Raw genomic sequence first — 112,858 nt, 5'->3', positions numbered from 1 at the left:
GCGGCCGTCCGCGGGAAGCGCACCGGCAGCGCGGCCAGGGCCCGGTGGAAGGGGCCGGGCCGCCACTCCAACTCCTCGGCGGGTACGGCCAGTTCGAGGTCGGGCAGCCGGTCGAGGAGCTTCTCGATGGCGACGGCGGCGATGACCTGGGCCGGATCCTTCGCGGGGCAGGTGTGCGGGCCCGCGCTCCACGCCAGATGTGCCCGGTTGCCGCGCCGGTTCGACAGCAGATACGGGTCGTTGTTGGCGGCGGCGAGGCTGATGACGACGGGCTCGCCCTTGGGCAGCTTGTGTCCGTCGACCGTCACATCGTGGCGCGGGTAGTGGATGCAGAAGTTGGCCAGCGGCGGGTCCTTCCACAGCACCTCGTTGAGCGCGTCCTCGATCAGCATGGTGCCGCCCGCGAGGGCGCCCGCGAACCGTTCGTCGGACAGCAGGAGCAGCAGCCCGTTGCAGATCAGGTTCTGCTGGGGCTGGGTGCCCGCGCCGACGAGGACGACGATCTGGTGGACCAGCTCTTCGTCGGTCAGCTCGGAGGGGTGGGCGATCAGCCAGGACGTCATGTCCGGGCCCGGAGTGGCCCGCTTGAGGGCGATCAGCTCGAAGAGGGTCTCCGCGAGAAGCACATTGGCCTGCTCGGAGTCCTCGGTGATGTCGAAGAGCGCCGAGAGCGCCCTGACGAGCTTGTCGCTCAACTCGGGGGGACAGCCGAAGAGCTGGTTGAAGACGAGCAGCGGGAGCCGGGCGGAGTACTCCTTGAGCAGATCGGCCTCGCCCTTCGGCCCGAAGAGGTCGATGAGGAAGTCGGCGCTGCGCTCCACGTAGCGGCGCAGCGCGTGGATGTCCAGCCGGTCGAGGGTGTCGGAGATCGCCGAGCGCAGCCGGTGATGTGCCTCGCCGTCGCTGCACAGGGCGTTCGGCCGGTGCATCATCATCGGCACCACGGGGTTGTCCAGGGGGATGGTGCCGTCGGCGAGAGCCTGCCAGTGGCGCGCGTCCTTGGAGAACGTCTCGGGGCCGCGCAGGATGTCCAGCGCGGTCTGATAGCTGGTGACGAGCGAGACGGGCACACCGGGCGACAGCTCCACGGGCGCGATATGCCCGTGTTCCCGCAGCCGTGCGTAGGTGGCGGCCGGGTCGGCGGCGAACTCGGGGCCGTGCAGCGACTCCAGCCGCTCGGCGGCCGGGGCCCGACCGGAGTGCGCGGGGCAGCCCGGGGGCGGCGTCGGACCGGCCGCCGGATCGGGTGCCGGGGCGGAATCCGGGCCTGGAGTGGGGGCGGAATCGCGGATGGGGCTCGTCACGCGTGCTCCTGCTGATACGGGGGTGGGTGCGCCGGAGCGGGTAAGGCTAGCTTCCGGTCAGGGCGACCCGCACCCCCCATCCGTCACTCAAATCGCTTGGTACATCACGGGATTGCTGCCCGGCACCGCTTCCGCCCTGCCGAGCTTCACCAGCCGGCGCAGATGTGCCTCCGCCTCCGAGACGGCGATGTTGCGGGAGCCGTAGGGGATCTGCTCCCAGGGGCGGTTCCACTCCATGGATTCGGCGAGCTGCCACGGGGTGAGCGGGGTGCTGAGCAGGGCCTGGAGCCCGGCCAGCCGCTCCTCGTGGTGGCTCAGCAGCGCGCGCACCCGCGCCGGGGCGTCGGTGAAGGCGTACTGATGGGCGGGGAGCACCTCGGCCGGGGCGAGAGCGGCGACGCGTTCGAGGGAGTCGAGGTAGTCGCCGAGGGGGTCGATGACGGTCGTGTCGTCGGGGTCCTCGTAGAGCCCGATATGGGGGGTGATCTCGGGCAGCAGATGGTCACCTGAGAAGAGGCGGCCATGGCCGGGCAGGCCCTCGGCGGCCGCTGGGTGGGCCTCTTCGAGGTGGAGGCAGACATGGCCGGGGGTGTGGCCGGGGGTCCAGACGGCGCGCAGCCGGCGGCCCGGCAGATCGAGGAGTTCGCCGGGGACGATCTCGCGGTCGGGGAGGGCGGGCCGCTGCCCCGGAAGGCCCGAGCGGCCGGACGCGCGGCTGGCGCGCAGCGGGGCCAGATGCTCCTCGGGCGCCCCGGCCGCGCTGAGCTTCTCCTCCAGGTAGACGAGCCAGCGGGAGGGCTCGGCCTCGCGGGTGCGCCGGACGACCTGGGCGTCGGCGGCGTGCATCGCGATCCACGCCCCGGACGCCTCCCGCACCTGGCCGGACAGCCCGTGGTGGTCGGGGTGGTGATGGGTGACGAGGACGCCGTGGACATCGGAGACGGAGGTGCCGCAGGCGGCGAGCCCGGCGGTGAGGGTGTCCCAGGCGGTGGGGTCGTCCCAGCCGGTGTCGATCAGGACCGGGCCGCGATCGGTGTCGAGAAGATGGACCAGGGTGTGGCCGAGCGGATTGTCGGGGATCGGGACGGGGATGCTCCACACTCCGCCGCCGTGCTCGGTCACCCGCGTCACCTGCGCCATCGGCTCCCCCTCTCCTCGACACAAGCATTGCCCACTATAGCTGGAACTGGTATCAGTTCTGATGCAGCGTCAGATATTGGCGGCCCCGGTTCGGGCGAGCCAGTGGCGGCCCCGAGCGCGGGCCGGCTGTCGGCGGCCCCCGGGCGCGGGCCAGCCGGACGTACCCCTCAGTCATCGGCCGGAGGCAGACGATGGGCGATCTCATCGAGCACGGGCAGCTCTTCATCGGCGGCACGCTGACCGACCCGGCGGGCGAGGACACCATCGAGGTCGTCTCGCCCCATACCGAGGAGGTCATCGGCCGGGTGCCACACGCGGCGCGCGGCGATGTGGACCGGGCGGTCGCGGTGGCGCGGACGGCGTTCGACGAGGGCCCCTGGCCCCGGATGGACGTGGCCGAGCGGATCGCGGTGGTCACCCGGATCAAGGACGCCATCGCGGTGCGCCATGAGGAGATCGCCCGGGTCATCAGCACGCAGAACGGCTCCCCGTACTCCTGGAGCGTCCTGGCCCAGGCGCTCGGCGCGATGATGGTGTGGGACTCGGCCATCACCGTCGCCCGCGACTTCGGCTACGAGGAGCGGCGGGCCGGGGTGCTCGGCCCGCTGCTGGTGCGGCGCGAGCCGGTCGGGGTGGTCGCGGCCGTAGTGCCGTGGAACGTGCCGCAGTTCGTGGCCGCCGCGAAGCTGGCGCCCGCGCTGCTCGCGGGGTGCTCGGTGATCCTCAAGCCGTCCCCCGAGACACCGCTGGACTCCTACATCCTGGCGGAGATCGCGGCCGAGGCGGGGCTGCCCGAGGGGGTGCTGTCGATCCTTCCGGCCGACCGCGAGGTCAGCGAGTATCTGGTCGGCCACCCGGGCGTGGACAAGGTGTCGTTCACCGGGTCGGTCGCGGCCGGCAAGCGGGTGATGGAGGTCGCCTCGCGTCATCTGACCCGGGTCACGCTGGAGTTGGGCGGCAAGTCGGCCGCGGTGATCCTGCCGGACGCGGATCTGGAGGCGGCCGTCGCCGGGATCGTGCCCAACGCCTGGATGAACAACGGCCAGGCGTGTGTGGCCCAGACCCGGATCCTCGCCCCGCGCGGCCACTACGACGAGATCGCCGAGCGGTTCGCGGCCGCCGCCTCCGCCCTGGTCGTCGGCGACCCGCTGGATCCGGCCACCCAGGTCGGGCCGCTGGTGGCGCGGCGGCAGCAGCAGCGGTCGCTGGACTACATCGCGCTGGGGCAGCGGGAGGGCGCCAAGGTGCTGACCGGCGGCGGCCGTCCGGGGGCCCTGGACACCGGCTGGTATGTGGAGCCCACGCTCTTCGGCGACGTCGGCAACGGCATGCGGATCGCCCGCGAGGAGATCTTCGGCCCGGTGATCTGTCTGCTGCCGTACGGGGACGAGGAGGAGGCGGCCCGGATCGCCAATGACTCCGACTACGGGCTGTCCGGCTCCGTATGGACGGCGGACGTCGGGCACGGCATCGACTTCGCCCGGCGCATCCGTACCGGCACCTACTCGGTCAACACCTTCAGCCTCGACATGCTCGGGCCGTTCGGCGGCTACAAGAACTCCGGTCTGGGCCGGGAGTTCGGTCCCGAGGGGTTCTCCGCGTATCTGGAGCACAAGATGATCCACCTGCCCCAGGGCTGGGACGGGGAGACGGACTGATGGGGGACCGCTGGCGGATCGAGGTGGACCGGGGCGTGTGCATCGGCTCGGGGATGTGCGTGAGCACCGCGCCGGGCGGCTTCCGGCTCGACGGGGCGCGGCAGTCGCATCCCGTCGAGGCGGAGGCCGATGCTTCCGAGGCGGTGCTCGCGGCGGCCGAGGGCTGTCCGGTCGAGGCGATCGCGCTGCGTCTGTCGGACACCGGTGAACAGGTCTTCCCCCCTGACGAGTAGCGGCTCCCCTAACCGCCGTCGGCAAGGCTCCGACCGCCGCCGTCGGCAGCGGTCAGACCCAGCCCTCGCACTGGGATATCCGTATGGCATCCACGCGGTTGCGCGCCCCGGTCTTCCGGGTGATCGCGGCCAGGTAGTTGCGGATCGTCCCGGTGGACAGATGGAGCGTACGGGCGATCTCCGGGATGGAGGCGCCGTCGGCGGCCAGGGACAGCACGCCCAACTCGCGCTCGGTCAGTGGGATCTTGGCCGCCTGGAGGAAGCCGTAGCCCAGCGCGTCGTCGACATAGCGCTCCTTCCGTGCCACTCGCCGGATCGCCTCGATCAGCCGCTGCGGCGGGGCGTCCTTGTCGACGTACCCGAGCGCCCGGGCCTCATGGGCGCGGCGCAGTGGGCCCGGCCGCTCCGAGTTGACCAGCACCAGGAGTCCGCAGTCCCCGCCCTCCCCGGAGGCGGAGGCGACGAACTTCCCCCACTCGCCCTTGCGCGCCGCCTTGTCGGCCGCTGGGCAGTCCGTGTCCACCACGCACACCTGCGGCTCCATGGAACGGGCCTTGCTACGCGCGTCACGCCAGGCACACGCGGCTGCCTCGATGTCTGGTTCGGCCCCTATCACCGAGGCCAGGGCCGATCGCAGCAGCCCTGAATCGTGTACCAGAAGTAACCTGATCACGAACTTCTCCACCCCCCACGATGCGTTCTCTCGTCGCGCGCCGTTGTCGCTCTGTCGCGCGCCGTTCATGAATACCGGGATTGGGCAGGGCGTGAACGCGGAATTTGAGCCAAGAGGGGGCGCGAGGGCGCACAAACCACGTCCGGAAGCTCGAAGGGGCGCAAGAATTACCCCATGCGCCCCTGTTATGCGCTACACCGTCCTGCTATCGGACGCCCCGTTATATCGGACGCCCCGGATATTCGGACGCCCCGGCCCGGTGCGCCGCCCCGCTACCGGGCCGGGGCGGGCGCCGTGAGGTCGATCAGCCGGCAGACGGTCTCGATATCGATCTTGACCTGGGCGATCGAGGCGCGCCCCGAGAGCCAGGTGATCAGCGCCGAATGCCAGGTGTGCTCGATGACGCGGACCGCGGAGAGCTGCTCGGGCGTCGGGGAGTCGGCCAGGCCCATGGCGTCCAGGATGATCGCGGTGGTGAGCCGGGAGACCGTGTCCACCTCCGGGCTGACCGACCGGTCGGCGAAGGTGAGGGCGCGCACCATCGCGTCGGCCAGATGGGGTTCGCGTTGCAGGGCGCGGAAGGCGCGCATCAGGGTCTGGGCGACCCGGGCGGCCGGCTCCTCCTCGGTCGGCGGCCGCTTGCGCAGCGTCTCGTGCATATGCTGAAGCTGGTCCTGCATCGTCGCGACCAGCAGATGGACCTTGGAGGGGAAGTAGCGGTAGAGGGTGCCCAGCGCCACCCCGGAGTTCTCCGCGACCTCGCGCATCTGGACCGCGTCGAAGCCGCCTCGGCTGGCCAACCGGGCGCTGGCGTGCAGGATGCGCCGGCGGCGCGCCTCCTGTCGCTCGGTCAGCCGCAGGGCGGCTGGCTTGACTTCTGCGGTCATGTGTCCCACTTCGGGTGTGTTGCGTGTGCGGCTCGGCGGCAAGCGGACACCGTGCATGATGACAGGGCGGGCCCGGGCCTGCGAGTCACTGGAACTCGTTCTAGGCTAGCGCGGGTCCTCCCCGAAGCACCTGTGTCCGCGCAGTTGGGGCAAGTCGCTGTCGCGGCAGTTGGAGCGGGTTGTCGCCGCGCGGCGCCCGCGGCCCGGTCGGCGGGCGGCCCGCCCGGTGCACACGCCCATTGCCAACTTCTCCCCGGCGTCCTGGCTACCGAGTGGTAGGGATCACCCGCCCCGGCCCTGGAGCGGCCATGCGGGGCAGGTATCTTCGTGACTCCTCAGGGGATGCGCTAGTGGAACTTGTTCTAGATAATCGGAAGCGGATACGCTCCCGCTGAACTGCACCAAGGAGGGGGCGCGAGTGACCGCAGAGGCCGCGCAGGAGACCGGGGCCGACCCGCTTCGAGCAGCGCCCCCCACCGCCCCCGACGAACGGCCGCTGCGCATCGCCCTGCTCAGCTACAAGGGGAATCCATTCTGCGGGGGCCAGGGCGTCTATGTGCGCCATCTCTCCCGGGAGCTGGCCCGGCTCGGTCACACGGTCGAGGTCATCGGCGCCCAGCCGTATCCGGTGCTGGACGCCGGTGAGGGCGTCACCCTCACCGAGCTGCCCAGCCTCGACCTCTACCGCCAGCCCGACCCGTTCCGTACGCCCCGGCGCGAGGAGTACCGGGACTGGGTCGACGCCCTGGAGGTCTCCACCATGTGGACCGGCGGTTTCCCCGAGCCGCTCACCTTCAGCCTGCGCGCCCGCCGCCATCTCGCCGCGCGCCCCGGCCAGTTCGACATCGTCCACGACAACCAGACCCTGGGATACGGGCTGCTGGGCCTGGAGCGGCTCGGCTTCCCGCTGGTCACCACCATCCACCACCCCATCACCGTCGACCGGCAGTTGGAGCTGGACGCCGCCGAGGGCTGGAAGCGCCGGTTCTCCGTGCGCCGCTGGTACGGCTTCACCCGGATGCAGAAGCGGGTGGCCCGGCGGCTGCCCTCGGTGCTCACCGTCTCCGGCTCCTCCCGCCGCGAGATCGTCGAGGACCTCGGAGTGCGGCCGGACCGGATCCATGTGGTGCACATCGGCGCGGACACCGGGCTCTTCTCGCCCGACCCCGCCGTCCCCGTCATCCCCGGGCGCATCGTCACCACCTCGAGCGCGGATGTGCCGCTCAAGGGCCTGGTGTATCTGATCGAGGCGCTCGCCAAGGTCCGCGCCGAGAACCCCGAGGCCCATCTGGTCGTCGTCGGCAAGCGGCCGCAGGAGGGCCCGGTGGCCACCACCATGGCGCGCCATGGACTCGAGGACGCGGTCGAGTTCGTCAAGGGCATCAGCGACGCCGAACTGGTGGACCTGGTGCGCGGCGCCCAGATCGCCTGTGTGCCCTCGCTGTACGAGGGGTTCTCGCTGCCCGCCGCCGAGGCCATGGCCACCGGCACCCCGCTGGTCGCCACCACCGGCGGCGCGATCCCCGAGGTCGCCGGAGCCGACGGCGAGACCTGCCTGGCCGTACCGCCCGGCGACGCCGACGCGCTCGCCGCGGCCCTGATCCGGCTGCTGGGCGACGCCGACCTCCGACGAAGGCTGGGCGCCGCGGGCCGTGAACGGGTGCTGCGCCGCTTCACCTGGGAACAGGCCGCGCGCGGCACCGTCGAGCAGTACCGCAGGGCCATCGGCGTATCCGCGCCGGCCGCCCGCCGCTGACCCCCGCCCCCCGCCCCCGCCTCGCCCCTGCCCCTCTCCCGCCCCACGAACCCGCCGGACGAAAGCAGACCCCCGTGCTGACCGTCGATTTCTCCCGCTTCCCCCTCGCCGCCGGCGATCGCGTCCTCGACCTCGGCTGCGGCGCCGGCCGGCACGCCTTCGAGTGCTACCGGCGCGGCGCCCAGGTCGTCGCGCTCGACCGGAACGGCGAGGAGATACGCGAGGTCGCCAAGTGGTTCGCCGCCATGAAGGAGGCCGGTGAGGCCCCGGCGGGCGCCACGGCCACCGCCATGGAGGGCGACGCCCTCGCCCTGCCCTTCCCCGACGACAGCTTCGACGTGGTCATCATCTCCGAGGTGATGGAGCACATACCCGACGACAAGGGTGTGCTCGCCGAGATGGTGCGGGTGCTCAGGCCCGGCGGCCGGATCGCCGTCACCGTGCCCCGCTACGGCCCCGAGAAGGTCTGCTGGGCGCTGTCGGACGCCTACCACGAGGTCGAGGGCGGCCATATCCGCATCTACCGCGCCGATGAGCTGCTGGAGAAGATGCGCGAGGCCGGACTGCGGCCGTACGGCACCCACCACGCCCACGCGCTGCACAGCCCGTACTGGTGGCTCAAGTGCGCCTTCGGGGTCGACAACGACAAAGCGCTGCCGGTGCGCGCGTACCACAAGCTGCTGGTGTGGGACATCATGAAGAAGCCGCTGGCCACCCGGGTCGCCGAGCGCGCGCTGAACCCGATCGTCGGCAAGAGCTTCGTGGCGTACGCGACCAAGCCCCACACCCCGCGTGAGGACCAGGCGTGACGGCGCTCGGACCGCGCCCCGGCCCCCGCACCGAACGGCTCGCGCTGCCCGGTGTGCTCAGCCCCGAGCAGGTGCTGCGCACGGTCGAGGGCATCGCCGCCGTCCAGCACGCGGACGGCGCCATACCCTGGTTCCGCGGCCACCACCTCGACCCCTGGGACCACATCGAGGCCGCCATGGCGCTGGACGCGGCGGGCGAGCACGAGCGCGCCACGGCCGCCTACCGCTGGCTGATCCGGCACCAGAACCCCGACGGCTCCTGGTACGCGGCCTACCCCGACACCCCGGACGGCGTGGCCGCCGCCGACCCCACCGACCGCGGCCGGGAGAGCAACTTCTGCGCCTACGTCGCGGTCGGCGCCTGGCACCACTACCTCTCCACCGGCGACGACGCCTTCCTCGACGGCATCTGGCCCACCGTCTTCGCCGCCGTCGAGTTCGTCCTCGGAATGCAGCAGAGCGGCGGCCAGATCGGCTGGCGGCGCGCCGCCGACGGCACCGTCGACCCCGACGCCCTGCTGACCGGCTCCTCCTCCGTCTACCAGGCACTGCGCTGCGCCCTGGCCATCGCGGAACACCGCGAGGAGCCCCAGCCCGACTGGGAGCTGTCGGCGGGGCTGCTCGGCCACGCCATCCGCCACCACCCCGAGCGGTTCCTCGACAAGCACCGCTACTCGATGGACTGGTACTACCCGGTCCTCGGCGGCGCGCTGACCGGCGCCGCCGCCAAGGAGCGCATCGAGGAGGGCTGGGACCGCTTCGTGGTCCCGGGACTCGGGGTCCGCTGTGTCTCACCCAACCCCTGGGTCACCGGCGGCGAGAGCTGCGAACTGGCGCTCGCGCTCTGGGCGATGGGGGAGTCCGACCACGCGGTGGACATCCTGCGCTGGATCCAGTCGCCACTGCGGGCCGAGGACGGGATGTACTGGACGGGCTACGTCTTCGAGGACGACGCGGTCTGGCCGGAGGAGCGCACCACCTGGACGGCCGGATCGCTGCTGCTCGCCGTGGCGGCGCTGGGCGGGGACGAGGCGACCACGGCCGTCTTCGGTGCCGAGGGCCTGCCGCGGGGGCTGGACTCGGACTGCTGCGCCTAGGGGATGTCCGACGGTTCGTGACGCCTGCGGCGGGCTGTTCCCCAAGGGGCGCGGGACTGAGTCGATGTGCGGCTCCGCCGCGCGGGCGCGATCAGCCACGACGGCGCCGCGGACGATCGACGGCACCTCAGGGTGCTCCCGGCGAAGCGCTTGGGGGCCGGCGGGTCTTTCCCCTCCCCGCCCCTTCCCACAACTGGGGCTCCGCCCCAGACCCCGGGGGTCCAGGGGCGAAGCCCCTGCCACGCGGCGGAGCCGCATATCGGTGAGCCCCGAAGAGGCGCGGGGCTGTGCCCATATGCGGCTCCGCCGCGTGGGGCCCGGCCCCCGGCCGGGGCTCCGCCCCTGGACCTCGCTCCTCAAACGCCGGAGGGGCTGGGTTGCGTCGATATGCGGCTCCGCCGCGTGGCGGGGCTTCGCCCCTGGATCCCGGGGTCCGGGGCGGAGTCCCGCCCTGGTTGCGGTGCGGGCGCGGGTGGGGGAGCAGCCCGCCCGTGCCCGTTACCGGGGGCTTCGCCCCTGGGACCCGGGGTCTGGGGCGGAGCCCCTCACGCGGCGGAGCCGCATATCGTCAGGTGTCGGGAAGGGGCGGGTAGGGGGAACAGCCCCCTCGGACATCGCCTAGCCCCTCCGCAGCCGCCCCGCGATCGCGTGGCCGATGAAGAGGTACACCACGGCCGGCAGGCCGTAGTTGAGGACGGTCCGGAGCCAGTCCGTGTCCATGGTGAACAGGTCATGGGACCAGCTCGCGAGCCAGCTCGCCGCGTCATGGACCACCGTGACGAGGTCATTGGCGCGGTTGGCGTCGAGAAGGGCGAACAGGATCCAGAGGCCGAGGATGACGGCCATGACGTCCGCGACGACCGCCACGACGGTCGCCGCCTGGTTGCTTCCGTGGCGATAACTTCGTGACATGCCGCACGTGTTGCCCGACTCCGCAGCGCCAAACCAGGGCGTGGCCGCACACCCCCACGACGCGCTCAGCCCGCCAGCTCCGCCAGCACCCGCAAGGTCTGCGGATCCGGCGCCACCGCCAGCAGATCCGTGATCGGGCCCTTGCGCCACGACTCCAGCCGTTCCGCGATCCGTTCCCGCGGCCCGACCAGCGAGATCTCATCGGCGAAGGCGTCCGGCACCGCGTCGATCGCCTCCGCGCGCCGGCCCGCAAGGAACAGCTCCTGCACCCGGCGCGCCTCGGCCTCGTAGCCGAAGCGGGCCATCAGATCGGCGTGGAAATTACGGGCCGCATGGCCCATCCCGCCGATGTAGAAGCCGAGCATCGCCTTCACCGGCTTCAGCCCCTCCGCCACATCGGTGCACACCCGCACCTGTGTCATCGGCGCCACCATGAAGCCGTCGCGGGCCTCGGCCAGGGTCTCCTGATAGAGCTCCGTGCGCGAGGGCGACCAGTACAGCGGCAGCCAGCCGTCGGCGATGCGCACGGTCTGCGCGATGTTCTTGGGCCCCTCCGCCCCGAGCAGCACCGGCAGATCGGCGCGGAGCGGATGGACGATGGGCTTCAGCGGTTTGCCGAGACCGGTGGCGTCCGGACCGGCGTACGGATGCGGATGGTAGCGCCCGTCGAGCCGCACCGGCGCCGCACGGCCCAGCACCTGCCGGATGACCTCGACATACTCACGGGTCGCCGTCAGCGGGCTCTTGGGGAACGGGCGTCCGTACCAGCCCTCGACCACCTGTGGTCCGGACAGCCCCAGCCCCAGCATCATCCGGCCGCCGGAGAGATGGTCCAGGGTGAGCGCCTGCATCGCGGTGGCGGTGGGCGTGCGGGCGGCCATCTGCGCGACCGCCGTGCCGAGCGCGATCCGGGTGGTGTGCGCGGCGAGCCAGGTGAGCGGGGTGAAGGCGTCCGAGCCCCAGGACTCGGCGGTCCACACCGAGTGGTAGCCCAGCCGCTCCGCCTCCTGGGCGAGTTCCAGATGGCGGGGGTCGGGGCCACGGCCCCAGTAGCCGAGCGCCAGACCGAGCCGCATGGAAGCCCCCTCGTTCCGCCGGACAGGGTGGAGCGGCGACTGACGGCAGGTCAGCCGCACCGGCCGGACTGTACGGGCCGGGGGCGCACATGGCAACGGCCCCTCGCCCGAGGGTTACGGGCGAGGGGCCGTTGGCCGCGTAGGCGACGCGCGTGGGCGCGTCTCAAGGAACGCGCGCGGCGGGTGTCAGCCGCGCTGGATCCCCGTGGTGTCCTGGAGCACACCGCGACGGCCGTCCTGCGTCTGGGCGACCAGCGCCTGACCGCGCTGCTCCACCGCGAGGTACCAGGTGCCGGGGGCCAGTTCGGCGATGGTGCTCGACGAACCGTCCTCGGCGTACAGCGGGCGGGCCACCGGCACCGCGAACCAGAACGGGGCGAAGTCCCCGCCGCCCGAGGGCCCCGGGGCCGGGGCCGGGGCGGGCTGGCCGCCGAAGGACTGGCCGGGCTGCGGCTGCCCCGGCTGCGGCTGACCGGGCTGGGCGCCGTACGGCGCGGGGGCGCCGGGCTGGGCGCCACCCGGGTAGCCGTACCCCGGCTGCGGGCCCTGGGCACCGTACGGCGACGGGGCCGGGCCGGAGGCGTTCACCAGCGGGGCCTTCAGGGCCGGGACGCGCTGGGTGAGCAGCGCGACCGCCGCCATCGCCAGCGTGCCGATCAGGCCGAGGATCTGTCCGACGCCCTTGTCGACCCCCTCCGGGCCACCGATGATCGTCCACAGCGAGCTCCAGGCCGCGAAGACCGCGAGCGCCGTGCCCCACTGGTCGAGCGAGAGCCCGAAGAGGTTGCGGCCCGCGGGCTGGAAACGAGCGGAGACGATGAGTACCGCGGCGATCACCCCGGCAAGGAAGATCGACGGCAATACGGGGAAGAAGTCGGACTTCCATCCGTTCTCACCGGCGTCCTTGCAGAAGCTGCTGCTGCCGCAGTCGATGGTGTAGAAGTCGAGGAAGGAGGCGATGAACAGCAGCACCGCTGCTCCGATCACCACGCCGTCGCCTCGAGTGAGCGAGCGGATGTTCAACGTGAGGTCCTTTGTCGGTTTCGTCTTAACGTAGCGCTGCCGCCAGGCGCGTGGCGCGAAGGCGTCGGGGGTGGGCCCCATCGTACGGGTGAATCGCCCTGCGGAGACCGGGGGTGTCCCATCGGTATCCCGCTCGTGACCTCCCGTTCGGTTGTGGGAGCGCTACTCGTTCAAGAAGTCCGTAATGCCCTGTGCGACACCGTCCGCCGCACGCTCGCGCCAGGCCGAATCGGTCAGTTCGGCGGCGTCCTGGGAGTCGCGCATATTGCCGCACTCGATGAACACCTTGGGGACGGTGGAGAGGTTGAGCCCGCCCAGATCGCCCCGGACGTCCAGCCCGCTGCCGTCGCCGATGTACTGCGCGGGCTCACTGCCGGTGGCCTTGGCGAACCGGCTGCGCAGTTGCTCGCCGAGCCGGCGGGAGGGGGCGGTGATGGCGGAGGTGTCCGCGCCGCCGCCGCGGACCGACTTGGGCAGGATCACATGGAAACCGCGCTCCCCGGCGGCCGCGCCGTCCGCGTGCACGGAGACCACGGCGTCGGCGTGGGCCTTGTTCCCGATCTCCGCACGCTCGTCCACACACGGCCCGTACGGCCGGTCGCCGTCCTGGGTGAACCGCACCGTGGCGCCGCGCGCTTCCAGCAGGGTGCGGGCGCGGCGCGCCACATCGAGGGTGAAGGACGCCTCGGCGTAGCCGGAGTTGGTGGCCGTGCCGGTGGTGTCGCACTCCTTCTCGTCGGTGCCGATGTCCACGAGCCGGGCGATCCGCGAGGGGTGGTCGCGGTTGTTCGGATTGTGGCCGGGGTCGATGACCACGACCTTGCCCGCAAGGGACTTTCCGGACGCGCTTCCGGACGAGGTCGGCGCCGAGGGCGCGCCGGGCGCGCCGGACGGCGGGGGCGACGGGGAGGACGTCGAGGAGGTCGTGGGCGCGCCCGCCCCGTCCGCGCCGTCGTCCTTCGAACCGTCCAGCGAACCCCACAGCAGCCAGCCGGCGAAGCAGGCAGGTATCAGCGCCGCCAGCACGATGGCGAGGGTGCCGCCGCGGCGACCGGGCTCAGGAGGAAAGCTGCCGTTGGACACGCGGGCGATGGTAGCCGTGCCACCGCCGCGACTCAGGCGCGGGTCGCGGTGCGGCGCAGTACGCGCAGCGAGCGGGTCGCGGAGACCTCGGTGAACGCGCCGGAGGCGAGCGCACGGCGGTAGATCCGGTACGGCGCCCGGCCGCCGTCGGCCGGGTCCGGGAAGACGTCGTGGATCACCAGCAGCCCGCCCGCCGCGACATGCGGCGCCCAGCCCTCGTAGTCGGCGCTCGCGTGCTCGTCGGTGTGCCCGCCGTCGATGAACACCAGCCCGACCGGCCGCCCCCACACCGCCGCGACCCGCGGCGACCGCCCGACCACCGCGATGACATGGTCCTCCAGGCCCGCCCGGTGGAGGGTGCGCCGGAAGGTGGGCAGCGTGTCCATCCGCCCCACCTCGGGGTCGACCACCTCCGGGTCGTGGTACTCCCACCCCGGCTGCTGCTCCTCCGAGCCCCGGTGGTGGTCCACGGTTACGACGACGGTCCCCGCCGCGCGGGCGGCGTCGGCCAGCAGAATGGTGGAGCGCCCGCAGTACGTGCCGACTTCGAGCAGCGGCAGCCCCGGCGCCGCGACCTCGGCGGCCGCGGCATACAGCGCCAGCCCCTCGTCCAGCGGCATGAACCCCTTCGCCCCCTCGAAGGCGTCGAGCACGGTGCGATCGGGAACCGCGGACGCGGCGGCAGCAGCAGACTGAGTCACCGCGCCATCCTCCCGCACCCCTCCCCAGCAGGGCGGGGAGGGGTCGGTGTGCGGCGCTCACAGCCAGCCGTTCTGGCGGGCGGCGCGGACGGCTTCCATGCGGTTGCGGGTCTGGGTCTTGCCGATGGCCGAGGAGAGGTAGTTGCGCACGGTGGCGGGGGACAGGTGGACCTTGGCCGCGATGTCCGCGACCGTCGCGCCGTCCACCGCCGCCGAGAGCACATCGCGTTCGCGCTGGGTCAGCGGGTTGGGGCCCGCGCTGAGGGCGGCGGCGGCCAGGCCCGGGTCGATGACGCGCTCACCGGCCAGGACCCGGCGGATCGCCACCGCCAGCTCCTCGACCGGCCCGTCCTTGACCAGGAACCCGGCCGCGCCCGCCTCCATCGCGCGGCGCAGATAGCCGGGGCGGCCGAAGGTGGTGAGGATCAGCACCTGGCACCGCGGCAGCGCCTCGCGCAGCTCGGCGGCGGCGTCCAGACCGCTGCGGCCGGGGAGTTCGATGTCGAGCAGCGCCACATCGGGCCGGGTCTCCAGGGCCCGGGGCACGATCTCGTCGCCGTTCCCGAGCTGCGCGACGATCTCGAAGTCCTCCTCCAGCCCGAGCAGCAGGGCGAGCGCGCCCCGCATCATCCCCTGGTCCTCGGCCAGCAGGAGCTTGATCACGCCCGTCGCGCCCTTCGCGTCGTTCACGCCCTGTGTGCCCTGTGTGCCCCGCGTGTCGTTCACGCCGTCCGGGCCTCCTCGACCTCGGGCTCCATCGCATCCTCCGTATCCACCGGCAGTTCGGCGACGAGCCGGAAGCCACGGCGCCCGCCGGGGCCGGACTCCAGTGAGCCGCCCGCCGCGGACAGCCGTTCGGCCAGGCCCTTGAGGCCCGTACCGCCGATCGCGCCCCCAGAGCCTGCCGCGCTCGGGGAGCCTACGCCGTCCCCGTCGTCCGTGATCTCCAGCCGTATCCGGTCCATGCCGCCGCGGACCTCGATCTCGCACCGGGCCGCCCCGCTGTGCCGCACCACATTGGTGACGCCCTCGCGGACCACCCAGCCCAGCAGCGCCTCGGTCTGCGGGGCCAGCGGCGGCCCGGAGCGGCGGACGGCGGCCTCGACACCGGCGGCGTCCAGCGCCGAGCGGGCCCGGTCCAGCTCGGTGGCCAGGCTGCCCTCGCGATAGCCGGTGACGGCCTCGCGGATCTCGGTGAGCGCCTGCCGCCCGACCGCCTCGATGTCCGCGGCCTGCCCCAGCGCGGCCTCCAGGTTCTTCGGGGCGAGCCGGCGCACCGCCTCCGCCTTGACCACGACGACCGACATGGTGTGGCCCAGCAGATCGTGCAGATCGCGGGAGAACCGCAGCCGCTCCTTCTCCACCGCCGTACGGGCCAGCTCCTGGCGGGTGGCGCGGAGCTGGGCGACGGTCTCGAAGAGCGACAGGATGGCCGCCGTCACCAGGCCGGACAGGACCGTCCCGTACGAGACGGTGAGCGAGTCCGAGGCGCCGCCGCGGATCCCGGCGATGATCCCGGCGGAGGCGGACAGGACGAGGATGACCGGTCCCAGCGGCCGGGTCCCCCCGCGCAGCACGAGCCCGGAGGCCAGCGACAGCAGCGGAAAGCACAGCAGCCAGTCCCCGGCGTAGCCGATGCCCAGCGCGTAGGTGACCGCCGTGAGTCCGGCGAGCGCCAGCAGCGGGGCCCGGGTGTGGCGGTGGCGCTCGTCCAGGCTGGTGTGGATGGCGGTCACATAGAGCGCGACGAAGGCCGCCGCCCCGGCGCCGCCGAGCCAGGGCAGGGGGGTCTTCTCCTTGAAGAGCGCCTGCACATCCCCCGAGAGCATGAAGAGCCAGGGCAGAAACGTGCGGCGGCCCGGCGGCTTGAGACGCTCGATGTGCGCGGCGTTGGCAAACATGCCTCCGACCTTACGGAAGCCGCCATGAGCTGGGCAGATGCGGATGTCGAGGGATGGCCATGACATTTGTCCCGGGGTCTTCGCCACCCCGGACAGCGGCCCTCCGAGGGGCGTCCGAAGGTCATCCGATGGCGGTCCGTCAGCGACCTGATGGGCCGTCAGCAGGTCTTCCCCCTTCGGGGCGATTGGGCTATACAGGGTGCCATCGGCTAGAACGCGTTCTAGATATCCACGCGAGCGAACGCGACCCGGCCGACCAGCGACGACCCCGGCACGGCCGACGGTGCGGACGGGCGGGCCGGGGTCTTCGGACCGTGGCCGAGCCAGTGGACCAAGGAGTGCTGTCGCCCATGCCCATCGATGCCGCCAAGGCCATCTCGGCCGAACCCCGCAGCACCGCTCTCACCTGGGGGCACAAGGACATCCAGCTCTACCACCTGGGCATCGGCGCCGGAATCCCCGCCACCGACCCCGAAGAGCTCCGCTACACCCTGGAGAGCAGGCTCCATGTGCTCCCCAGCTTCGCGACCGTCGCGGGCGGTGGCATGGCGATGGCCGGGGGCATGAGCGCCCCCGGCATCGACGTCGACCTCGCCGCCGTGCTGCACGGCGGCCAGACCGTCCAACTGCACCGGCCGATCCCGGTCAGCGGGGACGCCACCCAGACCGCCAAGGTCGCCGCGGTGTACGACAAGGGCAAGGCGGCCGTCATCGTGCTGCGCTCCGACGTCGCCGACGCGGACGGCCCGCTGTGGACCTGCGACACCCAGATCTTCGCCCGGGGCGAGGGCGGCTTCGGCGGCGAGCGCGGCCCCTCCGAACGCGTGGAGCCGCCCGCCCGGGAGCCGGACGACACCGTGGAGCGGGCCATCCGCGAGGACCAGGCGCTGCTCTACCGGCTCTCCGGGGACTGGAACCCGCTGCACGCCGATCCCGCGTTCGCCGAGGTCGCGGGGTTCGAGCAGCCCATCCTGCACGGGCTGTGCTCGTACGGGATGGTGCTCAAGGCGGTCGTGGACACGGCCCTGGACGGGGATGTCGCCCGGGTGCGCTCGTACACCACCCGCTTCGCCGGGGTGGTCTACCCGGGCGAGACCCTGCGCGTGCGGATGTGGCGGGACGAGGGGCGCGTCCATGTGACGGCGACCGCCGTCGAGCGGGACGACGCGCCGGTCCTCACCGACACCATCGTCGACCACGTTTGAGATCACGCACGCTCGAGATCACGAGGAGCCGCTGTGCGCGCAGCCGTATTGCATGAGACGGGACAGGACAAGCTCGAAGTCCTCGACGACATCGAGGCGGTGGGCTTCGGCCCCGGGAAGGTCCGGCTGCGGCTGAGGGCCACCGGGCTGTGCCACTCCGACCTCTCCGCGATGGCCGGGGTGCTGCCGCAGCCCGCGCCGTTCGTCCCCGGCCACGAGGGCGCGGGCGAGGTCCTCGACGTGGGCGACGGGGTGACCGGGCTGGGCGCCGGGGACCGGGTGCTGGTGTGCTGGCTGCCCGCCTGCGGCGGCTGTCCGGCCTGTCAGCGCGGTCAGACCGAGCTGTGCCTGACCGGGTTCATGAACGCCGGAACCCCCAACTTCCGGCGCTCCGGCGGCAGCCCGCAGGAGCTGTTCGGCATGTCCGGGACCGGCACCTTCGCCGAGGAGATCGTCCTCCCCGCCGCGTGTGCCGTGCCGATCCCCGACGACGTCCCGTACGACATCGCGGCCCTCATCGGCTGCGGGGTGACCACCGGGCTCGGGGCCGTCTTCAACACCGCCCGGGTGGAGGCCGGTTCGTCGGTCGCGGTCATCGGCTGCGGCGGGGTGGGCATCAGCGTCATCCAGGGGGCCAGGGCGTCGGGCGCCGCGCAGATCGTCGCCGTCGACCCGGTGGAGTCGCGGCGCGAGGCCGCGCTGCGCTTCGGTGCCACCGAGGCGGTGACGCCGGACGGCCTGGACACCGCGAAGAACAGCGTCACGGCGGGCGAGGGCTTCGACTACGTCTTCGAGGTCGTGGGCCGCTCCGCCACCGCCCGCCGGGCCTACGAGATCACCCGGCGCGGCGGCACGCTGTGCGTGGTCGGGGCCGGGGCGCTGGACGACTTCCTTCAGTTCAACATGTTCGAGCTGTTCTTCGACGAGAAGCGCATCCTGCCCTCGCTCTACGGCGGCGGTGATGTGCTCCGCTCCTACCGGCGCACCATCGACCTGTGGCGAGCGGGCCGGATCGACCTCGAAGGGCTGATCACCCACCGGGTGCGGCTCGGCGAGATCAACGAAGCGATCGGGCAGATGCGGACCGGGGAGGCACTGCGCACATGCATCGAGATCTGACGGGCCCACTGGCGGGGAAGACCGCGATCGTCACCGGCGCCGGGCGCGGCCTCGGCCGCGCCGAGGCCCTGGAACTGGCCAGGCTGGGCGCGAACGTCGTCGTCAACGACTACGGACAGGGCGGACGCGACGGCTCGGGCGAGGCATCGGCCGGCCCCGCCGAGCAGGTCGCCGAGGAGATCCGCGCGATGGGCGGCCGGGCCACCGCCCACGCGGGCGATGTGGCCGACTTCGCGCGGGCGGGCGAGCTGGTCCAACTCGCGATCGACACCTACGGCGCGCTGGACATCCTGGTCAACAACGCGGGCATCCTGCGCGACCGGATGGTCTTCTCGATGAGTGAGAACGAGTGGGACTCGGTGATCCGGGTCCATCTCAAGGGCCACTTCAACACCATCCGTTTCGCCGCCGCGCACTGGCGCGAGCGGTCCAAGGCGGCGGAGGGCGGCCCGGTCCACGGCCGGATCATCAACACCTCCTCGGAGGCGTTCTTCGCCGGTTCGCCGGGCCAGCCGAACTACGCGGCGGCGAAGGGCGGCATCGTCGGGCTGACCACCTCCACGGCGGTGGCGCTCGCCAAGTACGGGGTGACGGCCAACGTCATCTGCCCGCGCGCCCGCACCCGGATGACCGAGGACGTCTTCGCGGACTTCGAGGTTCCGGAGGACGGCCGACTCGACGCCCTCGCCCCCGAACATGCCGCCCCGCTGGTCGGCTATCTCGCCTCACCGGCCGCGGCGAAGGTGAACGGCCAGGTGTTCGTGGTGCACGGCGGCATGCTGGCGATCCTGGAGCGGCCGAAGGTGGCGGCGAAGCTGGACGCCAAGGAGGACGCCTTCGGCTTCGAGGAGTTGGACGCGGCGCTGACGCCGTACTTCGCGGAGCGGGGCGGGGAGAGCTTCGCGGCGGTGGAGGTGCTGGGCCTCAAGCGGGGGTGACGGGGGCCCGGGGGGCCTGGCGCCTGGGTCGGGGGGCCTGGGGGCCCAGGCCGGGGGCGTCCCGCGATCGCCGGACGGGCTGGACTTCCGCGGGAAATCCAGCCCGTCCCGCGATCGGAAACGCACCCCGGAGGGCCAGGCCGCCCTGTGCGGGACGAGCCTGAGGTGTATCAGGACGAGCCTGAGGTTCTCACGACGAGCCTGAGAATCTCGGAACCCGAGAATCTCAGGCGGCGTTCTCATTCGGCCGTCGGTGGCGGCCGTTGGCCGGTGCCTGGGACTCCTCGGACGCGGCCTGCCCCCGGTGCTTGCCCTGAGAGCCATCGGCCTGGGCGGCGGCGGCGTCCCGCGGGCGCGCCTGGGTCGTGTCGATGTGGGTTTCGGACATGGTGGGTACGTCACCCCGTCAGATCGCTTTGTACTGTGCGAAGGGGGCTGACCACGATGTCGCACGCCCTTCCATGCGCATCGCCCGGGGCGCCCCGCGCGTGACGGAACGCCGAGACGCGCAGCCCCCGACCGAGTCTAACCACGGTGGTGATCCCGGACCCAGCGGGGTGGCCGGGGCTGCGGGGGCCGGGCGAGCGGGGCCTGCTGTAGCGGTACGGGCCGCAGGGCGGGGCCCGTACCGGAGCGGGGATCGGGGTCCGGCTCGGGCCCCATCTCCTGCTCGACGCCGGCCCATGAGCCGGTCCCGCCCCACGGCTCGACACCCGATCCGACCTCGGACTCCGGCATCCGCACCGGCACCGGCATCGGCTCGGGTGTGCGTGCGGGTGCCGGTGTCCGCGACGGTGCCAGTCCGGCCGTTCGTGAGGGTCTCAGCTCAGGCGTCAGCCCGGCCGTTCTCGACGGTCCCAGCTCTGGTGCCGGTTCAGGCGGCCGCAGCGGCGTCAGCCCAGGCGTTCGCGCGGGATCCGAGCCGCCTGGGCCGCCGACCCGGGCCCATGGTGTGATCCGGGTCGCGATCTCGGCCGCGGGGGACGTCGTCCGCGGTGTCTGCGTGTCCCGCGCCCCGGCCGGACCCGGACCCGCCGGACCCGGACCCGCCGGAACCGGACCCGCCGGACGCGGGGGCTCCTCGGCCACCCGCCCGGAGGGCTCGGACAACACCCGCGCCACCCGCGCCACCCGCGCGATCCGCCGCGCTCCCGTCACCTCGTCCGGCCGCCACGAGCCCGTCGCGCCGTCGTCCCGTGGCCACGCTCCCGCCGCGCTGCCCGCTGGCCTCGACCCCGTCGCCTCGCCCCGAGGCCACGCTTCCGCCGCGCCGTCCGGCCGCCGCGCCCCGGTCGCCTCGTCCGGTCGCCACGCCCCCGCCGCCCCCGCCGCCCCCGACAGCCGCACCCGGGCCAGCCCGCAAGGCACCTGCGGGGTCGCGTACGGCAGCCGCAGCTCGCCGTCCCGGGTCCACAGGCCCGCGCCCGGAAGCCAGCCCTCCGGCGCCGGGAACTCGCGCAGCCGCCGCTCGGCCGGGCGCCATACGCCCACCCACGGCCGCCCGGCCCCGCCCCGTCCGTCGACGCGGAAGGCCACCGCGCACGCCTCCGGCGTCAGCACCTGCCCCGGCTGCACCGCGAACGGCGTGGCCTGCGACCACCCCGCGGGCCGCAGGCAGTCCGGGAACCGCACCGGCCGGGTGCTGCCCAGCACCCCCCACCCCAGCCGCTCCTCCCCGGGCGCGTCGGACCGCACAAGCAGCAGACCGCTGTCGGGGTCGGCGAGCAGCAGCCGGTCGTCGCTGCGCTCGGTGATCTGAAGCAGCGGGCTGGTCTCACCGCCCCGGCGCAGATCGACCACCACGGTCTTCGTCCGGCCGTCGAGTTCGCGGTCGAGCGCCAGCAGCCGGCCCGTACGGTCCAGCCAACTGCCGCCCGTACAGCGGCCGGGCACCTCGGCCAGATGCTGGGGGACGAGGACGCCGCCCCCGGCCACCAGCCAGACGGAGGTGGACCGCGGCCCGCGCCCCAGCGCGAACGCGCACAGGCCGCCGGGCGCGGGCGGCAGCAGCGAGACGTCGGCGCGGTCGATGCCGCCGAGCGGGCGCTCGCCGGTGCCGGGACCGGCCGGGTAGAGCAGCGAGAAGGCGTGGTGTCCGGCCACCCGGCGGTGGATGAGCACCTGCCCGTCGGCCAGGGGCAGCAGTTCGCAGTCCGGCTCCTCGGGCTGGGCGGCGGGCAGCGGCACGGCGTAGGGCTCCGGGCCGTCCAGCGTCCAGCGCTCGGGGTACCAGCAGCACGCCTCCTCGCTGAGCGCGAGCCGCGCGCCGTACGAGCGGTCCGAGGCGATGGTGAAATCCCCTCGGGGCCGGTCGCCGACGCCCCCGGTGAGGGCGGTGTCGAAGGCACAGGCAGTCATCGTTCAGTCACCTCCGGCCACTGAACGTAGTTTTCGCACTCCCTGCCGAAGGCCGTAATGGGTGCGCTCCACCCGTAAGTGTGTCTCTTGCCCGATTCGCCTGAGAGGTCGGGGGTGAATGTGCTGTAAGCGACGGGGGGATGGTTTGTGATTAAAGTAAGGCACACCTAAGTGCGATTGGCGCGCTCGTGAGAACGGCGCGCCCCTGCTATCCCTGGAGCTCTGTCATGTCCCTGCGCGTTCGCGGCACTGCCGCCCTCGCCCTCGCCCTGGCCGGGGCGCTGTCCCTCACCGCCTGCGGATCGTCGGACGACGGGGACGGCGCCAAGCGCAACGGCGGGGGCGGCAAGTCCGTCGCCCAGGGCGGCAAGGACTTCGGCTCGGCGGCCGAGCAGACCGCGAAGATGGGTACGGACGCCAAGCCCGGCGCATTCCCCCGCACCATCACCCACGCCATGGGCAAGACCGAGATCGAGAGCAAGCCGAAGCGGGTCGTGGTGCTCGACGTCGGCGAGCTGGACAACGTCGTCTCGCTGGGGCTGAAGCCGGTCGGCTACGCCCCCTCCGAGGGCGACCAGGCCATACCCGACTACCTCAAGAAGGACGCGGGGAACCCGAAGAACGTCGGCACCATCAACAACCTCAACCTCGAGGCCATCAACGCCCTCCACCCCGATCTGATCCTCGGCAGCAAGCTGCGCGCCGAGCCGCTCTACGACGAGCTGAAGCAGATCGCCCCGACCGTCTTCGCCATCCGCCCCGGCTTCACCTGGAAGGAGAACTACCTCCTCAACGCCGCGGCGCTGGACCGGACCGCCGACGCCAAGCGCGCACTCGGCGCGTACGAGGAGAAGGCGAAGAAGCTCGGCGAGGACATCGGCCCCGACAAGCCGACCATCACCATGCTCCGCTTCATGCCGCAGGCCACCCGGCTCTACGCCAAGGCGTCCTTCATCGGCACCATCCTCCAGGACGTCGGCCTGCCGCGCCCGAAGAACCAGCAGATCAACGACCTCGCCGCCGAGATCAGCCCGGAGCGGATCGACGACGCCGACGCCGACTGGATCTTCACCGGTGTCTACGGCGACCCCAAGGCCACCAAGCGCGATCAGGCGCAGTCCAACCCGCTGTGGAAGAAGCTGAAGGCGGTCAAGGACGGCCGGGCCAAGAACGTCGACGAGGAGACCTGGTACCTGGGCCTCGGCGTCACCGCCGCCGACCGGGTCCTCGACGACCTCCGCGGCTACCTCGCCCACTGAGCGGCTGTCTCGTCCACTGATACGCGTACGCGCACGGTTCCACCCCGGCCGTCGTCGCGCTGAGTGAAGGCCGGGGCAGGGCTCAGCCGTGATCCGGGAGGTAGCCTTGCCCCGTGCCCGCACTCAACGACGTCATCGCCGCACTCGACGCCCTCTGGCCGCCCGAGCGGGCGGAGCAGTGGGACGCCGTCGGCACGGTGTGCGGTGACCCCGAGGCCGAGGTCACCCGCGTGCTGTTCGCCGTCGACCCGGTCCAGGAGGTGGCCGACGAGGCGGTGGACCTCGGCGCCGATCTGCTGATCACTCACCATCCGCTCTATCTGCGGGGGACGACCACGGTCGCCGCCTCCAGCTTCAAGGGCCGGGTGGTGCACACGCTGATCAAGAATGACATCGCCCTCCATGTGGCGCACACCAACGCCGACACCGCCGACCCCGGCGTCTCCGACGCCCTCGCCGGCGCGCTCGACCTGCGGATCGTCGGCCCGCTGGTGCCCGACGCCACCGACCCCGAGGGCCGCCGCGGTCTGGGCCGGGTCTGCGAGCTCGACCACCCCGAGACGCTGCGGGAGTTCACCGAGCGCGCCGCCGCCCGGCTGCCCGCCACCGCGCAGGGCATCCGCGCCGCGGGCGACCCGGACCGTACGATCCGCCGGGTCGCGGTCAGCGGCGGCTCCGGCGACAGCCTCTTCGACGCGGTGCGCGCGGCCGGGGTCGACGCGTTCCTCACCGCCGATCTGCGCCACCACCCGTCCTCGGAGGCACGGGAGCACAGCGATCTCGCCCTGGTGGACGCCGCGCACTGGGCCACCGAATGGCCCTGGACCGAACAGGCCGCGGCCCAGTTGGACGAGATCTCCGACCGGCACGGCTGGGGCCTGCGTACGCATGTCTCCCGTATCGTCACCGATCCCTGGACGGCCCACGCCACGGCCCCGGCCGTCCGCGCGGCCGCCCCGTCCTTCTCCGCTTGACCTCGCACCGCTCGACCTCTTGACCTCTTTGACCCCGTGACTTCCCTGACCCCGTTTTCCGTTCCACCCGACTCCCCTGGAGCCCCACGCTGAATGCCGCGCCCGCCGATCAGATCCGCCTCCTCGACGTCCAGGCGCTCGACGTCCGGCTGTCGCAACTCGCGCACAAGCGCAGGACGCTGCCCGAGCACGCCGAGATCGAGACGCTGAACGCCGATCACACCCAGCTCCGCGACCTGCTCATCGCCGCGCAGACCGAGGAGAGCGACACCGCCCGCGAGCAGACCAAGGCGGAGCAGGACGTGGACCAGGTGCGCCAGCGCGCCGCCCGCGACCAGAAGCGCCTGGACTCCGGCGCCGTCACCTCGCCGAAGGATCTGGAGAACCTCCAGCACGAGATCGCCTCCCTCGCCAAGCGCCAGGGCAACCTGGAGGACGTCGTCCTGGAGGTCATGGAGCGCCGGGAGTCCGTCCAGGAGCGGATCACGGAGCTGACCGAGCGGGTGGAGTCCCTCCAGTCCAAGATCGGCGACGCCCAGACGCGCCGGGACGCGGCGGCCGAGGGGATCGACGCCGAGATCGCGGCCGCCACCAAGGAGCGCGAGGTGATCGCCGGGACCATCCCCGCCGATCTGCTGAAGCTCTACGACAAGCTGCGCGAGCAGCAGGGCGGTGTCGGCGCGGCCCGGCTCTACCAGCGGAGCTGTGACGGCTGCCGCCAGGAGCTCGCCATCACCGAGCTCAACGAGGTGCGCTCGGCGGCCCCCGACACGGTGCTGCGGTGCGAGAACTGCCGCCGGATCCTGATCCGTACGCCCGAGTCGGGGCTGTAGGGCGATGGCGCGGCGCTTCGTCGTCGAGGCGGACGGCGGGTCCCGGGGCAACCCGGGGCCGGCCGGTTACGGCGCGGTCGTGCTCGACGCGGAGACCGGTGAGCCGCTCGCCGAGGTGGCCGAGTACATCGGCACGGCGACCAACAACGTCGCCGAGTACAAGGGCCTGATCGCCGGGTTGCGGGCGGCGTACGCCCTGGACCCGGCGGCCGAGGTCCGGGTGCGGATGGACTCCAAGCTGGTCATCGAGCAGATGTCGGGCCGCTGGAAGATCAAGCACCCCGATATGCGGCCGCTCGCCGCCGAGGCCAAGGCGATCATGCCGCCTGGCCAGTTGACGTACGAGTGGATCCCGCGCGAGAAGAACAAGCACGCGGACCGGCTCGCCAACGAGGCGATGGACGCGGGCAAGCGGGGCGAGCAGTGGCAGCCGAAGGTGCCGCCGGGCGGCACGCCGGCGGCGGCGAGTGGGCCTGCGGCGGGCGCGCCGGAGGCCGCCGCCCTCTCCGCCTCCGCCGCTCCCGCCGCTCCTGCCGACGAGGCCCTCGCCGAGCCCGCCGCGACCGGCGCCCCGGCGGTGGGCTGGGGCTCGGCGGACCTGGGCACCCCCGCCACGTTCGTCCTGCTCCGACACGGGGAGACCCCGCTCACCCCCGAGAAGCGCTTCTCCGGCAGCGGCGGCACCGACCCCGGACTCTCCGACGTGGGCCGCCACCAGGCCGAGCGAGTGGCGGCGGCGCTCGCCGCACGCGGCACCATCCAGGCCATCGTCACCTCACCGCTGCGCCGCTGCCGGGAGACCGCCGACGCGGTGGCCCGGCGTCTTGGCCTGGACGTCCGCGTCGAGGAGGGGCTGCGGGAGACGGACTTCGGCGCCTGGGAGGGCCTGACCTTCGCCGAGGTCAAGGAGCGCTACCCGGACGACCTGGAGGCATGGCTGGCCTCCACCAAGGTGGCCCCCACCGGCGGCGGCGAGAGCTTCGCGACGGTCACGCGCAGGGTCGCGCTCGCCCGCGACAAGCTGATCGCCCGCTACACGGGCCGTACGGTGCTGCTGGTCACCCATGTCACACCGATCAAAACCCTGGTCCGACTGGCCCTGGGCGCCCCGCCGGAGACCCTGTTCCGCATGGAACTCTCGGCGGCGTCGCTGTCGGCGGTGGCGTACTACGCGGACGGGAACGCGTCGTTGAGGCTGCTGAACGAGACGGCGCATCTGCGGTAGGGGCCCAGGCCCTCACTGATGGCCCATTTTCCTACTCGTTTGATAAAGTAGGTCCCATGTCTGAGTATGAGGCTGAGGTGTCGTACAGCATCGGCGAGGGGCCGGCCACCCGGGTAAGCCTCTCCCTCTCCGAAGGGACCGCCGAGGCGATTCGCTCGCGCGTCGGCAAGCGGGAGTTCTCGGCGTTCATCACCGCAGCGGTGGAGCGTGAGCTGCGCGGTCAGATTCTGGACGAGTACCTGGCCGACTACGAAGGGCGCAAGGGCCCGGTCTCGGCGAAGGCGCAGGAGCGGGCACGTCAGGTCTTCGACGAGGTCTTCGCCGAGGACGAGCAGTGGCCCGCCGCAAGCTGAGCCACGACGGGACGCTCGCCCTGGACAGCGAGGGCCTCTCCAAGCTGCTGAACGATGACGAATCGGTCGTCGCCCTGATTGCGGAGGCGCGGAGGCGGGGCATGGAGGTCGTGGTCTGCGCGCTCGCCGTCATCGAGGCCGTGCACGCGCGCATCGACAAGGCCCGGCTGAACTGGGTCCTGTCCGGTCTCCGTGTCCTCCCGGTGGGGGAGGAGGAGGCGAAGGCGGCCTCGGCGCTGCTGATGGGGGTCGGTCTGCACGGCCACAAGTACGCGATCGACGCCGCCGTGGCGGCGACTGCCCTCAAGCAGCGGCGTCCCGTCGTCATGCTGACCTCCGACGTGGACGACATGACCAAACTCTGCGGCGATCTGGTGCGCCTGGTCGCCGTGTGACTCGGCTCCGGCCCCGTGTCACGGTGGTGGGCTGAGGGCGAGTGATCGTCTCCTCAGTGCCTGCGGCGGTAGACGCGGATGGCGTCGCGGGCCTTGCCGATCGCTTTCCGAAGGTCCTCCGCTGCGCGCAGCGGAGGCGTCCCCTCCTGAACGGCCAGCGAACCGGAGCGTGGTGCGCTGCCCCATGACGACCGGTAGGAGTCCAGGTGACCGCCCACCCGGGCCAGCGACGGCTGTACGTCCTCGGGAGCGTCGTCCTCGGTCTGCCAGAGGCGTCGCGACATCTGCGCCAGGCGCTCCGGGGTGGTGGCCGTGGGCGGTTCTTCGACCGTGTGTTGGATCTCGTTCAACAGATCCAGTGCGCGCTGGGTGTCCTCCCGCCGTTCCTTACGGCGCTGCAACCGATAGTTGGCCCATGCGGTCAGCGCTGCCCCGACGGCCGCTACCAGCACCCCAATGACGAGCTCCACTACTCTGCCGCTCACCGCAGCCTCCCCCTGAACCAGTGTCTTGGAGGCAAGTTTCTGGCGCTGATGACGCTTTACCTGCCGTGGAGGATGACAATAGCCGGAACTGCGGGGGGAGTTGTGCCGGTTGACGGCTCGCTGGGGGTCTATTTTGCTGCTGCGGGGAGGTGACCTGCGAAAATACCACCTGAAAAAGTGCGGGGATCCCCGCAGCTCAACTGCGGGGACTCCGTGGTGGGGTGTTCAGCCCCGTAGTTCAGACTTGACTTCGTCGGGGCGGCCGTGGCGGATCCAGTGGAACCGAGGGGAAGCGGGATCCCCCAGTGCGGCCATCGTCTTGGAGCCGTTGTCCTTGACGCCCCCCGCCAGGGAGAACGCGCCGGTGGCCGTCAGCTTGCCCGCCGTCCCTTCCCAATACTTGGGGTCCCGGTCCCATTTGACCTGGGAGAGTAGGTTCATCAATTCATCGGGCGTCAGCGCTTCGCCCTCCACCTTGCTCTTGCTCCACGATGTGACGCGGTGCGCAACGGCGCCGAGGGCCGCGAATACGGCGGGTGAGGCGATCACGGTGGAGTTCCGGGCCGTGAAGGCCGGGCCGAACGTCTCCAGGATCCGGGTCAGTACTGCATGGATCTCCGTTGTCGCGACCTCGCGCGTGCACCCCTCGGGGAGATCCGGAATCGGACCGCTGGTCTTCTCGAACCCGGCCTTGCCGAAGATCATCGTGATCACGAACGAGCGGAGCGTCGACAGTGTCATCCATTCGGTGTCGGCCGCCTTCAGCTGCCGCTGGCGCACGGAAACCACGCTTTCGAGCGGAACCCGGCCGTTCTCTTCGGGTGTGGCTACCTCGACCTCCTTGAGCAGCGTCAACGTGATGTTGGTCGCCAGGTTGGAGGAGTCCGAGGCGAGGGCGACGTTCTTGTTCGGAATGACGCCCAGCAGATTGCGGTCGTGGAAGATCTGGCGCGCCGCCACAAGATCGATGTCGTGGTAGACCTCGACGCCGACCAGCCGTGCGTTGATGGCGGCTTCGTCGGCGAGGCCATAGAGGGCCGGATCTTCGCGCAGCAGGAAGTGTGCGAGATGCTGGGTCTCGGCGTCCATCAGTACGCCCGTGACGTCGAATGGCAGATAGGTGATCGCGTCCGGGCCGAAGGGGCTCTGTACACGGTCGATCCGCAGGCGCCTTCGGATCCATAGGGCGAAGGGCGGGGTGGCCCACCGTTCATCGCGCTCGCCCTGCAGTACCTCGGCCAGGTACCGGGCGTATGCCTTTGCGTTCTCGGCCTTCTTCGTGGACTTGATGTTGCGCTGGACCTCGTTACGGGTCTCCGCCTGCTCCTTTTCCTTGCGGTCCAGGTAGCGCAGCGCCTGCGGGTTCTCTGCCTTCCTGGGGTCGGGGACGATCCGCGCCAGCTGGCCCCATGGCATGGTCGTCATAAAGCGGGTCGGACTCAACTCCAGCACCCGCAGCGGGTCGCCAAGCCGCCGATCGACCTCGTTCACAAACCCCGTCGTCTGGTCGGTCACCAAGACCCCCTGTTCCACCCCTGAGACCCCGGGAGGCTTTCGGCCCCGGGGGATGTACATCCCGGCGGGTTGTACATCCCGGCGGGATGTACAACCCACCGAGCATAACCAGGTGCGGGGAGCGGTTAGGCGAGTTCGGCCATCCCGTAGCCGTGTGCGGGCCTGTCTGTGGTGGCCGTCACTGGCGTTTGTCAGCCCCGCAGCGCCGCCGCCTCCCGGGCCAGGGACTCGACGCGCCCCCAGTCGCCCGCCGCCAGCGCGTCCGAGGGCAGCATCCAAGTGCCGCCCACGCAGCCGACGTTGGGGAGGGCCAGGTACTCGGGGGCGTTCGAGGCGTTGACACCGCCCGTCGGGCAGAAGCGGGCCTGGGGGAGCGGCGAGGCGAGCGCCTTGAGATACGGGGTGCCCCCGGCCGCCTGCGCCGGGAAGAACTTCATCTCCTCGACCCCGCGCTCCAGCAGCGCCACGACCTCCGAAGTGGTCGAGACCCCCGGCAGATACGGCAGACCCGACGCGTCCAGCGCGCCCAGCAGCCGGTCCGTCCAGCCGGGCGTGACCAGGAAGCGCGACCCGGCGGCGACGGCCGTCTCCACCTGCTCCGGGCTCAGGACGGTCCCGGCGCCGACGACCGCGTCCGGGACCTCCTCGGCGATCGCCCGGATCGCGTCCGCGGCGGCGGGCGTCCGGAAGGTCACCTCGATCACCGGCAGCCCGCCCGCCACCAGCGCCCTGGCCAGCGGAACCGCGTCGGCCACGTCGTGGACGATGACCACCGGGATGACGGGGGCGAGGTCGAGCAGCGAGGAGTCCGGGGAGCCCGGGAAACCGGGGGAGGGCGCGGTGCTAGTCACGGCGCCCATCCTGCCCGCGGTGCGGCGTGGTGCGCAATGGCAGTTGCATATGGCGCAACGGACGCGATGTGGAACGGGTGGGGCCGGGCCCGCTGTCCCGCCCAGCGGGCGGGTAGCGGCCGGGCCTGGCGCCAAGCCCGGAGCGGGCGAGGCCGGGCACCCCACTACGGCCGGGCCGGGCAGTGAGTTGGCCGGGTAGCGCCCCGCAGCAACTCGGGGCGCCCCGCTCACCGCCCGCGTACCCACCTACAGCTCGGTCACCACCACATCCAGCCCCCACGCCTGCCCCGCCCGCTCCGGCGCCGCGGCCTCCACCACGTACCCGAGCCCCCGCAGCGTCTCCACCAGCTCACCGGGCCCGCTCGGCGTGGCCCCGGCGGTCAGCAGATCCCGTACCATCCGGCCCTTGGTCGCCTTGTTGAAGTGGCTGACGACGGACCGTTTCTCGACCCCGTTCACGATCTTCGACTGGAGCACCCGCACCGTCGCCGTACGCTCGGCGAGCGCCCCCTTGGGCTTCCACGCCGCCGCGTACGCCGCCGACCTGAGGTCCAGCACCAGCCCGCGCCCGGCGGCCTGCGGAATCACCTCGGCCATCGGGGTGCGGTTCCGCCAGTAGGTGCCCAGCGCGCCGAGCCCCGGCAGCTTCACCCCCATCGAGCAGCGGTAGGAGGGGATACGGTCACCGATCCGCACCGCGCCCCACAGCCCGGAGAACACCAGCAGCGACCGGCCCGCCCGGCGCCGGGCGGCGGTGGGGAGGGTGGCCAGGCCGAGCGCGTCGTACAGCACCCCGGTGTAGATCTCTCCTGCGGGCCGGGTCCCGGCCTCGCGCAGCGCCGCGTTCTTCGCGACCTCGCCGCGCAGCCCCTCGCTCAGCCCCAGCACCTCGGCGGCCTTCGTCTCGTCGCCCGAGCACAGCGACACCAACTCGTCCAGGATCTGCGCCCGCGCCTCGCCCAGTTCGGGCAGCGACAGCGCTCCCAGGTCCAGCGGGGAGCGCGCGCCTCCCGTGGCCTTTCCCTCGGACGGCGGCAGCAGGACGAGCACGGCGGATCTCCTCGAACGGGTCGTTGACGGCAGGAGCAACGGGTCGTTGGACGGCAGGACGAGGGGCGGACCCGGCGAACCACGCCCACCCCGCCCGCAGCCTACGACCTCCCGCCAACGCGGCCGGACCGTCAACGCGGCCGGACCGTCGCCGACCGGGCTGAGGTGCCGGGTATCATGGTCATCACGGCGGACGAGTCGGCCGGGCGGTCGCGTCGGGGTCCTTCGGATCCCGCCGAGGAACGTCCGGGCTCCACACGGCAAGGTGGTGGGTAACGCCCACCCGGGGTGACCCGCGGGACAGTGCCACAGAAAACAGACCGCCGGAGGCTTCGGCCCCCGGTAAGGGTGAAACGGTGGTGTAAGAGACCACCAGCGTCCGAGGTGACTCGGATGGCTCGGTAAACCCCACCTGGAGCAAGGTCAAGAGGAGCCGCCACGCGGCGGCTCTGCGCGGACGATCGAGGGCTGCCCGCCCGAGTCCGCGGGTAGACCGCACGAGACCGGCGGCAACGCCGGTCCTAGATGGATGGCCGCCTCCCCGCGGGCCGCGAGGCCCCCGGGAGACAGAACCCGGCGTACAGGCCGACTCGTCCGCCATCACCGCTCTGACCAGCAGGTATGCCCTGCTCAGGGCCCTTGGTCGGACCGCTGCGCTTCCCTCCTCCACCTGGGAGTTCCCGGGAGTTCCTGGGAGTTCCCGGGAACTCCCGCGCGAGTGTGCACGCGTTGTGTACTGGGTCCGCTTGCCCGCGCCCCCGTCCAGCTCGCTGGGCGGCGTGGTCAGGAGCGGCCGCGGTGAGGCAGGAGTGCCACTGCCGCGAGGGCGCCGAGGACGACGACGGCGATGCCCCCGAGCAGGGCGTTGGTCATGCCGGAGCCGAATGCCTCGCGGGCCGCGTCGGCCAGGCGGGCGCCTGGCCGTCCGCCGAGTTCCGCCGCCGTACGCAGCGCGCCGGTCAGCGAGCCGCGCGTCGCTTCCGCCGCCTCGGGGGACAGACCGTGCACCGCGTCGCCCGTGTCGGAGCGGTAGGTGGCGTTGAAGACGCTACCGAGGACGGCGATACCCAGGACTCCGCCCAGTTCTCGGGTGAGGTCGTTCAGCGCGGAAGCCACTCCCTGCTTCTCGGCCGGCAGCGTGGCGACGATGGCAGTCCCGCCCCGCCGCCACTCGGGAGCGCCTCCTGGACGCCGCGGAGCGGCTCTTCGGCGAGCATGGCTTCGCCGCCACTTCACTGCGGGCGGTGACGGTCGCGGCCGACGCCAACGTGGCCGCGGTGAACTACCACTTCGGCTCCAAGGAAGGGCTGCTGCGTGCGGTCGTCGAGCGCGCGATGGCCGCCGTCAACGGTGAGCGCCTGCGCCTGATGGAGGAACTGCGCACCTCCGGTCACCAGCCCACCGTGGAAGAGCTGGTGCGCACTTTCATCCTGACCGGCGCACGCCTCGTGGAGCGGAGCGGCGACCGCGGCACGGACGTCGCTCGGTTCCTCGGTCGTGTGATCTCCGAGCGCGACCCGGCCATCCGGCGGATCTTCGGGGCGGAGGTTGATCCCGTGGAGGGCCGATACCTCGAAGCCCTGCGAACCGCGCTTCCCCAACTGCCTCCAGATGAGGTCGGGTTCCGCTACCGTGCCATGGTCGGCCTGCTGGGCCTCTACCAGTCCGGTGTCCTCGCCGATCTCCATCCAGGTGGCGACGCAGAGGCCACTACGAATGCCGCCGAGGTCGAACGACTGATCACTCTGCTCACCTCGGCGTTCCACGCGCCGGCCACCACCGGCTGAGCCTCGCCACCGAAGGCGCGGCTCCCGCCAGAGGTATGCCACATCCGGCTACCGCGGGGAATGCTCCTGCGCGGCGGCCGCGCTCCCGCATCGGGGCGAAGGGAGGGGGTGTTCGGCTTCCTACCCCCCGCGGGTATATTGGCGGTCTGCTGGCAGGGAGCCCAGGTGGAAGCGATGACCGTGCGGAAAGTCCGGCTGACCCGCGCCCATAGTGGTGCCGTCCGCTGGGCTCGCGCTGCCACCGTCGCCCTGTTCCTGGTGATCGCCGTCCTGGTGCACCACCAGTCGATCACGGTGATGACCTCTGCTTCGCCGGATGCTTCACACGCGATGGCCGCCATGGGCATGCCCATGGGCACCGGCGAGCACGACGCCCACAACGGCGCCGCGACAGCCACCACCGGCGATCCCGCGGGCTCGGCGGCCCCGCGGCCGGTGCTCCAGGCCGATCCGGTCATGTACGGGGACGGGAATATGGCCTGCGGCGGTGTGGGCGTGGAGCACTGTTCCGCCTTCAGTGTCGACACGCTGAAGATCGCGGCGCCGCCTGCGATGTCCTACGCCGAACGCGACGCCGCCGCGCACGCGGCCGTTTCCGACGGTGGTGGTTCCGGCACGGCGGAGCGTGCCCCGCCCGACCTGCTCTCCGTCCTTTCCCGGTTGCGCATTTAGGCCGCGCCCATGGCATCCCTGCCCCGGCGACGGGGCGAGGAGCCATGTCCGCATGTGACCTGAAGGGCATATCGAGACAAGGACACCACTTCTGTGAACAGCATCAATCGCCGATCCGTCCTGCTGGCCGGACTGGGAGTGGCCGGCGCCGGTGCGCTCGCCGCCTGTAGCGGCGACTCCGGCTCCGGCAGCACCCCCGGTCTGGTCGGCCCCTCCGGCTCCGCGGTCACTCGCGTGGAGAAGAAGCGCTCGTCCACCGGCAAGGTGGTGAAGCGAAGCCTGACCGCCGCACCCGTCAGGCTCGGCCTGGGCGGCGGCGTCATGGCCAGGACCTGGGCCTTCGACGGACGGGCCCCGGGTAAGGAGATCCGCCTCACCGCCGGGGACACCTTGGCCGCCGAGCTGAACAACCAGTTGCCGGGCAGGACCACCACATCCATTCACTGGCACGGCCTCGCCCTGCGCAACGACATGGACGGTGTGCCCCCGGCCACGCAGCGGGCCATCCGCGCGGGATCGGCCTTCACCTACCGCTTCATCGCCGACGCACCCGGCACGTACTTCTTCCACCCCCACGTCGGCGTCCAGCTCGACCGAGGTCTGTACGCCCCGCTGATCGTCGAGGACCCGAAGGAACCGTTGTCCTACGACGACGAGTGGGTGGTCGTCCTCGACGACTGGCTCGATGGCGTCACCGGCACCCCGGACGAGGCATTCGCGGAGCTCAAGCAGGGTATGGACGGGATGGCCCACGGCGGTATGTCGATGAAGTTCATGCTCATGGGCGCCGACAGCGAGTTCCTCGGTGGCGACGCGGGGGATGTGAAGTACCCCTACCACCTGGTCAACGGAAGGGTTCCGCAGGACCCGGACGTCTACACCGGCCAGCCGGGCAGGCGCGTGCGGCTGCGGATCATCAACGCGGGCTCGGACACCGCGTACCGCGTGGCGCTGGGAGGCCACAAGCTCGCCATCACCCACACCGACGGCTACCCCGTCGAGCACCGCCGGACCGACGCCCTGCTGATCGGCATGGGAGAGCGCTACGACGTCCTGGTCACCCTCAAGGACGGTGTCTTCCCCCTGGTCGCGCTGGCCGAGGGCAAGAAGGCGAGCGCCATGGCGCTGATCCGTACCGGCTCGGGCAGCAAGCCGTCCCCGACCGTCCGCCCCAAGGAGCTGGACGGCCTGATCATGGGCGCGGCCCAGTTGCGCGCCGCCGACGATGTGCGGCTGTCGTCGAAGAAGGCGGACCGGGTCCACCGCGTCGAGCTGACCGGCGGCATGGGCAAGTACAACTGGGCCATCAACGGTAAGAGGTTCGACATGGACAACCCGGACGCGAGTCCGCTGCGTGTCGAAGAGGGCCAGCGGGTGCGGCTGGACGTCGTCAACACCACCGACATGTGGCATCCCATGCACCTCCACGGCCACACGTACCAGATCGGCAGCACGGGTCCGCGCAAGGACACCACCATCGTGCTGCCCAAGAAGAAGGTGTCCGTCGTCTTCGACGCGGATAACCCCGGACCATGGCTGTTGCACTGCCACAACGCCTACCACGGCGAGGCGGGGATGATGGCACTGGTGGCCTACCAGTCCTGATCGCAGACGTCTGCCCACCCGGGGACGGGTCCGCGAAGGAGCGGGCTCGTCCCCGGGACCACGCCGTGGCAGGCGACTGGCACCCCGGCGGTTCGGCGTCAGCCCGTCTGGAGCATCTTCCGCATCTGGGCTATTTCAGCGGTCTGGGTAATGACGATGCGGTTGGCGAATACCCGTGTAGCCGGTTAAGCATCGTGCGCCGCTGAATCCCGCAGGCCGAGTCGTCGCCGCTCGTTCCGTCACCTAGGCGAAGAACCCCAGGCCACGCTAGCCAGAGCGGACATCGGGGTCATCGTCTGGAGCACCATCGGGCTCCCGCTCGGCGCATTCGCCGAAAGGGGAAGTACGATGCCGCTTAGTTTTTTCACGGATGGCGGCGGCCGCGGTGCGAAGATGCGGCGAGCTGGAGCAGGCGATCATGGACGTTGTCTGGGGCGCCGATGAGGCCGCTGAGCTCCAGGGCGCACTCGGCGTAACGCGGCGGCGTCCCTCTTCTACTACCTGCGCTGGATCGCACCGGCCCTCTCTGTGGGGCCGGACGAGCGGCCGCGGGCCGGCACGATGGAGCGGGCCGCCGTAAAAGCGTGCCTCCCCCGTGAACACCGATCCCCGCTGAAACGTACTAAGTGCCATAGCAGTTGACGGCCCACGGCGCGAACGAGCGCGCAACACGGAGAGTCGGGGTGTGACCGTGCCCCGGCCATAGTGCTCGGGCGATCAGGAAGGTGAACATGGGAACTATGGCCCTCAGTTGGTCCGTGGCGGTGGTGTCCGCCCTCGTAGCCGCTGTCAGTGCGATACGAGTGGCGACCACCAACGGTGAAACCCGGTTCGCGGCGATGGGTGAGCTGTTGATGGGTCTGTGTATGGCCGCTATGGCCATGCCCGCCACTGTGGCCTGGTACGCGAACTACGGAATGTGGTGGGCGGCGGTGTTCGCCCTGCTCGGCCTCGGTGGCATCGCCACGGCGGTCAAGCACACGCGCGAGTGTGGTTGGAAGCATGGCCGCCACTGGGTGCACCTCATCGTCGGCAGCGCCGGCATGGTGATCATGACGCTCGCCATGACGAGTACGTCGTCCGGCCCGGTTCTCGCGCTGGGCGGCTCGTCGATGGCACACATGCCGGGGATGGAAAACATGGGGAACGAGGCCGACATGAGCCACATGGGCGGCATGGGATCCATGCCTGGAATGGACATGCCCGGTATGAGCACTGCCGCGACCGATGACGGGGGAGCTGTGGGGTCGACCCCCGTGTGGCGCTTCGCGGCCGCGGCGCTGGCTGTCTACTTCCTGCTGTCGATCGGCGCATCCGTGTGGGCGCGGGTTCGGGGCACCGGCAAGGGTGGCGCGGCTGCGAGCCGGGAGGGCGGCCGGGGCCGCGACTGGGGGCGCTGGCTGCTTTCCATGCCGGACACGGTGATTGTCTTTCTGGTTTCCTTGACGATCTCCGTGTGGGACAGGACCCGGACCGGGGAGCGGGCGGGCCAGGGTCGCCGTCGCAAGCTCGGCGCCGCACCGGACGCGGCGCTGGCAGCACATATCGGCATGGGTGGAGCCATGTCCACGATGCTCTTGATGATGGTCGTCTGACGGGGCTCGCAGTGCGGTCGCGATGTTGGCGAACGCCGTGCTGGGGCTGATGGAGGACATGATGTCGAAGCGGCTGATCGCGACACCGAATGTGCTCGGGTGAAAGGTGGCGCTGGTGCGCCAGGTGCGAAGAAGCCGCTGGGGATGCCCCTGGAAGAGCGCACGCCCCGCTTGCCTGGGCGCAGCCGCACTTCCTCTTGGCTCGAAGCGCTCATCGCGCAGGCCGTACCATCCGCTCATTTCCCCGGCGGCCAGGGAGCCGGACTGCGACTGAAGAAAATCCGTGTGGTCGGCACCACAGGCGCAGGGGATACCCCTAGGGGGTATATTGGCTGTCGTTGGAGGGCGGGGGAACGCGCCCTCTGGCAGACGACCGCATGCAACGACATCCCGAGGAAGAAGCCATGACCTCACAGACCACCTCCGGCTCCTGCTGCAGTTCCGATGGTTCCTGCGGCTCCGCTGCCACAGCCGACGTCCAGGGCGTCGGCGTCACCACCGTGTACAAGGTGTCCGGCATGACCTGCGGCCACTGTGAGGGCGCGATCTCCCAGGAGATAGCCACGCTGGACGGCGTCACGGCGGTCAAGGCCGTCGCCGCCTCCGGTGAGGTGACCGTCACCTCCAGTGCTCCGCTCGACGAGGAGGCCGTCCGCGCTGCCATCGACGACGCCGGCTACGAGCTCGTCGGCACGGCCTGACCCCTGAGCCACTTCCCTCAGGAACGCGAATTTCCTCCCGCCGGGACGTACCGCTCCGCTGATACGGACGCCGTGCGTCCCGGCCCTCCCCAGGAGAACCTTCATGACCAGTACGGTTCCCGAGAAGACGTTGACGCCCGCCGCTGAGGTCGAGCTTTCCATCGGTGGCATGACCTGTGCCTCGTGCGCGGCCCGCGTCGAGAAGAAGCTCAACCGCATGGAAGGTGTGACGGCGACCGTCAACTTCGCCACCGAGAAGGCGAAGGTCTCATACGCCGACGGGGTTGGGGTCGCCGATCTCATCGCCACCGTCGAGAAGACCGGCTACTCCGCCGAGGAACCGCTGCCCCCCGCGCCTTCGACCGGCGGAGAAGCCGAATCCGGGCCGGTCGCGGCCGACGGCGAGTCGGTCTCTCTGCGGCAGCGCCTGCTCGCGTCGCTGGCACTCTCCGTGCCCGTCGTCCTGATGGCGATGGTCCCGGCCCTGCAGTTCGACAACTGGCAGTGGCTGTCGTTGACGTTGGCGGCTCCGGTCGTTGTCTGGGGCGCGTCCCCCTTCCACAAGGCCGCCTGGACAAACGCCCGCCACGGCGCCGCCACCATGGACACGCTGGTGTCGCTCGGGACGCTTGCCGCACTTGGCTGGTCGGTGTGGGCGTTGTTCTTCGGGCATGCCGGGATGCCGGGCATGCGCCACGGCTTCGAATTCACGATCTCCCGCTCGGACGGCTCCTCCTCCATCTACCTGGAGGCCGCAGCGGGTGTGACCACGTTCATCCTCGCCGGGCGCTATCTGGAGGCGAAGTCCAAGCGCAAGGCGGGCGCGGCGCTGAAGGCCCTGCTGGAGCTGGGCGCCAAGGACGTCTCGGTGTTGCGGGGCGGCAAGGAAGAGCGCATCCCCGTCGGTCAGTTGGCCGTCGGCGACCGCTTCGTCGTACGACCCGGTGAGAAGGTGGCGACCGACGGCACTGTGGTCGAGGGGAACTCGGCCGTGGACGCCTCCATGCTGACCGGTGAGTCCGTACCGGTGGACGTGACGGTCGGCGCGGCCGTCACGGGTGCCACGGTGAATGCCGGTGGACGGCTGGTCGTCGAGGCCACGCGGATCGGGTCGGACACTCAGGTCGCCCGGATGGCACAGCTCGTCGAGGACGCCCAGAACGGCAAAGCCGAGGTGCAGCGCCTCGCCGACCGGATTTCCGGCGTGTTCGTCCCGGTGGTCCTCGTCATAGCCCTGGGCACCCTGCTGACCTGGCTGTTCATCACCGGCGACGCGACGGCCGCCGTCACCGCCGCCGTCGCGGTGCTCATCATCGCCTGCCCCTGCGCGCTCGGGCTCGCGACACCGACCGCCCTCATGGTCGGCACCGGACGGGGCGCGCAGCTCGGCATCCTGATCAAGGGGCCGGAGGTTCTGGAGTACACCCGCCGCGTGGACACCGTCGTCCTGGACAAGACCGGGACCGTGACCACGGGCCGGATGCGGCTTCAGGACGTCTTCCGCGCGCCGGAGGTGGACGAGGGGCAACTGCTGCGGCTGGCGGGTTCGCTGGAGCACGCCTCCGAGCACCCGATCGCCCAGGCGATCGCGGCCGGAGCCATCGCGCGAGCCGGAAGCCTCCCCGTGCCGGAGAACTTCGAGAACGTCGCCGGTCTCGGCGTCCAGGGCGTTGTCGACGGCCACGCGGTGCTGGTCGGGCGCGAGAAGCTCCTGCGGGAGTGGGCGATCGAACTGCCCCAGGAGCTGGCCGAGGCCAAGGCCGCCGCGGAGGCCGAGGGGCGTACGGCGGTCGCCGTCGCCTGGGACGGCGAGGCGCGGGGGGTGCTCACCGTCGCCGACGCGGTCAAGGAGACCAGCGCCGAGGCGGTGGCCGAGCTGCGGGAACTGGGCCTGAGGCCCGTGCTCCTGACCGGCGACAACCAGGCCGTCGCCGAATCGGTCGCCAGGGCCGTCGGCATCGACGAGGTGATCGCCGAGGTCCTGCCGCAGGACAAGGTGGATGTGATCAAGCGCCTACAGGGCGAAGGCCGTACGGTCGCCATGGTGGGCGACGGCGTCAACGACGCGGCCGCCCTCGCCACCGCGGACCTGGGCCTGGCCATGGGAACGGGCACGGACGCGGCGATCGAAGCGGGCGACCTCACCCTCGTACGCGGTGACCTCCGGGTGGCCGCGGACGCGATCCGGCTCTCCCGGAAAACCCTGGGTACCATCAAGGGCAATCTCTTCTGGGCCTTCGGCTACAACGTCGCCGCCCTGCCCCTGGCCGCGGCCGGCATGCTCAACCCGATGATCGCGGGTGCCGCGATGGCGTTCTCCTCAGTCTTCGTGGTGACCAACAGCCTGCGGCTGCGGTCCTTCAAGTGAGTCGCGGACAGCACAAGTAACGAGGGGCGGGTATACAGCCCCGCCCATGAGGGGTGCCCGGTCGGTGGACCGGGCATCTCGCCGTCGAGGCGACCGTGCCCTGGGGATGCCGCCGTCGACACCCGCGAAACTCGGCGAAGGCGTCGCGAGCGCGGGTAACGGCTACGGGGGCGCCTGTGGCACTGGGCACCGGGCTGTGTTCCCCGAGCCACCCATGCGATGTAGTCGCGACCTATTCGGCGTCGAAGACCCCGGCTCGCCATGCCCCGACGACGATGACACAAATGCTTCCTGCCAGATAGAAGGGTGAATGGCCGCCCGGGAGGATGGTCACGGCATCGCTGAACTCCTCGATCCAGTTGACCACCAGCGTGATCAGGCTGAGCCCGAGAAGGGACCACCCGACGACCCGAGAGGCCCGGGAGCGGGTGTGCAGCCGGCCCACCTTGATCTTTTGTGCTTCCTTGGTCATACCACGGTTCTCTCTTCCGGATCTGGGCGCGGACGCGGTGTCCGAGTCCGTCGGGGACTCGCGCTCACCGCGCCTCGACGAACGGATGAGGAGGGCCACCGCCACGGAGAAGACGGCGATCGAGGTCCAGTCGTTCAGGCGAGGCCCCACGAAGGTGTGGGCCTCGTCGATGCGCAGATACTCGATCCAGAAGCGGCCGACCGTGTGGCCCCAGGTGTACGACTCCTTGCGCCGGACTGGGCAGGTAAGCGAGTTGCATCCAGCCAGCATACGCTTATCCGCTAAGTTACTTAGCAAAAGTTTGGCCGATCGCCTCATCGAATAGCTTTCCTTCACGCGCCTGCGGTGGCGATCAATGCCGCACTCCGGGCGTCGCAGCGCATCTTCGTGACCCTGGCACCCCCCGGCCGCCTCCCGCACCCGGGCCGCATCTCCGCTAAGCGACATAGCAGTATGCTGTCGGCAGCACCTCGCGAACCGGGAGCCTCTGCTCGAGCGGCGCCCCTGGCGCAGGCAGGAAGGCGGGCCGGGGGCTCCCGGGAGGTGCGGGACAGGAGTAGGGCGGGTGCTGGTGCGATCAGGGCCCGCAGGCCACCAGCAGCGGCAGCAGCGGAGCCACGGTGCTGGCGACCACGACACTCAGCCACGTCACACGGTGCGGCCGAGGTTGCGGTGCGAGGACGCGGCGCAGCCGGACGAGGGCACCCGGCCCGCCGACCTCCAGGCTTCCTTGCGGCGCCTGCCCAGCGGCTACCTCGCACATGGCGGTCGCCAGGGCGTCCCTGGAGTGGCTCCGTAGGGCTCTGTCATCCGCGATCATCTCTACCAGCAGCGCTATCTGCTCCTTGGCGTGCCGGGCGAGCGGCAGGCCGGGGAAGGCACGGGAGAACGCGTCCACGAGCAGGTGGAGAAGGTGGTGCCTGCCCTCGATGTGAGCGCGCTCATGCTCCAGTACGGCCCGCATCTGCGCATCGGACAGGACGTCGAGGGCCCCCCGGGTGATGACGACGCGACGCCGACGCCCGGGAAGGCAGTACACGGCGGGTGCGCCATGGTCCACGACCGTGGCGTCGTATCCGAGGGCCGGCTCACCGACCAGGGCGAGCATGTCGAGGTGACGCTGCCGCGCTCGGCGGGCCCGCCAGGTGCAGCGCCCGAACCAGCCGAGAGGCAGCAGCACGATCACGGCGAGGGCGCCGAGCGCCAAGATGTCCCCGAGGGTGGGCGCGGATTCGCTTACCGGGGCGTCGGCGGCCAGACCGCAGACACTGAGCAACCCGAGGAGACCCTCATGTGCATGCCGCTCCGTGAGGACCAAGTGGTACACCGTGAGCGCGGTGGCGACGACGAACGTCACCATGAGTCCCTGCCATGCGAGGACCGCCATGACTGGAGCGCGGTGGGGCCACTTTGCCTGTGACAGCAGAGGGGGCATCGCGGCGCCCACCAGAGCCGCGTATCCGGCCAGCGCCACAGATGTGATCACGCATCGCTCCGCTTTCTAGCCGCTCGGAGGGCCGAGCGTAGGGCGTTCGCCTCTTCGGGCGTGATCTGTTCGATGAAACTGACCAGAGTTCCAACCGGATCCGGGTTGCCGCCGAGCGCCTCCTGCATCTGCGACGCCGTGTACTCCTGTCGGGTACACGTGGGCTCGTACACCCAGGCCCGCCCCTCCTTGTGCCGTTTCAGCATGCCCTTACTGTGCAGAATGTCGGCCACGGTTTTTACCGTGCTGTAGGCGATGGGTCGTTTCTTGCTGAGGTCCACCAGTACGTCGCGCGCGGTCGTCGGCCGCCCCCAGGCCCACAGGCGGTGCATGATCTCCGCCTCGAGCTCACCTAGCTGACGCACGATCGCTCCCTTCGCCCCCGGAATGCGAAGCCTCCGGCACCAGTGAGGGCTCATCGTAGTGGGCGGAGTCCTGGAGCCCCGCGGAGCTTCGGCGAGCGAGCGCGCTCGGCACGGGGCAAGCCGCGGCCGTACGCAGGCGCCTTACCAGGGCGTGTGCGAGCAGCGCCGGCGAGGCCATGGCACTGACGTGGCGTCCACGTACGCATGCGCCCGCCTCTCTGCCGCTACTATTACTGCCAAACAGCTTAGTAGGTCACCCTTACGCCCGAACCACACGGCATGATCCGGTCCGCTTCGATACTGTCGGACAGCGGAGCCACCACAGATGGAGTCACGACGTGCATGTGAGCCGATACGTACGAACAGGAGGTGCCCTCGGGCACCTGCTGCTCGTCGTCGTGCTCGCGATGGGCGTGTTCGTGATGCACTCGATGGGCCATCCCGACAGCGCCTCCGACACGAGCATGGGAGCGGCTCACACATCGGCCACGACCGCTCACCCAGGCGGCGGCATGTCCTCGCCGCAGGACGTTGTCGTCCCCTCGCACTCTTCGGATTCCCATCAGGACAGCAAGGCGTCCTCCCACTCCCCGGCCATGGGGATGGACATGGCCTCGCTGTGCGTGGCCGTGCTCGGCACGTGGATCCTCGCGGGTCTGCTCCGCGCGGTTCTGAGCCGTGGGACGGACTGGCTGGCGCGGCTTCGCGATGGCGCCGTGGCGGCCCTGCGCCCAAACCCCCCTCCGCGCAGACCGCCTGACCTCGCTCAGTTGTCAGTCCTGCGGATCTAGGCCGAACGCCACCGTGGGCGGCTTGTGCTGCCCGCGTACCCCGTTCGACAGACTTTCCGCAGAACAGACACCACGAGGTTTTCGACATGACCACCATCAAGCGCAGCGCGCTGCGTCCGCGCGTCCGCCGCATCGCTCTCGTCAGCACCGTCGCCGCCGCGGGCCTGGTCCTCGCCGCCTGTGGCAACGACGACGACATGAGCGGCATGGACCACGGGAGCAAGAGCTCCGCCTCGGCGAGCGCGACCACCGGGGAGAAGCCCGCACCGGGCACGTTCAACGACGCGGACGTGAAATTCGCGCAGATGATGATCCCCCACCACGAGCAGGCCGTCGAGATGTCCAAGCTCGCCGACGAGCGTGCGGAGGACGCCAAGATCAAGACCCTCGCCGGGGACATCGAGAAGGCTCAGGATCCCGAGATCAAGAAGATGGAGTCCTGGCTCGAGGCATGGGGCAAGCCCGAGTCGGGCAGCAGCATGCCCGGCATGGACCACGGTTCCGACAGCAGCATGCCCGGTATGGATCACGGCTCCGGCAGCTCCGGCAACTCGGGCATGCCCGGGATCATGTCCGACAAGGACATGAAGGAGCTGAAGGCCGCCAAGGGCACGGACTTCGACAAGATGTTCGCGCAGATGATGATCGACCACCACAACGGGGCGATCGACATGGCCAAGGACGAGCAGAAGAACGGTAAGAACGCCACCGCGAAGAAGCTCGCCGACGATGTTGTCAAAAACCAGACCATCGAGGTCAAGCAGCTCCAGGGCATCCTCGACAAGCTCTGATCCGCTCGCACGCTGACCGTTCCGGGCTCAGCCGGTCACTCCGGTGAGCCCGGGGCGGTCGCCCCCTCACACTCCTTACTTGGGCCGTGCACGGTCATGCCCCGCCGGCCCGCCCCCACGATTCCCGAGGACCCATGAAGATGCACCGCGCCGTCCAAGCAGCCGCGGCCGTCGCCCTCGGCCTCACACTGGCCGCCTGCTCCAGCGATGACGGCGACACGGACTCGTCCGATGCCGTCACCACTGTCAGCCACATCCACGGACTCGGGCTGGACCCGTCCGACCAGCGTCTGTACGTCGCGACCCACGAAGGCATCTACACCCCCGACTCCAAGGGCAATCCCAAACTGGTGGGCGACAGCAAGGACGACTTCATGGGCTTCACAGTGGCTCAGGACAAGACCTTTTACGCCAGCGGTCACCCCGCCTCCGGAACGGACGGTCCCGGCAACAAGGGGCTGATCAAAAGCACCGACGCGGGCAGGAGCTGGAGGTCGCTCTCCCTCTCAGGAAAGTCCGACTTCCACGCCCTGGACCACGCACACGGCACCGTCTACGGCTACGACTCCACCAACGGCCTACTCCGCATCAGCAAGGACGGCACCACCTGGAAGGACGGAGCGACGTTGCAGGCGCTCGACATCGCGGTCAACCCGGACGACGCCGGACTCGTCCTCGCCACCACCGCGGAAGGAGTCGCCCGCAGTACCGACGGCGGCAGAACCTTCGGCCAGGGCAAACAGCCGGTGATGGCCTTCCTCTCCTGGAAAGCCGAGAACGCCCTCTACGGCATCGACACCTCCGGCAGGCTGAGCCGCAGCACCGACGGCGGCGCCACCTGGAAGAAGCTCACCACCGTCCCCGGCGGACAGCCTCAGGCGCTCACCGCCGTCGACGCCCAGCACGTCCTGGCCGCGACACAGCGCGGCGTGTACGAGTCGAAGGATGGCGGCAAGACCTTTACCAAGCGCCTCGCCGTCGAGTCGAGCGGAGGCCACTGACTCTCTCACGAAACGGCATGTCGGCCGCGCCGACAATCCTGCCGTGCGGCGGATCTGCGGCCTCGCCCTGAGGCGCTCCCACCTCAGGCGCCTGCCTCACGAGGGGATGGCGAGCAATTGTCAAATCCTGTGGATCGGTTGGGGTTGTTCACGCAGCAAGGGTCTCGGGGCGTTCGACGAGCTGACCTCGTTATAACAGCGATGGGCGCGGCGCCGGCGGAGTGCGCCCCGTCGCGGCCGACGCCACAATCCCGGTCAGCGGGCCTCGGGATGGGGCATCGATCGCTCCCGGCGAACGGTAGGGCTCAGCGGGGGCGGGCACCCTGCGGTGCCCGCCCCCAGGCCCGTGGCCTGGTGGATCAGACGGTCGTGGGCTGAGGCTCGGCGCTGGGGGTCGCCAACCGGCCCGTGCGACGCAGGCCGTACAGGGCGACCGCACAAGCCAGGCCGAGCGCGAGCAGCGAGATCCACGGCAGCGCGGGCAGCCCGGCCGCGCGGGCGGCATCCAGCGCGGCGCCCGTCAGCAAGTTGCCCACGGTGATGCCGATGCCGCAGATGGTGTTGTACAGCCCGTAGTGGGTGGCGACGAGCTGGTTACCGGAGAGGCGGACGATGGTGTCCATCTCGAACGGGTAGGCCACCATCGTCCCCACGGCCAGCAGCAGCGCGGCGAGTGTCGGCGGCACCGCGGCGAGCAGCCACAGCCCGATCCCCCGCTCCGGAACCGGCAGGGCGGTGGCCAGCAGCAGGGGTACGAACGCCAAACCCATGATCGCCAGGCCGCGGGCCAGCGCCTGACCGGGTTCGAAGCGGGCCTTGCACCATGCGGTTACCCGGGTCTGGCCGAGGATCGTACTCAATCCGGAGGCCGCGAACAGTGCCGCCACCCCGGCCGTGCCGAATGTCCCGTCGCCGCCCAGCCTTCGCACTTCCAGCGGCAGGGCCAGATACACCTGGAAGGAGAGGACGTAGGAGCCGATCATGGCCGCGGAGAAGAGCAGGAACGGCCGGTTGGCGAGAATGCCACGCCACTGCGTGAGCACGCCCGTCCGAGCCTCGCCCTCCGCGGTCTCCTTGCGCCGCGCGGGCAGCGCACGGATCTGCACGATGCTGAGCAGTGCGAAGATCCCGGCGGCCACCAGGCAGGTGATACGGAAGTCCACCCCGGTCAGCACCATGCCCGCAAGCGGGCCCAGCAGGATCCCGGCCTGGTAGAAGACGTTGAACAGCGCGAATGCCTCGACCCTGCGCTCCCCGGCGTCCGCGGCGAGGTAGGCCCGCACAGCCGGGTTGAACAGCGCCCCGGCCAGGCCCGTCGCCGCCGAGGCGGCAATCAGCGCGGGCAGCGAGTCCACCAGCCCGAGCGTCGCGAAGCCAACCGTGCGCAGGACGCATCCGGCGACGATCATCGGCTTGTAGCCGAGCCGGTCCGCGAGTGTCCCGCCGACCAGGAACATGCCCTGCTGGCTGAAGTTGCGTACGCCGAGGACGAACCCGACGACCCAGCCGGCCAGCCCGAGGGGGCCGGACAGATACGCGGCCAGATAGGGCATCAGCATGTAGAAACCGAGGTTGATGGTGAACTGGTTCGCCATCAACAACTGCACACTGCGCTCGTACGAGCGCACCTGCTTGACCAGCCCCTTCATCGGCTCTCCTGCGGCGCGTCGGTCTCGTCGCCCACGACGTCCTCGGGCCTGTTCCCCGGCGTGCCTCGCAGGGTGAGGGGATCGACCACGGTGGCGCACCGGGTCCAGCGGGAGACCTCCTTCTCATCCACGCGACCGATCACCTCCGGTTCGGCGGCCGGAGGGGTGACGAGCAGGCCATGGGCGGCGCAGTAGTCGTCGTCGTACACGGTCCCCAGATAGCGCTGCGGGCCATCGGGGAAGATGGCGGCGATCCGGGCGTCCGCGGGCATCGTCCGGGCGAACCAGCCGGCGACCAGGGCGACCGCGCCCACGCTCCACCCACCGGTGGCGTAGTGGGAGGCGGCGAGTTGGCGACAGGTCCACACCGCCTCGGCCGGGGCCACCCAGTGCACTTCGGAGAAGTTGTCGTAGGCGACGTTGCGGGGGTAGATGCTGGAACCCAGTCCGCGCATCAGGCGGGACCTGGCGGGCTGCCCGAAGATCGTCGAACCGGGGGTGTCCACGCCGACGACGGTCAGCTCCGGGTAGAGCTGTCGCAGGACGCGGGAGACGCCCGCGGAGTGGCCGCCGGTGCCGACGCTACAGACCAGCACGTCGATATGGCCGAGTCCACTGGCCAACTCCAGCGCGAGCGGGGTGTAGGCCGCGACGTTGTCCGGGTTGTTGTACTGGTCCGGGCACCAGGAGTCGGGATGCCGCTCCAGGAGCCTTTGCACACGCTCCCGGCGGGCCTGCTGCCAGCCGCCGGTCGGGTGAGGCTCGGATACGACGTTGACCTCGGCTCCGTACGCGGTCAACAGCCGGGTCATGGACAGTTCCAGCCCCGGATCGGTAACCAGGGTGACCGGGTGGTCGTACACCATTCCGGCCAGCGCGAGCCCCAGGCCCAGAGTTCCGCTGGTGGATTCGATGATGCGTCCGCCGGGCCGTAGTTCTCCGCGAGCACGGGCCCGGTCGACCATGTGGAGTCCCGGACGATCCTTGATACCACCGGGGTTGAAGCCCTCGAGTTTGGCCCAGAAGCCGCGACCGGCCGGGGACAGCGGCTCCGAAACCCGTAGCAGCGGCGTGTTCCCGACCAATCCCACCAGCGCGGGTTGACCGGGGGTGACGGCGATCTTCGTCATTGACTGCATGTTTTCGCTCTCACTCGATGAATGCACAGGGCGGTTCATCAGGCGCGCCACGGCGACCAAGGCGGACCATCGATCCGCGCTCAGCACCTTGGGCACGCCGCGGTCGGCGTTGCCGACCGCGAGTGAGTGATCTAGATGCGCCACCGGGAGGTACGGACCAGCGCCACCCGGCCGGTGCGGGTCTTGCGGCGTCCGGGGTGCTCGCCCAACGCGAGGGGACGCCGTACGGCCACGGATACGGCAAGGAACGGCACCGGGAGGCATGCCTCGACCGGGGCATGGTCCGCCGCCTGAATCGCCGGGCGGGCGGCCGCATCCACCCCACATTCCTTGTCCCGCTGCGGGGAGTGGGATCCATGTGAAGGCTCGTCCTGCGGCGTCACGACCGAAATCGAGGCAGAGGCGGATGTCAGGCGGCGTGTCTCGTGGGTCGCGCCGTGTACGACCGCACACAGAACGAGTGCCAGCACGAGACTGCCACCGATAACCGAGACGAGACGGCGCCACCCGAGCGGGCCGGATACGGCTGATTGAGCATGCGCAGGCGTACGGGGATGCGTCGGCACAGGTCCTCCGTGGCTGCAACCTCTCCGGCCATGGAGAAGAGGTGCACAGGCATGGGTGGGGGCAAGGCGGCATCGACGAGCGTGACCTGAGTTCCCATGACAGGCATGGGAACCGAGCCTCGTCGCGCCGAGTGGGCCGGACCGGTGCAAACCGGCGGGCGAATGAGAGGGCTCCGAGCTCCTAGACCTGCTGCACCACGGACGCTCTCAAGGCCCTGGGGGATAGCCCGCGAGAGGGTTCGACTCCAGCGGGACACCACCTCACGGAGAGGCATGCGGAAGCAGTTGATTCGCGAACAGACATTGCAAAGCAAGGCGACGCCAGGGCGGAGCCGCGCTGTGGCTGCCCGGAGGCACACTGCTCGCCCGGATACGATCCGCCGTGGCCGTCCTGCTGATCGTCCGCCTCCGCTACAGGGGGCGGAGTCTGTTCGGCGGGGCCAGGTGTGCTCTCGGCCGTTGTGACGGCGAGGGTAGGCACACTCGTTCCCAAGTGGCCTTTTGCGCTGTCCATATGGATGCCATGCGTGATGACGACACCGAAGAACAGCACTGCCGCGGCAAGTACACGCAGTAGCGAGCCCGCACCACAGAAGGTCCGGGGTATATGCCGGGGCCACCAAGCCGTAACCATGCCGTGATACTAACGGTTCATCGTCGGTGATCGACCAACTCCGCGAGGACGCCACGTAAACGAGCCGAGGGAATGGCCTGTTTGCTCTGGTTCTTTGCGCACCTCCCTTCTGGGCGGAGATTCGGCGAGTGCGGGCGATTCGAAGACCGGGGGTTTTCGCCCGTCTCGTCGGACATCGCCCTCACCGCCGCGGAGGCAAGTCTGTGACGTGAGGTGCTTCACGGAAACGGGTGACGTGGCGAGGGGCCGGGCTGGGTACGCGCCCGCGTGATCAACGCTTGAGATACCGATCTGGTCGGTACATATAGGGCGAAAGCGCCATTGGAGAGGAGGCGACATGTCGTCGAAGCGACGTCGCAAGAAGAAGGCCCGTCGTAAGAACGGAGCCAACCACGGCAGCCGGCCCCAGTCCTGATCATCCTGGTCTGAGGCACTCTGCCGAGTGACACCGACGGGGCTCCCCGAGCACGTGGCGCCAGCGCGCCCGGGCATGGGGAGCCCCGTCGTCAGTGGTGCGGCCGGGGCACGCCGGTACCGCGTCCTGAGTCACCGGCTCACCCCGGGCGCGTCAGACCAGTTCGAGAAGGGCGTCGGTGAATTGCTCCGTCGTGGCCGTGCCGCCCAGGTCCGGGGTGCGGACGGCGGTCTTCGCCAGGACGGTCGCGATGGCGTCGGTGATGCGGATGGCCGCCTCGGGATGGCCCAGGTGGTCGAGCATCATGGCGGCGGACCAGATCGCGCCGAGCGGGTTGGCGATACCGCGTCCGGCGATGTCGGGGGCGGAGCCGTGGACGGGTTCGAACATGGAGGGGAAGTCGCGTTCGGGGTTGAGGTTGGCCGCGGGGGCGATGCCGATGCTGCCGGCGACCGCGGCGGCGAGGTCGCTGAGGATGTCGCCGAAGAGGTTGGAGGCCACGACGACGTCGAAGCGCCGCGGGTCGAGGACGAACTTGGCGGCGAGGGCGTCGATGTGTTCCTGGCCCCAGGTCACCTCCGGGTACGCGGCGGCGCGTTCGGCCACCAGCTCGTCCCAGAACGGCATGGTGTGGATGATGCCGTTGGACTTGGTGGCCGAGGTGAGGTGGCCGTCGCGCCGCTCGGCGAGCGAGAAGGCGTAGTCCAGGACGCGGGTGACGCCCTTACGGGTGAACACCGCCTCCTGGACGGCCATTTCCTCCGGGAGCCCCCGGCCGAGGCGGCCGCCGATCTCGCCGTACTCGCCCTCGACGTTCTCCCGGACGACGACGAGGTCCACATCGCCGGGCCCCGCCTCGCGCAGCGGGCTCGGCACGCCCTCGAAGACGCGGATGGGGCGCAGATTGACGTACTGCTGGAAGCCCCGGCGGATGGGGATCAGCAGACCCCACAGCGAGACATGGTCGGGGACACCGGGGTAGCCGACCGCGCCGAGCAGGATCGCGTCATGGCCGCGCAGTCGCTCCAGACCGTCGTCGGGCATCATCGCGCCCTCGTTGACATAGCGCTCGCAGGACCAGTCGAACGTCTCGTAGCTGAAGCCCAGGCCGTGCCGGGTGGCGACGGCGTCCAGGACGCGGCGGGCGGCCGGGATGACCTCGTTGCCGATGCCGTCGCCGGGGATCAGGGCGATGCGGTGGGTGGTCGTGCGGCGGTTCGTCATGGAGGGGATTGCAGCAGGGGAGCGTCTTCCGCGTCCAAGACGCAGATTCCATGTGCCTTATAGGTGCGCCTTATGGGACTGCCTTGTGGGACTGCTCGGCTTCGGGGGCTTCCGTGGCCGTTCTTACGAACGCCTCCGCCGCCGGTGTCAGCGGAGCCCGCCGACTGACCAGGGCGATATGCAGGCCGGTGCTCGGTTCGAGGTCCAGGACCAGCGCCCCCGCCCGCTCGGCCAGGCCGCGCCAGGCGTCGGCGACCACGGCCAGGCCGACGCCCCGCAGGACCAGCGGCAGGATCGCCACCCGGTGCTCGGTCTCGACCACGACCGTCAGCGCGACGCCCTCGGCCCGGAGGTCGTCGACGAAACGGCGCATCCCGGTGCCCTGCTGGCCCACGATCAGCCGATGTCCGGCCAACTGCTCATGGCGCACCGGCACACCGGGGCGGAACGGCCCGTCCGGGGGTGTCAGCAGCACAAAGCGCTGTTCGAGCAGTGGGTAGGTGCGTACATCGCCCTGGGGTGCGGCGTCGGGGGAGGCCAGCAGCCCCAGCTCGCATACGCCGGTGCGCACCATCTCCGTCACATCGCGCGGGGTGAACGCGGCCTGCACCCGCACGGACACCTCGGGATGGGCCCGGGTGAAGCGGTCGATCAGCCCGGTCAGCGGCTCGACGGCCTGTGAGGGCGGGGCCGCGATGTCCACCCTGCCCCCGCGCAGCCCGTGCACCGATTCCACACTGGCCCGTGCGAGCTGGAGGCTGCGTACCGCTTCCCGGGCCGGTGCGATCAGCGCCGTGCCCGCGTCGGTGAGGACCGCCCGGCGGCCGATGCGGTGGAAGAGGTCGCTGCCCAGGTCGCGCTCCAGGGCGCGGATGGCCTGGGAGAGGGACGGCTGGGACAGATACAGTGCGGAGGCCGCCCGGTTGAATCCGCCGTGGTCCACCACGGCCAGGAAGTACTCCAACTGCCGCACATCCACCGCGCCGCCTCCCCGCGCTCATCGGACCGCTCGCCGCCCTCACACATCCATAGGCGTCGCCTATAAGGATTGTCGTCAACGGGTCTTGGACGCGCACCGCGGCGGCTGCTGGGATCGGATCATGAGCGATGAGCTGCTGGGCGACTTCGACCGCCGCACCCTCGACGTCGAGGGTGTGGGAATCAACGTACGCACCGCCGGGGACGGGCCGCCCGTCCTGCTTCTGCACGGCTATCCGCAGACCCATATGATCTGGCACCACATCGCCCCGGCGCTCGCGGCCAACCACCGCGTCGTCCTGACCGATCTGCGCGGCTACGGCGACAGCCACAAGCCCGGGTCCGACCCCGAGCACACCACCTATTCCAAGCGGGCCATGGCGCGCGACCAGGTGCTGGTGATGCGGCAACTGGGCTTCGACCGCTTCGCGGTCGTCGGCCATGACCGGGGCGGCCGGGTCGGCCACCGGCTGGCCCTGGACCATCCGGCGGCGGTCTCCGCGCTCGCGGTGCTCGACATCGTGCCCACGCGGTACGTCTTCCAGCACGCCGACATGGACTTCGGGCTCGGGTACTACCACTGGTACTTCCTGGCGGCGGAGAACGGCATCCCGGAACACCTCATCGGGCAGGACCCCGGGTTCTGGATCCGTACCCGGATGGGGGCCCGCCACGGTGGCGGAACCCCGTTCGACGAGGCGGCCCAGGCCGAGTACGTCCGCTGCTTCTCGGATCCCGCGGCCATCCACGCGAGCTGCGAGGACTACCGCGCCGCCGCCTCCATCGACCTGGTCCACGACGACGCGGACGCCGCCGCCGGCCGCCGGGTCACCGCACCGCTGCTGGCCCTGTGGGGCGCGCACGGCTTCGTCGGCCGCCACTACGACGTACCGGAGGTGTGGCGCGGCTACGCGGACGATGTGCGCGGGCAGGCCCTGCCGTGCGACCACTACCTGCCCGAGGAGGCGCCGGACGAGACGCTGCGCCACCTGCGGACGTTCCTCGCGGAGTACGGCAGCGCCTGACCCGGCGGCGCGCACGGGCGTCACCGTGCCGTCTGGACGTCCTGCTTCCGCGCGCCCGTCTCCTCGGTCGGTTCGGCGCCCCCGCGGGTCTCCCGCGCCAGTGCCACCGTGACCACGGTGAGCGCGCTCATCAGGGCGATGAAGACGACCACGCCCGTGACGCTGTGGTCGAACCAGAGCAGCAGTGCGGACGCGAGCATCGGGGCGAGGCCGCCGGTGAGCACGGTGCCGATGTTGTTGGCGATGCCGACCGCGCTGAACCGGACCGTGGTGTCGAAGAGTTCGGCGAAGAAGGCGGGCTGGGAGCCGAGGACGGCGGACTGGCCGATGCCCAGGGTGATGAAGAGCGCGAGCCAGATGCCCCAGGTGTGTCCGCCGTCGATCACCGCGAAGAACGGCCAGGCGGCGGCCAGCAGCACCAGGGCTCCGCCGATCGAGACCGGGCGGCGGCCGATGCGGTCGGAGAGCGCGCCGAAGGCGGGCACCGTCACCAGTTTCACGGCCGCGACCAGCGAGATGCCGGTGAGGAGTGCGCTGGTCGACAGGCCGCGGTCCTCGGCGTAGGTGACCGAGAAGGTGCCGAAGACGTAGTAGCCCGCGTTCTCGGCGGCGCCCGCGCCGATCACGATGAGCATCTCCTTGGGGTAGCGGCGCCAGGCGGCGACGCAGCGGCTTTCGGCGATCCGCTGCCGCAGCGGGCGCGGCGGCGTCGCGCCCGCTCCCTGGACCTGCTGGACCTGCTGGAACTCGGCGGTCTCCGGCAGCGAGCGGCGCACCCAGAGGCCGAAGAAGGTCAGCCCCGCGCTGAGCAGGAAGGGGATCCGCCAGCCCCAGGCGAGGAAGGCGTCCTCGGACAGCAGCCCGGTGGTGAGCGCGAAGGCGCCGGTGGACAGGAGGGTGCCGGTGCCGGTGCCGATCGCGGGCAGTGAGGTGAGCAGACCGCGCCACTTGGGCGGGGCGTTCTCGAAGAGGATGATCAGCGCGCCGGTCTTCTCGCCGCCCGCGGCGAAGCCCTGGACGAAGCGGAGCAGGGTCAGCAGCACCGGCGCGGCGACGCCGATCTGCGCATGGGTGGGCAGCAGTCCGATGGCCGTGGTGGCGAGCCCCATCATCAGCAGGGTGGCCACCAGTACGCCCTTACGGCCCTGGGTGTCGCCCCGCTCGCCGAAGTAGGCGCCGCCCAGGGGCCGGGCGAGGAAGCCGATGGCGAAGGTGCCGTAGGCGAGGACCGTGCCGACCAGCGGATCGCTGTCCGGGAAGTAGACCTTGTTGAAGACCAGGGCGGCCGCGGTGCCGTAGAGGGCGAAGTCGTACCACTCCACCGTGGTGCCGAAGACGGCGGCGAGGGCGACCTTGGGCTGGAAGACCGGCCTTCTGGTGGCGGAACTGCCGGTTTGCGTCATGGGGACTCCCTTGTCACCGTGGATCGAATGGATCGAGTACCACTGTGTGGTTCGCTTGTGCCGCTTGGTGGTTCGGTGATGTTATGGAGGCACACACCCCATGGCAAGGGGTCACGCCCTGATTCGCGCTGGAGGTCAGCCCTTGAGCACGCCCGCCCCCGCCGCCCCACCACCCCTGCTCGACGGCATCCGGGTCCTGGATCTGACCAATGTCCTGGCCGGGCCCTTCGCCGGATATCAGCTCGCCCTGCACGGCGCCGACGTCCTCAAGGTCGAGCTGCCGGGGGCCGGGGACCTGGCGCGCCAACTGGGCGCCGACCGGCAGCTCGGCGAGGATCTGCTGGGCGCGTCGTTCCTCGCCCAGAATGCCGGTAAGCGTTCGCTGACCCTGAACCTCAAGGAGGAGAAGGGGCGCGAGGCCCTGCTGCGCGCGGTGCGGGAGTCCGATGTCCTCCTCGAGAACTTCCGCCCCGGGGTGATGGACCGCCTGGGCGTCGGCCGGGAAGTCCTCATGCGGGAGAACCCGCGGCTGATCTACTGCGCCGTCTCCGGCTTCGGCCAGACCGGACCGCTGCGCGCCCGGCCCGCCTACGACCAGATCGTGCAGGGCCTCTCCGGCATGATGAGCGTGACCGGCACCCCCGAGGTCAGCCCGCTGCGCGCCGGGTTCCCGGTCGCCGACACGCTGGGCGGCATGGCCGCCGCCTTCGCCGTGGCGGCGGCGCTGGTGCGCCGGGAGCGCACCGGGAGCGGCGCGTATCTGGACGTCTCCATGCTGGAGGCCGCGCTCACCGCGATGGGCTGGGTGACCTCCAACTATCTGATCACCGGCCGCCCGCCGCGCCCCATGGGCAACGAGAACTTCACCGCCGCGCCGTCGGGGACGTTCCGCACCGCGGACGGATACCTCAACATCGCGGCCAACCGCCAGCAGCAGTTCGCCACCCTGTGCCGCCTCATCGGCCGTGCGGAACTGCTGGCGGACGAGCGGTTCGCGCATCCCGCGGACCGCAAGGCCCACCGCGACGAGCTGCGCGCCGAGATCGAGAAGGGGCTGGTCGAGCGGACCGCCGGGGAGTGGGAGGAGGTCCTCGCCGACGCCGGGGTGCCGGCCGCGCGGGTGCTGTCCGTACCCGACGCGCTGGGCCTGGAGCAGCTCGCGGAACGGGACTTCGTCCGCACACTGCCCTTCCCGGACGGACGCGAGCGCGAGCTGCGCGTCCTGGGCAGCCCGTTCCGGGTCGACGGCGAATCGGCGGCCGCCACCGCCCCGCCACCGCTGCTGGGCCAGCACACCGAGCAGGTCCTGGCGGAACTCGGCTACAGCCCCGAGGAGATCGACGCGATGAAGGAGTGTGGCGCGATATGACCCGCCGGTCCGGAGATCAGGAGGCCGAGACGGCTCCCCAGGACGTCACGGCTCCCCGGGACGTCACGGCTCCCCGGGACGTCATTGATTCGCGGGAGGTCACCGACTGGTGGGCCACCGCCGTCAGCCGCATCCGGCCCGGCGAGATCCTGCTGCGCGGCTACCCCGTCGAGCAGTTGATCGGCCAGATGTCCTTCGCCGAGACCATCTGGCTGATGCTGCGTGGCGAGCTGCCCACCCGGACCCAGGGCCGGTTGCTGGAGGCCGCGCTCGTCGCCGCCGTCGACCACGGGCCCCAGGCCCCGTCGATCGCCGCCGCCCGGATGGCGGCCACCTGCGGTGTGGGCCTGAACAACGCGGTGGCCACCGGGGTGAACCTCCTGGGGGACGTCCACGGCGGGGCCGGTCAGCAGTGCATGCGGGTGCTGGCCGAGCTGGAACGGGCCGTGGCCGAGGGGGCGGACGTCGACGACGCCGCGAAGGACCTGGTGGCGGAGTACCGTGCCGCGGGCTCCCATATCCCCGGATTCGGCCACCGGTTCCACCCGTACGACCCGCGCCGCACCCCGCTGCTCGACCTGGTGGGCGCGGCGGTGGCGGACGGTGCGGCGCCGGGCTGGGCGCTGCGCGCCGGGACGGCCCTGGAGCGGGCGCTGGCGGAGGGACGCAGCCGTCCCGTGCCGATGAACATCGATGGCGCCACCGCCATCGTCTACCGCGAACTCGGCTTTCCGCCCGAGCTGGGACGCGGGCTGTTCGTGCTCTCCCGCAGCGTGGGCATCCTCTCCCACGCCTGGGAGGAGAAGTCCGGTGGGGCCAGGATCAAGGGCCCCATTCCCCGGCGGCTGCTGCCCTCCTACGAGGGCCCGGCCCCCCGGGACCTCATCCGGCCGGAGGGAGAGAAGGGCGGGGAGAACGGGGAGGGCGAGGAAGGCACAGGGCGCGCGGATGGCGCGTGAGCGTCAGCCGCTCTCGCCGAGGAACCGCAGCTCCGACAGCCGCCTCGCGGCCTCCGCCAGCGCCGGGCGGAACGACTCGACGCGCTCCTCGGTGAAGCGGCTGGTGGGGCCGCCGAGCCCCACCGCGGCGACGACCTGCCCGGCCGCGTCGGTGACGGGGGCGGCCACGGCGGACACCCCGTCCTCGCGCTCGCCGTGGCTGACCGCCCAGCCCCGCTGCGCGGCCAGGCGCGCCCGTTCGGCCAGGTCGGAGGTGAAGTCGGGGTCGCGCCCGGCGGCCGAGGCCACCCGGCTCAGGGTCCGGGGCGAGCCGCCGATGAGCAGGACATGCCCGGAGGCACCGGCCCACAGGGGCATCTCCTCGCCGATGCGCACCACATGGCGCAGTTGCTGGGTGCCCTCGTGCTGGGCCACGCACACCCGGGAGGCCCCCTGGCGGATGTAGATCCGCGAGGACTCGCCGCCGGACCGTACCGAGAGGACGCGCAGGCACTCCACCGCCTCCGGGGGCAGCCGCCAGGCGTCCTGGGCGAGCGACGCCCAGCGCAGCAGGCCCGCACCGGGGGTGAGCCGGCCGTCCCCCCGGCTCCACAGCAGCCCGCGCTGTTCCAGCGTGGCCACCAGCCGGACCACGGTGGACTTGGCCAGTCCGGTGGCGTCGGTCAACTCCCGTACGCTGCGGGAGCGGTGGGACTCGTCGAACAGGGCGAGCAGATCCAGTGCGCGCAGTACACTCCGTACTCCCTCGCCGCCCTCTCCGGCTGCCGTCCCCATCGCCCGTCCTCCTCGCCGCACCACAGGTGAAACCATCTAACGGTGCGACAGTACCACCAGGTGGTTCACGCTAGGCCGGGATGACGGTGACCAGGTCGGCGGGCATCCGGGCCCGCAGATCGTCCCACTCGCCCTCGCTGATATGGCGCTGGAGGGTCTCCAGGACGGTGTGCACGAGCTGCTCGACATCGCCCTGGATCGAGTACGGGAAGTCGTGCCGGATCCGCCGGTAGAACTCCTCGCTGTGCATCTTCACCGGCGTCTCCGCCGGTCTCCACCCCTCGTAGTAGATGCCGCGCACCAGCATCGGAAGCTGCGCGCCGAACTGGACGGCCTCGTCCACCGTCAGCCGGTCCCGCAACTGGTGCAGGACCGTGCGCAGGGCGGCGTAGGACTGTTTGCGGCGCTCCTTGGGCCAGCCGTACGCGTCCTCGATCTCCTTGAGGAGCCGGTTGGTCTTGTCGACCGTCGTGTCGAAGGAGGCAAAGCCTGTGGCAACCATGGTGTTCGTCCTCCGGTCGGGGGGTCGGATGGAGCGGCCGCGCGGGTGGTGCGGCCGCGCAGGGGAAGCGGATATGTGCGGATCACACCCCGGCGCCGCGGACCGGCCGGACGGGGCCGGAGCGGCGCCGCTCGGGTGGGTGGGGCCGCTCGGGTGGGGAGCGCCGCTCGATTGGGTGGCGCCGCTCGGATGGGTGGGCACGGCGGCGGTGCGGGCGAGGCGGTCATGGACGTGGTGGATGGCCATCGCCCCCTCGCCGGCCGCCGAGGCCACCCGCTTGACCGAGCCGCTGCGCACATCACCGGCGGCGAAGACCCCCGGCAGCGTGGTCTCCAGGCTCAGACAGCCGCGGCCGGGGCCCTCCCGGACGCTGTGGGCCGCCCGGGCCTCGGCCTCGTCGCCGGTGAGTACGAAACCCCGGTCGTCCAGGGCCAGGACGCCGGTCAGCCAGTCGGTGCAGGGCTTGGCCCCGATGAAGACGAACAGGGCGCAGGCGTCCAGGGTGCGGCGTTCCCCGGTGCGGCGGTGCGCCACCACGATCGTCCGCAGCGCGTCCTCGCCGCGCACCTCGCGCAGCTCGCTGTCCAGCACCACGCTCACCCGCGGATGGCGCTCGATCTGGTCGACCAGATAGCGGGACATCCGGGCGCCCAGGTCCGAGCCCCTGACCAGCAGATGCACCCGGGGAACCCATTCGGCGAGGAAGAGCGACGCCTGGCCCGCGGAGTTGCCGCCGCCGACCACGGCGACGGGGGCCGCGCCGCACTGCCGCGCCTCGTAGACGGTGGCCGCGTAGTAGACGCTCGTCCGCTCCAGCCGCTCCATCCCGGGGACGTCGAGGCGGCGGTAATGGGCGCCGGTGGCCAGGACGACGGTACGGCACAGCGTTTCGCTGCCGTCGGCGAAGGTGACGCGGTAGTGGCCGTGGCCCGGTTCGAGGGAGGTCGCCTCCGCCGGGATCCGCACCTGCGTCCCGAATTTGCGCGCCTGGAGCATGCCCCGCTCGGCGAGTTCCGCGCCGGGGATCCCGGCCGGGAAGCCGAAGTAGTTCTCGATCAGGGACGTGGTGCCCGCCTGGCCGCCGGGGGCCACCGTGTCCACGACCGTGGTGGTCAGCCCGTCGGAGGAGCCGTAGACGGCGGCGGCGATCCCGGCCGGGCCGGAGCCGACGACCAGCAGATCGCAGTGGCTGTGCGGGGCCATCGGCGGAGAGAGGCCGATGAGCTGGGCCAGTTCGGCGTTGCCGGGGTTGCGCAGTACGTGGTGCTCGCGCCAGATGATGATCGGGGTGTCCTCCGGGCCGACCGACAGGCGGCGCAGCAGCGCCTCGGCCTCCTGGTCCGCCTCCAGGTCGATCCAGCGGTGCGGCAGCCGGTTGCGGGCCGCGAACTCGCGCAGCCGCCGGGTGTCGGGCGAGTAGCGCGAGCCGAGGATGCGAAAGCCGACGCCGCCCCCGACCAACTGGGCGCGGCGGCCCAGATAGGCGCGGAGGACGAGGTTGCCGAGGCAGGGGTCACGGGCCAGCAGCGCCCGCAGCCGGTCCACCGGGAGGGCCAGCACCTCCCCGGCCTCCTGGGCATGGGCGGTGTAGAAGGCCACCTGCCCCTGGAGCAGGCTCAGTTCGCCGAGGAAGCGCCCCGGGCCGTGCACCCTCAGGAGCTCCTCGTCCGGGGTGCCGCGATGCGCGGTGATCGCGACCGAGCCGCTGAGGACGACGAAGAAGTCCGGGGGCGGGCCGCCGTCGTGGATGAGCACCTCACCGGGCACCACGGAGCGGCGGGTGCCGTGCCGGGAGAGATAGGCGATCTGCTCGTCCGTCAGCCGCGGATAGGCGCCGTAGATATCCGGCGTCTCGTCCGGTACGGCTTCCTCCGGTACGGCTCCCTCGGGTACGGCCTCCTCCGGTACGGCCTCCTCCGGTACGGCCTCCTCCGGTACGGCCTCCTCCGGTACGGCGCCCCGGGGCCGGTCCTCGTCCGTCATCACATCAGACCATGGCCTCGTGGGCGTAGCACCACCGCCAGGTCTCGCCCGCTTCCATGGGCTGGACGATCGGGTGCTGTTCGGCGTACGCGTGCGAACGGGCGTGCTTGAGCGGCGAGGAGTCGCAGCACCCGACGTGTCCGCAGGTCAGACAGAGCCGCAGATGGACCCAGGGGGACCCCAGGCGCAGGCACTCCTCGCACCCCTCGGGGGTGCTCGGGGTGACGTCGTGCACCATCGACAGGTGCGGATCGGGCTCGATGGCCATGGCGTTCATCCTTTCTGGCGGGGGTCCGGCTCGGCATCGTTCTCACGCGGCCTTTCCGAGTCCCGCGATCTCCGGCTGCCGTTCGTAGGTGACGACAAGTTCGCCGTGTTGGGCGTCGACCTTGACGGTGGCGCCTTCCTCGACATCGCCGCGCAGCAGGGCGCGGCCGATGAGGGTCTCGACTTCGTGGGAGATGAAGCGGCGCAGTGGGCGGGCCCCGTAGACCGGGTCGTAGCCCTCGTGGGCGATGACCTCGCGGCCGGCCGGGGTCAGCTCGACGGCGATCAGGCGCTCGGCCAGCCGCTTGCGCAACTCGTCGAACTGAAGCTCCACGATCCGCTCGATCTGGGGCTCGCCGAGCGGCTTGAACAGCACGATGTCATCGACCCGGTTGAGGAACTCGGGGCGGAAGTGGCCGCGCAGCTCGCTCATCACCAGGCCCCGGGCGTCCGGCTTGAGCTCGCCGTCGGAGGTGACGCCGTCCAGCAGATACATCGAGCCGATGTTGGAGGTCATGATGATCACGGTGTTGCGGAAGTCCACCGTCCGCCCCTGGGCGTCGGTGATCCGGCCGTCGTCCAGGACCTGGAGCAGGGTGTTGAAGACATCGGCGTGCGCCTTCTCGATCTCGTCGAAGAGCACCACCGAGTACGGCTTGCGCCGCACCGCCTCGGTGAGCTGGCCGCCCTCCTCGTAGCCGATGTATCCGGGAGGGGCGCCGACCAGCCGGCTGACGGTGTGCCGCTCCTGGTACTCGCTCATGTCCAGGCGGATGATGTTCTCCTCGGTGTCGAAGAGCGCGGCGGCCAGCGCCTTGGCCAGTTCGGTCTTTCCGACGCCGGTGGGGCCGAGGAAGATGAACGAGCCGATCGGGCGGCGCGGGTCCCGGATGCCCGAGCGGGCCCGGATGATGGCGTCGGAGACCAGCTTGACCGCCTCGTCCTGGCCGATCACCCGCTCCTGGAGGATCTCGTCCAGGCGCAGCAGCTTCTCCCGTTCGCCCTCCTGGAGCCGGGAGACCGGGATGCCGGTCCAGGCGGAGACGATGTCGGCGATCTCCTCCTCGGTGACCACCTCGCGCAGCAGCCGGTGCGCGCCTTGCTTGGCGGCCAGTTGCTCCTCTTCGGCGGCCAGTTTGCGCTCAAGCTCCTGGAGTCTGCCGTAGCGCAGTTCGGCGGCGCGGTTGAGGTCGTAGGCGCGCTCGGCCTCCTCGGCCTCGCGGCGCACCTCCTCCAGCTCCCGGCGCAGGTCCTGCACCCGGCGGATGGACTGCCGCTCGGCTTCCCACTGGGCGTGCTTGGCGTCGGCCTCGGCGCGCAGATCGGCCAGTTCGCGGCGGAGTTCGTGCAGGCGCTGGCGGCTGGCCGGGTCGGTCTCCTTGGAGAGCGCGGCCTCCTCGATCTCCAGCCGGGTGACCCGGCGGGTGGTCTCGTCCAGTTCGGCGGGCATGGAGTCGATCTCGGTACGCAGCCGGGCGCATGCCTCGTCCACCAGGTCGATGGCCTTGTCCGGCAGGAACCGGTCGCTGATGTAGCGGTGGCTGAGGGTGGCGGCGGAGACCAGGGCGGTGTCCTGGATCTTGACGCCGTGGAAGACCTCGAGACGCTCGCGCAGGCCCCGCAGGATGGAGATGGTGTCCTCCACGCTGGGCTCGTCCACCAGCACCATCTGGAAACGGCGCTCCAGCGCGGCGTCCTTCTCGATGTGCTTGCGGTACTCGTCCAGGGTGGTGGCGCCGATCATGTGCAGCTCACCGCGGGCCAGCATCGGCTTGAGCATGTTCCCGGCGTCCATGGCGCCCTCGGCGGCCCCGGCGCCGACCACGGTGTGCAGCTCGTCCACGAACAGCAGGATCCGGCCCTGGGCGGAGTTGACCTCGGTGAGCACGGCCTTGAGCCGCTCCTCGAACTCCCCGCGGTACTTCGCGCCGGCCACCAGGGAGCCCATGTCCAGGGCGAAGATGGTCTTCTCCCGCAGCCCCTCGGGAACGTCGCCGCGGACGATGCGCTGGGCCAGGCTCTCCACGATGGCGGTCTTGCCGACGCCGGGATCGCCGATGAGCACCGGGTTGTTCTTCGTCTTGCGGCTGAGGATCTGGGTCACCCGGCGGATCTCGGCATCCCGGCCGATCACCGGGTCCAGCTTGCCCGAACGGGCCTCCAGCACCAGATCCCGGCCGTACTTCTCCAGCGCCTCGTACGCCACCTCGGGGTTGGCGGAGGTGACCCGCTGACTGCCACGGACCTGGGTGAGCGCGCCCAGGAACGACTCCTTGGTGATGCCGTGCTCCTTGAGCACCCGCCCGGCCGCGGTGGCGGACCCCTCCTCGGTGAGCGCCAGCACCAGATGCTCCACCGACACGTACTCGTCCTTCAGCCGCTTGGCCTCCTGCTCGGCGGCATCCAGCAACTGGGACAACCGCTGGGTGGCGAAGACCTGCCCCGGTGCGGCCCCGGGGCCGGTGACCCTGGGCTTGCGGGCCACCTCGGCCTCCAGCATGGTGCGCACCGCCTCCGGATCGGCGCCCACCTGGCCGACCAGCCGGGGCGTCAGCCCGTCGGGCTGGTCCAGGAGGGCCAGCAGCAGATGCTCGCCGTCGACCTCGGTATGCCCGAACCGCATCGCAGTGGTCTGGGCGTTCTGGAGGGCTTCCTGGGACTTCTGGGTGAGGCGGTTCATGTCCATGGCGGTTCTTCACTCCTCGCGCCACTGCGGCGCAGTGCGGCTTCGAGCAGGCTGATGCGGTCGAGCAGATCGAGCACCAGACCGATGGAGGCGTAGTTGAGGCAGAGCCCGGTGTGCAGCCGCTCGACGCGGCCCAACGCCGCCGGAGCACCCGGGGCGAACACCAGCCGCCCCGCGGCGTCGCGCTCCGCGTCGACCAGGCCGAGAGCGACGAAGCGCCGGATCAGTTCGGGGTGCAGCCCGGTGCGGCTGGCCACGGTCTCCAGCGAGAGCCTGCGGGCGGGCACCAGCTCGTAGTGGACGGACGTCACGGGCGCGTACCGGGTGACCGTGACGGTTCCTCGTGCGTGGCTGCTCATCGCTCCCTCCTGGGGTCGAAGGAGGAGGTACGGCCCAGCTCCTCGAACAGCTCCCGCTCCCGGTCGCCGAGGCCGGGCGGCACCATGACACGGATCTCGGCGTACAGATCGCCGTCGGGCCCGCGCCGGTCCCGCATCCCCTCACCGCGCAGCCGCAGCTTGCGGCCGCTGGAGGACCCGGGCGGGACCGTCACCTTGGCGGTGCCGCCGGGCGTGGGCACCGGGACGGTCGCGCCGAGCGCGGCCTCCCAGGGGGCCACCGGGAGCGTCACATGGATGTTCCGGCCGTCCAGCCGGAACCGCGGATGGGGCTGGATCCGCACCCGTAGATACAGATCCCCGGCCGGTGCGTCACCGGTGCCCCGGCCGCCCTGCCCGGCCAGCCGGATGCGCTGCCCGTCCACGACGCCCGGCGGGACGTTCACCTCAAAGCTGCGCTGCCGCCCCGAGGCCCCGGCCAGGGTGACGCCGCGGCGGCCACCGTGGAAGGCGTCCTCCACGGTGAGCGGCAGCTCCGCCTCCTGATCAGCCCCCGGGATATCCACCCGGCCTCCGCCTCGGCCCCCCGCGCCGCCGCCGAAGAACGCGCCGAACAGATCCTCGAAGTCCACTCCGCCGCCCCCGGCGTCCTCGCCGAAGCCACGGACGAACCGCACCCGGTCCCCGTCCCCGGAGGTCGTCCAGCCGCGGAATCCGCCCCCTCCGCCGCCCGCGGTACCGGCACCGACCCGCTCCTCCCAGTCCTCGGGAACCTTGCGGAAGTCCTCGCCGAACCGGTCATAGCGGACACGGGTGGCAGGGTCGGAGAGCACACTGTAGGCGTCGTTGAGCTCCTTGAACCGCTCCTCCGCGCCCGGGTCCTTGTTCACATCGGGATGATGACGGCGGGCCTGGGTGCGGAACGCCTGCTGGATCTCGTCCTGGCCCGCACCCCGTGAGACACCGAGCACCTCGTAGTAATCCCGTGCCATGGCCGGCTCACTCCCGCTTCGCCACGGCCACGGCCACCGGCCTGAGTTGGTTGCCGGGATCCCCGTAACCGGGGCGCAGGACCTGGACCACGGTGCCCGGTTCCGCCTCCGGGTCCTCGACCACGCCCACCACCTCGTGCCGGGCCGGGTCGAACGGCACGCCCGTCTCGGCCCGCCGCTCGTAGCCCAACTGGGCCAGAGTGTTCACGGCCTGGTCGCGGATGGCCTTGACGCCCTCCACGATCGAGCCGGGGTCCGCCTCGGCGTGGGACAGGGCGAGTTCGAGGTTGTCGATGACGGGCAGCAGAGCCGCCGCCGTACGGGCCCGCTCGGCGGCCCGCTCCCGCTCCAGCTCCCTGGTGTGGCGCTTGCGCAGATTCTCCAGATCGGCCAGGGCCCGGCGCCAGCGGTCGTCCAGCTCCGCCAGCACGGCCGCCTGCTCGCCGGATTCGGTGTCGGCGAGGCCGCCGGCCGCGTCCGGGCCGGGGCCCTCCCCGCCCGCGCCGGGCGCCTCCACGGCGCCCGGGGCGGGCAGGTCCCGCTCCGGCTCCGGCTCCGGCTCCGTCACGGCGCCCTCCGGCACCGGTTCGGGCTGCTGCGGTTGAGTGGACATGGCGGCCTCTCCGTCAGCCTTCCTCTGCCTTCCTCTGCCTTCCTCTGCCTTCCTCTGCCTTCGCCGTATCGGCCGGGTCAGTCGTACGGGGCCTTCGGTCAGCCCTTGTCGAAGTCGGCGTCGATGACGTCCTCATCACCTCCACCTCCACCGCCCCCGGCCCCGGTGTCCTGGGCACCGCCCGCCCCGGACCCACCGGCCGCGCCGCCCGGACCGGCACCGGCACCGGCACCGGCCGTCTCATGGGCGGCCAGACCCGCGTAGACCTGCTGGAGCTCGGAGAGCAACGGCCTGGTCCGGTCGACACCGGCCTCGTTCCTGACCGCCTCGCGGGCGTCGTTGACCAGCAGCTCGGCACGCGACCGCTCATGAGAGGGCACCGCCTCACCCAGGCCGGTCAGGCGCTTTTCGACCTGGTAGGCGATGGCGTCCAGCTCATTGCGCGCGTCCACGGCCTCGCGCAGCGCCTGGTCCTCACCGCGGTTGCGCTCGGCCTCCTGGACCATCCGCTCGACCTCCCCGCGATCCAGATTGCCGGTCTCACTGATCTGGACGGACTGCTCCTTGCCGGTGTCCTGGTCCCGCGCCGTGACGTTCAGGATCCCGTTGGCGTCGATATCGAAGGTCACCTCCACCTGCGGCTCACCACGCGCCGCCGGACGGATGCCGGTCAACTGGAAGCGGCCGAGCACCCGGTTGTCAGCGGCCCGCTCCCGCTCGCCCTGGAGAATCACGATATCGACGGCCTGCTGGTTGTCCTCGGCCGTCGAGAACGTCTCGGTGCGCCGCACCGGGATCGTGGTGTTCCGGTCGATGATCTTCGTCATGACACCGCCACGGGTCTCCACACCCAGCGACAGCGGGGTGACATCGAGCAGCAGAACGTCCTTGACCTCGCCCTTGAGCACCCCGGCCTGGATCGCGGCGCCCAGGGCCACGACCTCGTCGGGGTTGACACTCATATTGGGCTCCTTACCGCCGGTCAGCCGGCGGACCAGGGCCTGCACGGCCGGGATCCGGGTCGAGCCCCCGACCAGGATCACCTCGTCGATATCCATCTCGCCCGCCTTGGCGTCGGCCATGGCCTGCCGCACCGGACCCAGACAACGCTCCACCAGATCGGCGGTCAGGTGCTCGAAGGTGGACCGCATCACGGTCTCGGTCAGATGCTTGGGACCGGCGGCGTCCGCCGTGATGAACGGCAGACTGACCTGGGTCCGGGTCACCGAACTCAGCTCGGTCTTGGCCTTCTCCGCGGCCTCGAAGAGCCGCTGGAGCGCCTGCGGGTCCTGCCGCAGGTCGATGCCGTTGTCCTGATGGAACTTGTCGGCGAGATGATCGACCAGCCGGCGGTCGAAGTCATCGCCGCCCAGATGACTGTCACCCGCGGTGGAACGGACCTCCACCACCCCGTCCCCGACGTCCAGGACCGACACGTCGAAAGTGCCACCGCCCAGATCGAAGACCAGGACGGTCTCATGGCCCTTCTTGTCCAGACCGTAGGCGAGAGCGGCCGCAGTCGGCTCGTTGATGATCCGCAGCACGCTCAGCCCGGCGATCTCACCGGCGTCCTTGGTGGCACTGCGCTGGGCGTCGTTGAAGTACGCGGGCACCGTGATGACCGCCTCGCTCACCCGCCCGCCGAGCTGCTTCCCGGCGTCGTCGGCCAGCTTGCGCAGCACCTGGGCGCTGATCTCCTCCGGCGAATACAGCTTCTCGCGCACGCTGAAACGGGCCAGGCCCTGCTCGTCCGGAACGACGTCGTAGGCCACCGCCATGGCCTCACCCGACACCTCGTCGTAGTGCCGGCCGATGAACCGCTTGGCCGAGTAGATGGTGCCCTTGGGATTGAGAATCGCCTGACGCCGCGCCAACTGCCCCACCAGCCGTTCACCGGTATCCGTGAAAGCCACCACCGACGGCGTGGTACGGCTCCCCTCGGAATTCGGAACAACCGAGGACTCACCCCCCTCCCACACCGCGATCACCGAATTGGTGGTGCCCAGGTCGATTCCGACTGCCTTGGCCATGGCAACTCCTTCCGGGGCGGCCGCGGGCCGCACTCAGCGCCCGGTCGACCGCGGAAGCGGGATCGGTTAGCAGGCCCTCTAGACAAAGGGTGACAAATCAGACCGCTGTCGGTCCAGCGCCCGGGGGTCGAATATCGGCGTCCCGAGTGCACCCACGGGACAGGGGCCCGTGGTCAGTGCGGGGAGAGATCCTGCTCGACCCAGATCGTCTTGCCGTCCGTGCCCTGCCGGGTGCCCCAGCGCGTCGCCATCTGGGCGACCAGCATCAGACCGCGGCCGCCCTCGTCGAAGACCCGGGCCCGGCGCAGATGGGGCGCGGTGCTGTTGGCGTCGGAGACCTCGCAGATGAGGCCGCGGTCGCGGATCAGCCGCAGCCGGATGGGCGGGCGGCCGTAGCGGATCGCGTTGGTGACCAGTTCGCTGACGATCAGCTCGGTGGTGAAGAGCGTCTCCTCAAGCCCCCAGGCCAGCAGTTGCCCGGTGGTGTTCCGGCGGGCCTCGGCGACGGCGGCCGGGTCCGCCGGGATGTCCCAGGTGGTGACCCGGTCGGCGGGAAGCGGCCGGGCGCGGGCGAGGAGCAGCGCGATGTCGTCGTCGGGACTGACCGGGAGCAGGGCCCGCAGGACGTTGTCGCAGAGCGCCTCCAGGGACGGGGCGGGCCGGCTCAGGACCTCGCGCAGGGTCTCCAGCCCCTCGCCGATCTCGCGGTCCCGGCCGTCGATCAGGCCGTTGGTGTACAGGGCGAGCAGACTGCCCTCGGGCAGCTCCGTCTCCATGACCTCGAACGGCAGCCCGCCCAGCCCCAGCGGCGGACCGATGGGCAGATCGAGCGGATCGGCGGCGCCCTCCGGGCCGACCACCAGCGGTGCGGGATGGCCCGCCGCGGCGATGGCGCAGTGGTGGGAGACCGGGTCGTAGACCGCGTACACACAGGTGGCGCCGAACGGCCCGAAGCTCTCCGGCTTCTGGTCCGCGGACAGCCGGGTGACCAGGTCGTCGAGATGAGTCAGCAGCTCACCGGGCGGCAGATCGATATCGGCCAGAATGCGCACGGCGGAGCGCAGTCGCCCCATGGTGGCGGCCGCCTCGACGCCACGGCCCACGACATCGCCGACCACCACGGCGGCGCGGGCGCCGGACAGCGGCATCGCGTCGAACCAGTCGCCGCCCACCCCGGCCCAGGCACCCGAGGGCAGATAGCGCGAGGCGACCTCCAGCGCCGTCAGATCGGGCAGCTCCCGCGGCAGCAGGCTGCGCTGCAAGGTCTCGGCCGTCATGCGTTCCCGCAGATAGCGGCGGGCGTTGTCGACACAGACGGCCGCCCGTGCGGTGAGTTCCTCGGCCAGCATCGTGTCGTCCTCGGTGAAGGGCGCCGCTGTGCGGTGGCGGGCGAAGAGGGCCGTGCCGAGGGTGACCCCGCGGGCCCGCATCGGCGCCACGATCACCGAATGCGCCCCGTGCTCGCGGATCCGGGCGGCCCGGCCGGGGTCCTTGGCCTCCCAGCCCGCCAGCAGGTGCTCGGTCACCTGGTGCCGCGCGGCCCGGCCCTCGATCAGGCACGTCGCCGTGGGGGAGTGCTGGGGATGTGTGGCCAGGTCCCCGATGTCGACCAGCGCCTCCGGGGCGCCCTTCAGGACGGACCGGTGGGCCGCGCGCCGCAGGGTGATGGGCTCGCGCAGCGGCCCGGCCGGGGGCTCGTCGCCCCGGTGGAGGAAGGTGAGCAGATCGACGCTGGCGAAGTCGGCGAGCCGGGGGACCGCCACCTCGGCCAGCTCCCGGGCGATCCGGTCCAGGTCCAGGGTGCTGTCCAGCCGCGCCCCCGCCTCGCTGAGCAGCAGCAGCCGCTGCCGGGCCTCCTGCTCGGCGGTGGTGTCGCGGGCCGCGAAGCATACGCCGCACAGCCCGCCGGACCGGTCGGTCAGCGGGGCCAGGGAGACCGACCAGGCGTGCTCATGGCTCTCGCCCGGCTCCCGCAGATGTGTCTCCAGTTCGAGCCGTTCGCGGCTCTTCAGCACCTCCCGCATGGCCCGCTCGACCCGCTCGCTCTCGCCGTGGCCCACCAGCTCCGTCAGCCGCAGCCCGCGCATCTGGTCCTCGCTGCGGGCGGTGGCGGCCTGCATATCGGCGTTGGCCCGCGACAGCCGCAGCTCGGTGTCGAAGAGTGCCAGGACGCAGGGGCACTGGGCGAACGCGCGGTCCACCGGCGCGCCCCGCTCTTGGGGGAGCGAATCCCGGGGGAGCGGCTTATGGGGGAGCGACTCATGGGGGAGCGGCTCCCGGGGCGCGGCGCAGACCAGCAGCCAGCCCGCGGATCCATCGCCCACCGGGCCACGCTGGGCCAGCAGCTCGACCTCCACCCGATGCCCGTCCCGGTGGCACAGCGCGACCCGTCCGCTCCACCGGGGCTCGTCCGCCGGGCACGGCCCGGCGCCGCCCGCGGCGTCCCCGAGCGCCTTCTCCGCGCGCAGCTCGCCCGCCGCCCGCCCTACGACATCCTCGGCGCGATAGCCCAGCAGCCGCCGGGCGCCCTCGCTCCACCCGGTCACCACGCCGTGGTCGTCGACCGTGGCCGTGGCCAGGTCGGGGGCGCCGGGCGGGGGGTCCGGCCGGACGCGGCGGGTGGCGGGGTCGGGGGGCGTCATCGGATATCGCCTCGACGGCTCAGGGATCCGGCGGTCGCCACTCGATCATCAAAATCGTGGCGTCGTCGCTGAGTTGGCTGTGCCCGTGGTCGAGGATGGCGTGGATGAGCAGCCGGAGCACCTCGGGGGCGTTCTCCCCGGCAGCCGTCGAGCGGATGATGTGGTCGGCGAAGCGCTCCAGGCCGAACTGCTCGCCTCCCTCGTCGCGCGACTCCACGACCCCGTCGGTGTACAGCAGAATCCGGTCGCCGGGCTCCAGGGCCGTCTCATGGATCCGGCGGGGCGCCGCCGACAGCCGCGGGGGCAGCCCCAGTGGCGGTTCGGCGGCGCGCTCCAGCTCCCTGTCCAGCAGCCGCCGGCGGCGGATGACCAGCGGGGTGGGATGGCCGCAGTTGGACCAGCGCAGCGCCCCGCTCGGCATGTGCAGCCGGAGGAAGACGCCCGTGCAGAACTGGTCCGGAAGCCATTTGGCCAGGGCCTCGTCCACGGTGGTGACCAGCTCCGCCAGGTCGGCGCCGATGCGCCGGGCGTTGCGGCTGCCCGCCATCGCCACGGAGGTGGTCAGCCCGGACGCCAGATCGTGGCCCATGGCGTCGAGGATCGTGGCGTGCAGCACGTCCTCGGTGAACGAATGGTCGAAGGCATCGCCGCCCAGCTCGTACGCGGGCTCCAGAACGGCCGTCGAGATCACCCGGCCGGTGCCGATCGAGCGTGGCGGGAGGAAGGCCCGCACCATCTCGGTGGGCAGCTCCATGGACCGGGTCCGGGTGCGCCGGGCGAAGGTGTCGATGGAGGTGCGCTTGGACGTGATGACCAGGGAGAGGAGCGAGGCCAGCGTCCGGCAGCGCCAGAGCGTGAGCGCGTCCAGGAAGTCCATCCGCAGCTTCAGCACGCCCAGCCGCTCCGCGCCGTTCATCAGCGGCAGCCAGACGTCCAGCCCGCCCTCGTTGTCCTCCTTGACCCGCACCGTGCTGGTCCGGTAGGCGAATCCGGCCAGCGAGTCGTCGAGGTCCAGCCGCGGTACGTCCTCGTCGAGCGGGATCAGCAGCCGCTGCTGGAGGTCGATCAGGAAGATGACCGCATGGCCCATGCGCATGGCCGTGGTGTAGCGGTCCAGGGCTCCCGGCAGCTCCGCGGGTGAAGCCTCGTGGGACGCCCGGAGCAGCTCGTCCAGCGACTGCTCAGCGGTCTCGGCCGAGGTCGACACACTCGCGTCCACCATGCGGTCCACCTTACGGCGGCGGAGCGACCGGCGCCGTGACGATCACGGGGGCGTGGGCACCGGCTCCCGCGCCGACTCGCGCACGGGTTCCCGAACCGGCTCCCGCACGGTTTCCCGAACCGGTTCCCGCATGGGTTCCAGGGTGACGGTGGCGGGCTCGCGCAGGGTCTCATCGGATGCGCGGCTCCCCGGTACGGCCGCCTCGCGTGCGGAAGCCCGCCGTACGGTCGCGGCGGCCTCCCGTACGGCCACGGCGTCCCCGCGCACATCCGCGCCCGGATGGGGCGCCCGGGAGAGCAGGACCACCCCGCGGGCCGCCGCCGCCGCGCCCGCGGCGGCCAGGGCCCAGCCCGCCGGACCGCCCCGGAAGCGCTCGTCCAGCAGGACGATCCCGATGGCGGCGGCCGCCACCGGGTTGGCGAGGGTCAGAGTGGCGAGGGGTGCGCCGAGGCCGCTGCCGTAGGCGCTCTGGGCCAGCAGCAGACCGCTCACCGCGAAGACCGCGACCAGGACGGCCACGATCACGGTCCGCCAGGACACCAGGGCCGCCCCCGGGACGCGGGAGTCGGCGAGCGCGACCGTGAGGGTCTGGGTGAGCGCCGAGGCGACGCCCGAGGCGACCCCGGACGCGGTGGCGTACCGCAGACCCCGGCCCGAGGCCCCGCGCCCGGTGCGCCCCGGCCGGACGCACAGCGCGATGAACACCAGCACGACGCCCGCGAGTCCGACCGCCTGCGGCAGGCTGAGCGTGTCGCGCGGGGTCTCCCCGGCGGTGACCGGCAGCAGGGCGCCGAGGCCGATCAGCGCGAGGGCCACGCCCCGCCACTCGTTCCGGGCCACCCGCCGCCCCGCGAGCCGCGCGCCCAGCGGGACGGCCGCGACCAGGGTCAGCGCGCCGAGCGGCTGGACCAGGGTGAGCGGTCCGTACCGCAGCGCGGCCACATGCAGCAGGGCACCGCTGGAGTTGAGGCCGACCGCGCCCCACCAGGCGCCGCGCAGCAGCAGCCCCGGCATGCGGCCCGGGCGCCCGCCGGCGGCCAGCCGCTCCTGGGCCACCGCGGCGGTCGCGTAGGCGACGGCCGAGGCGAGCGCGAGCGCTACGGCTATGACGGTCGGGTTCATCCACCGTGCCTTCCTCTGGGCGCCCATCTGCCTGGCGCCATCGGCACACAAACGTATCGATACGAGAGTGTACCGGTTCGGAGCTGTATCGGTACATGGGTGTATCGGTACGCCGATGTGTCGGTACACTGCGTGGTCGGGGGGCCGGAGTCCGGTGACCGAGGAGGAGAGCCATGGCGACGCAAGGCCCGGAGACGGCCGCGCCGCAGCGCCGTTCCAAGATCAGCCCCGAGCGGGAGCAGGAGTTCTACCAGGCGGTCCTCGATCTGCTCCAGGAGGGCGGCTACGAGGCCCTCACCATCGAGGCGGTCGCCGCCCGCACCCGCGCCAGCCGCTCCACCCTCTACCGGCAGTGGTGCAGCAAGCCCCAGCTCGTCGTCGCCGCGCTGCGCTCCTGCAAGCGCCCCTTCGCGCTGGAGGGCATCGACACCGGCTCCCTCGCGGGCGATCTGCGCGCCGTCGCGGCCGCGGTGGGGGAGGCGGGGGAGGAGTGCGGCGGTGACACGGCGCTGGTGTACGCCGTCGGGCACGCCGCGCTCCAGGACCCCGATCTGCTCCAGGCGCTGCGCGCCGCGCTGATCGAGCACGAGGTGAAGACGATCCAGGCGATGGTCCGCCGGGGCGTGGAGCGCGGCGAGGTGGCCGCGGACAATCCCGCCGTCGAGTTCGTCCCCACCCAGCTCATCGGCGCGATGCGGGTCCGCCATCTGCTGGAGGGCCGGTTCGCCGACCGCGGCTATCTGACGCGCTTCCTCGAGGCGTCGGTCTTCCCCGCCCTCGGGCTGGCCCCGTAGGACCGTCGGCCCTTCAGGCCGTCACCTCGTCAGATCACGGGCGGGCGGCCCAGCTTGGTCATCCGCCACACCGTGCGCCAGCGCATCGGGCGGCGCCTGCCGCAGGAGGTGCGCAGGCCCTCCAGGAAGCCGCCCGCCCAGGCCCGCAGCCCGGTCAGGGAGCGGGTGCGGGCGAGCGTGAGCAGTGTCCAGGTGCCGAGGTAGAGCGGGATCAGCGGCAGCGGCAGATGGCGGCGGGCCAGCCAGACCCGGTTGCGGGCGGTCATCCGGTGGTAGACGGCGTGCCGGGCGGGGGACGTCTTGGGGTGCTGGAGCAGCAGTTCGGGGGCGTAGAGGACCTTCCAGCGCGCGTCGAGCGCCCGCCAGGCGAGGTCGGTCTCCTCATGGGTGAAGAAGAACGCGTCCGGCCAGCCGCCGATCTGCTCCAGCATCGCCACCGACAGGGCGTGGCCGCCGCCGAGGAAGGTGGTCACCTCGCCGCCGCGCATCGGATCGGAGGCGCGCAGCCGGGGTACATGGCGGCGCTGGGTCTCACCCGTCTCGTCGGCGATGCGGAAGCTCACGATGCCCAGGCGCGGGTCCTCGGCGTACAGATCGCGGACCCTGCGGAAGACGTCGGCGTCCACCAGCAGCCCGTCGTCGTCGAGGTCGATGACGACGTCCACGTCGCCGAAGTCGCGCAGCCGCCGCCAGGCGACGTTACGGCCGCCCGAGACGCCGAGGTTCTCCGCCAGCTCGACCGCGGTCACCTCGGCGGGGAACTCCGGGAGCGGGGAGCCGTTGCCGACGACCACGATGCGGGCCGGGGCCACGTCCTGCTTCGCGACCGACTCCAGCAGGGCGGCCACCTCTCTGGGCCGGTTGCCCATGGTCAGGACGGCGATACCCAGGCGTGGTTCGGAGGCGGCGGGGGACACGGTGGGACTCCAGGGCTCGGGTGCGATGCCCGCGATCGTATCCGTTCACCCGGAAGGGCACTTCCGTACGGCTGATGTTCATCAATGACTGAGCAGTCGGCCTCAAAGGGCGAGCGGCACAAAACAACCGAGCGGAACGAAACGATTGAGCAGAGCGGGAAGGCCGGCGGAACGATCAGCCGTCGAGTGCGGCGAGCGCCTTCTTGGCCGCGCTGATGGCGCCCTTACGGATCGCATCGCCGTCGGCGGCCTTGTGGCTCTCGAAGTCGCCGCCGTTGTAGGTCACGGTGACCGCGGCATTGTCCTGGTGGACCGTCACCACGGCCTCGCGGATGCCCTGGTCGTCGTCCTCGGTGGTCTTCTCGGTCACCGACGCGTCGTCGCCGAGGCCGGGCACCGCGCTGCCGCCCGCGCTCCCGCCCTTCTTCCCCGCGGTGCTCTTGACGTCGTAGGCGATGTCCAGCCAGCGGTACTCGAAGTCGTCCAGGGCGTGCCAGGAGCAGCCCGTGCGGCGGCTCAGGTCGCTGGACTTCAGCTCGTTCCCGGCCGCTTTGGCGCCCGGCACCAGCTCCTTGAGCATCGACTCGGGGAGGGTGGTGCACGCCTCCGCGGGCGGCTTGGCGTAGCGCGGCGCGGCGGCGCCGGTGGCCGGGGCCGAGGTCTGCGGGGAGGGGCCCGCCGGGGTGGCGCCCGTGTCCGAGTCGTCCGACGCCGTCATGGCCACCCCCGCGGCGGCGAGGACGGCGACGGGCAGCAGACGGGCGACCAAGGTGAGCGGCAGAGAACGCACGGCGGTCTCTCTTCGTTCGGATGGCGGTCGTGGGGCGGTGGTGAAAGGTGTGGCGCGGTGGGAAACGACCCTGCCATATGGAGCGGGCGTCGAACAGTCCGGGGGTGGGAGAGGGGGCCGGTCCGGGGGTGGGTGAGCGGGTGCGTCGGCGGTGGCGTCGGAGCCGCTGTGCCGATCGAGTGAATTGCCCGCATCCTCACATTATCTCCACAATTGGAGGGTTATCTAGGACGGGTGACGAACCCTCATCCGTCAGCCGCGGCCGATGTACGGCATCGCCGTCGCCATGACCGTCGCGAACTGCACGTTGGCCTCCAGCGGCAGCGACGCCATATGCCGGACCGTGCGCGCCACGTCCGCGACGTCCATCACGGGCTCGGCCGCCACCTCCCCGTTCGCCTGCGGTACACCGGCCGACATCCGCTCGGTCATCTCGGTCGCCGCGTTGCCGATGTCGATCTGCCCGCAGGCGATGCGGTACCGCCGCCCGTCCAGCGACAGCGACTTGGTGAGCCCCGTGATGGCGTGCTTGGTGGCGGTGTACGCCACGCTGTCCGGCCGGGGCGCGTGCGCCGAGATGGAGCCGTTGTTGATGATCCGCCCGCCCTGTGGCTCCTGATCCCGCATCAGCCGGAACGCCGCCTGGGCGCACAGGAACGCGCCCGTCAGGTTGGTGTCCACGACCGACCGCCAGTCCTCGTAGGCCAGATCCGCCAGGGCCACACCGCGCGGGCCGAAGCTCCCCGCGTTGTTGAACAGCAGATCGAGCCGTCCGAACCGCTCCCGCACCGCGGCGAAGAGCGCCTCCACCCGCTCCGGACTTGCCACATCCGTCGGCACCACGGGGGCCGGTGGACCGCCACCGGCCAGCCGCGCCGTCTCGGCCAGGGCCTCCTCGCGGCGCCCCGCCAGCACCACCGACCAGCCCGCCTCCAGGAGTTCGAGCGCCACCGCCCGGCCGACCCCGGAGCCCGCGCCCGTCACCACCGCCACTTTCGACACCACCGACACACGACCGTCGCTCATGGCGCCGCAGCGTACGCCACGTCAGTTCGCCGTGTGGAGGCGTCGATTCGCCGCAATGGTCCCTTCCGGCAACGGACCTCACCCAGCGGCCATATCGATGTCGGGTGCACGCAAGCGGCCGGCCGTCCACCGACACTGCAATTCCTCTGACGCCACGAGCCAGGGGAGAGCACATGGCACACGACTCGCACCAGCAGGCCATACGAGCTGCGGCCGCACGTCTGGGACGCCGCCGCTTCCTCACCGTCACCGGAGCCGCCGCCGCGCTCGCGTTCACCACCAATCTGCCCAGCGCCCACGCCGCGCAGGTGTCCCCGCGCGCGCTCGCCGACAACCCCTTCACCCTCGGCGTGGCCTCCGGCGACCCGCTGCCCGGCGCGGTCGTGCTGTGGACCAGGCTGGCGCCCCGCCCGTACGAGCCCGGCAACGGGCTGCCCGAAGAGGGCACCGTCAAGGTCGACTGGGAGATCGCCCGCGACGAGAAGTTCCAGCGCGTCGCCCGCCGGGGGACCACCTCCGCGCACGCCGAGTTCAACTACACGGTGCACGTCGACGCGAACGGGCTCGAGCCGGACCGCGTCTACTGGTACCGCTTCCGGGCCGGGAACTGGACCAGCCCGGTGGGCCGCACCCGCACCACCCCCGCCCGGGGCGCCAAGGTCCGGGACGTGCGCTTCGGCCTGGTCTCCTGCCAGGCGTACCACGACGGCTACTTCACCGCCTACCGCCACCTGGCGGACGAGGACCTGGACGCCGTCTTCCACGTGGGCGACTACCAGTACGAGTACGCGGTCAACTCCGCGGGCGGCGCCCGCAACTACACCGACCGCACCCTCCCCGCGGTGTTCAACACCGAGACGATGACCCTCGAGGACTACCGGCTGCGCTACGCGCTCTACAAGTCCGACGAGGACCTCCAGGCCGCCCACGCCGCCTTCCCCTGGTTCGTCACCTGGGACGACCACGAGACCGAGAACAACTACGCGGGCGACATCGACGAGAACGGCAGCCCGTCCGAGGAGTTCCTGATCCGCCGGGCCGCCGCCTACCGGGCGTACTGGGAGAACATGCCGCTGCGGATGCCCCAGCAGCCGGACGGCCCCGATATGCGGCTCTACCGCCGCTTCCACTACGGCAAGCTGGCCCAGTTCGACATCCTCGACACCCGCCAGTACCGCTCCAACCAGGCGTACGGCGACGGCTGGCAGTACCCCGGCCCGGAGTCCGAGGACCCCGCGCGCACCCTCACCGGCTCCACCCAGGAGCGCTGGCTGCTCAGCGGCTTCCGGAGCTCCACCGCCACCTGGAACGTGCTGCCGCAGCAGGTCACCTTCTCCCAGCGGAAGAACACCACGGCCGCCCGCTCCAAGCTCTCCATGGACTCCTGGGACGGCTACCCCGCCTCCCGGGAGCGGATCCTGGCCGGTGTCGAGCAGGCGGGCCTGGAGAACTTCGTGGTGCTCACCGGCGATGTGCATGTGCACTACGCCTTCGACATCAAGAAGGACTTCGACGACCCGGACTCCCGCACCCTGGGCGTGGAGTTCGTCGGCACCTCCATCACCAGCGGCAAGGACGGCGCCGACAAGCCCGACAACTGGGCCACCTACCTGGCCGCCAACCCGCATATGAAGTTCTACAACGGCCGGCGCGGCTATGTGACCGTCTCGCTGGACGAGGAGCGGGCACGCGCCGACTACAAGACCGTCTCCGCGGTCACCACCCCGGGCGCGCCGCTCACCACGGCGGCGTCGTTCGTCAGCGAGGCCGGGAACCCCGGGCTGAAGCAGGTCTGACGAACGGGCGGGACCCGGCGCGCACCCCAGGCGCCGGGCCCGCCCGGGTCACCCCTCGTACCTCGTTCTCACACCTCGTCACCCCACGCCCTCACACCTCGTCCTCGCCGGGATACCGCACCCCCAGCCGCTCCCGCGCCGCGTCCAGGGTGCGCATCACCGCCAGCGTGCCGTCCAGCGGCACCAGCGGGGACTCCGTCTCGCCCGCGCGCAGGCAGCGCATCACCTCCGCCGCCTCCCGCTGGTAGGAGCGCAGCCCGTCCACCGCCGCGATCTCCTCAGGGTCCCGGCCGGGCCGGTGCAGCACGAAGCGCTCGGGGTGGAAGAAGCCGCGGGGGAACTCGATCCGCCCCGCCGTGCCCGTCACCGCCGCCGTCATCGGCGTATCCGCGGTGATCGAGCAGGAGAGCAGCGCCACCGCCCCGCTGTCCCAGCCCAGCGCAAGGCCCGTGTTCATATCCACGCCCTCGGGGGAGAGCTGTCCCACCGCCCGTATCTCGTCCGGCTCGCCGAGCAGCAACTGCGCGAAGGACACCGGATAGACGCCGAGATCCAGCAGGGCGCCGCCGCCCAGCGCCGGATCGCGCAGCCGGTGGTCCGGGTCGATCGGGCCGGGCAGCCCGAAGTCCGCGTGGACCGCCCGGACCTCGCCGATCGCCCCGTCGTGGACCAGTTCGGTCATCCGGCGGACGACCGGATCGCAGTACGTCCACATCGCCTCCATCAGGAAGCGGCCCCGGGTCCGGGCGAGGCCCACCAGCTCCTCGGCCTGCCGGACATTGAGCGTGAACGGCTTCTCGCACAGCACCGCCCGCCCCGCCTCCAGACACAGCCCGGCCGCCTCCCGATGGGCCGAGTGCGGGGTGGCGACATAGATCACATCGATGTCGTCATCGGCGGCCAGCTCCGCCCAGTTGCCGTAGGCGCGGGATATCCCGAACCGCTCCGCGAACCGCTTGGCCGACTCCGGGCGGCGCGAGCCGACCGCGATGACCTGCGCGTCCGCCATCTCCAGCAGATCCGAGGTGAACGAGGCGGCGATCCCACCGGTCGCCAGAATCCCCCACCGCACGGCCCTTGCCCCGGTTGTCCCGACCATTCCGTCCCCGTTCCCCCTGTCCACAGGAGTTCGACCCCATTCGAATTGCTGAGAGCATAGAGACGCATCAACGACTCAGGAAGGTACGCATGCAGCAGCCCGGCCAACCGGCCGCCGCTCCCACCCGGGCCGACCGGCCCGGAATCCCGTCCCCCGACACCTCCCGCACCTCCGCTGCCGCCCTTCCCGGGCTCACCGCGCAGCGCCGTACGAGCCTCCTCGTCACCCTGATCCTCGGCGGGCTCACCGCACTCCCGCCGCTGTCCATGGACATGTACCTCCCGGCCCTGCCGGAGGTCACCGACGGGTTCCACAGCTCGGCCGCCACCGCCCAGCTCACCCTCACCGCCTGTCTGATGGGCATGGCGCTCGGCCAGCTCGCCGTCGGCCCGATGAGCGACCGCTGGGGGCGCCGCCGGCCACTGCTCATCGGCATGGTGATCTACGTCATCGCCACCGCCATCTGCGCCTTCGCCCCCACCGCCGGGCTGCTCATCGGCTTCCGGCTGCTCCAGGGGCTCGCGGGCGCGGCCGGAATCGTGATCGCCCGCGCCGTCGTCCGGGACCTCTACGACGGCATCGCGATGGCCCGCTTCTTCTCCACCCTGATGCTGATCTCGGGGGTGGCGCCCATCGTGGCCCCGCTCATCGGCGGCCAGATCCTGCGCTTCACCGACTGGCGCGGCGTCTTCGCGGTGCTCACCGTGATCGGCACCCTGTTCACCTTCGTGGTCTGGCGGTGGCTGGGCGAGACGCTGCCGCCCGAGCGGCGCCAGGACGGGGGGCTCGGCCAGACCCTGCGCACCATGCGGGGGTTGCTCGCCGACCGCGTCTTCACCGGCTACATGCTCGCGGGCAGCTTCGCCTTCGCGGCGCTCTTCGCCTATGTCGCCGGGTCGTCCTTCATCGTCCAGGAGATCTACGGCGCCTCACCGCAGACCTTCAGCCTGCTCTTCGGGCTGAACTCGATCGGCCTGATCGCCACCGGCCAGCTCAACGGCCGGGTGCTGGTCGGCCGGGTCAGCATGGACAAGGTGCTGCTGGTCGGGCTGGTCGTGATCACCGTCGCGGCGGCCGCGCTGCTCGTGCTGGCCTCCGGGGTCTTCGGGAAGGCCGGGCTCGTCCCGGTGGCCGGGAGCCTGTTCGTGCTGATGTCCGCGATGGGCCTGGCCATGCCGAACACCAACGCCCAGGCCCTGAACCGCACCCCGCACGCCGCCGGTTCCGCCTCCGCGCTGCTGGGCACCTCCACCTTCCTGCTGGGCGCCGTCGCCTCCCCGCTGGTGGGGATCGCGGGGGAGACCACGGCGGTGCCGATGGCCGTCGTCCAGCTCGTCTGCGCGCTCGCGGCCATCGCCTGCTTCATGGGACTCTGCCGTCCGTGGCAGCGACGTACGAAGCAGAGCGTGACCGTGGTCTGACCCGGCTGCTGGAGATCGTCAGGGCGCTTCCCGAAGGGGAGCGCCCTTGGTGTTCGGGGGTGGCACTGGCCGCCGGGACCGCGTCGGGCCCGCTGGCCGAGGAGTCCTTCGGCTGGGCGGTGCGCTACGCGGCGTACGACGAGCGGGCCGACCGGGGCGTGGAGCTGCCGCGCGAGCGGTGGCTGCCGGTGCGCCGCGACACCCTCTTCGACCTCGCCTCGCTCACCAAGCTGTGCACCACGATCGTGGCGCTGCGGGCCGTCGAGCGCGGGCTGATCGCGCCGGACGGGCGGGTCGCCGCGTACGCCCCGGAGTGCACGGCCGCCGCCGAGCACGGCATCACCGTGCGCCAACTGCTCACCCACACCTCGGGGCTGATCCCCGAACTGCCGCTGTACGAGGAGGACGGGATGGAGCGGCGGTGGGCCCGGCTCGCGGCCGAGCAGCCGGTCACCCCGCCCGGCACCGCCCGCCGCTACTCCGACCTCAACTTCCTGCTGCTCCAGCGGGTGCTGGAGCGGACCGCGGGGCGCGGTCTTGACCGGCTCGTCCAGGAGACGGTCACCGGCCCGCTGGGCATGGCCGACACCCGCTTCAACCCTCCCGCCTCCTGGCTGCCCCGGATCGCGGCCACCGAGGACCAGCGGCGGCCCTGGGGCAAGGCGGACCGGGGGATGCTGCGGGGCGTGGTGCACGACGAGAACGCATGGGCGCTGGGCGGGGTCGCGGGCCATGCCGGACTCTTCTCCACCGCCGGGGACCTGGCGGTGCTGTGCCGGGCGCTGCTGGCCGGCGGCGGGCCCATGCTGTCGCCGGAGTCCACCGAGCTGATGCTGACCGCTCCGGGGCTGGGCTTCGAGGTCGACCAGCCGTGGTTCATGGGCGAGTTGGCGGGGCGCAGGGCCGCGGGGCACACCGGGTTCACCGGGACGAGTCTGGTGGTGGACCGGGCCCGCGGGGTGTATCTGGTGTTGCTCGCCACGACGGTGCATCCGCGGCGCCGGGCCGGGGACAGTGCGCCTCGTGCGGCGGCGGCGACGGCGCTGGCGCGGGCGGTGGGGTGAGCGGGCGCCGGGCTCCGGGCTCCGGGCGGATCTGGTCCCCTACCCGCCCCTTCCCGAACCGGGGCTCCGCCCCGGACCCCGCTCCTCAAACGCCGGAGGGGCTGGATGCGTTACCGGTCGGAGGGGCCGGATTCCTCTGGTGGCCAGACATCGCCCCAGGAGACATCGCGGGCGGCCCGGTACAGCGGGCCCTGACGCTTGGTCACCGTGGTGCGGGCCAGCCCCGCCTCCGGGGCGCACAGGTCCAGCAGTACCTGGCCCTTGCGGATCTGCGGGCGACGCACCACCCGCGCCCCGGCGGGTGCGGCGTCGAACCGTACGGCCGCGACATAGCTGAACTTCTCGTCCTCGTACGGCAGTGAACCGCCCTTGACCTGCCGGTGGAGGGAGGAGCGGCGGACCCGGGCGGCGAAGTGGCACCAGTCGGCGCCGGGTTCGATCGGGCAGGCCGCGCCGTGCGGGCAGGGGGCGACGATGCGCAGCCCGGCCGCCAGCAGCCGGTCCCGCGCCTCGCGGATCCGCAGATAGCCGTCCGGGGTGCCCGGTTCGATCAGCACCACGGCCTGGGCCGCGCGGGCCGCCTCGGCCACCACGGCCCGCCGGTCGGCCTCGGTCAGCTCGCCCAGCACATAGCTGACGGTGACCAGGTCGGTCCCGTCCGGCAGCGCGAGCCCGTCGCCGATGGCCCGGCGCTGCCAGCGGGCGGTGCGCAGCGCCTCGGAGGGCGCCTGCCCGGCCAGTTCGCGGCCGAGGGCCAGCGCGGGCTCGGCCCAGTCCAGGACGGTGGTGGTGTGCCCGTCGCGGGGCCAGGTGGCGGCCACCGCCCAGCTTGCCGCGCCCGTACCGCCGCCGATGTCGATATGCGAGGCCGGGGCCCAGCCGGGCGTCCGGGCGCGGAAGGCGGCGAGGGCGGCGCGCACGGCCTCGAAGGTCGCGGGCATCCGGTACGCGGCGTAGGCGGCGACGTCGGAGCGGTCGCGCAGCACGGGCGCGTCGGTCGGGGTGCGCCCCCGGTAGTGGCCGATCAGCCGGTCGACCGCCTGGGCCGCCTGGCGGGGCGGCAGACCGTCGAGCAGACCGGCGAGCGCGGTCTGCGGCGTCTCGTCGGTGCGGGTGGCGTCGGGGGCGTGCATTCGGCGGATTCTACCGGCGGGAGGGGGCGCCTCCGGCGCCTGGGCGGGGCCGCTCGGGGGCCGCGCCGCCCCCGGCCCAGGCGCCCTCGCCGCCTGGGCCGGGAACCTCCCGCGCGGTCCGCTGCCCCAGGGCCGCCTCCGCCGCGCGGACCGGGGTCGCCATCCCGGCCTTCACCGGCGCCAACCTGGAGGGCCGCCTCCGCCGCGCGGACCGGGGGCTGGGCCGCCGCCCCGGGCCGAGCGCCTCGCGGAGCCCCGTTGCCCGCCTTCAGGGTCGGTCTCACCCGGGTCGGCCTCGCCGTCCGTGCCGGGCGCCTCGCGGGGCCCGCTGCCCCCAGGGGCGGCGTCGCGCAGGTCGGCCTTGCCGCCCGGCCCGGGGTCGCCGGTCGGTCGGGGCGGCACCGGCGGGCGGTCCGGGTATGGCCGACGCCCACCGTCGGCCGACGCCCACCGCCGGCCGGCGCTCACCCCCCGCTGAGCGCCCGCGGCGTTCGTACGGGCGTGGAGACCAGCAGGGCCGGTGCGTCCGTGATGATGCCGTCGCACCCCAGCCGCAGCATCCGGTCCCGCTGCGCCGGGGTGTCCACGGTGTGCGCCCACACCCGCGGTATCCCGGAGGCGACGGCCCGCCGTACGTCCTTCTCGCGCGCCCGGTAGTCGACGTCCAGCAGATCGACGACCCCGCGCCAGTCGCGCGGGGTGTCGGTGCGCATCTGCCGGGCGGACCGCCACAACTGGGTCATCAGCCCCTTACGGTGGGCCTCGCGGGCCACCTCGGGGCGGTTGCTGTTGACGTAGACGGAGTCGGTCAGGCCCCGGTCGCGGATCATCCGCGCCAGCCGCGGCAGGCTCTCGGGGTCCTTGGCCTCCACCATCAAGGTGATCCGGCCGCCGAACCGGTCCAGCGCCTCGGCGACAGTCGGCGGCCGCTCGGGCCGCCAGGTGCCGCGCAGGGAGGGGTCGGGGCGCAGCCGGACGCCCCGCCACTGGGCGGCGGTCAGCGCCCGTACGGGCCCGGTCCGGTCGGTGGTGCGGTCCAGTGTCGCGTCGTGCATCACCACGAGCGTGCCGTCCCGCAGCATGCGGGTGTCGAAGTCGAGAACCTGGACGTCATGCCGGCTGAGGGCGCTGGCCAGCCCGGACATGCTGTTCTCGGGCACTTCCAGGGCGCCGCCGCGGTGCGCGGTGTAGACCACGGCGGGCTTCCCGGCCGACGGCGCCGTGAGCGCGGGCTGGAACCGCGCCGGTTCACCGGCCGGGGGTAGGAGACGTCGTACGGACGGACGAGCGGTGGGGTGGGCCGCGACGGCCGCCGGTATGGAGAGGCCGAGCACCACGACGGCGGTCAGAAAATGCCTGCTGATCATAGAAGGAACGCTAGGGGTGAGATGCCGCGTATGCCCTGATATCGACACCCGGTCGAGGTGGTCTCACCCACCCCGGATGCGGACACCGGCCACTTCCGGAGCAGGATGGTGGCAGCATTGATCGGGTACCGGCCGTACCGCCGGTACCGGCGGTGAAGCGAGGCGGTAGATGGAACGCAAGGGCAGGTTCTCCCAGTGGCTGCGTCGGCCGAGGAGCGGAGCGGGCGGCGACCACGACACGGGAGCGGGCGCCGGCGGCGTCCGCGAGGACCTGCTCATGGCCGCCGCGGCGGCGGGATTCCCGCTCGCACCGGCCGCCCACCCCTCCGGCTACGGCTGTTCCTGTGACCGCATCGGCTGTCCCACCCCGGGCCGCCACCCCGTCTCGTTCGCCTGGCAGACCCAGGCGACCACCGACCCGGACAAGGTCGCGCAGTGGCTGCGCGCCGATCCGCGGGCCAACTTCATCACCGCCACCGGCATCGTCCACGATGTGCTCGACGTGCCCGTGGACGCCGGGCGGCTGGCCCTGGAGCGGCTGGGCGCGGCCGAGGTCGAGGTCGGACCCGTGGCCACGAGCAGCGGCGATCTCCAGCAGGGGCGGATGCTGTTCTTCAGCGCCACCCGGGGCACGCCCGACGACGAGGACGAGTGGTGGCCCTGTGAGCTGGACTGCCACCCGGAGACGATGGACGAGCATCCGGGGCTGCGGTGGCATTGCCGGGGCAGCTATGTGCTGATGCCGCCCGCGAAGCTGCCGGGGGATGGGCATGTGGGGTGGCTGCTGGGGCCGGAGCGGCCGCTGCCGGATCCGCTGACGTTGCTCGAGACGCTGACGGATGCGTGCGCCCAGTTCGTGGGCGAGGACCACGATGCGGAGTCGGCCGCCTGGCCCATAGGGCGATAGGGCGACCGTGTGGGCAATCGTTCCGCGGGGCGGAACGGGTGGGCACACCCCACCCACCGGCCCGCGCCCGACAACGACCCCCCCGGGGCCGGTACCTATTCGCCCTTGGCTGCCGTGACGCCTTCCAGGCGGTTGAGGAAGACCACCTTCGGGTCCGCCGCATCCTTCGCGGGGACCCGCACCGCCGACTCCGAAACCCTCGTCAGCGTCACAGCCTTCTTCGCCTCGCCCGTCATCAGCGCCTTGATCTGCGGATCCGGGTTGGGCCGAAACCCCTTCGCCATCGTCTGCTTCTGCCGGTGGTGCGCGGAGAAGAACACGATCGCCCCGCCGTCCGAGGTGCGCAGCCCCACCGGAGCGTCCCGCGCGCCCTGCGCCGGGGTGTCGATGTACTCCGTCCAGAACTTCGGGGTGCGCAGGAACTTCTTCCGGGTGTTCCGCAGCCCCGAGGTCGCCTGGCCGTCGGCGAAGACCGAGCCCTCACCCGTCATCAGGTAGTCGGTGTACTCCGCGCTCAGCTTGTCCGGCCGGGTCGCCAGCTTCGGGGTCGGCCCCTCCGTCGGGACCGGCTTGGCCCAGCCGTCCTTGTCGGTCGCGAAGTCCGGCACCTCGTCCTGGCTGAGGATCGACAGATACGCGGCCTTCCACGGCTCGTCCGCACCGCCGCGGGTGAAGACGAACAGCCAGCGGTTGTCGTCGCGGTTGCTGTCGGTGTCCGCGACGAAGAACTTCGGCCAGCCCACCTGCTTGGGGATGCGGTAGGTGACGTCGGACAGCTTCAGCGCCGGGTACTTGGGGTTGCCGTTCGGGGAGCTCGCGTGCTGGGCCTTGAGGTCGGCGGTGGTGATGGCCTCCAGCGGGCCCGTCTCCACCTGGCTCGCCACCGCCGGATCCAGCTCCCGGTACGCCTTGTTGTACGCGTCGGTGAACCGCTTGAGCGCCTTGGGTGCCTCAGCCTTGTCCACCGACGGAATGTTCTCCCGCTCGCCGTGGACCGTCATGCACCCCGTCAGCGTCATCCCCAGCGTCAGTACCGCCGCTGCGGTCGGGACTGTCAACTGCCGACGGCGCGGCCTGCGTGTCATGGGGCTCCGGCTCCCGATTCCTGGGGGCTGCTGTGGACGGCGACACCCTACCGGGACGCAGGAACAGCGCGAGCGTGGGGACCAGATAGAGCGCCCACATCCACACCTGGAGCCAGGTCGGGTCCGGCTGGAAGTTGAAGACGCCCTTGAGCAGGGTGCCGTACCAGGAGTCCGGCGCGATGGTGGAGCTGATGTCGAAGGCCAGCGAGTGCAGCCCGGGCAGCCAGTCGGCCTCCTGGAGATCGTGGAAGCCGTACGCGAGCACCCCCGCGGCCACCACGACCAGCATCCCGCCCGTCCAGGTGAAGAACTTCGCCAGGTTGATCCGGAGCGCGCCCCGGTAGAACAGCCAGCCCAGCACCACCGCGGTGACCAGGCCCAGGACCACGCCGATCAGCGGATCCGCCGTACCGTCGTTGCTCGCCCGCACCGCCGTCCATACGAACAGCGCGGTCTCCAGGCCCTCCCGGCCCACCGCCAGGAAGGCCGTGGCCACCAGCGCCCCGGTGCCCACCGCGAGCGCCGCGTCCAGCTTGCTGTGCAGCTCGGTCTTCAGATGGCGGGCGGTGCGCCGCATCCAGAACACCATCCAGGTCACCAGGCCCACCGACAGGACCGACAGCGAGCCGCCCAGCGCCTCCTTCGCCTCGAAGGTCAGCTCCTGCGAGCCGAACTCCAGCGCCGCGCCGAAGGACATGCTCAGGCCAACCGCGACGGCGATCCCGAGCCACACCGGGCGCAGCGCGTCCCGGCGCCCGGTCTTGACCAGATAGGCGACCAGGATGCACACCACCAGGCTGGCTTCCAGCCCTTCGCGCAGACCGATCAGGTAATTGCCGAACACGGGGTTCGCCTTCCTTGTCGTCGAGGGTTGTCGCGGGAGTCCGTCAGGAGAACAGCGCCCTGCCCCACCAGTCGTCCGCGTCCCGGACGCCCGGCGGGACCGCGAAGAGCGCCGAACCCACGTGCTGGATGTACTCGTTGAGCGCGTCGGAGCGCGCCAGCGCCCGCTGCACGGGGACGAACCCGTCCCGTACGTCGTGCTGGTAGGCGAGGAAGAACAGCCCCGCGTCCAGCCGCCCCAGACCGTCCGTGCCATCGGTGAAGGAGTAGCCGCGGCGCAGGATCCGCGCCCCGCCGTTGGAGTCCGGATGGGCGAGCCGGACATGCGCGGTGGGCAGCATCGCCTTCAGATTCGGCTCGTCGCGCTCATGCTGCCTGCCCTGCGGCGCGCCCTCGCCCTTGTCCCGGCCGAAGACGTCCTCCTGCTCCTTGAGCGAGGTGCGGTCCCAGGTCTCGATATGCATCCGGATGCGGCGCGCCACCAGATACGAACCGCCGGCCAGCCATGCCGGGCCCGCCTTCCCGCTCACCCACACATGCTTCTCCAGGGCGGCGGTGTCGGTGCCCGCGATGTTCCGGGTGCCGTCCTTGAAGCCCATCATGTTGCGCGGTGTCTGGGCATCCGGCGTGGTCGAGGACGTCTTGCCGAAGCCGAGCTGCGACCAGCGGATGGCCACCTTGCCCATGCCGATCCGGGCCAGGTTGCGGATGGCGTGCACGGCCACCTGAGGGTCGTCCGCGCATGCCTGCACACACAGATCGCCGTCGCTGCGCGCCGCGTCGAGGTTGTCGCCGGGGAAGGCGGGCAGGTCGATCAGCGCCTCGGGGCGGCGGTCGGCGATGCCGAAGCGGTCCTTGCCCTTCCTGTCCTTGAAGAGCGTGGGCCCGAAGCCGATGGTGAGGGTGAGCCGGGACGCCTTGAGGCCGAGCGCCTCGCCGGTGTCGTCCGGCGGGGCCTCCGCCAGATCGCTCACCGCGCCGCCGCCGACCGCGTGCCCCTGGGTCATCCGGGCCGCCGCCTTCGTCCACTCCTTCAGCAGCGCGATCAGCTCGGCGCGGTCGTCGGTGGTGACGTCGAACGCCGCGAAGTGCAGCCGGTCCTGCACCGCCGTGGCGATCCCCGCCTGGTGCGCCCCGTAGAAGGGCACCGCGGCGCCGCTGTCGGCGACCGTCCGGGTGTCGTCCGAGCCGCCGCTGAGCGCGGCCGCGGTGCCCCCGGCTGCCGCGGCGCCGAGCGCGAGCCCGGCGCCGCCCCAGCCGATCAGCGCCCGGCGCGAGGGAGCCGTGTTGGCCTCGTCGGTCATGCCCGGCCCCCTCACTTGGTGACGACGGCGGCGGCGAGCCGGGAGAGCGGCTCGGCCAGCGCGTTGACCGCGTCGGACAGCTCCTTGCGCTTGGACTCCGTGACGGTGTCGTACGACACGAAGCCCTCGCCCTCGCGGTACTTGTCCAGCAGCTTCCCGACGGCCGCGAACTGCTTGTCGAGGTCCTTGGTCAGCTCCGGGTCGTTCTTGGACGCCACCGGCTTGAGCAGCTTGTACGAGGTCTCGGCGCCCTCGACGTTGCCTTCGAAGTCCACCAGGTCGGTGTGGCTGTAGCGCTCCTCCTCACCGGTGACCTTGCCGGTCTGCACCTCGTCCAGCAGCTCCTTGGCGCCGTTGGCCATGCCGGTGGGGGTGATGTCGGCGGTGCCGACGCGCTTCTGCCAGTCCTTCAGGTCCTTGATGAGCTGGTCGGCGAGGGCGTGGTCGGCCGCGGTGATCTTCTTGGCCTGCCACAGCGACTTCTCCAGCCGGTGCCAGCCGGTCCACTTCTGGCCCTTCTCCAGACCGTCCTCGCGCACATCGACCTTGGGGTCGATGTCGCCGAAGGACTCGGCGACCGGCTCGGTGCGCTCCCAGCCGACGCGCGAGGGGGCGTAGAGCTTCTTGGCGCCCTCGAGGTCGTCCTTCTTGACCGCGTCGGCGAACTTCTGGGCCACGGGCAGCGTGTCGTCGGCCTGCTTCTGGACGTACGTCCGGTACTCGGCCACCGCCTTGTCCAGCTTGGGGTCGCGCTGGGCCGGCTTGCCCTTCCCGGTGGCGGACACCTTCTGGCGGATGCCGTGGCCCTTCATCCCGGGCTTGCAGGCGATCTCGTACGAACCGGTCTTGATCTCGGCGTTGATGGAAGTGCTGGTGCCGGGGCCGATGTTCTCCCGCTCGGTGACGATCCGGTCGCCCGGGGCGTAGACATAGACCTCGGTGACCTTGGAGCCCTTGTTCTCCACCGCGAACTTCACATGCCCGGCGGGGAAGGAGGTCTTGGAGACCTCGCACGCGCTGTCGGAGGCGGTGACCTGGATGGCGTCCGAGTCCTTGGCGTCGGACTTCTGGGCGCATCCGGCGACGGCGGTGATCGTCGTCAGTGCCGATATCGCGGCGACAACGGAGGTGCGAGCGGCTCGCATACGGGCTCCAGACGGAATCAGGACAGGGCGGACAACGGGCGTCGGATAAGGCCGCCCTAACTTAACTGAGCCTTGCCTGTGTGGATCCTGCGTAAGGTCAAGGAGTGACCTGTGAATGGCAAAGGTTTGGCCAAGGTGGCTGATTTGGTCCGGTTCGCAGTCCGGAAAAGTGATGCACGCCTCTCATGGGCGCGGCACCTCCGGCGACGCGGGCCGCTGGGGCCGTCGTCCGGTACGGGGGCCCGGAGCCCAGCGGCCCACCCGGCTTATGGGGTGGGGGTGCTCGCGAAGCAGAGCCGGACCGCGAGCACCGGCGGCGTGGGCATCACGCAGAGGAGCAGGACGCGCCGGGTGGCGCGGAAGGCGAGCGGCCCGGCCCGCGTAGCGATCGACCGCCCACGGTGCTGCTTCATGTGCCCTCCGCCGACCGGGCCAGCCGTGCCGCCGTCTCGTAGGCGTTGAGCAGCCGCTCCCCGGTCTCGCATACGGCGCCGGGCGTCCGGCAGGCCGGGCAGCCCGCAGCGTGCTCGATGGCCGCCCGCCATGCCTCCTCGGCGTCCAGAGTGACCCCGGTCCGCTCGCCGCCCGCCATCAGTGGCGCTCCTGCGGCCTGACCCGGAACGCCGCGTTGGAGCCACGCGGGTGGCCGTGCTGCGGGCATGCGACGCTGCGGATGATCAACCGCACTTCAGCTCGCCCCAAACCTGCTTGCCCCAGCGGTATCGGTCCGTCCCCCAACGGTCAGTCAGGGCATCGACTAACAGCAGCCCCCGGCCTCGCGTGTTGTCGCCATTGGAGTCCGTCCGCAGGTAGGGGATATTCCGGGACCGGTCCACCACACCGAGGCGGACGAACTTCTCGGACGGCCGGGTGACGACGACGCGGATCGACTCCAGACGGGCGTGGTCCACGGCGTTGGAGACCAGTTCGGTGATCACCAGGGCGGCATCCTCTATCAGGCCCTCATGCCCCCAGGCGGCCAGTGCGGTCCGCACCAGCTTGCGGGCGGCTTCCGCGCTCTCCGGTACGCGGCGCATGGTCTGGGAGTATCCGGGGTGCCCCGTGGGGCGAGGTGTAGCGGTCACGGACATCAGGACCTCAGTGGGTGCGAAGTGAGCGGCCTTGTCCGAGTGAACGACGGCTCGCCGCACGAGGAGAGGTAATACCCATCGGGTGTGCAACCGGCGCGGCCGGAAATTCTCGGCGGACTCCCCTCACGGAGGGGGCTCGCATGGCTACGGTGGGTGTGTGGAGGGGAACGGAAACCTCATCGGCGCCATGCGCGAGAGCGGGCTCACCCAGGCCGGGTTGGCGGACGCGGTCAACACTCATCTGCACCGCAACGGCTACGAAGGCACGGTCAGCGACCGGACGGTCCGCAACTGGCTGACCGGAAAGACGCGTTGGCCGCACCCTCGGCAGCGGGCAGCCTTAGGAGCAGTATTCGGATGTAGTGCCGAAGAGCTGGGATTCGTCCCACCAGCCCGAAGATGCCCCGCCACAGAACCGGAGGATCCCGTGAGGCGCCGGAACTTCCTGACTGCCACCACCGGTACGACGGCCGCGGTCGCCGTACCTCTCGTCGCCCAGCACTCCGTAGGCACCTCGGATGTCATCCGCCTCCGCTCCGGCTTGGACGCTCTGGCGGCCCTGGATGCCGCGCGGGGAGGTCACGACGAACTGGAACGCACGGCCCTCGCCGGGGCGGCCGAGGCGCTGGAGAAGCAGAAGCTGGGTGCCTCCCAGCGCATCCGCCAGCGGCTGTTCAGCGTGGCCGCCGATTACACGTGCCAGGCCGCTTGGTCAGCTATCGACGACAAGCGGACCGACCGGGCCCGGGGCCTGCTGGACCGGGCGCTCAGCCTGGCCGGGATGGCCAAGGACTCCACCGCTGAGCTGGAAGCCTGGAATATGTACTCCATTCTCGCCCACCATCGCGGTGAGTACACCGAGGCCGTCGGTTCCGGCTATGCGGCCCAGGCGACGGCCATCGCCCGACGGGACCCGTTCTACGCCTCCCTGGCCCATGCCCGGACGGCGCTCGCCCACTCCACCCTGGATGAACGACAGGCCGCCTTACGCTCCCTCGGGTGCGCCTGGGAGGCGCTGGGCAAGGCGTCTCTGAATGACCCCCGGCCGATCTGGACCGCCTTCTACGGGCCTGGCGAGCTGTTAGCCCTCACGGCCATCGTCCGGGACAAGATCGGCGAACCCGTGGAGGCCGAGGCCGCCTCCCACAAGGCGCTGGCCAGCATCCCCAAGCAGTTCCGCCGTAACCGTGCCCTGGCCACCGCACGGCTCGCCCTGACCCAGTTGCACCAGCGTGACATCGACCAGGCGTGCGCCACCGCTTCCGCCGTCTTCACCATGATGTCCGGGCACCCGATCCCCGGCCGAATGCGCTCCCTTCTCGGCGACTACCACCGGGACTTGATCACCCTTGCCCCGGACGCAAGCGTCGCCCGGGAGTGGGCCGACCGCTACCGAACCGAATGGAGCCGCGCGTGACCAACGCAGGGCTGAACGTCCGACACTTCACCCACACCGATCTCCCGGAGATCCGCCAGACGCTCATCGACGTACACGCCGACGCCCTCGCGGACGAGATGGACGACCCCTTCAACCAGCGCTTCCCCTGGTTCGTGGACCACTGGGGCGGCCGACCGGGGTTCGCCTGCGTGATCGCGTACGACGGCGACAAGGCCGTGGGCTTCGCCTACGGCGCCCCGGGCAGCCCCGGTCGCGAGTGGTGGCGCGAGCACCTCGACCCGGCGCCGGAGAAGCACCGGACCTTCTCGTACTCCGAACTGGCCGTCATCCCGGCGTGGCGGAAGCAGGGTGTGTCCGAGCGGCTGACCCGCGCGCTGATGGAAGACCGGGACGAGGATCTCGTGGTCCTGCTGGTGGACACCGAACACCCCCGGGTGCAGGCCCTGTACGAGTCCTGGGGCTTCCGCAAGGTGGGCAAGGACCAGCCCTTCCCGGACTCCCCGGTCTTCGCCGTCATGCTCGCCGAGCTGCCGCTGTCCTGACCCCGGTCGTGGCCTGTGCGGCGGCCTTCGTGCGGCCCCGCACAGACATCCCGTACAAGTCGCCCCGCGCAAGCCCCTCAAGCGCTGAGCCGGAACTCCTCGGCCAGCTCCTGGAAGATCCCCGCGTTCAGCGCGTACGCGCGCTTGCACTCCTCCACGACGCGCTGCCTCTCCAGATCGTCCACCGGCAGTGCGTCCAGCAGTGCGCGGTACTCCCGCTTGAAGGCGGCGGGGTTGCCGATCGACTCGAAGACGTAGAACCGCACCCCGTCGCCCTTGCGGGCGAAGCCCCAGGTCTTCTCCGCCGTGTCCCGTACGTACTGGCCGCCGGAGAGGTCGCCCATATAGCGGGTGTAGTGGTGGGCGACATAGCCCGCCGGCCAGTCGCGGGCGCACTCGGCCACCCGCGCCGCGTACGCCGTCGTGGCGGGCAGTGCGGTGAGGCCGGTGCGCCAGTCCGGGCCGCCGAGGTGGGCCAGGTCGCGCTCCAGCTCGGTTAGGCGCGCCAGCTCGGGCCGGAGGAACGGGCCCGCCACGGGGTCCGCCGCGAGCGCGTCGGCGGGGGACTCCAGGGCGCGGTAGACGAACCAGAGCTGCTCGGAGTAGCGGCGGTAGGCCGCCACGCCCAGGCGCCCGCCGAGCAGATCGGTCATGAACGACGAGCTTCCGACGTTCGTATGCGCTTCCCGTGAGGCGGCGCGGATCAGGGCGGAGAACTCCACGGTGGACCTCCGGGGGCCGAGGTATGTAGGTTAGCCTTACCTAAATGGAGACCGCTACCTACGTCAATAGCCTTCCCGACAGGCTGTCGGTAAAACGGCCGCCGAAGAACCGGCCCCCGGCACAAAGACATTCGTGGACCGGCCCGGCCGCTACGGCAGGGTGAGGATCTCCGCCCCGGTCTCCGTCACCACCAGTGTGTGCTCGAACTGCGCCGTCCGCTTGCGGTCCTTGGTGACCACGGTCCAGCCGTCCTCCCACAAGTCGTACTCATAGCTGCCGAGCGTCAGCATCGGCTCGATGGTGAAGGTCATCCCCGGCTTGATCTCGGTGGTGTGGTGCGGGCTGTCGTAGTGCGGCACGATCAGGCCGGAGTGGAACGAGGTGTTGATCCCGTGGCCGGTGAAGTCGCGGACCACGCCGTAGCCGAAGCGCTTGGCGTACGACTCGATGACCCGGCCGATGATGTTGATCCGGCGGCCCGGCTTGACGGCCTTGATCGCGCGGTTGAGGGACTCCCGGGTGCGCTCGACGAGCAGCCGCGACTCCTCGTCCACCTCACCGCACAGATAGGTGGCGTTGTTGTCCCCGTGCACCCCGCCGATGAAGGCGGTGACGTCGAGGTTCACGATGTCGCCGTCCTGGAGGACGGTGGTGTCCGGGATGCCGTGGCAGATGACCTCGTTGACCGAGCTGCACAGCGACTTGGGGAACCCGCGGTAGCCCAGCGTCGAGGGGTACGCGCCGTGGTCGCACATGTACTCATGGGCCACCCGGTCCAGCTCGTCCGTGGTGACCCCCGGCGCGATCAGCTTGGCGGCCTCCTCCATCGCCCGTGCGGCGATACGCCCCGCGATCCGCATGCGCTCGATCGTCTCGGCGTCCTGGACCTCGGGCCCGTCATAAGGCGTCGGGCCCGCCTTGCCGACGTACTCCGGGCGCGGGATCGAGGCGGGGACGGGGCGGGTGGGGGAGAGCGTCCCCGGGACTAGAAGCGACTGGCCAGACATATCAGCGAGTGTATCGGCGGCGCATGGGGCAGCATGGCCGCAAGGGCCCTTCGGGCCAGTGGGGAACGAGCGGAGGCCGGAGGCCGGGATGGCGCTGTTCAAGAGGGGAACCGCCGGCAAGCCCGGTGAGTGGTACTACTGCATCCGGCACCAGAAGGTCGAGGAGGGCCCGGAGTGCCGCGCCGCCGACCGCCTCGGGCCTTACGGCTCCCGCCAGGAGGCCGCCCGCGCGATGGAGACCGCGCGCGAGCGCAACGAGGAGTGGCAGAACGACCCCCGCTGGCGGGACGACGAGCCCCCGGCGGCGCGCTGAGGCGCACTGGGTGGGGTGAGCTTCCCCGGGTCCTCGGGCCCCTGCCGGGGCGCGGAGCTTCCCCGGGTGCGGGACGCCGGGGGATCAGCGGCCCGGCCCCCAGTGCCGTGCCCCCAGCGCTGGGCCGCCCACTGCCTCGGCCCGTACGCCCCCGGAGGAGGACGCCCGCGCGATGGAGACCGCGCGCGGGCGCGAGCCACCGGCGGCGGGCTGAGGCTTCCCGGGTGCCGGGCGCACGGCGCACGGCGCACGGCGATCAGCCGGTGGCGGGGCGGGGTTCGCGCGCCTCGCGCGCTCGGCGGGCGTGTTCGTCCGTCCGGGCGTCGTAGCTCATCAGCCGGGGCAGCGCCAGCGCCAGCAGGCCGACCGAGGCCACGCAGGCCAGCCCGCCGGACCACACCGAGGCCCGTACGCCGGTGAACCCTGCCATGGTTCCGGCCCGGACCTGGCCCAGTTGGGGGCCGGTCGCGTAGGAGAGCAGCTCGATACCGGCCAGCCGGCCGCGCAGCTTCTCGGGAATCGTCTGGTTCCACAGTGTCGAGCGGAACAGCCCGCTGACCATGTCCCCGCCGCCCGCCACCGCCAGGCACAGCAGTACCAGCCAGACATTGGACAGCCACCCCGCGGCGGCCATCGCCAGCCCCCAGACCGCCGCGCCCGCGACCACCATCCGGCCATGGCGGTGGATCCGGGCGGTCCAGCCGCTGGTCAGGCTCACCGCCACCGAACCGGCCGACCCCGCCGCGTACATCAGGCCGAGCGCCCAGGGGGCGTCCAGATCGTCGGCGAGGAAGGGGAAGATCGCGTTCGGGAAGGCGAAGAACATGGCGGCCATGTCCACCGCGTAGGTGCCCAGCAGCTCCTTGCGCCGCCATGCGTAGCGCGCGCCCTCGCCGATCGCGCGCAGCGACGGCGGCTCGGCGTCGTGCGCGGGCGGTGCGGAGGCCAGCCGGAGGGCCATGAGCCCGGAGACCAGGAAGGTCAGCAGATCGAGGCCGTAGGCGAGCGGCAGCCCGGCGTACGCCACGACGACCCCGGCGAGCGAGGGCCCCACGATGGCGGACAGTTGCCAGCGCAGCGCGTTGAGCGCGGCGGCCGCGGTGAGCTGGTCGTGCGGGACGATCCGGGCCACCACCGCGTCGATGGCGGGGCGCTGTAGCCCGGTCAGCGCACTGGCCAGCGCGGCCACGACATACAGCGGCCACAGCATGGGATCCGGCAGCAGGCTGTTGACCAGCAGCAGCGCGGCGAGCAGCCCGAGCCCGGCCTCGGTGAGCAGGATAAGCCGCCGCCGGTCGACCGCGTCGGCCAGCGCGCCGCCGTACAGCCCGAAGACGATCAGGGGCACCAGCTCGACCGCCCCGATCGCGCCGACCGCGGCGGCGGACCCCGTCAACTCCTTGATCTGGAGCGGCAGCGCCACCATCGTCAGAAAGCTGCCGAAGGCGGTCACCAGCCCCGCGGTCCACAGCAGCCGGAAGTCGCGGGAGGAGTGCCAGGGCCCGAGATCGGGCAACAGCGCGCGGGCCCGCGGCGCGCGGCGCGCCGGAGGGTCGTCCTGGTCGGTCACGGTCACGAGGCGACATCGTCCGGCCGGTCCCCCGCGCCGGGCAACCGAATTACGGCCCGGGGGACGCCGTCACCGGTGGGCCGGGGGGCGCCGTCAGGAACGTGCCGGGGGCGGAGGGGCACGGACCCCGCCGAACGGGGCCGGCATGGCACCGTGGCGCAGGACGTCGAGGTCGTCGCTGCTGTCCGCGCCTGCGGCCATGCCGGTCAGCGGCTTCGTGACGGTGGCGGATGTCAGGGCTCGCGGGCTCGGGTGGACGACGCGCGCGGCGTCAGACGGGTGGGGGCCATGGTCGGAACCGGGACGTGCCCCGGTGTCTCGATGAGGTCGACCAGTGCGGTGACCGCGGCCGGCATCGACGTGTCGGGAGCGAGCGACAGAGTGCTGACCGGAGGGTCGCAGAGGGCGTACGAAGGATCCTCACTCGCGCAGACGACGAGCAGGTCCTCGGGGATGCTCAGGCCGGTACGAGCCGCGCTCGCCAGGACGTGGCGGCCGCAGTGGTCGTAGATCCCGAAGACGGCGTCGGGACGGTCGGGGGAGGCGAGGACGCTGTCGAAGAGCGCGTCGGGGTCCCGTGGGTGGGTGTTCTGTATGACGTGCGGTAAGTGGCCATGGTGGCGGCACCAGTTGATGTAGGCGTCGATGCAGGCGCGCGTGTAGTGGTCCTCTCCTGGTCCGGCGAGGAGTGCGACGCGGCGAGCGCCCTGGGCGGCCAGGTGGTCGAGCACACGACGGGTCGCGGCCGCGTGGTCATTGTCCACCCACGCTTCACCGGGCCTCGGGTCGACGGGGCGGCCGTCGAAGGCGAGTGGGATGCCGCGGGCCCGGAGCATGTCCGCGATCGGGTCATCGGCGGGGCTGTCCACCAGGACGACGCCTGCGACGTGCAGTGCCGACCACAGGTCCTGGTCTGCGGCGGAGGGGAGTGTGATGAGCGCGTAGCCGCGGCTGTGGGCGGCGGCCGTGGCCGCGACGATCGACTGGGAGAAGTACGGGACTTCGGCGAAATTCCAGTCCGTGCGCCCATACGTTGTGACGGCGAGGCCGAGAACGCGCGGTGCGGGAGAGCCTCCGTAGCCGAGCGCCGAGGCCAGTGCGCGGACGCGGGCGCGGGTACTCGGGGTCATACGGCCGGTGCCCTTGAGGGCGTGCGAGACCGTGGCCGTCGAGACCTCGGCCGCTTTCGCCACATCGGCCAGGATTACCCGGGACATGGGCCACAGGCTACGATAACCGTCGATTTGACGGGTGGATTCCTGCGAATTTCGTCGTGGGCCAGGGCTGGCAGTCAACGGATTAACCAAGCAGGGTGCGCACTGGGCCTGGAGCCCCTTCCCCCACCTCTCAGGAGATCCCCGTGCCTTCTGGCAGTACCCCTTGGATGCGAGCCCTGCGCGCGCCGGGTGACGCGACTCGGCAGACCACGGCCGAGGATGCCGGAACGCCCCGGCGTACGATCCTGCGCGGCTCGCTCGCCACCGCGGGCCTGTTCGCCGCCGGCGTCCAGGCGGGGCAGCCGGCCTCGGCGGTCGACCACCGGACGGATTCCTCGCCCGTGGCAGCGGAGCGTTCCACACCGCATGACGCGCGCGTGGTCGTCGTCGGCGCCGGACTCGCCGGGCTCACTGCCGCGTACCGGTTGGCCCGCCGAGGCGTCCACGTCCAGGTTTTCGAGGCGCGAGACGACCGGGTAGGCGGTCGTTGCTGGACCGCGAGGGGTTTCTCGAGCGACCAGATCGCCGAGCACGGAGGTGAGCGCATCGACACGCGCCACACCCATATCCGCAAGCTTGCGGGCGAACTCGGTCTGGAACTGGAGGAGGAGAACCCGGACCGCCGGCACGGCAAGCGGGGAATCACCTTTCTCCAGGGCGCTGTGCGGGACGACACCGCGATCTACAAGGACCTGGACCTGGTCCTGGCGCGGCTGCGGGCCGACGCGAAGCGCATCGGCAGCTACTTCGCCGATCGGGCCTCCCGCGCCGCCCGCGACTTCGACCAGCTCTCCGTACGCGACTGGCTTCAGGCCAACGTACCCGGTGGCATGAGTTCGTTGCTCGGTTCCAGCATCGCCTGCGGAGTCAGCACCTTCTTCGGCAACGACGCGGCCGATCTGAGCGCGATCAATCTCATCGAGCAGAACGCCGGAGTTGATGACGGCACAGCGGATGAGAAGTACCACGTCAAGGGCGGCAACGACCTGATTCCAGGCGGACTGGCCGCCAGACTGCCCAAGCTGGCCCTGCACTTCGACGCCCCGTTGCTCGCTGTGCGCCGCACGGGCGACACCTACCGGCTGCGCTTCGGCGGCATCCGCGGGGAGGTGATCGCCGACCGCGTCGTCTTCGCACTGCCGTTCACCACACTGCGCCGTGTCGACCTCGACGACTCGGGGCTCAGCGCTCGCAAGCGCGAAGTCATCGACAACCACGGTATGGGCACGGATGCCAAGCTCATGCTTCAGTTCGACCGGCAGTTCTACCAGTTCGACGACTTCAGCGGGCGCATCAAAGCCGACAACCCGCAGATGTCCACCTGGGATACTTCGTCCTATCAGACCGGGGCAGAGGGGTTGCTCACCCTCTTCGTCGGTGGCTGGAGCGGCTCCTCTTTCCCCACCGCGAAACCGCATGGCGAGCCGTCCGCCGCGGTCACCGGCTCGGCACTCGGTCACCTCGAGGCACTCGTACCCGGCCTGAAGGATGCGTACAACGGCCATGGCTGGCTGGACTCCTGGGTTGACGACCCCTGGGCACGTGGTTCGTACGCCTCCTATCGGCCGGGCCAGTACACCAAGTACTGGGGCTGGACCGGCCGCCCCGAGGGCCGGCTGCACTTCGCGGGCGAACACACCAGCACGCATAGTCAGGGGTATCTCAACGGGGCCGTGGAGAGCGGCGAGAGAGTGGCCCGCGAGGTGCTCACCGCACTCGGAGGTTCGTGAGCAGCGCACTCGTCGCCGCCGCCGCGTCCCTCGCACAGTGAGTAATCCCGATCCTGGCCATGCTCAACGGCGCCGAGGACGTGCGTCCGCCCTGATCTCGGCGCGGTGGCACCCGGCAAGCGCGCCGGCCTGATCGTGCTGACCGCCGATCCCACCGAGGACGACGCTGCTGAACCGCGTCCTTTCGGAAGAGGCGTGGCCGCCGCCGCGTCGTGATCGTGAACGAGTTCGGCGGGCACCGAACTGGCACGCCGCGGATGGGGCCCGTGCTCCGGCCCGCGCGGGGGCCGTCACCAGTGGGTCGGCGGCGGTGCCGCCAAGTGCTCGGCCAGTCTGGCCAGTCGGTCCTGGAAGCGGTGGCGGCGGCCGGGGCGGGGCAGGCTGTTTTCTCCGGCGGCCGCGCTGACCAGGTGCTGGAGGGTGTCCAGGTCGAGTTCGCCGCCCTCGGGGGCGGACAGCGCGTCATGGGCCAGGGCGTGCAGCCCGGTGTCGCCGCCGTCGAGGGCGAGCACCGTCGCGCCGCCCCGGCGGGCGTCGTTCACCCGCTCCAGCAGCCCGGCCCCGGGCTCGCCCGGCGCGACCACCAGCAGGGTCTCACCGCGGCCCGCCCGCTCCAGCCGGCCAAGACCGACCGCCAGATGCGCGGGCACGGCGGCGCCCTGCGGCACCCGGTGGCGGACGAGGGTGGGGGACAGCTCGGGCAGTCCGGACCAGGCCGCCTCGTCGTCGAGATGGGCGGCCAGATGCCACGGTTCGTATCTCTCGCTGCCGACCAGCAGCAGTCCGCCCTCGCGCGGTCCGACCGAGGCCCGTAGCGAGCCCGCGAAGCGGCGGGTGGCCTGGAGCCATTCGGTTCCGGCGAGGACCTCGCGCAGCAGTGCAACCCTTACGGCGTCCATGGCATCCGCATCCTGCCGCGCCCCGCGGCCCCGCGGGCGCGATTCGGGCCCGGCTCACTCGTTCGGGGCATATGCGGCAGGCATGCCGCCGACCGGGTCCGTATCCGTCGTTCGCGGGTGCTCCTGCGGCGTCTCCAACTGTTCATGCGCCGTCTCTTGACGCTCTGTAGGGCAAACCCTAAGGTCGCCGCACACAAGGGACGTCCTACGTCCCATTTTTCTGACTCGGCACTCGATTGCGACGGGGCATCGGGAGGTCTGATGACAGTCGGCACGGGGGCGGCACGCTCGTACGAGGTGTCCGTTCCGTTCCGGGCGGGCACCGAGGGCTATGCGAGCTACCGGATCCCGGCAGTGGTGCTGACCCACGCCGGAACGCTCCTCGCCTTCGCCGAGGGCCGGGCGGACTCCTCCGCCGACCACGGCCGCATCGACCTCGTGCTCAAGCGGTCCGCCGACGGCGGCCGGACCTGGGGCGCGTTACAGCTCGTCGCCCGCAACGGCGATGGCACGGCGGGCAATCCGGCCCCCGTCGTCCTCGACGGCGGCCCCCATGACGGCCGCGTCCTGCTGGTGCACATCCGCAGCGCCGCCTCCGCCACCGAGGACCGGATCCGGCGCGGCGAGGTGAGCGCGGCCGACGGGCGGCGGGTGTGGCTGACGTACAGCGATGACGACGGCGCGAGCTGGAGCGAGGCCCGCGAGATCACCGCGAGCACCAAGCGGCCCGAATGGCGGTGGTACGCCACCACCCCCGGCCACGCCCTCAGGCTGCGGTACGGCGCCCACGCGGGCCGGATCGTCGTCGCGGCCAACCACTCCCTGCCCCCGACCGTCCCCGGCGACGACGGCACCGAGGGGCGGTACAACGGCGGGCACGATCTGCTCAGCGACGACCACGGCGCCACCTGGCGGATCGGGTACGTGGACGACAACCCGGACGGCTACGTCAACGTCAACGAGACCACCGCCGCCCAACTCCCCGACGGCCGCGTCTACTTCAACACCCGCACCGACGCGACCGCGCCCGGCACCCGCGCCGACGCCCACTCCGGCGACGGGGGCGCCACCCTGGACCTGCCCTTCCGGCCGCAGGCCGGTCTGGTGGCCCCCGTGGTCGAGGGCAGTGTGCTGCATCTCGGAGAGCCGGACGCGCTGCTCTTCTCCGGCCCCGCCGACCCCGCGTACCGGGCCCTGATGACCGTCCGCACCAGCCATGACGGCGGTGTCACCTGGCGGCCCACGCACACCGTGAACGGCCTGCCCGCCGCCTACTCCGATCTGGTCCGACTCGACGACGCCACGGTCGGACTGCTCTACGAGACCGGCGACTTCAGCGCCTACTCGACCATCACATTCCGGCGCATTCCGACGGAGGAGCTGGTTTGACTTCCTCCCCCTCGTGAACGAGAGGGATTCCTACGGCTCGCGCCGTAGGGCTTCCTGTTTCATCACCGACTGCCCCGTCCGGGAGGACTCCCGTTGAGGTCTTACACCGGCTCCACAGGCCGACACCGCCAGTCCGGCGGCCAGAAGGTTCTGCGCCGCGTTCACGTCCCGGTCGTGGGTCGTGCCGCAGGCGCATGTCCAGGTGCGGACGCTGAGCGGCATCTTCCCCCGCAGCGTGCCGCATGCGGAGCACAGCTTGGAGGAGGGGAACCAGCGGTCGACCGCGATCACTTCACGGCCGTACCAGGCGGCCTTGTACTCCAGCATGCTCCGGAACTCCGACCATGCCGCATCCGAGATCGCCCGGGACAGCTTGCCGTTGCTGAGCATGTTCCGGACGGTGAGGTCCTCGATCACGAGCGTTTGGTTTTCACGCACGAGTCGAGTGGTGAGCTTGTGCAGATGGTCACGGCGACGGTCGGCGATGCGGGCGTAGACCCTGGCGACCTTGCGGCGTGCCTTGGCCCGGTTGGCGCCGTCGCCCCTGGCCTTGCGGGCGAGGTCGCGCTGGGCGCGGGCGAGGCGGGCGCGGTCGCGCCGCTCGTGCCTCGGGTTGGCGATCTTCTCGCCCGTGGACAGGGTGAGCAGGTGGTCGAGCCCGGCGTCGATACCGACCGCCGAGCCGCTGGCGGGAAGCGGCCGGAGGACGGGGTCCTCGACGAGGAGGGAGACGAACCAGCGCCCGGCCGCGTCCTGGGAGACGGTCACCGTGGACGGGAGGGCGCCTTCCGGCAGGGGACGCGACCAGACGATGTCCAGCGACTGGTCCATCTTCGCCAGCGTCAGCTTCCCCTCCCGGAACCGGAACGCGCTGGAGGTGTACTCGGCGGACTTGCCGGACTTCTTGCGCGACTTCAACCGCGGGTACTTCGACCGCTTGGCGAAGAACGCGGTGAACGCCGCCTGGAGGTGCCGCAGGGCCTGCTGGAGCGGAACCGAGGACACATCGTTGAGGAAGGCCAGTTCCCCGGTCTTCTTCCACGCCGTCAACATGGCCGACGTCGCGTTGTAGTTGATCCGCTCCTGACGCAACGTCCACGCCTCAGTACGGGCCGCGAGCGCCATGTTGTAGACCTTCCGCACGCATCCGAACGTACGCGACAGCTCCGCTGCCTGCGCATCGGTCGGATAGAAGCGGTACCGATACGCCCGCTTCACGTGAGTGGCCATGGCTCACAAACTAGCACATCAGCTAGTGACTGCCTGACGGATTGTCAGTGGCGGACGCCGCATCGCCCCAGCGGCGATTCGGCTCCCCCTGCCCTGCTCCGCAGGAGCCCGATCCCTCCCCCGCCTGAAAGCGGGGGTTTCCTCGGAGGTTCCCGATGAACGACACCCCGACCGGTACGAGCGACACTCCGACACGACGGGACACGCGGATGGCCCGACGGAACACCTGGCCGTCCGGCGCGCCGCGCCGCGCCGTCCTCGGCGGTGCGGCCGCCGCGGCGGCCGGGTTCGCGCTCACGGGCTGCGGCTCGGACGACGACGGGGGCGGGGAACCCAAGGGCCGTAAGAAGGGCGAGAAGATCACCCTGACCTTCTGGTCCTGGGTGCCGGGCATCGACAAGCCCGTCGCCCTGTGGAACAGCAAGAACCCCGAGGTGCGGGTCAAGGTCGAGAAGGTCTCGGCCGTCGACGGCGCCCAGTACGCCAAGATGCACGCCGCCATCAAGGCGGGCAATCCGCCGGACCTCGGCCAGATCGAATACCCGGTCGTACCCAGCTTCCTGGTCGACAACGGGCTGCTGGATCTGACCAAGTACGGGGTCGCCGAGCACAAGGACATGTTCATCGGCTGGCAGTGGCAGCAGTCCGTGTTCGGCAAGGCCGTCTACGCCGTACCGCAGGCGTCCGGTCCGATGGGCCTGTTCATCCGTCAGGACCTGTTCGACAAATGGGACATAGAGCCGCCCACCACCTGGGACGAGTACGAGACGGCGGCCGCGGCGATCCGTAAGAAGGGCGCCTGGATCGAGACCTTCTCGGCCACCAACGGCAACCGCTTCGCGGGGCTGGCGTGGCAGGCCGGGGCGCGCTGGTTCGGCACCGAGGGCGACACCTGGACCGTCTCCATCGACGACGAGCCCACCCGTAAGGTCGCCGACTACTGGTACGAGCTGGCCCGGCGCAAGCTCATCAAGACCATTCCGGACCGGCAGAACGCCTGGTACAAGGATGTCCAGACCGGCTCCATCGCCTCCTGGCTCGGCGCCAGTTGGGGCGACGCCCTGCTGGTCGGCAACGCCCCCAAGACCGCCGGCAAGTGGCGCGTGGTGCCCATGCCGCAGTGGAAGAAGGGCGACGCCTCCTACGCCAACTGGGGCGGCTCCACCACCGCGGTCTTCGCCAGGACCAAGTACCCCAAGGACGCGCTGGCCTTCGCGATCTGGCTCAACACCGACCCCGAGTCGATCAAGCTCCTGATCGAGAACGGCTATGGCACCCCGGGCGCCAAGCAGGGGTACACCACCTCCCAGCTCGATGTGCACAAGGACTTCTTCGGCGGCCAGGCGTACAGCAAGGTCTTCGACGAGGCGAGCAAGGGCGTGGACACGAGCTGGAAGTGGGGCCCCGCCACGGACACCCTCTACCAGCGGCTCGGCGACGCCTTCACCGCCGCCATCGGCGACGGGTCCGACTTCCGCTCCGTGCTGAAGAAGGTGCAGGGCGAGACGATCACCGACCTCAAGGAAAAGGGCCTCAAGGTGAAGGCCGGGTGAGGCGGGTGAGCAAGGCCCCCCGCCGCCTCACCCGGACCGAGGCACGCAGTGCCCGGGCGGCGTCCGGGTTTCTGCTGCCCTTCCTCGCGCTCTTCCTGCTGTGCTTCATCGCCCCCATCGGCTACGCCCTCTACGAGAGCCTGCTGAAGGTCGAGCGCACCGGGCCGCTCGGCCTCGGCGGGGAGACCAAGCAGGTGTGGGCGGGCCTGTCCAACTACGCCCACGCCCTGGAGGACGACCGGTTCACGGCGGGCTTCGGCCGGGTGCTGCTCTTCGGCGCCGTCCAGATCCCGTTGATGATCGCCTTCGCCACCGCGCTCGCGCTGCTGCTGGACGCGGCCTCCGCGCGCTGGGTCGGCTTCTTCCGGACCGCCTTCTTCCTGCCGTACGGCGTGCCCGGTGTGATCGCGTCGATCCTGTGGGGCTTCCTCTACGTCCCCGGGATCAGCCCGCTGGTCGAGATGGCCGATTCGATGGGCTGGCAGGTGGACTTCCTGGGCCGCGGGGCGGTCCTGTGGTCCATCGCCAACATCGTCACCTGGCAGTTCACCGGCTACAACATGCTGGTGCTGATCGCCCAGCTCAAGGCCGTACCCGGAGAGCTGTACGAGGCGGCGCGGATCGACGGGGCCAATGCCTGGCAGGTCGCCCGGCACATCAAACTCCCCCTGATCCGGCCCGCGCTCGTGCTCACCACCGTCTTCAGCCTCATCGGCACCCTTCAGCTCTTCGCCGAACCCAAGGTGCTCAAACCGCTGAGCAACTCCATCGACTCCGGCTACACCCCCAATCTGGCCGCCTACAACGAGGCGTTCACCAGCAACAATCAGCACATCGCGGCGGCCGAGGCGGTTCTGCTCGCCCTCATCGCCTGCGTGCTGTCCTTCGGATTCCTAAGACTCGTGGGCCGGCGGGGGAAGGACGGCGACAACGGATGAACGAGGCGAACGACCTGGCGGGCGCGGTCGCGAGCGAGCCCCCGGAGGAGGCCGCACCCGGGAAGGGGCGGCCCGAGGCGGTCCCGCCCGCTGACCGGCCCGGGGCGGGCCGCCGCGCGGCGAGGCGCCGGGAGGGGACGGAACCCCCCTTGCGGCACCGGATCATCACCGTCTCGCTGCTCACCGTCGCCGCCATCTACTTCCTGACCCCCGTCTACTGGCTCGTCGTCTCCTCCACCAAGTCCAGCAGCGATCTCTTCGGCACCTTCGGCTTCTGGTTCCACGACCCGCACCCGCTCGACTATCTGCACCGGGTGCTCACCTACGACGACGGCATCTACGTCCGGTGGTTCGCCAACAGCCTGATGTACGCGGGCGTCGGCGCGCTCGCCGCCACCCTGCTGGCTGCCGCCGCCGGCTACGCCCTGGCCAAGTTCCGCTTCCCCGGCCGGGAGGGCATCTTCAACGTCATCCTGGCCGGAGTGCTGATCCCGGGCACGGCGCTCGCCCTCCCGCTCTATCTCCTCTTCAGCGAGATCGGCCTGGCCAACACCTACTGGGCCGTGCTGATCCCCAGCGTCGTCAGCCCCTTCGGGGTCTATCTGTGCCGGATCTACGCGGCCGCCGCCGTCCCGGACTCCCTCCTGGAGGCGGCGCGGATCGACGGGGCGGGGGAGGCCCGGATCTTCTCCACGCTGGGGCTGCGGCTGATGACCCCGGCGCTGGTCACCGTCTTCCTGTTCCAGTTCGTGCACATCTGGAACAACTTCTTTCTGCCGCTGGTCATGCTCTCCGACTCCGATCTCTACCCGATCCAGCTCGGCCTGACGTCCTGGCAGGGGTACGCGGACCGGCAGCCGGAGCTGTACCAGTACACGGTCGGCGGGGCGTTCCTGTCCGTCCTGCCGCTGATGGTGCTGATGGGAGTACTCCAGCGGTACTGGCGCACAGGGCTGACGGAGGGGAGTGTCAAAGCGTAAGGGACGTCACCATGAAGGTGGCCGCGGTGCGTGACAGGATCACTGTCATGACTACTCCTGATGCCTCGAACTCCGCGTCCGACGCCCCCGCGAAGAAGGCCCCGGCCAAGGACCCCTGGGACCTTCCCGATGTGTCCGGCCTGACCGTCGGCGTCCTGGGCGGCACCGGTGACCAGGGCCGCGGCCTCGCCTACCGGCTGGCCAGGGCCGGCCAGAAGGTGATCATCGGCTCGCGCGCCGCCGAGCGCGCGCAGACCGCGGCGCGGGAGCTGGGCGGCGCGGAGCTCGGCATCGAGGGCGCGGACAACGCCGAGTGCTCGCGCCGCAGCGACATCGTCATCGTCGCGGTCCCGTGGGACGGCCATGCCAAGACGCTGGACTCCCTGCGCGAGGAGCTGAGCGGCAAGCTGGTCGTCGACTGCGTCAACCCGCTGGGCTTCGACAAGAAGGGCGCGTACGCCCTGAAGCCGGAGGAGGGCAGCGCCGCCGAGCAGGCCGCAGCCCTGCTGCCGGACTCCCGGGTCACCGCGGCCTTCCACCACCTGTCGGCCGTACTGCTCCAGGACCCCGAGGTCGAGCAGATCGACACCGATGTGATGGTGCTGGGCGAGTCGCGTGCCGACACCGACCTGGTCCAGGCGCTCGCGGCCCGCATCCCGGGCATGCGCGGCGTCTTCGCGGGCCGGCTGCGCAACGCCCACCAGGTGGAGTCCCTGGTGGCCAATCTGATCTCGGTCAACCGCCGCTACAAGGCCCATGCGGGCCTGCGCGTCACCGACGTCTGAGGGCGCCGCCGCCCGGGCGGCACATCCGGGGCGCCCCGCCCCCGCGGCGGTGCATGGGGGACAATGTCGGGGAGTGCCACATCCCCCGACAGGAGCCGACCCCATGCCCCGCCTCGCCCTTTGCACCCTGGCCGTCTGCGTCCTCGCGATCGCCGCGGCCGTCGTGTCCTTCGCGCGGGGGAGCTGGCTCGGGATCATCTGGATCCTGATCGCCGGTATCTCGTCCAATATGGCCTGGTACTACGTCCGCAAGGCCCGGGCCGACCGCGCGGCCGAGCGGGAGACCACGGGCGCCACGGGCTGAGGCCCCGGGCAGGGTCTTAGCCGAGGCGGGGGATATCGGGCTCACCCTGCCAGAAGCGGAAGAATTCCTGTCCCCAGTAGGTGTCCCATTCCGATACGCCCAGGGCTCGCATCACCGCGTCGATGGCGCCGAAGAACGCCTCGTTGACCTCGGGTATCCACAGGATTCCGAAGACCGCGAGCAGCCCGAACGGCGCGTACGGCTCGACCTGGCGCCGGATGCGGTACGACAGCCACGGCTCGATCACCCCGTACCCGTCCAGCCCCGGCACCGGCAGGAAGTTCAGGATCGCCGCCGTGACCTGGAGCAACGCCAGGAAGGCGAGGGCGAAGCGGAAGAGCTCCGGCACCCGGTCCGTGGCGTCGAGCCAGAACGGGGCGGTCAGCGCGGCCGCGAACAGCACATTCGTCAGCGGGCCCGCGGCCGAGATCAGACTGTGCTTCCAGCGGCCCTGGATCCGGTGCCGCTCGATGAACACCGCCCCGCCCGGCAGCCCGATCCCGCCCATGATCACGAAGACCACGGGCAGCACGATGCTCAGCGCCACATGCGTGTACTTCAGCGGGTTGAGGGTCAGATAGCCCTTCGCGCCGATCGACAGATCCCCGCCGTGCAGCGCGGTGCGCGCATGGGCGTACTCATGCAGGCACAGCGAGACGATCCAGCCGGAGACGACGAACAGGAAGACGGCGAAACCGGGGCTCGCCGAGTACTCCGTCCACACCGCCCACGCGGACACGACCATGATCGCGAACAGTCCGAGGAAGACGGGGCTGATGCGCCGCTCGCGGCGGCTGATGGCGGTGGTCATCGAGTGGGGTCTCCATACGGGCTGGTGAGCGCTGAGGGGAAAACGTCGCACAGGGGGCGCGGAGTTCCGGGCCAGGGTAAACGGGAGAACCGCCGGGCCAGCGAAAACGGGGGAACGGCCGGGCTCCGGGGAACGGGAGAATGGCCGGGCCGGGATGACCGGGAGAACGGCCGGGGCGGGCGCGGTCGGCCGGGAGACCGGCATCCCTCAGAATGGGGCAGTGCGCTACGGCATCCTCGGCACCACCCAGGCCCGCCACGACGACGGCACCCCCGTGGACGTCGGCGGGGCGCGGCTGCGTGCGCTGCTGGCGGCGCTCGCGCTGGCGCCCGGGCGGGCGCGGACCACCGGGGCGCTCATCGGTGAGATCTGGGTCACCGATCCGCCCGTCGACGGGCACGGCGCGCTGCAAGCGCTGGTCGGGCGGCTGCGGCGGGCGCTCGGCAAGGACGCCGTGGAGTCCGTTCCCGGCGGGTACCGGCTGAGCGCCGACCCCGACGACGTCGATCTGCACCGCTTCGAACGGCTCGCGGAGGAGGGCGGCCACGCCCTCGCCGACGGCGATCCCGCCAAGGCCGTCGATCTGCTCGACGCCGCCCTCGCGCTATGGCGCGGGCCCGCGCTCAGCGATCTGCCCGACGCCACCGCGCCCGCCGCCCGCGCCGAGGCACGACGGCTGGACGCGCGGCGCGCCCGGCTCGCCGCCGACCTCGCCCTCGGCCGCCCCGCCCAGGCCCTCCCCGCGCTCACCGGGCTCTGCGAAGGCCACCCGCTGGACGAGCCGCTGCACGCGCTGCGCATCCGGGCGCTGCGGGACGTGGGCCGGGTGGCGGAGGCGCTGGCCGCGTACGAGGTGATCCGTACGGAGATCGCCGAGCGGCTGGGCGCGGATCCGGGGCCGGAGCTGCGGGGGCTGTACGCCGAGCTGCTGGCGGCGGCCGACGAGGGCTCTCCCGTACCGCCCGGCCCGGTTCCGCCGCGCCCCGCCCCTGCCCCCGCCCGTGGCGGCGGTGGCAATCTGCGGGCCCGGCTGACCAGCTTCGTCGGCCGCGAGACCGATCTGGCGACCCTGCGCGGCGATCTGTCCGGCCACCGGCTGATCACCCTCCTCGGGCCCGGTGGCGCCGGGAAGACGCGGCTGTCCCAGGAGGCCGCCGAATCGTCCGCGCCCGACTGGCCGGACGGGGTGTGGCTGGCCGAGCTGGCGCCCGTCGACGACCCCGAGACCGTTCCGGAGACGGTGCTCAGCGCGGTCGGGGGGCGCGAGACGGTCCTGCTCGGCACCTCGCCCGAAGGGCTGCGGGTCGCGACCGACCCGGCCGTGCGCGATCCGCGCGCCCGGCTCATCGAGCACTGCGCCCCGCGCCGGATGCTGATCGTGCTCGACAACTGCGAACACCTCGTCGCGGCCGCGGCCCACCTCGCCGAGTCCCTGCTCGCCCAGTGCCCCGGGGTCACCATCCTGGCCACCAGCCGCGAACCCCTCGCCGTCCCGGGAGAGTTGGTGCGCCCCGTGGAGCCGCTGCCCGACCCCGTCGCGCTGCGGCTGCTCCAGGACCGGGGCGCGGCGGCCCGGCCCGGTTTCCGCACCGAGGACGATCCGGCCGCGTGCGCCGAGATCTGCCGGCGCCTCGACGGACTGCCGCTGGCGATCGAGCTGGCCGCCGCCCGGCTGCGGCTGCTCACCCCACGACAGCTCGCCGACCGCCTCGACGACCGCTTCCGCCTCCTGACCAGCGGCAGCCGTACGGCGCTGCCCCGCCAGCAGACCCTGCGAGCCGTCGTCGACTGGTCCTGGGACCTGCTCGACGCCCCCGAACGCACCGTGCTCGCCCGGTTGTCCGTCTTCGCCGGCGGCTGCGGTCTGACCGAGGCGGAGTCGGTGTGCGCGGACGCGGCCGAGGCGGTGCGGGCAGACCCCGAAGAAGACACAGCAGACACAGCAGACACAGCAGACACAGCAGACACAGAAGACGCTGAACACGAACACCGCACCGGGGCCGTGGAGCCCCGCGATGTGGCCGCGCTGCTCGGTTCCCTTGTCGATAAATCGCTGGTCGTCACCGCGCCCGGACCGGAGCCCGGAGCGGACGGGGAGATGCGGTACCGGCTGCTGGAGACCGTCGCCGAGTACGCGGCCGAGCGGCTGGACGAGTCCGGCGAGCGGGCCGCGGTCGAACAGCGCCATCTGGTCGCCTACCGGGAGCTGGCCCGCACCGCCGATCCGCTGCTGCGCGGCCCCGCACAGCGCCACTGGCTGGTACGGCTGGAGACGGAGCACGAGAATCTGCGCACCGCGCTGCGCCGGGCCGTGGCCGCCCGCGACGAGCAGGAGGCACTGTGCCTGGTGCTCTCGCTCGGCTGGTTCTGGCATCTGCGCGGCCACCGCGGCGACGCACGCCAGTGGGCGACCATCGCGGCCGGGCTCGGGCCGAGCCCCTTCGCACCGCCCGTGCCCCCCGCGGCGCCGCTGTACGTGAGCTGCACGGCCGACCCGCCGCCGATGGCGCCCGAGCTGCTGGTGGAGGCGCGGCGGGGAGTGCGGCTGTACGCGCTGGCCAACATCGACGGCGACCTCCAGGCCATGGTGGGCGACGACACCCAGCGCGAACTGGAGGGCATCGTCTCCGCCTACCGGCCGGGGCTGCCCCAGAACTGCCGTCTCCCGGGCATCCTGTGGTTCTTCGCGGTGTTCCTCAAGGGCGATTACGCCCTGCTGCGGGAGATGGCCGACGAGGCGGTGCGCACTTGCCGGGAGCTGGGCTACGCATGGGAGCTGGCGTTCACCCTCCAACTGCGGGCCAAGGTCTACCGGGAGCGGAGCGGCGAGCACCGGAGCGCGACCCGCGACGCCGACGAAAGCCTGGAGATCTTCCGCAGGCTCGGTGACGTATGGGGCGAGGCGGAGGCGCTGGCCGGCCGCGGCGAGACCTGGGAGAAGCGCGGCGAGGGCGAGGCGGCGGCCGCGGACTACCGCGCGGCGATCCGCTGCGCCCAGGAGCTGGGCGCCCACGATCAGGTGCTGCTTCTGCGGTCCCGGCTGGCCGGGCTGTTCGTGGAGTTCGGGGACGAGGAGAAGGCCGCCGAGGGCGAGCGGATGCTGCGCGAGGTGGTCGAGCAGGGGCAGCACGCGGGCGCCGAGGCGCTGTCGTACGCCCGGATCCATCTGGCGCAGCGCTACGGCACCACGGGCCGCTTCGCGGAGGCGCGGACCCTTCTGGTCACCTCGCACGGGGAGTTCGAGAACCGGGCGCTGCGGATGTTCGAGGGCATGGTGGAGGGGATGCTGGCCTGGCTGGACCTGCTGGAGGGACGGCCGGGCGACGCCCTCGCGACCGTGCGCGGTGCGCTGGCGAAGACCACCGGCCGGATGACGGAGATGGTCGCGCCGTTCATCCCGGTGACCCACCTGCTGACCGCCGCCGAGGCGCTGACCGGCCTCGACGGGGCGGAGCGGGCCGCGGCCGCGGCGCGGCTGCTGGGGGCGTACGACGTGCTGCGCAGGCCCCAGCAGTACTGGATGTCGGGCGGCGAGATGGCACGCCGGGAGCGGACCGAGGCCGCGGCTCGGGCCGAGCTCGGGGACGCGGTGTACGAGCGGGTCCACGCCGAGGGCGGCGGCCTCACCCTGGACGAGGCCGTCGCGCTGGTCTGAGCGGCCCGATGAGCAGGCCCGGTGAGCAGGCCGGGGGAGCACGGGGAGCGGGCCGGGGAAGCACGGGGAGCGACGACACGGCGACCGGCCGGGCGCCCCCCCCCGTAGGGCGCGCCCGGCCGGTGGATCGAGACCGCGGACCGTCAGGTGGTCCGTGGACCGTCAGGTGGTCTTGTTGCGGAACTTGCGCACCGCGAGCGGCGCCACGAGCACCGTGATGGCCACCGTCCAGATCAAGGTCACCATCACCGGTTCGGCCACCGCGCCATCGCCGCTGGTCAGCGCCCGTGCGGCGTCCGCGAGCCGGGACAGCGGGTTGTACTCGGTGAAGGACCGCAGCCAGTCCGGCATGGTGGCGGTCGGAGCGAAGATGGACGAGCCGAACTGAAGGGGCATCATCACCAGGAAGCCCATGCCGCTGACCGCCTGCGGGGTGGGCAGCGACATGCCCAGCAGCATGAATATCCAGGTCAGCGAGGATCCGAAGAGCACGGCCAGGGCCACCGCGGCCAACAGCTCCAGCGGCCCGGTCTTGAGCTCGAAGCCCATGATGAAGCCCATGATCAGCAGGACCACGGTGGACAGCAGCATCCGGCCGCACTCCACGACCAGCTTGGCGATCAGCACCGAGGAGCGGGCGATCGGCAGGGTGCGGAAGCGGTCCATGACGCCCTTGTTGAAGTCGTCATTGACGCCGCTGCCGATCGACATCGCGATGTTGAGCCCGCCCATCGCCATCAGACCGGGAATGAAGTAGTTCACGTACTCGGAGCGGTTGCCGCCCGTCATGGCGCCGCCGAAGACATAGGTGAACAGCAGCGCGAAGACGATCGGCATCGCCAGGGCGTCGAACATCGCGAACGGTTCGTACCTGATCTGCATGGCGTTGCGCCGCACCAGCGCGCCGATGTGGCGCAGATTGGCGCGGAGGCCGATCCGGCCGTCGCTCTTTCCCGGTACGGGCGCGGTCATCGTGGCCGTACTCACGCGGCGACCTCTTCCAGCGTCTTGTTGTCCTGCGGTGCGGACGCCTTCCGGCCGGTGATGGCCAGGAAGACCTCGTCCAGGCTGGGCATATGGGTGTCGATCCCGGCGATCGCGAAACCGCGCTCACTGAGCAGACCGATCAGGGCGGTGAGCTGCTCGTCGCTGGCGATGGGCACCGCGACCTGGCCCTCCTCCACATCGGCGGTCGCGCCGCCGATGCCGTCGAGACCCGACTGGGTGATGGCGCCGACCATGCGGTGCACCTCGCCGGGGTCGGACGGGCGGATCTTCAGGGTGCGGCCGCCGACCTTGGCCTTGAGCTCGTGCACCCGGCCTTCGGCGATGACCCTGCCCCGGTCGACCACCGTCAGGTTGTCGGCGAGCTGCTCGGCCTCCTCCATGTACTGGGTGGTCAGCAGCACGGTGGCCCCCTCGGCGACCATCCGCCTGACCTCGTCCCACACCTCGTTACGGGAGTGCGGGTCCAGGCCGGTCGTCGGCTCGTCCAGATAGAGCACCGAGGGCCGGCCGATCATGGACGCGGCCAGGTCGAGCCGGCGGCGCATACCGCCGGAGTAGGTGCGCACGCGCCGCTTGCCGGCCTCGGTGAGCGAGAACCGCTCGAGCAGGGTGTCCGCCCGCGCCCGGGCCTCCTTGCGGGAGAGATCGAGCAGCCGCCCGATCATGAAGAGGTTCTCCCAGCCGGGAAGCTTCTCGTCGACCGAGGCGTACTGCCCGGTCAGCCCGATGATGCGGCGCAACTGCCGGGGCTGGCGCACCACGTCGTACCCGGCCACCATCGCGGTGCCGGCGTCCGGCACCAGCAGGGTGGACAGACAGCGGACAAGTGTCGTCTTACCGGCGCCATTGGGGCCCAGCACACCCAGGACGGTGCCCTCCGGCACGTCCAGATCCACTCCGTCGACGGCCTTGGTGTCACCGAAGTGCTTGACCAGCCCCCGTACTTCGACGGCGTTGCCGTCCCTGATCCTCTGTTCCCGCGTCATGGGCCCAGGATGACAGCCGTCACCGACAGACCGCCGACAAGCGGCAGACAGCCCGCCGACGGGGGAAGATCGGCGGGCTGTCGTTGTACCGCAGTGGCCTAGTGGAAGGAGTGCTCCTCGGCCGGGTAGGCCCCGCCGACGACGTCCTCCGCGAAGGCCCGCGCCGCATCGCCCAGCCCCTGGCGCAACTGTGCGTACTGCTTGACGAAGCGCGGCACCCGGCCGTCCGTCATGCCCGCCATGTCCGTCCACACCAGGACCTGGGCGTCACACTCGGACCCGGCGCCGATGCCGACGGTGGGGATGTGCAGCGAGCGGGTCACCTCGGCGGCCAGCTCGGCCGGGACCAGCTCCAGGACGACCGCGAAGGCGCCCGCGTCCTGCACCGCCTTGGCGTCCCGCAGCAACTGCTGGGCCGCCTCCTCGCCGCGCCCCTGGACCGGGTAGCCGCCGTAGGCGTTGACGGACTGCGGGGTCAGCCCCACATGCGCCATGACCGGGATGCCGGACTGGACCAGCAGCTCGATCTGCTGGGCCGAGCGCTCCCCGCCCTCCAGCTTCACGGCACCCACGCCCGCCTCCTTGACCAGGCGGGTGGCGTTGCGCAGCGCCTGCACCGGGCCCTCCTGGTACGAGCCGAAGGGCAGATCGCCGACGACGAGGGCGCGCCGGGTGCCGCGCACCACGGCGGCGGAGAGCAGCGCGATCTCGTCCATGGTGACGGGGACGGTGGACTCATAGCCCAGGTGGCAGTTGCCCATCGAGTCGCCGACCAGCAGCACCGGGATGCCCGCCTGGTCGAAGACGGACGCGGTCATCGCGTCGTAGGCGGTGAGCATCGGCCACTTCTCGGCGCGCTCCTTGGCGGCCGCGATGTCACGGACGGTGATGCGGCGGGAGCTGGTGCCCCCGTAGAGGGCCTTCTCGGACTGCTTGTGCGCAGGACTGACGTGCGTCATCGCTACGGCTCCTGTTCATCATCTCGAGGCGCCCTGACGGCGTCCCCGGACCAACCCCATGCTGGCACGGCTCCTGCCGGGGCGAAAGTGGGCCCGGAT

General features: G+C 71.4%; 103 protein-coding genes, 1 other RNA gene and 2 pseudogenes (1 of these 106 only partly in view). 44 read left to right on the top strand and 62 right to left on the bottom strand.

Annotated elements, in window-relative coordinates; all coding sequences use genetic code 11:
• Both ACK1X7_RS15835 and ACK1X7_RS15830 read right to left on the bottom strand, forming a co-directional pair.
• Positions 1–1,304, bottom strand: partial view of a cytochrome P450 gene (locus tag ACK1X7_RS15835; RefSeq protein ID WP_413115219.1) — the 5' portion only. Its footprint begins 235 nt before the window's first position; the window shows 1,304 of its 1,539 coding nt (coding positions 1–1,304); its start codon is at positions 1,302–1,304; its stop codon lies off the left edge, out of view.
• Between the two features lie 87 nt (positions 1,305–1,391).
• A complete protein-coding gene (locus ACK1X7_RS15830; RefSeq protein WP_361504610.1) occupies positions 1,392–2,444 on the bottom strand; it encodes an MBL fold metallo-hydrolase in 1,053 nt (350 codons plus the stop codon).
• A 191-nt stretch (positions 2,445–2,635) separates the two neighbouring features.
• On the opposite strand from ACK1X7_RS15830, the gene ACK1X7_RS15825 reads away from it, so the two are divergent.
• Both ACK1X7_RS15825 and ACK1X7_RS15820 read left to right on the top strand, forming a co-directional pair.
• Complete coding sequence (locus ACK1X7_RS15825; RefSeq protein ID WP_390794828.1) at positions 2,636–4,102, top strand: aldehyde dehydrogenase; 1,467 nt, start codon at positions 2,636–2,638, stop codon at positions 4,100–4,102.
• Positions 4,102–4,335, top strand: coding sequence for a ferredoxin (locus ACK1X7_RS15820; protein ID WP_216346289.1), 234 nt, complete (start codon positions 4,102–4,104; stop codon positions 4,333–4,335). Before ACK1X7_RS15825 ends, ACK1X7_RS15820 begins: the two co-directional genes overlap by 1 nt.
• Before the next feature lie 52 nt (positions 4,336–4,387).
• On the opposite strand, the gene ACK1X7_RS15815 is transcribed toward ACK1X7_RS15820, so the two are convergent.
• Both ACK1X7_RS15815 and ACK1X7_RS15810 read right to left on the bottom strand, forming a co-directional pair.
• Positions 4,388–5,008 carry a response regulator transcription factor gene (locus tag ACK1X7_RS15815; protein WP_385143775.1) on the bottom strand — a complete coding sequence of 207 codons (621 nt, stop codon included), beginning with the start codon at positions 5,006–5,008 and terminating at the stop codon, positions 4,388–4,390.
• 272 nt (positions 5,009–5,280) lie between these two features.
• Positions 5,281–5,895: a TetR family transcriptional regulator gene (locus ACK1X7_RS15810; protein WP_382946142.1), complete on the bottom strand. Its 615-nt coding sequence runs from the start codon at positions 5,893–5,895 to the stop codon at positions 5,281–5,283.
• Between the two features lie 418 nt (positions 5,896–6,313).
• On the opposite strand from ACK1X7_RS15810, the gene ACK1X7_RS15805 reads away from it, so the two are divergent.
• From ACK1X7_RS15805 to ACK1X7_RS15795, 3 genes are all read left to right on the top strand, one after another.
• The gene (locus ACK1X7_RS15805; RefSeq protein WP_398160209.1) at positions 6,314–7,651 is read left to right on the top strand and encodes a glycosyltransferase family 4 protein; all 1,338 of its coding nucleotides are present in this window, start codon (positions 6,314–6,316) and stop codon (positions 7,649–7,651) included.
• Positions 7,652–7,725: 74 nt separating this feature from the next.
• Positions 7,726–8,460: a class I SAM-dependent methyltransferase gene (locus ACK1X7_RS15800; protein ID WP_385143779.1), complete on the top strand. Its 735-nt coding sequence runs from the start codon at positions 7,726–7,728 to the stop codon at positions 8,458–8,460.
• Positions 8,457–9,557, top strand: a complete 1,101-nt coding sequence (locus ACK1X7_RS15795; protein ID WP_385143781.1) for a prenyltransferase — start codon at positions 8,457–8,459, stop codon at positions 9,555–9,557. Before ACK1X7_RS15800 ends, ACK1X7_RS15795 begins: the two co-directional genes overlap by 4 nt.
• Before the next feature lie 618 nt (positions 9,558–10,175).
• On the opposite strand, the gene ACK1X7_RS15790 is transcribed toward ACK1X7_RS15795, so the two are convergent.
• From ACK1X7_RS15790 to ACK1X7_RS15760, 7 genes are all read right to left on the bottom strand, one after another.
• Positions 10,176–10,469, bottom strand: coding sequence for a hypothetical protein (locus tag ACK1X7_RS15790; RefSeq protein ID WP_043237004.1), 294 nt, complete (start codon positions 10,467–10,469; stop codon positions 10,176–10,178).
• A gap of 65 nt (positions 10,470–10,534) precedes the next feature.
• Positions 10,535–11,545: an LLM class F420-dependent oxidoreductase gene (locus ACK1X7_RS15785; protein WP_390794829.1), complete on the bottom strand. Its 1,011-nt coding sequence runs from the start codon at positions 11,543–11,545 to the stop codon at positions 10,535–10,537.
• 186 nt (positions 11,546–11,731) lie between these two features.
• Positions 11,732–12,568, bottom strand: a complete 837-nt coding sequence (locus tag ACK1X7_RS15780) for a hypothetical protein (RefSeq protein WP_385150847.1) — start codon at positions 12,566–12,568, stop codon at positions 11,732–11,734.
• A gap of 162 nt (positions 12,569–12,730) precedes the next feature.
• Entirely contained in the window at positions 12,731–13,651 is a 921-nt protein-coding gene (locus tag ACK1X7_RS15775; RefSeq protein ID WP_385150844.1) for an N-acetylmuramoyl-L-alanine amidase, read from the bottom strand.
• A gap of 32 nt (positions 13,652–13,683) precedes the next feature.
• Positions 13,684–14,271: a class I SAM-dependent methyltransferase gene (locus tag ACK1X7_RS15770; protein WP_390794853.1), complete on the bottom strand. Its 588-nt coding sequence runs from the start codon at positions 14,269–14,271 to the stop codon at positions 13,684–13,686.
• A 138-nt stretch (positions 14,272–14,409) separates the two neighbouring features.
• Positions 14,410–15,015, bottom strand: coding sequence for a response regulator (locus tag ACK1X7_RS15765; protein WP_390794854.1), 606 nt, complete (start codon positions 15,013–15,015; stop codon positions 14,410–14,412).
• Between the two features lie 59 nt (positions 15,016–15,074).
• Positions 15,075–16,253 carry a sensor histidine kinase gene (locus ACK1X7_RS15760; RefSeq protein ID WP_390794830.1) on the bottom strand — a complete coding sequence of 393 codons (1,179 nt, stop codon included), beginning with the start codon at positions 16,251–16,253 and terminating at the stop codon, positions 15,075–15,077.
• A 350-nt stretch (positions 16,254–16,603) separates the two neighbouring features.
• Here ACK1X7_RS15760 and ACK1X7_RS15755 point away from each other — a divergent pair, with 350 nt between their 5' ends.
• Genes ACK1X7_RS15755 through ACK1X7_RS15745 form a run of 3 tightly spaced genes read left to right on the top strand, consistent with a single transcriptional unit; the run spans position 16,604 to position 19,515 of the window.
• Entirely contained in the window at positions 16,604–17,458 is an 855-nt protein-coding gene (locus ACK1X7_RS15755; protein WP_385150838.1) for a MaoC/PaaZ C-terminal domain-containing protein, read from the top strand.
• Between the two features lie 33 nt (positions 17,459–17,491).
• On the top strand, positions 17,492–18,577 hold the full coding sequence (locus ACK1X7_RS15750; protein WP_385150835.1) for a Zn-dependent alcohol dehydrogenase: 1,086 nt from the start codon (positions 17,492–17,494) through the stop codon (positions 18,575–18,577).
• Complete coding sequence (locus tag ACK1X7_RS15745) at positions 18,574–19,515, top strand: 3-oxoacyl-ACP reductase (protein ID WP_413116879.1); 942 nt, start codon at positions 18,574–18,576, stop codon at positions 19,513–19,515. The genes ACK1X7_RS15750 and ACK1X7_RS15745 overlap by 4 nt, the downstream gene beginning before the upstream one ends.
• Before the next feature lie 226 nt (positions 19,516–19,741).
• Here the strand turns inward: ACK1X7_RS15745 and ACK1X7_RS15740 are convergent, their stop codons facing one another.
• Together ACK1X7_RS15740 and ACK1X7_RS15735 are read right to left on the bottom strand one after the other, a co-directional pair.
• On the bottom strand, positions 19,742–19,903 hold the full coding sequence (locus ACK1X7_RS15740) for a hypothetical protein (RefSeq protein WP_208516528.1): 162 nt from the start codon (positions 19,901–19,903) through the stop codon (positions 19,742–19,744).
• A 137-nt stretch (positions 19,904–20,040) separates the two neighbouring features.
• On the bottom strand, positions 20,041–21,873 hold the full coding sequence (locus ACK1X7_RS15735; protein WP_413115218.1) for a hypothetical protein: 1,833 nt from the start codon (positions 21,871–21,873) through the stop codon (positions 20,041–20,043).
• Between the two features lie 227 nt (positions 21,874–22,100).
• On the opposite strand from ACK1X7_RS15735, the gene ACK1X7_RS15730 reads away from it, so the two are divergent.
• From ACK1X7_RS15730 to ACK1X7_RS15705, 6 genes are all read left to right on the top strand, one after another.
• A complete protein-coding gene (locus ACK1X7_RS15730; RefSeq protein ID WP_413115217.1) occupies positions 22,101–23,132 on the top strand; it encodes an ABC transporter substrate-binding protein in 1,032 nt (343 codons plus the stop codon).
• Between the two features lie 113 nt (positions 23,133–23,245).
• A complete protein-coding gene (locus ACK1X7_RS15725; RefSeq protein ID WP_361507742.1) occupies positions 23,246–24,106 on the top strand; it encodes a Nif3-like dinuclear metal center hexameric protein in 861 nt (286 codons plus the stop codon).
• An 89-nt stretch (positions 24,107–24,195) separates the two neighbouring features.
• A complete protein-coding gene (locus ACK1X7_RS15720) occupies positions 24,196–24,939 on the top strand; it encodes a zinc ribbon domain-containing protein (RefSeq protein WP_390794856.1) in 744 nt (247 codons plus the stop codon).
• A 4-nt stretch (positions 24,940–24,943) separates the two neighbouring features.
• Positions 24,944–26,164, top strand: coding sequence for a bifunctional RNase H/acid phosphatase (locus tag ACK1X7_RS15715; RefSeq protein ID WP_413115216.1), 1,221 nt, complete (start codon positions 24,944–24,946; stop codon positions 26,162–26,164).
• 56 nt (positions 26,165–26,220) lie between these two features.
• Entirely contained in the window at positions 26,221–26,517 is a 297-nt protein-coding gene (locus tag ACK1X7_RS15710) for a hypothetical protein (protein ID WP_390794835.1), read from the top strand.
• Positions 26,499–26,912 (top strand): DNA-binding protein, encoded by a 414-nt coding sequence (locus ACK1X7_RS15705; protein WP_390794836.1) that lies wholly within the window; start codon positions 26,499–26,501, stop codon positions 26,910–26,912. The genes ACK1X7_RS15710 and ACK1X7_RS15705 overlap by 19 nt, the downstream gene beginning before the upstream one ends.
• A gap of 53 nt (positions 26,913–26,965) precedes the next feature.
• Here ACK1X7_RS15705 and ACK1X7_RS15700 read toward each other — a convergent pair whose 3' ends face one another.
• From ACK1X7_RS15700 to yaaA, 4 genes are all read right to left on the bottom strand, one after another.
• Positions 26,966–27,397 (bottom strand): hypothetical protein, encoded by a 432-nt coding sequence (locus ACK1X7_RS15700; RefSeq protein WP_390794837.1) that lies wholly within the window; start codon positions 27,395–27,397, stop codon positions 26,966–26,968.
• A gap of 225 nt (positions 27,398–27,622) precedes the next feature.
• Positions 27,623–28,912 (bottom strand): DNA sulfur modification protein DndB, encoded by a 1,290-nt coding sequence (locus tag ACK1X7_RS15695; RefSeq protein WP_390794838.1) that lies wholly within the window; start codon positions 28,910–28,912, stop codon positions 27,623–27,625.
• A gap of 191 nt (positions 28,913–29,103) precedes the next feature.
• Positions 29,104–29,772 carry a bifunctional 4-hydroxy-2-oxoglutarate aldolase/2-dehydro-3-deoxy-phosphogluconate aldolase gene (gene eda / locus ACK1X7_RS15690; RefSeq protein WP_413115215.1) on the bottom strand — a complete coding sequence of 223 codons (669 nt, stop codon included), beginning with the start codon at positions 29,770–29,772 and terminating at the stop codon, positions 29,104–29,106.
• 237 nt (positions 29,773–30,009) lie between these two features.
• A complete protein-coding gene (gene yaaA / locus ACK1X7_RS15685) occupies positions 30,010–30,813 on the bottom strand; it encodes a peroxide stress protein YaaA (protein WP_385144856.1) in 804 nt (267 codons plus the stop codon).
• A gap of 194 nt (positions 30,814–31,007) precedes the next feature.
• Between yaaA and rnpB the strand changes: the two genes are divergently transcribed.
• Positions 31,008–31,410: RNase P RNA component class A (gene rnpB / locus ACK1X7_RS15680), an RNA gene on the top strand.
• A gap of 186 nt (positions 31,411–31,596) precedes the next feature.
• Here rnpB and ACK1X7_RS15675 read toward each other — a convergent pair.
• Positions 31,597–31,929: a hypothetical protein gene (locus tag ACK1X7_RS15675; protein ID WP_413115214.1), complete on the bottom strand. Its 333-nt coding sequence runs from the start codon at positions 31,927–31,929 to the stop codon at positions 31,597–31,599.
• Positions 31,930–31,997: 68 nt separating this feature from the next.
• On the opposite strand from ACK1X7_RS15675, the gene ACK1X7_RS15670 reads away from it, so the two are divergent.
• From ACK1X7_RS15670 to ACK1X7_RS15645, 6 genes are all read left to right on the top strand, one after another.
• Complete coding sequence (locus ACK1X7_RS15670; protein WP_413116878.1) at positions 31,998–32,600, top strand: TetR/AcrR family transcriptional regulator; 603 nt, start codon at positions 31,998–32,000, stop codon at positions 32,598–32,600.
• A 174-nt stretch (positions 32,601–32,774) separates the two neighbouring features.
• Positions 32,775–33,272: a hypothetical protein gene (locus ACK1X7_RS15665; protein ID WP_413115213.1), complete on the top strand. Its 498-nt coding sequence runs from the start codon at positions 32,775–32,777 to the stop codon at positions 33,270–33,272.
• Between the two features lie 93 nt (positions 33,273–33,365).
• Positions 33,366–34,877, top strand: coding sequence for a multicopper oxidase family protein (locus tag ACK1X7_RS15660; RefSeq protein WP_413115212.1), 1,512 nt, complete (start codon positions 33,366–33,368; stop codon positions 34,875–34,877).
• Between the two features lie 803 nt (positions 34,878–35,680).
• Positions 35,681–36,472: a DUF5134 domain-containing protein gene (locus tag ACK1X7_RS15655; RefSeq protein ID WP_413115211.1), complete on the top strand. Its 792-nt coding sequence runs from the start codon at positions 35,681–35,683 to the stop codon at positions 36,470–36,472.
• Positions 36,473–36,876: 404 nt separating this feature from the next.
• Positions 36,877–37,173, top strand: a complete 297-nt coding sequence (locus ACK1X7_RS15650) for a heavy-metal-associated domain-containing protein (protein WP_385144866.1) — start codon at positions 36,877–36,879, stop codon at positions 37,171–37,173.
• A gap of 103 nt (positions 37,174–37,276) precedes the next feature.
• Positions 37,277–39,541, top strand: a complete 2,265-nt coding sequence (locus ACK1X7_RS15645) for a heavy metal translocating P-type ATPase (RefSeq protein ID WP_413115210.1) — start codon at positions 37,277–37,279, stop codon at positions 39,539–39,541.
• A gap of 232 nt (positions 39,542–39,773) precedes the next feature.
• On the opposite strand, the gene ACK1X7_RS15640 is transcribed toward ACK1X7_RS15645, so the two are convergent.
• The 3 genes from ACK1X7_RS15640 to ACK1X7_RS15630 all read right to left on the bottom strand — a co-directional run bounded on the left by ACK1X7_RS15640 (position 39,774) and on the right by ACK1X7_RS15630 (position 41,864).
• Complete coding sequence (locus tag ACK1X7_RS15640; RefSeq protein WP_390794844.1) at positions 39,774–40,283, bottom strand: hypothetical protein; 510 nt, start codon at positions 40,281–40,283, stop codon at positions 39,774–39,776.
• Between the two features lie 307 nt (positions 40,284–40,590).
• Positions 40,591–41,499 carry a M56 family metallopeptidase gene (locus tag ACK1X7_RS15635; protein WP_385144872.1) on the bottom strand — a complete coding sequence of 303 codons (909 nt, stop codon included), beginning with the start codon at positions 41,497–41,499 and terminating at the stop codon, positions 40,591–40,593.
• Positions 41,496–41,864 (bottom strand): BlaI/MecI/CopY family transcriptional regulator, encoded by a 369-nt coding sequence (locus ACK1X7_RS15630; protein WP_413115209.1) that lies wholly within the window; start codon positions 41,862–41,864, stop codon positions 41,496–41,498. The genes ACK1X7_RS15635 and ACK1X7_RS15630 overlap by 4 nt, the downstream gene beginning before the upstream one ends.
• A gap of 338 nt (positions 41,865–42,202) precedes the next feature.
• Between ACK1X7_RS15630 and ACK1X7_RS15625 the strand changes: the two genes are divergently transcribed.
• The 3 genes from ACK1X7_RS15625 to ACK1X7_RS15615 all read left to right on the top strand — a co-directional run bounded on the left by ACK1X7_RS15625 (position 42,203) and on the right by ACK1X7_RS15615 (position 44,447).
• The gene (locus ACK1X7_RS15625; RefSeq protein WP_385144876.1) at positions 42,203–42,655 is read left to right on the top strand and encodes a DUF6153 family protein; all 453 of its coding nucleotides are present in this window, start codon (positions 42,203–42,205) and stop codon (positions 42,653–42,655) included.
• Positions 42,656–42,741: 86 nt separating this feature from the next.
• Positions 42,742–43,446, top strand: a complete 705-nt coding sequence (locus tag ACK1X7_RS15620) for a DUF305 domain-containing protein (RefSeq protein ID WP_413115208.1) — start codon at positions 42,742–42,744, stop codon at positions 43,444–43,446.
• 140 nt (positions 43,447–43,586) lie between these two features.
• Entirely contained in the window at positions 43,587–44,447 is an 861-nt protein-coding gene (locus tag ACK1X7_RS15615; protein WP_413116877.1) for a F510_1955 family glycosylhydrolase, read from the top strand.
• 359 nt (positions 44,448–44,806) lie between these two features.
• On the opposite strand, the gene ACK1X7_RS15610 is transcribed toward ACK1X7_RS15615, so the two are convergent.
• The 3 genes from ACK1X7_RS15610 to ACK1X7_RS15600 form a co-directional block, all read right to left on the bottom strand.
• Positions 44,807–46,096, bottom strand: a complete 1,290-nt coding sequence (locus ACK1X7_RS15610; protein WP_413115207.1) for an MFS transporter — start codon at positions 46,094–46,096, stop codon at positions 44,807–44,809.
• Positions 46,093–47,235, bottom strand: coding sequence for a PLP-dependent cysteine synthase family protein (locus ACK1X7_RS15605; protein ID WP_385144882.1), 1,143 nt, complete (start codon positions 47,233–47,235; stop codon positions 46,093–46,095). Before ACK1X7_RS15605 ends, ACK1X7_RS15610 begins: the two co-directional genes overlap by 4 nt.
• A 131-nt stretch (positions 47,236–47,366) precedes the next feature.
• Positions 47,367–47,555, bottom strand: a complete 189-nt coding sequence (locus tag ACK1X7_RS15600) for a hypothetical protein (RefSeq protein WP_385144884.1) — start codon at positions 47,553–47,555, stop codon at positions 47,367–47,369.
• 1,217 nt (positions 47,556–48,772) lie between these two features.
• Here ACK1X7_RS15600 and ACK1X7_RS15595 point away from each other — a divergent pair.
• Positions 48,773–48,850, top strand: a complete 78-nt coding sequence (locus ACK1X7_RS15595) for a 50S ribosomal protein bL37 (RefSeq protein ID WP_370443954.1) — start codon at positions 48,773–48,775, stop codon at positions 48,848–48,850.
• A 153-nt stretch (positions 48,851–49,003) separates the two neighbouring features.
• Here the strand turns inward: ACK1X7_RS15595 and ACK1X7_RS15590 are convergent, their stop codons facing one another.
• Complete coding sequence (locus tag ACK1X7_RS15590; protein ID WP_390794845.1) at positions 49,004–50,074, bottom strand: tartrate dehydrogenase; 1,071 nt, start codon at positions 50,072–50,074, stop codon at positions 49,004–49,006.
• A 70-nt stretch (positions 50,075–50,144) separates the two neighbouring features.
• Positions 50,145–51,053 carry a LysR family transcriptional regulator gene (locus ACK1X7_RS15585; protein WP_385144888.1) on the bottom strand — a complete coding sequence of 303 codons (909 nt, stop codon included), beginning with the start codon at positions 51,051–51,053 and terminating at the stop codon, positions 50,145–50,147.
• Positions 51,054–51,174: 121 nt separating this feature from the next.
• Between ACK1X7_RS15585 and ACK1X7_RS15580 the strand changes: the two genes are divergently transcribed.
• Complete coding sequence (locus ACK1X7_RS15580; RefSeq protein ID WP_390794847.1) at positions 51,175–52,077, top strand: alpha/beta fold hydrolase; 903 nt, start codon at positions 51,175–51,177, stop codon at positions 52,075–52,077.
• A gap of 20 nt (positions 52,078–52,097) precedes the next feature.
• Here ACK1X7_RS15580 and ACK1X7_RS15575 read toward each other — a convergent pair whose 3' ends face one another.
• A complete protein-coding gene (locus ACK1X7_RS15575) occupies positions 52,098–53,480 on the bottom strand; it encodes an MFS transporter (protein WP_385144892.1) in 1,383 nt (460 codons plus the stop codon).
• 142 nt (positions 53,481–53,622) lie between these two features.
• On the opposite strand from ACK1X7_RS15575, the gene ACK1X7_RS15570 reads away from it, so the two are divergent.
• Together ACK1X7_RS15570 and ACK1X7_RS15565 are read left to right on the top strand one after the other, a co-directional pair.
• Positions 53,623–54,849: a CaiB/BaiF CoA transferase family protein gene (locus ACK1X7_RS15570; protein ID WP_413115206.1), complete on the top strand. Its 1,227-nt coding sequence runs from the start codon at positions 53,623–53,625 to the stop codon at positions 54,847–54,849.
• Complete coding sequence (locus ACK1X7_RS15565) at positions 54,846–55,808, top strand: citryl-CoA lyase (RefSeq protein WP_413115205.1); 963 nt, start codon at positions 54,846–54,848, stop codon at positions 55,806–55,808. Before ACK1X7_RS15570 ends, ACK1X7_RS15565 begins: the two co-directional genes overlap by 4 nt.
• A 3-nt stretch (positions 55,809–55,811) precedes the next feature.
• Here the strand turns inward: ACK1X7_RS15565 and ACK1X7_RS15560 are convergent, their stop codons facing one another.
• The 12 genes and pseudogenes from ACK1X7_RS15560 to ACK1X7_RS15505 all read right to left on the bottom strand — a co-directional run bounded on the left by ACK1X7_RS15560 (position 55,812) and on the right by ACK1X7_RS15505 (position 70,979).
• A complete protein-coding gene (locus ACK1X7_RS15560; protein ID WP_385144898.1) occupies positions 55,812–56,582 on the bottom strand; it encodes an IclR family transcriptional regulator in 771 nt (256 codons plus the stop codon).
• A gap of 70 nt (positions 56,583–56,652) precedes the next feature.
• Positions 56,653–57,024 (bottom strand): annotated as a pseudogene (locus ACK1X7_RS15555) (DUF2267 domain-containing protein); the annotation flags it as partial.
• A gap of 213 nt (positions 57,025–57,237) precedes the next feature.
• Positions 57,238–59,108: pseudogene (locus ACK1X7_RS15550) on the bottom strand (FAD-dependent oxidoreductase); the annotation flags it as partial.
• The gene (locus ACK1X7_RS15545) at positions 59,072–59,335 is read right to left on the bottom strand and encodes a UBP-type zinc finger domain-containing protein (protein WP_361499938.1); all 264 of its coding nucleotides are present in this window, start codon (positions 59,333–59,335) and stop codon (positions 59,072–59,074) included. The gene ACK1X7_RS15545 and the pseudogene ACK1X7_RS15550, both read right to left, overlap by 37 nt.
• Positions 59,336–59,377: 42 nt before the next feature.
• A complete protein-coding gene (clpB, locus tag ACK1X7_RS15540; protein WP_413115204.1) occupies positions 59,378–62,020 on the bottom strand; it encodes an ATP-dependent chaperone ClpB in 2,643 nt (880 codons plus the stop codon).
• Positions 62,011–62,379 (bottom strand): chaperone modulator CbpM, encoded by a 369-nt coding sequence (locus tag ACK1X7_RS15535; protein WP_413115203.1) that lies wholly within the window; start codon positions 62,377–62,379, stop codon positions 62,011–62,013. The genes clpB and ACK1X7_RS15535 overlap by 10 nt, the downstream gene beginning before the upstream one ends.
• The gene (locus ACK1X7_RS15530) at positions 62,376–63,350 is read right to left on the bottom strand and encodes a DnaJ C-terminal domain-containing protein (RefSeq protein WP_413115202.1); all 975 of its coding nucleotides are present in this window, start codon (positions 63,348–63,350) and stop codon (positions 62,376–62,378) included. The genes ACK1X7_RS15535 and ACK1X7_RS15530 overlap by 4 nt, the downstream gene beginning before the upstream one ends.
• Before the next feature lie 7 nt (positions 63,351–63,357).
• Positions 63,358–63,963, bottom strand: coding sequence for a nucleotide exchange factor GrpE (locus ACK1X7_RS15525; RefSeq protein ID WP_413115201.1), 606 nt, complete (start codon positions 63,961–63,963; stop codon positions 63,358–63,360).
• Positions 63,964–64,061: 98 nt separating this feature from the next.
• Complete coding sequence (gene dnaK / locus ACK1X7_RS15520) at positions 64,062–65,993, bottom strand: molecular chaperone DnaK (RefSeq protein ID WP_413115200.1); 1,932 nt, start codon at positions 65,991–65,993, stop codon at positions 64,062–64,064.
• A 173-nt stretch (positions 65,994–66,166) separates the two neighbouring features.
• Positions 66,167–68,635, bottom strand: coding sequence for a SpoIIE family protein phosphatase (locus tag ACK1X7_RS15515; protein WP_385152778.1), 2,469 nt, complete (start codon positions 68,633–68,635; stop codon positions 66,167–66,169).
• Positions 68,636–68,654: 19 nt separating this feature from the next.
• Complete coding sequence (locus ACK1X7_RS15510) at positions 68,655–69,857, bottom strand: PP2C family protein-serine/threonine phosphatase (protein ID WP_413115199.1); 1,203 nt, start codon at positions 69,855–69,857, stop codon at positions 68,655–68,657.
• A 42-nt stretch (positions 69,858–69,899) separates the two neighbouring features.
• Positions 69,900–70,979, bottom strand: a complete 1,080-nt coding sequence (locus ACK1X7_RS15505; protein WP_390795446.1) for a DMT family transporter — start codon at positions 70,977–70,979, stop codon at positions 69,900–69,902.
• A 173-nt stretch (positions 70,980–71,152) separates the two neighbouring features.
• Between ACK1X7_RS15505 and ACK1X7_RS15500 the strand changes: the two genes are divergently transcribed.
• Positions 71,153–71,773 carry a TetR/AcrR family transcriptional regulator gene (locus tag ACK1X7_RS15500; protein ID WP_385152769.1) on the top strand — a complete coding sequence of 207 codons (621 nt, stop codon included), beginning with the start codon at positions 71,153–71,155 and terminating at the stop codon, positions 71,771–71,773.
• A 29-nt stretch (positions 71,774–71,802) separates the two neighbouring features.
• Here the strand turns inward: ACK1X7_RS15500 and ACK1X7_RS15495 are convergent, their stop codons facing one another.
• The 3 genes from ACK1X7_RS15495 to ACK1X7_RS15485 all read right to left on the bottom strand — a co-directional run bounded on the left by ACK1X7_RS15495 (position 71,803) and on the right by ACK1X7_RS15485 (position 74,506).
• Positions 71,803–72,642 carry a glycosyltransferase family 2 protein gene (locus ACK1X7_RS15495; protein WP_385152782.1) on the bottom strand — a complete coding sequence of 280 codons (840 nt, stop codon included), beginning with the start codon at positions 72,640–72,642 and terminating at the stop codon, positions 71,803–71,805.
• Positions 72,643–72,865: 223 nt separating this feature from the next.
• Entirely contained in the window at positions 72,866–73,480 is a 615-nt protein-coding gene (locus ACK1X7_RS15490; protein ID WP_413115198.1) for a hypothetical protein, read from the bottom strand.
• A gap of 252 nt (positions 73,481–73,732) precedes the next feature.
• The gene (locus ACK1X7_RS15485) at positions 73,733–74,506 is read right to left on the bottom strand and encodes an SDR family oxidoreductase (RefSeq protein WP_361506011.1); all 774 of its coding nucleotides are present in this window, start codon (positions 74,504–74,506) and stop codon (positions 73,733–73,735) included.
• A gap of 173 nt (positions 74,507–74,679) precedes the next feature.
• On the opposite strand from ACK1X7_RS15485, the gene ACK1X7_RS15480 reads away from it, so the two are divergent.
• On the top strand, positions 74,680–76,302 hold the full coding sequence (locus ACK1X7_RS15480) for an alkaline phosphatase D family protein (protein WP_390795445.1): 1,623 nt from the start codon (positions 74,680–74,682) through the stop codon (positions 76,300–76,302).
• Positions 76,303–76,393: 91 nt separating this feature from the next.
• Here ACK1X7_RS15480 and ACK1X7_RS15475 read toward each other — a convergent pair whose 3' ends face one another.
• Positions 76,394–77,401 carry a Gfo/Idh/MocA family protein gene (locus tag ACK1X7_RS15475; RefSeq protein WP_390795444.1) on the bottom strand — a complete coding sequence of 336 codons (1,008 nt, stop codon included), beginning with the start codon at positions 77,399–77,401 and terminating at the stop codon, positions 76,394–76,396.
• An 89-nt stretch (positions 77,402–77,490) separates the two neighbouring features.
• On the opposite strand from ACK1X7_RS15475, the gene ACK1X7_RS15470 reads away from it, so the two are divergent.
• Both ACK1X7_RS15470 and ACK1X7_RS15465 read left to right on the top strand, forming a co-directional pair.
• The gene (locus tag ACK1X7_RS15470) at positions 77,491–78,822 is read left to right on the top strand and encodes a multidrug effflux MFS transporter (RefSeq protein ID WP_413115197.1); all 1,332 of its coding nucleotides are present in this window, start codon (positions 77,491–77,493) and stop codon (positions 78,820–78,822) included.
• The gene (locus ACK1X7_RS15465; RefSeq protein ID WP_413115196.1) at positions 78,783–79,886 is read left to right on the top strand and encodes a serine hydrolase domain-containing protein; all 1,104 of its coding nucleotides are present in this window, start codon (positions 78,783–78,785) and stop codon (positions 79,884–79,886) included. The genes ACK1X7_RS15470 and ACK1X7_RS15465 overlap by 40 nt, the downstream gene beginning before the upstream one ends.
• Positions 79,887–79,996: 110 nt before the next feature.
• Here ACK1X7_RS15465 and ACK1X7_RS15460 read toward each other — a convergent pair whose 3' ends face one another.
• A complete protein-coding gene (locus ACK1X7_RS15460) occupies positions 79,997–81,019 on the bottom strand; it encodes a small ribosomal subunit Rsm22 family protein (protein WP_385152754.1) in 1,023 nt (340 codons plus the stop codon).
• 464 nt (positions 81,020–81,483) lie between these two features.
• Positions 81,484–82,386 (bottom strand): glycerophosphodiester phosphodiesterase, encoded by a 903-nt coding sequence (locus ACK1X7_RS15455; protein WP_413115195.1) that lies wholly within the window; start codon positions 82,384–82,386, stop codon positions 81,484–81,486.
• 169 nt (positions 82,387–82,555) lie between these two features.
• Here ACK1X7_RS15455 and ACK1X7_RS15450 point away from each other — a divergent pair, with 169 nt between their 5' ends.
• Positions 82,556–83,293, top strand: coding sequence for a bifunctional DNA primase/polymerase (locus tag ACK1X7_RS15450; protein WP_390795440.1), 738 nt, complete (start codon positions 82,556–82,558; stop codon positions 83,291–83,293).
• A 95-nt stretch (positions 83,294–83,388) separates the two neighbouring features.
• On the opposite strand, the gene ACK1X7_RS15445 is transcribed toward ACK1X7_RS15450, so the two are convergent.
• From ACK1X7_RS15445 to ACK1X7_RS15415, 7 genes are all read right to left on the bottom strand, one after another.
• The gene (locus tag ACK1X7_RS15445) at positions 83,389–84,294 is read right to left on the bottom strand and encodes a hypothetical protein (RefSeq protein ID WP_385138596.1); all 906 of its coding nucleotides are present in this window, start codon (positions 84,292–84,294) and stop codon (positions 83,389–83,391) included.
• Positions 84,245–85,222, bottom strand: coding sequence for an iron uptake transporter permease EfeU (gene efeU, locus ACK1X7_RS15440; RefSeq protein WP_382946288.1), 978 nt, complete (start codon positions 85,220–85,222; stop codon positions 84,245–84,247). The genes ACK1X7_RS15445 and efeU overlap by 50 nt, the downstream gene beginning before the upstream one ends.
• 43 nt (positions 85,223–85,265) lie before the next feature.
• Positions 85,266–86,525, bottom strand: a complete 1,260-nt coding sequence (efeB, locus tag ACK1X7_RS15435) for an iron uptake transporter deferrochelatase/peroxidase subunit (RefSeq protein ID WP_390795438.1) — start codon at positions 86,523–86,525, stop codon at positions 85,266–85,268.
• Positions 86,526–86,536: 11 nt separating this feature from the next.
• Positions 86,537–87,670 (bottom strand): iron uptake system protein EfeO, encoded by a 1,134-nt coding sequence (gene efeO, locus ACK1X7_RS15430; RefSeq protein WP_413115194.1) that lies wholly within the window; start codon positions 87,668–87,670, stop codon positions 86,537–86,539.
• A gap of 266 nt (positions 87,671–87,936) precedes the next feature.
• A complete protein-coding gene (locus ACK1X7_RS15425; RefSeq protein WP_385138581.1) occupies positions 87,937–88,083 on the bottom strand; it encodes a hypothetical protein in 147 nt (48 codons plus the stop codon).
• A complete protein-coding gene (locus ACK1X7_RS15420) occupies positions 88,080–88,262 on the bottom strand; it encodes a hypothetical protein (RefSeq protein ID WP_385138579.1) in 183 nt (60 codons plus the stop codon). The genes ACK1X7_RS15425 and ACK1X7_RS15420 overlap by 4 nt, the downstream gene beginning before the upstream one ends.
• Positions 88,263–88,347: 85 nt before the next feature.
• Complete coding sequence (locus ACK1X7_RS15415; RefSeq protein WP_385138576.1) at positions 88,348–88,707, bottom strand: ATP-binding protein; 360 nt, start codon at positions 88,705–88,707, stop codon at positions 88,348–88,350.
• 211 nt (positions 88,708–88,918) lie between these two features.
• Here ACK1X7_RS15415 and ACK1X7_RS15410 point away from each other — a divergent pair, with 211 nt between their 5' ends.
• Both ACK1X7_RS15410 and ACK1X7_RS15405 read left to right on the top strand, forming a co-directional pair.
• Positions 88,919–90,178, top strand: a complete 1,260-nt coding sequence (locus tag ACK1X7_RS15410) for an XRE family transcriptional regulator (RefSeq protein WP_390795435.1) — start codon at positions 88,919–88,921, stop codon at positions 90,176–90,178.
• On the top strand, positions 90,163–90,702 hold the full coding sequence (locus tag ACK1X7_RS15405) for a GNAT family N-acetyltransferase (RefSeq protein WP_385138571.1): 540 nt from the start codon (positions 90,163–90,165) through the stop codon (positions 90,700–90,702). Before ACK1X7_RS15410 ends, ACK1X7_RS15405 begins: the two co-directional genes overlap by 16 nt.
• Before the next feature lie 77 nt (positions 90,703–90,779).
• On the opposite strand, the gene ACK1X7_RS15400 is transcribed toward ACK1X7_RS15405, so the two are convergent.
• Both ACK1X7_RS15400 and map read right to left on the bottom strand, forming a co-directional pair.
• Positions 90,780–91,424, bottom strand: coding sequence for a heme oxygenase (biliverdin-producing) (locus tag ACK1X7_RS15400; RefSeq protein WP_413115193.1), 645 nt, complete (start codon positions 91,422–91,424; stop codon positions 90,780–90,782).
• Between the two features lie 150 nt (positions 91,425–91,574).
• Positions 91,575–92,432, bottom strand: a complete 858-nt coding sequence (gene map, locus ACK1X7_RS15395; protein ID WP_385138565.1) for a type I methionyl aminopeptidase — start codon at positions 92,430–92,432, stop codon at positions 91,575–91,577.
• A gap of 88 nt (positions 92,433–92,520) precedes the next feature.
• Between map and ACK1X7_RS15390 the strand changes: the two genes are divergently transcribed.
• Entirely contained in the window at positions 92,521–92,745 is a 225-nt protein-coding gene (locus ACK1X7_RS15390; protein ID WP_385138563.1) for a hypothetical protein, read from the top strand.
• Between the two features lie 256 nt (positions 92,746–93,001).
• Here ACK1X7_RS15390 and ACK1X7_RS15385 read toward each other — a convergent pair whose 3' ends face one another.
• Both ACK1X7_RS15385 and ACK1X7_RS15380 read right to left on the bottom strand, forming a co-directional pair.
• Entirely contained in the window at positions 93,002–94,315 is a 1,314-nt protein-coding gene (locus tag ACK1X7_RS15385) for an MFS transporter (protein ID WP_385138607.1), read from the bottom strand.
• A 233-nt stretch (positions 94,316–94,548) separates the two neighbouring features.
• Entirely contained in the window at positions 94,549–95,532 is a 984-nt protein-coding gene (locus ACK1X7_RS15380; RefSeq protein WP_385138560.1) for a LacI family DNA-binding transcriptional regulator, read from the bottom strand.
• 143 nt (positions 95,533–95,675) lie between these two features.
• Here ACK1X7_RS15380 and ACK1X7_RS15375 point away from each other — a divergent pair, with 143 nt between their 5' ends.
• Complete coding sequence (locus ACK1X7_RS15375; protein WP_413115192.1) at positions 95,676–97,262, top strand: flavin monoamine oxidase family protein; 1,587 nt, start codon at positions 95,676–95,678, stop codon at positions 97,260–97,262.
• 290 nt (positions 97,263–97,552) lie between these two features.
• Here the strand turns inward: ACK1X7_RS15375 and ACK1X7_RS15370 are convergent, their stop codons facing one another.
• Complete coding sequence (locus ACK1X7_RS15370) at positions 97,553–98,161, bottom strand: hypothetical protein (protein ID WP_385138554.1); 609 nt, start codon at positions 98,159–98,161, stop codon at positions 97,553–97,555.
• Positions 98,162–98,422: 261 nt separating this feature from the next.
• Between ACK1X7_RS15370 and ACK1X7_RS15365 the strand changes: the two genes are divergently transcribed.
• Complete coding sequence (locus tag ACK1X7_RS15365; protein WP_390795430.1) at positions 98,423–99,550, top strand: sialidase family protein; 1,128 nt, start codon at positions 98,423–98,425, stop codon at positions 99,548–99,550.
• Between the two features lie 30 nt (positions 99,551–99,580).
• Here ACK1X7_RS15365 and ACK1X7_RS15360 read toward each other — a convergent pair whose 3' ends face one another.
• Positions 99,581–100,780 carry an RNA-guided endonuclease InsQ/TnpB family protein gene (locus ACK1X7_RS15360; RefSeq protein ID WP_385138548.1) on the bottom strand — a complete coding sequence of 400 codons (1,200 nt, stop codon included), beginning with the start codon at positions 100,778–100,780 and terminating at the stop codon, positions 99,581–99,583.
• Between the two features lie 209 nt (positions 100,781–100,989).
• On the opposite strand from ACK1X7_RS15360, the gene ACK1X7_RS15355 reads away from it, so the two are divergent.
• From ACK1X7_RS15355 to ACK1X7_RS15335, 5 genes are all read left to right on the top strand, one after another.
• Positions 100,990–102,333: an ABC transporter substrate-binding protein gene (locus ACK1X7_RS15355; protein WP_413116876.1), complete on the top strand. Its 1,344-nt coding sequence runs from the start codon at positions 100,990–100,992 to the stop codon at positions 102,331–102,333.
• On the top strand, positions 102,330–103,271 hold the full coding sequence (locus ACK1X7_RS15350) for a carbohydrate ABC transporter permease (RefSeq protein ID WP_413115191.1): 942 nt from the start codon (positions 102,330–102,332) through the stop codon (positions 103,269–103,271). The genes ACK1X7_RS15355 and ACK1X7_RS15350 overlap by 4 nt, the downstream gene beginning before the upstream one ends.
• Positions 103,268–104,251 (top strand): carbohydrate ABC transporter permease, encoded by a 984-nt coding sequence (locus ACK1X7_RS15345; RefSeq protein WP_398159364.1) that lies wholly within the window; start codon positions 103,268–103,270, stop codon positions 104,249–104,251. Before ACK1X7_RS15350 ends, ACK1X7_RS15345 begins: the two co-directional genes overlap by 4 nt.
• A gap of 47 nt (positions 104,252–104,298) precedes the next feature.
• Positions 104,299–105,036: an NADPH-dependent F420 reductase gene (gene npdG / locus ACK1X7_RS15340; protein WP_385138539.1), complete on the top strand. Its 738-nt coding sequence runs from the start codon at positions 104,299–104,301 to the stop codon at positions 105,034–105,036.
• A 103-nt stretch (positions 105,037–105,139) separates the two neighbouring features.
• A complete protein-coding gene (locus tag ACK1X7_RS15335) occupies positions 105,140–105,340 on the top strand; it encodes a hypothetical protein (protein WP_385138536.1) in 201 nt (66 codons plus the stop codon).
• Positions 105,341–105,356: 16 nt separating this feature from the next.
• On the opposite strand, the gene ACK1X7_RS15330 is transcribed toward ACK1X7_RS15335, so the two are convergent.
• A complete protein-coding gene (locus tag ACK1X7_RS15330) occupies positions 105,357–106,151 on the bottom strand; it encodes a site-2 protease family protein (RefSeq protein WP_390795428.1) in 795 nt (264 codons plus the stop codon).
• Between the two features lie 220 nt (positions 106,152–106,371).
• Here ACK1X7_RS15330 and ACK1X7_RS15325 point away from each other — a divergent pair, with 220 nt between their 5' ends.
• Complete coding sequence (locus ACK1X7_RS15325; protein WP_413115190.1) at positions 106,372–109,806, top strand: ATP-binding protein; 3,435 nt, start codon at positions 106,372–106,374, stop codon at positions 109,804–109,806.
• Positions 109,807–109,968: 162 nt separating this feature from the next.
• On the opposite strand, the gene ACK1X7_RS15320 is transcribed toward ACK1X7_RS15325, so the two are convergent.
• The 3 genes from ACK1X7_RS15320 to panB form a co-directional block, all read right to left on the bottom strand.
• Positions 109,969–110,793, bottom strand: a complete 825-nt coding sequence (locus tag ACK1X7_RS15320; protein WP_385138528.1) for an ABC transporter permease — start codon at positions 110,791–110,793, stop codon at positions 109,969–109,971.
• Positions 110,790–111,800, bottom strand: coding sequence for an ATP-binding cassette domain-containing protein (locus tag ACK1X7_RS15315; RefSeq protein ID WP_385138525.1), 1,011 nt, complete (start codon positions 111,798–111,800; stop codon positions 110,790–110,792). The genes ACK1X7_RS15320 and ACK1X7_RS15315 overlap by 4 nt, the downstream gene beginning before the upstream one ends.
• A 98-nt stretch (positions 111,801–111,898) precedes the next feature.
• On the bottom strand, positions 111,899–112,759 hold the full coding sequence (gene panB / locus ACK1X7_RS15310) for a 3-methyl-2-oxobutanoate hydroxymethyltransferase (RefSeq protein WP_385138522.1): 861 nt from the start codon (positions 112,757–112,759) through the stop codon (positions 111,899–111,901).
• Between the last annotated feature and the right edge of the window lie 99 nt (positions 112,760–112,858).

The sequence above is a fragment of the Streptomyces sp. CY-1 genome (genome assembly GCF_047218265.1).
Lineage (GTDB): Bacteria > Actinomycetota > Actinomycetes > Streptomycetales > Streptomycetaceae > Streptomyces > Streptomyces niphimycinicus.
The sequence above is the reverse complement of the archived record's forward strand: the minus strand, read 5'-3'. Positions and strand labels throughout refer to the sequence as shown.

Bases quoted from the DNA above. Each gene is read 5' to 3' on its own strand.
- ACK1X7_RS15785 (WP_390794829.1), bottom strand. From the start codon at position 11,545: ATGCGGCTCGGTCTGGCGCTCGGCTACTGGGGCCGTGGCCCCGACCCC.
- ACK1X7_RS15755 (WP_385150838.1), top strand. From the start codon at position 16,604: ATGCCCATCGATGCCGCCAAGGCCATCTCGGCCGAACCCCGCAGCACC.
- ACK1X7_RS15495 (WP_385152782.1), bottom strand. From the start codon at position 72,642: ATGGGCAACCGGCCCAGAGAGGTGGCCGCCCTGCTGGAGTCGGTCGCG.
- ACK1X7_RS15510 (WP_413115199.1), bottom strand. From the start codon at position 69,857: ATGGTGGACGCGAGTGTGTCGACCTCGGCCGAGACCGCTGAGCAGTCG.
- ACK1X7_RS15330 (WP_390795428.1), bottom strand. From the start codon at position 106,151: ATGACCACCGCCATCAGCCGCCGCGAGCGGCGCATCAGCCCCGTCTTC.
- ACK1X7_RS15810 (WP_382946142.1), bottom strand. From the start codon at position 5,895: ATGACCGCAGAAGTCAAGCCAGCCGCCCTGCGGCTGACCGAGCGACAG.
- ACK1X7_RS15450 (WP_390795440.1), top strand. From the start codon at position 82,556: ATGGAACGCAAGGGCAGGTTCTCCCAGTGGCTGCGTCGGCCGAGGAGC.
- ACK1X7_RS15315 (WP_385138525.1), bottom strand. From the start codon at position 111,800: ATGACGCGGGAACAGAGGATCAGGGACGGCAACGCCGTCGAAGTACGG.
- ACK1X7_RS15615 (WP_413116877.1), top strand. From the start codon at position 43,587: ATGCACCGCGCCGTCCAAGCAGCCGCGGCCGTCGCCCTCGGCCTCACA.
- clpB (WP_413115204.1), bottom strand. From the start codon at position 62,020: ATGGACATGAACCGCCTCACCCAGAAGTCCCAGGAAGCCCTCCAGAAC.
- ACK1X7_RS15390 (WP_385138563.1), top strand. From the start codon at position 92,521: ATGGCGCTGTTCAAGAGGGGAACCGCCGGCAAGCCCGGTGAGTGGTAC.
- ACK1X7_RS15515 (WP_385152778.1), bottom strand. From the start codon at position 68,635: ATGACGCCCCCCGACCCCGCCACCCGCCGCGTCCGGCCGGACCCCCCG.
- ACK1X7_RS15560 (WP_385144898.1), bottom strand. From the start codon at position 56,582: ATGGGGACGGCAGCCGGAGAGGGCGGCGAGGGAGTACGGAGTGTACTG.
- ACK1X7_RS15710 (WP_390794835.1), top strand. From the start codon at position 26,221: ATGTCTGAGTATGAGGCTGAGGTGTCGTACAGCATCGGCGAGGGGCCG.
- ACK1X7_RS15500 (WP_385152769.1), top strand. From the start codon at position 71,153: ATGGCGACGCAAGGCCCGGAGACGGCCGCGCCGCAGCGCCGTTCCAAG.
- ACK1X7_RS15425 (WP_385138581.1), bottom strand. From the start codon at position 88,083: ATGAAGCAGCACCGTGGGCGGTCGATCGCTACGCGGGCCGGGCCGCTC.
- ACK1X7_RS15595 (WP_370443954.1), top strand. From the start codon at position 48,773: ATGTCGTCGAAGCGACGTCGCAAGAAGAAGGCCCGTCGTAAGAACGGA.
- dnaK (WP_413115200.1), bottom strand. From the start codon at position 65,993: ATGGCCAAGGCAGTCGGAATCGACCTGGGCACCACCAATTCGGTGATC.
- ACK1X7_RS15715 (WP_413115216.1), top strand. From the start codon at position 24,944: ATGGCGCGGCGCTTCGTCGTCGAGGCGGACGGCGGGTCCCGGGGCAAC.
- ACK1X7_RS15580 (WP_390794847.1), top strand. From the start codon at position 51,175: ATGAGCGATGAGCTGCTGGGCGACTTCGACCGCCGCACCCTCGACGTC.
- ACK1X7_RS15355 (WP_413116876.1), top strand. From the start codon at position 100,990: ATGGCCCGACGGAACACCTGGCCGTCCGGCGCGCCGCGCCGCGCCGTC.
- ACK1X7_RS15485 (WP_361506011.1), bottom strand. From the start codon at position 74,506: ATGAGCGACGGTCGTGTGTCGGTGGTGTCGAAAGTGGCGGTGGTGACG.
- ACK1X7_RS15545 (WP_361499938.1), bottom strand. From the start codon at position 59,335: ATGGCCATCGAGCCCGATCCGCACCTGTCGATGGTGCACGACGTCACC.
- ACK1X7_RS15370 (WP_385138554.1), bottom strand. From the start codon at position 98,161: ATGGACGCCGTAAGGGTTGCACTGCTGCGCGAGGTCCTCGCCGGAACC.
- ACK1X7_RS15460 (WP_385152754.1), bottom strand. From the start codon at position 81,019: ATGCACGCCCCCGACGCCACCCGCACCGACGAGACGCCGCAGACCGCG.
- ACK1X7_RS15790 (WP_043237004.1), bottom strand. From the start codon at position 10,469: ATGTCACGAAGTTATCGCCACGGAAGCAACCAGGCGGCGACCGTCGTG.
- map (WP_385138565.1), bottom strand. From the start codon at position 92,432: ATGTCTGGCCAGTCGCTTCTAGTCCCGGGGACGCTCTCCCCCACCCGC.
- ACK1X7_RS15830 (WP_361504610.1), bottom strand. From the start codon at position 2,444: ATGGCGCAGGTGACGCGGGTGACCGAGCACGGCGGCGGAGTGTGGAGC.
- ACK1X7_RS15335 (WP_385138536.1), top strand. From the start codon at position 105,140: ATGCCCCGCCTCGCCCTTTGCACCCTGGCCGTCTGCGTCCTCGCGATC.
- ACK1X7_RS15825 (WP_390794828.1), top strand. From the start codon at position 2,636: ATGGGCGATCTCATCGAGCACGGGCAGCTCTTCATCGGCGGCACGCTG.
- ACK1X7_RS15480 (WP_390795445.1), top strand. From the start codon at position 74,680: ATGGCACACGACTCGCACCAGCAGGCCATACGAGCTGCGGCCGCACGT.
- npdG (WP_385138539.1), top strand. From the start codon at position 104,299: ATGACTACTCCTGATGCCTCGAACTCCGCGTCCGACGCCCCCGCGAAG.
- ACK1X7_RS15605 (WP_385144882.1), bottom strand. From the start codon at position 47,235: ATGCAGTCAATGACGAAGATCGCCGTCACCCCCGGTCAACCCGCGCTG.
- ACK1X7_RS15345 (WP_398159364.1), top strand. From the start codon at position 103,268: ATGAACGAGGCGAACGACCTGGCGGGCGCGGTCGCGAGCGAGCCCCCG.
- ACK1X7_RS15820 (WP_216346289.1), top strand. From the start codon at position 4,102: ATGGGGGACCGCTGGCGGATCGAGGTGGACCGGGGCGTGTGCATCGGC.
- ACK1X7_RS15575 (WP_385144892.1), bottom strand. From the start codon at position 53,480: ATGACGCAAACCGGCAGTTCCGCCACCAGAAGGCCGGTCTTCCAGCCC.
- efeB (WP_390795438.1), bottom strand. From the start codon at position 86,525: ATGACCGACGAGGCCAACACGGCTCCCTCGCGCCGGGCGCTGATCGGC.
- ACK1X7_RS15360 (WP_385138548.1), bottom strand. From the start codon at position 100,780: ATGGCCACTCACGTGAAGCGGGCGTATCGGTACCGCTTCTATCCGACC.
- ACK1X7_RS15535 (WP_413115203.1), bottom strand. From the start codon at position 62,379: ATGAGCAGCCACGCACGAGGAACCGTCACGGTCACCCGGTACGCGCCC.
- ACK1X7_RS15405 (WP_385138571.1), top strand. From the start codon at position 90,163: ATGGAGCCGCGCGTGACCAACGCAGGGCTGAACGTCCGACACTTCACC.
- ACK1X7_RS15380 (WP_385138560.1), bottom strand. From the start codon at position 95,532: ATGTCCCGGGTAATCCTGGCCGATGTGGCGAAAGCGGCCGAGGTCTCG.
- ACK1X7_RS15645 (WP_413115210.1), top strand. From the start codon at position 37,277: ATGACCAGTACGGTTCCCGAGAAGACGTTGACGCCCGCCGCTGAGGTC.
- ACK1X7_RS15610 (WP_413115207.1), bottom strand. From the start codon at position 46,096: ATGAAGGGGCTGGTCAAGCAGGTGCGCTCGTACGAGCGCAGTGTGCAG.
- ACK1X7_RS15455 (WP_413115195.1), bottom strand. From the start codon at position 82,386: ATGATCAGCAGGCATTTTCTGACCGCCGTCGTGGTGCTCGGCCTCTCC.
- ACK1X7_RS15730 (WP_413115217.1), top strand. From the start codon at position 22,101: ATGTCCCTGCGCGTTCGCGGCACTGCCGCCCTCGCCCTCGCCCTGGCC.
- ACK1X7_RS15620 (WP_413115208.1), top strand. From the start codon at position 42,742: ATGACCACCATCAAGCGCAGCGCGCTGCGTCCGCGCGTCCGCCGCATC.
- eda (WP_413115215.1), bottom strand. From the start codon at position 29,772: ATGGGCGCCGTGACTAGCACCGCGCCCTCCCCCGGTTTCCCGGGCTCC.
- ACK1X7_RS15530 (WP_413115202.1), bottom strand. From the start codon at position 63,350: ATGGCACGGGATTACTACGAGGTGCTCGGTGTCTCACGGGGTGCGGGC.
- ACK1X7_RS15770 (WP_390794853.1), bottom strand. From the start codon at position 14,271: ATGCCGCTGGACGAGGGGCTGGCGCTGTATGCCGCGGCCGCCGAGGTC.
- ACK1X7_RS15665 (WP_413115213.1), top strand. From the start codon at position 32,775: ATGACCGTGCGGAAAGTCCGGCTGACCCGCGCCCATAGTGGTGCCGTC.
- ACK1X7_RS15760 (WP_390794830.1), bottom strand. From the start codon at position 16,253: ATGTTTGCCAACGCCGCGCACATCGAGCGTCTCAAGCCGCCGGGCCGC.
- ACK1X7_RS15420 (WP_385138579.1), bottom strand. From the start codon at position 88,262: ATGGCGGGCGGCGAGCGGACCGGGGTCACTCTGGACGCCGAGGAGGCA.
- ACK1X7_RS15415 (WP_385138576.1), bottom strand. From the start codon at position 88,707: ATGCGCCGCGTACCGGAGAGCGCGGAAGCCGCCCGCAAGCTGGTGCGG.
- ACK1X7_RS15365 (WP_390795430.1), top strand. From the start codon at position 98,423: ATGACAGTCGGCACGGGGGCGGCACGCTCGTACGAGGTGTCCGTTCCG.
- panB (WP_385138522.1), bottom strand. From the start codon at position 112,759: ATGACGCACGTCAGTCCTGCGCACAAGCAGTCCGAGAAGGCCCTCTAC.
- ACK1X7_RS15445 (WP_385138596.1), bottom strand. From the start codon at position 84,294: ATGACGGTCCACGGCGAGCGGGAGAACATTCCGTCGGTGGACAAGGCT.
- ACK1X7_RS15565 (WP_413115205.1), top strand. From the start codon at position 54,846: ATGACCCGCCGGTCCGGAGATCAGGAGGCCGAGACGGCTCCCCAGGAC.
- ACK1X7_RS15590 (WP_390794845.1), bottom strand. From the start codon at position 50,074: ATGACGAACCGCCGCACGACCACCCACCGCATCGCCCTGATCCCCGGC.
- ACK1X7_RS15735 (WP_413115218.1), bottom strand. From the start codon at position 21,873: ATGACTGCCTGTGCCTTCGACACCGCCCTCACCGGGGGCGTCGGCGAC.
- ACK1X7_RS15650 (WP_385144866.1), top strand. From the start codon at position 36,877: ATGACCTCACAGACCACCTCCGGCTCCTGCTGCAGTTCCGATGGTTCC.
- ACK1X7_RS15505 (WP_390795446.1), bottom strand. From the start codon at position 70,979: ATGAACCCGACCGTCATAGCCGTAGCGCTCGCGCTCGCCTCGGCCGTC.
- ACK1X7_RS15640 (WP_390794844.1), bottom strand. From the start codon at position 40,283: ATGCTGGCTGGATGCAACTCGCTTACCTGCCCAGTCCGGCGCAAGGAG.
- ACK1X7_RS15740 (WP_208516528.1), bottom strand. From the start codon at position 19,903: ATGTCCGAAACCCACATCGACACGACCCAGGCGCGCCCGCGGGACGCC.
- ACK1X7_RS15525 (WP_413115201.1), bottom strand. From the start codon at position 63,963: ATGTCCACTCAACCGCAGCAGCCCGAACCGGTGCCGGAGGGCGCCGTG.
- ACK1X7_RS15470 (WP_413115197.1), top strand. From the start codon at position 77,491: ATGCAGCAGCCCGGCCAACCGGCCGCCGCTCCCACCCGGGCCGACCGG.
- efeO (WP_413115194.1), bottom strand. From the start codon at position 87,670: ATGCGAGCCGCTCGCACCTCCGTTGTCGCCGCGATATCGGCACTGACG.
- ACK1X7_RS15475 (WP_390795444.1), bottom strand. From the start codon at position 77,401: ATGGTCGGGACAACCGGGGCAAGGGCCGTGCGGTGGGGGATTCTGGCG.